Source organism: Trinickia terrae (genome assembly GCF_005144415.1).
In the GTDB taxonomy this organism is placed as follows: domain Bacteria; phylum Pseudomonadota; class Gammaproteobacteria; order Burkholderiales; family Burkholderiaceae; genus Trinickia_A; species Trinickia_A terrae.
The window spans coordinates 223971-336488 of sequence record NZ_SWJE01000015.1; the positions used below are offsets into that span (position 1 = coordinate 223971).

103 protein-coding genes, 1 tRNA gene and 2 pseudogenes (1 of these 106 cut by a window edge) are annotated in these 112518 nt (G+C 65.6%); 51 read left to right on the top strand and 55 right to left on the bottom strand.

Annotated elements, in window-relative coordinates:
- Positions 1 to 78: 78 nt before the first annotated feature.
- From FAZ69_RS25570 to FAZ69_RS25585, 4 genes are all read right to left on the bottom strand, one after another.
- A complete protein-coding gene (locus FAZ69_RS25570; RefSeq protein ID WP_136897879.1) occupies positions 79 to 858 on the bottom strand; it encodes an ABC transporter ATP-binding protein in 780 nt (259 codons plus the stop codon).
- 54 nt (positions 859 to 912) lie between these two features.
- Positions 913 to 1626, bottom strand: a complete 714-nt coding sequence (locus FAZ69_RS25575; protein ID WP_136897880.1) for an ABC transporter permease — start codon at positions 1624 to 1626, stop codon at positions 913 to 915.
- A 20-nt stretch (positions 1627 to 1646) separates the two neighbouring features.
- A complete protein-coding gene (locus tag FAZ69_RS25580; RefSeq protein ID WP_136897881.1) occupies positions 1647 to 2336 on the bottom strand; it encodes an ABC transporter permease in 690 nt (229 codons plus the stop codon).
- 357 nt (positions 2337 to 2693) lie between these two features.
- The gene (locus FAZ69_RS25585) at positions 2694 to 3242 is read right to left on the bottom strand and encodes a periplasmic heavy metal sensor (protein ID WP_136897882.1); all 549 of its coding nucleotides are present in this window, start codon (positions 3240 to 3242) and stop codon (positions 2694 to 2696) included.
- A 226-nt stretch (positions 3243 to 3468) separates the two neighbouring features.
- Between FAZ69_RS25585 and FAZ69_RS25590 the strand changes: the two genes are divergently transcribed.
- Both FAZ69_RS25590 and FAZ69_RS25595 read left to right on the top strand, forming a co-directional pair.
- A complete protein-coding gene (locus tag FAZ69_RS25590) occupies positions 3469 to 4191 on the top strand; it encodes a response regulator (protein WP_136897883.1) in 723 nt (240 codons plus the stop codon).
- Positions 4175 to 5491, top strand: a complete 1317-nt coding sequence (locus FAZ69_RS25595; protein ID WP_136897884.1) for an ATP-binding protein — start codon at positions 4175 to 4177, stop codon at positions 5489 to 5491. Before FAZ69_RS25590 ends, FAZ69_RS25595 begins: the two co-directional genes overlap by 17 nt.
- Positions 5492 to 5613: 122 nt before the next feature.
- Here the strand turns inward: FAZ69_RS25595 and FAZ69_RS25600 are convergent, their stop codons facing one another.
- Positions 5614 to 5880 (bottom strand): double-stranded DNA-specific endonuclease, encoded by a 267-nt coding sequence (locus FAZ69_RS25600; RefSeq protein ID WP_136897885.1) that lies wholly within the window; start codon positions 5878 to 5880, stop codon positions 5614 to 5616.
- A 63-nt stretch (positions 5881 to 5943) separates the two neighbouring features.
- The gene (locus tag FAZ69_RS25605; RefSeq protein ID WP_136897886.1) at positions 5944 to 7623 is read right to left on the bottom strand and encodes a sensor domain-containing diguanylate cyclase; all 1680 of its coding nucleotides are present in this window, start codon (positions 7621 to 7623) and stop codon (positions 5944 to 5946) included.
- Positions 7624 to 8209: 586 nt separating this feature from the next.
- Between FAZ69_RS25605 and FAZ69_RS25610 the strand changes: the two genes are divergently transcribed.
- Together FAZ69_RS25610 and FAZ69_RS25615 are read left to right on the top strand one after the other, a co-directional pair.
- The gene (locus FAZ69_RS25610; protein WP_136897887.1) at positions 8210 to 9964 is read left to right on the top strand and encodes an ABC transporter permease; all 1755 of its coding nucleotides are present in this window, start codon (positions 8210 to 8212) and stop codon (positions 9962 to 9964) included.
- A gap of 59 nt (positions 9965 to 10023) precedes the next feature.
- On the top strand, positions 10024 to 11367 hold the full coding sequence (locus tag FAZ69_RS25615; protein WP_136897888.1) for an ABC transporter ATP-binding protein: 1344 nt from the start codon (positions 10024 to 10026) through the stop codon (positions 11365 to 11367).
- Between the two features lie 106 nt (positions 11368 to 11473).
- Here the strand turns inward: FAZ69_RS25615 and FAZ69_RS25620 are convergent, their stop codons facing one another.
- From FAZ69_RS25620 to FAZ69_RS25630, 3 genes are all read right to left on the bottom strand, one after another.
- Positions 11474 to 11977, bottom strand: coding sequence for a hypothetical protein (locus tag FAZ69_RS25620; RefSeq protein WP_136897889.1), 504 nt, complete (start codon positions 11975 to 11977; stop codon positions 11474 to 11476).
- Complete coding sequence (locus FAZ69_RS25625; RefSeq protein WP_369407765.1) at positions 11974 to 12525, bottom strand: hypothetical protein; 552 nt, start codon at positions 12523 to 12525, stop codon at positions 11974 to 11976. Before FAZ69_RS25625 ends, FAZ69_RS25620 begins: the two co-directional genes overlap by 4 nt.
- A gap of 262 nt (positions 12526 to 12787) precedes the next feature.
- Positions 12788 to 13849, bottom strand: coding sequence for a sigma-54 interaction domain-containing protein (locus tag FAZ69_RS25630; protein ID WP_136897890.1), 1062 nt, complete (start codon positions 13847 to 13849; stop codon positions 12788 to 12790).
- A gap of 343 nt (positions 13850 to 14192) precedes the next feature.
- On the opposite strand from FAZ69_RS25630, the gene FAZ69_RS25635 reads away from it, so the two are divergent.
- The 4 genes from FAZ69_RS25635 to otsA all read left to right on the top strand — a co-directional run bounded on the left by FAZ69_RS25635 (position 14193) and on the right by otsA (position 18069).
- The gene (locus FAZ69_RS25635; RefSeq protein WP_136897891.1) at positions 14193 to 14465 is read left to right on the top strand and encodes a hypothetical protein; all 273 of its coding nucleotides are present in this window, start codon (positions 14193 to 14195) and stop codon (positions 14463 to 14465) included.
- Between the two features lie 165 nt (positions 14466 to 14630).
- Positions 14631 to 16064 carry a sigma-54-dependent transcriptional regulator gene (locus FAZ69_RS25640; protein WP_136897892.1) on the top strand — a complete coding sequence of 478 codons (1434 nt, stop codon included), beginning with the start codon at positions 14631 to 14633 and terminating at the stop codon, positions 16062 to 16064.
- Between the two features lie 167 nt (positions 16065 to 16231).
- Entirely contained in the window at positions 16232 to 16450 is a 219-nt protein-coding gene (locus FAZ69_RS25645) for a hypothetical protein (protein WP_136897893.1), read from the top strand.
- A 197-nt stretch (positions 16451 to 16647) separates the two neighbouring features.
- On the top strand, positions 16648 to 18069 hold the full coding sequence (otsA, locus tag FAZ69_RS25650; RefSeq protein WP_136897894.1) for an alpha,alpha-trehalose-phosphate synthase (UDP-forming): 1422 nt from the start codon (positions 16648 to 16650) through the stop codon (positions 18067 to 18069).
- Between the two features lie 93 nt (positions 18070 to 18162).
- On the opposite strand, the gene FAZ69_RS25655 is transcribed toward otsA, so the two are convergent.
- From FAZ69_RS25655 to FAZ69_RS25690, 8 genes are all read right to left on the bottom strand, one after another.
- Positions 18163 to 19644 carry an RNA polymerase factor sigma-54 gene (locus tag FAZ69_RS25655; RefSeq protein WP_136897895.1) on the bottom strand — a complete coding sequence of 494 codons (1482 nt, stop codon included), beginning with the start codon at positions 19642 to 19644 and terminating at the stop codon, positions 18163 to 18165.
- 162 nt (positions 19645 to 19806) lie between these two features.
- Entirely contained in the window at positions 19807 to 20253 is a 447-nt protein-coding gene (locus FAZ69_RS25660; protein ID WP_136897896.1) for a PA2169 family four-helix-bundle protein, read from the bottom strand.
- A 111-nt stretch (positions 20254 to 20364) separates the two neighbouring features.
- On the bottom strand, positions 20365 to 20949 hold the full coding sequence (locus tag FAZ69_RS25665; RefSeq protein WP_136897897.1) for a hypothetical protein: 585 nt from the start codon (positions 20947 to 20949) through the stop codon (positions 20365 to 20367).
- A 148-nt stretch (positions 20950 to 21097) separates the two neighbouring features.
- Complete coding sequence (locus FAZ69_RS25670) at positions 21098 to 22477, bottom strand: MFS transporter (protein WP_136897898.1); 1380 nt, start codon at positions 22475 to 22477, stop codon at positions 21098 to 21100.
- Positions 22478 to 22487: 10 nt separating this feature from the next.
- A complete protein-coding gene (locus FAZ69_RS25675; protein WP_136897899.1) occupies positions 22488 to 22997 on the bottom strand; it encodes a YbhB/YbcL family Raf kinase inhibitor-like protein in 510 nt (169 codons plus the stop codon).
- Between the two features lie 239 nt (positions 22998 to 23236).
- Positions 23237 to 23929: a glutathione S-transferase N-terminal domain-containing protein gene (locus FAZ69_RS25680; protein ID WP_136897900.1), complete on the bottom strand. Its 693-nt coding sequence runs from the start codon at positions 23927 to 23929 to the stop codon at positions 23237 to 23239.
- 28 nt (positions 23930 to 23957) lie between these two features.
- Positions 23958 to 24989: a phosphotransferase gene (locus FAZ69_RS25685; protein WP_169708761.1), complete on the bottom strand. Its 1032-nt coding sequence runs from the start codon at positions 24987 to 24989 to the stop codon at positions 23958 to 23960.
- Between the two features lie 34 nt (positions 24990 to 25023).
- Positions 25024 to 26406, bottom strand: a complete 1383-nt coding sequence (locus FAZ69_RS25690; RefSeq protein ID WP_136897902.1) for a RuBisCO large subunit C-terminal-like domain-containing protein — start codon at positions 26404 to 26406, stop codon at positions 25024 to 25026.
- A 585-nt stretch (positions 26407 to 26991) separates the two neighbouring features.
- Here FAZ69_RS25690 and FAZ69_RS25695 point away from each other — a divergent pair.
- From FAZ69_RS25695 to FAZ69_RS33415, 4 genes are all read left to right on the top strand, one after another.
- Positions 26992 to 29943, top strand: coding sequence for a molybdopterin oxidoreductase family protein (locus tag FAZ69_RS25695; RefSeq protein WP_136897903.1), 2952 nt, complete (start codon positions 26992 to 26994; stop codon positions 29941 to 29943).
- Entirely contained in the window at positions 29940 to 30686 is a 747-nt protein-coding gene (locus FAZ69_RS25700; protein ID WP_136897904.1) for a 4Fe-4S dicluster domain-containing protein, read from the top strand. Before FAZ69_RS25695 ends, FAZ69_RS25700 begins: the two co-directional genes overlap by 4 nt.
- Positions 30687 to 30726: 40 nt before the next feature.
- Positions 30727 to 31680 carry a dimethyl sulfoxide reductase anchor subunit family protein gene (locus FAZ69_RS25705; protein WP_136897905.1) on the top strand — a complete coding sequence of 318 codons (954 nt, stop codon included), beginning with the start codon at positions 30727 to 30729 and terminating at the stop codon, positions 31678 to 31680.
- A gap of 90 nt (positions 31681 to 31770) precedes the next feature.
- The gene (locus FAZ69_RS33415; RefSeq protein ID WP_169708762.1) at positions 31771 to 31917 is read left to right on the top strand and encodes a hypothetical protein; all 147 of its coding nucleotides are present in this window, start codon (positions 31771 to 31773) and stop codon (positions 31915 to 31917) included.
- Between the two features lie 48 nt (positions 31918 to 31965).
- Here FAZ69_RS33415 and FAZ69_RS25710 read toward each other — a convergent pair whose 3' ends face one another.
- From FAZ69_RS25710 to FAZ69_RS25735, 6 genes are all read right to left on the bottom strand, one after another.
- The gene (locus FAZ69_RS25710) at positions 31966 to 32346 is read right to left on the bottom strand and encodes a DUF5594 family protein (protein ID WP_136897906.1); all 381 of its coding nucleotides are present in this window, start codon (positions 32344 to 32346) and stop codon (positions 31966 to 31968) included.
- Between the two features lie 78 nt (positions 32347 to 32424).
- Complete coding sequence (locus FAZ69_RS25715; RefSeq protein ID WP_136897907.1) at positions 32425 to 32742, bottom strand: hypothetical protein; 318 nt, start codon at positions 32740 to 32742, stop codon at positions 32425 to 32427.
- Positions 32743 to 32847: 105 nt separating this feature from the next.
- A complete protein-coding gene (locus FAZ69_RS25720) occupies positions 32848 to 33093 on the bottom strand; it encodes a DUF1272 domain-containing protein (RefSeq protein WP_136898017.1) in 246 nt (81 codons plus the stop codon).
- Positions 33094 to 33219: 126 nt separating this feature from the next.
- A complete protein-coding gene (locus FAZ69_RS25725) occupies positions 33220 to 34761 on the bottom strand; it encodes a methyl-accepting chemotaxis protein (protein ID WP_136897908.1) in 1542 nt (513 codons plus the stop codon).
- Between the two features lie 384 nt (positions 34762 to 35145).
- Positions 35146 to 35646 (bottom strand): DUF2244 domain-containing protein, encoded by a 501-nt coding sequence (locus tag FAZ69_RS25730; protein ID WP_136897909.1) that lies wholly within the window; start codon positions 35644 to 35646, stop codon positions 35146 to 35148.
- Positions 35647 to 35730: 84 nt separating this feature from the next.
- A complete protein-coding gene (locus FAZ69_RS25735) occupies positions 35731 to 36252 on the bottom strand; it encodes a hypothetical protein (RefSeq protein ID WP_206171236.1) in 522 nt (173 codons plus the stop codon).
- A gap of 212 nt (positions 36253 to 36464) precedes the next feature.
- On the opposite strand from FAZ69_RS25735, the gene FAZ69_RS25740 reads away from it, so the two are divergent.
- From FAZ69_RS25740 to FAZ69_RS25755, 3 genes and pseudogenes are all read left to right on the top strand, one after another.
- Positions 36465 to 36806, top strand: a complete 342-nt coding sequence (locus tag FAZ69_RS25740; RefSeq protein ID WP_136897911.1) for a DUF3175 domain-containing protein — start codon at positions 36465 to 36467, stop codon at positions 36804 to 36806.
- Between the two features lie 114 nt (positions 36807 to 36920).
- A pseudogene (locus FAZ69_RS34065) lies at positions 36921 to 37125 on the top strand (DNA topoisomerase IB); the annotation flags it as partial.
- A 166-nt stretch (positions 37126 to 37291) separates the two neighbouring features.
- Positions 37292 to 37849, top strand: coding sequence for a hypothetical protein (locus tag FAZ69_RS25755; RefSeq protein ID WP_136897912.1), 558 nt, complete (start codon positions 37292 to 37294; stop codon positions 37847 to 37849).
- A gap of 128 nt (positions 37850 to 37977) precedes the next feature.
- Here the strand turns inward: FAZ69_RS25755 and FAZ69_RS25760 are convergent, their stop codons facing one another.
- The 5 genes from FAZ69_RS25760 to FAZ69_RS25780 are packed head-to-tail and all read right to left on the bottom strand — an operon-like array spanning position 37978 to position 42559.
- The gene (locus FAZ69_RS25760) at positions 37978 to 38319 is read right to left on the bottom strand and encodes a cytochrome C oxidase subunit IV family protein (RefSeq protein ID WP_136897913.1); all 342 of its coding nucleotides are present in this window, start codon (positions 38317 to 38319) and stop codon (positions 37978 to 37980) included.
- A gap of 8 nt (positions 38320 to 38327) precedes the next feature.
- Positions 38328 to 39035: a heme-copper oxidase subunit III family protein gene (locus FAZ69_RS25765; RefSeq protein ID WP_136897914.1), complete on the bottom strand. Its 708-nt coding sequence runs from the start codon at positions 39033 to 39035 to the stop codon at positions 38328 to 38330.
- Entirely contained in the window at positions 39032 to 39643 is a 612-nt protein-coding gene (locus FAZ69_RS25770; RefSeq protein WP_136897915.1) for a cytochrome c oxidase subunit 3, read from the bottom strand. The genes FAZ69_RS25765 and FAZ69_RS25770 overlap by 4 nt, the downstream gene beginning before the upstream one ends.
- Positions 39640 to 41397, bottom strand: a complete 1758-nt coding sequence (gene ctaD, locus FAZ69_RS25775) for a cytochrome c oxidase subunit I (protein ID WP_136897916.1) — start codon at positions 41395 to 41397, stop codon at positions 39640 to 39642. The genes FAZ69_RS25770 and ctaD overlap by 4 nt, the downstream gene beginning before the upstream one ends.
- A 13-nt stretch (positions 41398 to 41410) precedes the next feature.
- Positions 41411 to 42559, bottom strand: coding sequence for a c-type cytochrome (locus FAZ69_RS25780; RefSeq protein WP_136897917.1), 1149 nt, complete (start codon positions 42557 to 42559; stop codon positions 41411 to 41413).
- A 376-nt stretch (positions 42560 to 42935) separates the two neighbouring features.
- Between FAZ69_RS25780 and FAZ69_RS25785 the strand changes: the two genes are divergently transcribed.
- Positions 42936 to 43445: a DUF1269 domain-containing protein gene (locus FAZ69_RS25785; protein ID WP_136897918.1), complete on the top strand. Its 510-nt coding sequence runs from the start codon at positions 42936 to 42938 to the stop codon at positions 43443 to 43445.
- 278 nt (positions 43446 to 43723) lie between these two features.
- Here FAZ69_RS25785 and FAZ69_RS25790 read toward each other — a convergent pair.
- Positions 43724 to 43798: transfer RNA gene (locus FAZ69_RS25790), tRNA-Arg, on the bottom strand.
- Between the two features lie 99 nt (positions 43799 to 43897).
- On the bottom strand, positions 43898 to 44080 hold the full coding sequence (locus tag FAZ69_RS25795; protein ID WP_136897919.1) for a rubredoxin: 183 nt from the start codon (positions 44078 to 44080) through the stop codon (positions 43898 to 43900).
- Positions 44081 to 44377: 297 nt separating this feature from the next.
- Here FAZ69_RS25795 and FAZ69_RS25800 point away from each other — a divergent pair, with 297 nt between their 5' ends.
- The 8 genes from FAZ69_RS25800 (at position 44378) to FAZ69_RS25835 (ending at position 56971) form a co-directional block, all read left to right on the top strand.
- A complete protein-coding gene (locus FAZ69_RS25800; RefSeq protein WP_136897920.1) occupies positions 44378 to 44788 on the top strand; it encodes a DUF4399 domain-containing protein in 411 nt (136 codons plus the stop codon).
- A gap of 169 nt (positions 44789 to 44957) precedes the next feature.
- Entirely contained in the window at positions 44958 to 46898 is a 1941-nt protein-coding gene (locus FAZ69_RS25805; protein ID WP_169708763.1) for an ATP-binding cassette domain-containing protein, read from the top strand.
- Positions 46899 to 47766: 868 nt separating this feature from the next.
- A complete protein-coding gene (pgaA, locus tag FAZ69_RS25810; protein WP_136897922.1) occupies positions 47767 to 49806 on the top strand; it encodes a poly-beta-1,6 N-acetyl-D-glucosamine export porin PgaA in 2040 nt (679 codons plus the stop codon).
- 5 nt (positions 49807 to 49811) lie between these two features.
- Entirely contained in the window at positions 49812 to 51893 is a 2082-nt protein-coding gene (gene pgaB / locus FAZ69_RS25815) for a poly-beta-1,6-N-acetyl-D-glucosamine N-deacetylase PgaB (protein WP_136897923.1), read from the top strand.
- A 34-nt stretch (positions 51894 to 51927) separates the two neighbouring features.
- On the top strand, positions 51928 to 53322 hold the full coding sequence (pgaC, locus tag FAZ69_RS25820) for a poly-beta-1,6-N-acetyl-D-glucosamine synthase (RefSeq protein WP_136897924.1): 1395 nt from the start codon (positions 51928 to 51930) through the stop codon (positions 53320 to 53322).
- Positions 53323 to 53334: 12 nt separating this feature from the next.
- Positions 53335 to 53910, top strand: a complete 576-nt coding sequence (locus tag FAZ69_RS25825; RefSeq protein ID WP_206171237.1) for a hypothetical protein — start codon at positions 53335 to 53337, stop codon at positions 53908 to 53910.
- A complete protein-coding gene (gene glmS, locus FAZ69_RS25830) occupies positions 53895 to 55724 on the top strand; it encodes a glutamine--fructose-6-phosphate transaminase (isomerizing) (RefSeq protein ID WP_136897925.1) in 1830 nt (609 codons plus the stop codon). Before FAZ69_RS25825 ends, glmS begins: the two co-directional genes overlap by 16 nt.
- A gap of 8 nt (positions 55725 to 55732) precedes the next feature.
- Complete coding sequence (locus FAZ69_RS25835) at positions 55733 to 56971, top strand: hypothetical protein (protein ID WP_240702464.1); 1239 nt, start codon at positions 55733 to 55735, stop codon at positions 56969 to 56971.
- Between the two features lie 35 nt (positions 56972 to 57006).
- On the opposite strand, the gene FAZ69_RS25840 is transcribed toward FAZ69_RS25835, so the two are convergent.
- Positions 57007 to 57390: a DUF7079 family protein gene (locus tag FAZ69_RS25840; RefSeq protein WP_136897926.1), complete on the bottom strand. Its 384-nt coding sequence runs from the start codon at positions 57388 to 57390 to the stop codon at positions 57007 to 57009.
- Positions 57387 to 58127 (bottom strand): hypothetical protein, encoded by a 741-nt coding sequence (locus FAZ69_RS25845; protein ID WP_136897927.1) that lies wholly within the window; start codon positions 58125 to 58127, stop codon positions 57387 to 57389. Before FAZ69_RS25845 ends, FAZ69_RS25840 begins: the two co-directional genes overlap by 4 nt.
- Positions 58128 to 58224: 97 nt before the next feature.
- Here FAZ69_RS25845 and FAZ69_RS25850 point away from each other — a divergent pair, with 97 nt between their 5' ends.
- The 8 genes from FAZ69_RS25850 (at position 58225) to FAZ69_RS25885 (ending at position 68586) form a co-directional block, all read left to right on the top strand.
- The gene (locus tag FAZ69_RS25850) at positions 58225 to 58608 is read left to right on the top strand and encodes a hypothetical protein (RefSeq protein ID WP_136897928.1); all 384 of its coding nucleotides are present in this window, start codon (positions 58225 to 58227) and stop codon (positions 58606 to 58608) included.
- Positions 58609 to 58664: 56 nt separating this feature from the next.
- Positions 58665 to 61451, top strand: coding sequence for a UPF0182 family membrane protein (locus tag FAZ69_RS25855; RefSeq protein ID WP_136897929.1), 2787 nt, complete (start codon positions 58665 to 58667; stop codon positions 61449 to 61451).
- Between the two features lie 69 nt (positions 61452 to 61520).
- The gene (locus FAZ69_RS34485; RefSeq protein WP_136897930.1) at positions 61521 to 62168 is read left to right on the top strand and encodes a hypothetical protein; all 648 of its coding nucleotides are present in this window, start codon (positions 61521 to 61523) and stop codon (positions 62166 to 62168) included.
- Positions 62165 to 62584, top strand: coding sequence for a hypothetical protein (locus tag FAZ69_RS25865; protein ID WP_136897931.1), 420 nt, complete (start codon positions 62165 to 62167; stop codon positions 62582 to 62584). Before FAZ69_RS34485 ends, FAZ69_RS25865 begins: the two co-directional genes overlap by 4 nt.
- A gap of 88 nt (positions 62585 to 62672) precedes the next feature.
- Positions 62673 to 63143, top strand: a complete 471-nt coding sequence (locus FAZ69_RS25870) for a hypothetical protein (protein ID WP_136897932.1) — start codon at positions 62673 to 62675, stop codon at positions 63141 to 63143.
- Positions 63144 to 63632: 489 nt separating this feature from the next.
- A complete protein-coding gene (locus tag FAZ69_RS25875) occupies positions 63633 to 65618 on the top strand; it encodes a DNA topoisomerase IV subunit B (protein ID WP_136897933.1) in 1986 nt (661 codons plus the stop codon).
- A 56-nt stretch (positions 65619 to 65674) separates the two neighbouring features.
- Complete coding sequence (gene parC / locus FAZ69_RS25880) at positions 65675 to 67993, top strand: DNA topoisomerase IV subunit A (protein ID WP_136897934.1); 2319 nt, start codon at positions 65675 to 65677, stop codon at positions 67991 to 67993.
- A 134-nt stretch (positions 67994 to 68127) separates the two neighbouring features.
- The gene (locus FAZ69_RS25885) at positions 68128 to 68586 is read left to right on the top strand and encodes a CopD family protein (RefSeq protein ID WP_136897935.1); all 459 of its coding nucleotides are present in this window, start codon (positions 68128 to 68130) and stop codon (positions 68584 to 68586) included.
- 48 nt (positions 68587 to 68634) lie between these two features.
- On the opposite strand, the gene FAZ69_RS25890 is transcribed toward FAZ69_RS25885, so the two are convergent.
- Positions 68635 to 69618 carry a LysR family transcriptional regulator gene (locus tag FAZ69_RS25890; RefSeq protein WP_136898019.1) on the bottom strand — a complete coding sequence of 328 codons (984 nt, stop codon included), beginning with the start codon at positions 69616 to 69618 and terminating at the stop codon, positions 68635 to 68637.
- A gap of 153 nt (positions 69619 to 69771) precedes the next feature.
- Between FAZ69_RS25890 and FAZ69_RS25895 the strand changes: the two genes are divergently transcribed.
- On the top strand, positions 69772 to 71085 hold the full coding sequence (locus FAZ69_RS25895) for an MFS transporter (protein ID WP_136897936.1): 1314 nt from the start codon (positions 69772 to 69774) through the stop codon (positions 71083 to 71085).
- A gap of 57 nt (positions 71086 to 71142) precedes the next feature.
- Positions 71143 to 72171, top strand: coding sequence for a histone deacetylase family protein (locus tag FAZ69_RS25900; RefSeq protein WP_136897937.1), 1029 nt, complete (start codon positions 71143 to 71145; stop codon positions 72169 to 72171).
- Positions 72172 to 72204: 33 nt separating this feature from the next.
- Here FAZ69_RS25900 and FAZ69_RS25905 read toward each other — a convergent pair whose 3' ends face one another.
- The 7 genes from FAZ69_RS25905 to FAZ69_RS25935 all read right to left on the bottom strand — a co-directional run bounded on the left by FAZ69_RS25905 (position 72205) and on the right by FAZ69_RS25935 (position 80977).
- Positions 72205 to 73515 carry a chromate transporter gene (locus FAZ69_RS25905; protein ID WP_136897938.1) on the bottom strand — a complete coding sequence of 437 codons (1311 nt, stop codon included), beginning with the start codon at positions 73513 to 73515 and terminating at the stop codon, positions 72205 to 72207.
- 8 nt (positions 73516 to 73523) lie between these two features.
- Positions 73524 to 75899, bottom strand: coding sequence for a bifunctional diguanylate cyclase/phosphodiesterase (locus FAZ69_RS25910; protein WP_136897939.1), 2376 nt, complete (start codon positions 75897 to 75899; stop codon positions 73524 to 73526).
- A 468-nt stretch (positions 75900 to 76367) separates the two neighbouring features.
- The gene (locus FAZ69_RS25915) at positions 76368 to 77252 is read right to left on the bottom strand and encodes a PhzF family phenazine biosynthesis protein (protein WP_136897940.1); all 885 of its coding nucleotides are present in this window, start codon (positions 77250 to 77252) and stop codon (positions 76368 to 76370) included.
- Between the two features lie 31 nt (positions 77253 to 77283).
- Positions 77284 to 77748: a RidA family protein gene (locus tag FAZ69_RS25920; protein WP_136897941.1), complete on the bottom strand. Its 465-nt coding sequence runs from the start codon at positions 77746 to 77748 to the stop codon at positions 77284 to 77286.
- A gap of 113 nt (positions 77749 to 77861) precedes the next feature.
- A complete protein-coding gene (locus tag FAZ69_RS25925; protein ID WP_136897942.1) occupies positions 77862 to 79058 on the bottom strand; it encodes an aminotransferase-like domain-containing protein in 1197 nt (398 codons plus the stop codon).
- A 92-nt stretch (positions 79059 to 79150) separates the two neighbouring features.
- On the bottom strand, positions 79151 to 80071 hold the full coding sequence (locus FAZ69_RS25930; protein WP_136897943.1) for a DMT family transporter: 921 nt from the start codon (positions 80069 to 80071) through the stop codon (positions 79151 to 79153).
- Positions 80072 to 80266: 195 nt separating this feature from the next.
- Positions 80267 to 80977 carry a VOC family protein gene (locus FAZ69_RS25935; protein WP_136897944.1) on the bottom strand — a complete coding sequence of 237 codons (711 nt, stop codon included), beginning with the start codon at positions 80975 to 80977 and terminating at the stop codon, positions 80267 to 80269.
- Between the two features lie 266 nt (positions 80978 to 81243).
- Here FAZ69_RS25935 and FAZ69_RS25940 point away from each other — a divergent pair, with 266 nt between their 5' ends.
- Positions 81244 to 82695, top strand: a complete 1452-nt coding sequence (locus FAZ69_RS25940) for an aminotransferase-like domain-containing protein (RefSeq protein WP_136897945.1) — start codon at positions 81244 to 81246, stop codon at positions 82693 to 82695.
- Between the two features lie 16 nt (positions 82696 to 82711).
- Here the strand turns inward: FAZ69_RS25940 and FAZ69_RS25945 are convergent, their stop codons facing one another.
- The 3 genes from FAZ69_RS25945 to FAZ69_RS25955 all read right to left on the bottom strand — a co-directional run bounded on the left by FAZ69_RS25945 (position 82712) and on the right by FAZ69_RS25955 (position 84071).
- Complete coding sequence (locus FAZ69_RS25945; protein WP_136897946.1) at positions 82712 to 83263, bottom strand: L,D-transpeptidase family protein; 552 nt, start codon at positions 83261 to 83263, stop codon at positions 82712 to 82714.
- A gap of 83 nt (positions 83264 to 83346) precedes the next feature.
- Entirely contained in the window at positions 83347 to 83613 is a 267-nt protein-coding gene (locus FAZ69_RS25950) for a hypothetical protein (protein WP_136897947.1), read from the bottom strand.
- The gene (locus FAZ69_RS25955) at positions 83610 to 84071 is read right to left on the bottom strand and encodes a DUF2778 domain-containing protein (protein ID WP_136897948.1); all 462 of its coding nucleotides are present in this window, start codon (positions 84069 to 84071) and stop codon (positions 83610 to 83612) included. The genes FAZ69_RS25950 and FAZ69_RS25955 overlap by 4 nt, the downstream gene beginning before the upstream one ends.
- A 328-nt stretch (positions 84072 to 84399) precedes the next feature.
- Here FAZ69_RS25955 and htpG point away from each other — a divergent pair, with 328 nt between their 5' ends.
- The 5 genes from htpG (at position 84400) to infA (ending at position 88773) form a co-directional block, all read left to right on the top strand.
- Positions 84400 to 86292, top strand: a complete 1893-nt coding sequence (gene htpG / locus FAZ69_RS25960; protein WP_136897949.1) for a molecular chaperone HtpG — start codon at positions 84400 to 84402, stop codon at positions 86290 to 86292.
- Entirely contained in the window at positions 86292 to 86993 is a 702-nt protein-coding gene (locus FAZ69_RS25965; RefSeq protein WP_136897950.1) for a chorismate--pyruvate lyase family protein, read from the top strand. Before htpG ends, FAZ69_RS25965 begins: the two co-directional genes overlap by 1 nt.
- On the top strand, positions 86990 to 87490 hold the full coding sequence (locus FAZ69_RS25970; protein WP_136897951.1) for a DNA-deoxyinosine glycosylase: 501 nt from the start codon (positions 86990 to 86992) through the stop codon (positions 87488 to 87490). The genes FAZ69_RS25965 and FAZ69_RS25970 overlap by 4 nt, the downstream gene beginning before the upstream one ends.
- Positions 87491 to 87848: 358 nt before the next feature.
- Entirely contained in the window at positions 87849 to 88052 is a 204-nt protein-coding gene (locus tag FAZ69_RS25975) for a cold-shock protein (protein WP_090549560.1), read from the top strand.
- Positions 88053 to 88506: 454 nt separating this feature from the next.
- Positions 88507 to 88773, top strand: coding sequence for a translation initiation factor IF-1 (gene infA, locus FAZ69_RS25980; RefSeq protein WP_136897952.1), 267 nt, complete (start codon positions 88507 to 88509; stop codon positions 88771 to 88773).
- 133 nt (positions 88774 to 88906) lie between these two features.
- Here infA and FAZ69_RS25985 read toward each other — a convergent pair whose 3' ends face one another.
- Positions 88907 to 89374 carry a YaiI/YqxD family protein gene (locus FAZ69_RS25985; protein WP_136897953.1) on the bottom strand — a complete coding sequence of 156 codons (468 nt, stop codon included), beginning with the start codon at positions 89372 to 89374 and terminating at the stop codon, positions 88907 to 88909.
- A 249-nt stretch (positions 89375 to 89623) separates the two neighbouring features.
- Between FAZ69_RS25985 and FAZ69_RS25990 the strand changes: the two genes are divergently transcribed.
- The 4 genes and pseudogenes from FAZ69_RS25990 to FAZ69_RS26005 all read left to right on the top strand — a co-directional run bounded on the left by FAZ69_RS25990 (position 89624) and on the right by FAZ69_RS26005 (position 93878).
- Positions 89624 to 90541, top strand: coding sequence for a class I SAM-dependent methyltransferase (locus FAZ69_RS25990; protein WP_136897954.1), 918 nt, complete (start codon positions 89624 to 89626; stop codon positions 90539 to 90541).
- A 243-nt stretch (positions 90542 to 90784) separates the two neighbouring features.
- Positions 90785 to 91024, top strand: a complete 240-nt coding sequence (locus FAZ69_RS25995) for a DUF3311 domain-containing protein (RefSeq protein WP_136897955.1) — start codon at positions 90785 to 90787, stop codon at positions 91022 to 91024.
- Complete coding sequence (gene mctP / locus FAZ69_RS26000; protein WP_136897956.1) at positions 91021 to 92571, top strand: monocarboxylate uptake permease MctP; 1551 nt, start codon at positions 91021 to 91023, stop codon at positions 92569 to 92571. Before FAZ69_RS25995 ends, mctP begins: the two co-directional genes overlap by 4 nt.
- Positions 92572 to 92754: 183 nt before the next feature.
- Positions 92755 to 93878, top strand: a pseudogene (locus tag FAZ69_RS26005) (FUSC family protein).
- Between the two features lie 130 nt (positions 93879 to 94008).
- Here the strand turns inward: FAZ69_RS26005 and yjdN are convergent.
- The 5 genes from yjdN to FAZ69_RS26030 all read right to left on the bottom strand — a co-directional run bounded on the left by yjdN (position 94009) and on the right by FAZ69_RS26030 (position 98920).
- Positions 94009 to 94428 carry a VOC family metalloprotein YjdN gene (yjdN, locus tag FAZ69_RS26010; RefSeq protein ID WP_136897957.1) on the bottom strand — a complete coding sequence of 140 codons (420 nt, stop codon included), beginning with the start codon at positions 94426 to 94428 and terminating at the stop codon, positions 94009 to 94011.
- Between the two features lie 73 nt (positions 94429 to 94501).
- On the bottom strand, positions 94502 to 95455 hold the full coding sequence (gene tal, locus FAZ69_RS26015) for a transaldolase (RefSeq protein WP_136897958.1): 954 nt from the start codon (positions 95453 to 95455) through the stop codon (positions 94502 to 94504).
- A 119-nt stretch (positions 95456 to 95574) separates the two neighbouring features.
- On the bottom strand, positions 95575 to 96783 hold the full coding sequence (locus tag FAZ69_RS26020) for a benzoate/H(+) symporter BenE family transporter (protein ID WP_136897959.1): 1209 nt from the start codon (positions 96781 to 96783) through the stop codon (positions 95575 to 95577).
- Between the two features lie 71 nt (positions 96784 to 96854).
- Complete coding sequence (locus FAZ69_RS26025) at positions 96855 to 98030, bottom strand: vWA domain-containing protein (RefSeq protein WP_136897960.1); 1176 nt, start codon at positions 98028 to 98030, stop codon at positions 96855 to 96857.
- A gap of 47 nt (positions 98031 to 98077) precedes the next feature.
- Entirely contained in the window at positions 98078 to 98920 is an 843-nt protein-coding gene (locus tag FAZ69_RS26030; RefSeq protein WP_136897961.1) for an AAA family ATPase, read from the bottom strand.
- Between the two features lie 242 nt (positions 98921 to 99162).
- On the opposite strand from FAZ69_RS26030, the gene FAZ69_RS26035 reads away from it, so the two are divergent.
- Complete coding sequence (locus FAZ69_RS26035; protein ID WP_136897962.1) at positions 99163 to 99531, top strand: c-type cytochrome; 369 nt, start codon at positions 99163 to 99165, stop codon at positions 99529 to 99531.
- Positions 99532 to 99631: 100 nt separating this feature from the next.
- Positions 99632 to 100024, top strand: coding sequence for a c-type cytochrome (locus tag FAZ69_RS26040; protein ID WP_136897963.1), 393 nt, complete (start codon positions 99632 to 99634; stop codon positions 100022 to 100024).
- Positions 100025 to 100097: 73 nt separating this feature from the next.
- On the opposite strand, the gene FAZ69_RS26045 is transcribed toward FAZ69_RS26040, so the two are convergent.
- Positions 100098 to 100535 (bottom strand): DUF1841 family protein, encoded by a 438-nt coding sequence (locus tag FAZ69_RS26045; RefSeq protein WP_136897964.1) that lies wholly within the window; start codon positions 100533 to 100535, stop codon positions 100098 to 100100.
- Positions 100536 to 100700: 165 nt separating this feature from the next.
- Here FAZ69_RS26045 and FAZ69_RS26050 point away from each other — a divergent pair, with 165 nt between their 5' ends.
- On the top strand, positions 100701 to 101633 hold the full coding sequence (locus FAZ69_RS26050) for a DMT family transporter (protein WP_136897965.1): 933 nt from the start codon (positions 100701 to 100703) through the stop codon (positions 101631 to 101633).
- A gap of 61 nt (positions 101634 to 101694) precedes the next feature.
- Here FAZ69_RS26050 and nth read toward each other — a convergent pair whose 3' ends face one another.
- Both nth and rsxB read right to left on the bottom strand, forming a co-directional pair.
- Positions 101695 to 102339: an endonuclease III gene (nth, locus tag FAZ69_RS26055; RefSeq protein WP_136897966.1), complete on the bottom strand. Its 645-nt coding sequence runs from the start codon at positions 102337 to 102339 to the stop codon at positions 101695 to 101697.
- 10 nt (positions 102340 to 102349) lie between these two features.
- The gene (gene rsxB, locus FAZ69_RS26060; protein ID WP_136897967.1) at positions 102350 to 103210 is read right to left on the bottom strand and encodes an electron transport complex subunit RsxB; all 861 of its coding nucleotides are present in this window, start codon (positions 103208 to 103210) and stop codon (positions 102350 to 102352) included.
- Positions 103211 to 103549: 339 nt separating this feature from the next.
- Between rsxB and FAZ69_RS26065 the strand changes: the two genes are divergently transcribed.
- Positions 103550 to 104182 carry a TetR/AcrR family transcriptional regulator gene (locus FAZ69_RS26065; RefSeq protein WP_136897968.1) on the top strand — a complete coding sequence of 211 codons (633 nt, stop codon included), beginning with the start codon at positions 103550 to 103552 and terminating at the stop codon, positions 104180 to 104182.
- A 181-nt stretch (positions 104183 to 104363) separates the two neighbouring features.
- Here the strand turns inward: FAZ69_RS26065 and FAZ69_RS26070 are convergent, their stop codons facing one another.
- Entirely contained in the window at positions 104364 to 105641 is a 1278-nt protein-coding gene (locus FAZ69_RS26070) for a polyhydroxyalkanoate depolymerase (protein WP_136897969.1), read from the bottom strand.
- 304 nt (positions 105642 to 105945) lie between these two features.
- Complete coding sequence (locus tag FAZ69_RS26075; RefSeq protein WP_136897970.1) at positions 105946 to 107793, bottom strand: glycoside hydrolase family 15 protein; 1848 nt, start codon at positions 107791 to 107793, stop codon at positions 105946 to 105948.
- A 260-nt stretch (positions 107794 to 108053) separates the two neighbouring features.
- Between FAZ69_RS26075 and FAZ69_RS26080 the strand changes: the two genes are divergently transcribed.
- The 3 genes from FAZ69_RS26080 to FAZ69_RS26090 all read left to right on the top strand — a co-directional run bounded on the left by FAZ69_RS26080 (position 108054) and on the right by FAZ69_RS26090 (position 109284).
- On the top strand, positions 108054 to 108302 hold the full coding sequence (locus FAZ69_RS26080) for a hypothetical protein (protein ID WP_136897971.1): 249 nt from the start codon (positions 108054 to 108056) through the stop codon (positions 108300 to 108302).
- An 85-nt stretch (positions 108303 to 108387) separates the two neighbouring features.
- Positions 108388 to 108627 (top strand): hypothetical protein, encoded by a 240-nt coding sequence (locus tag FAZ69_RS34070; RefSeq protein WP_240702465.1) that lies wholly within the window; start codon positions 108388 to 108390, stop codon positions 108625 to 108627.
- A gap of 300 nt (positions 108628 to 108927) precedes the next feature.
- On the top strand, positions 108928 to 109284 hold the full coding sequence (locus FAZ69_RS26090; RefSeq protein ID WP_136897972.1) for a BON domain-containing protein: 357 nt from the start codon (positions 108928 to 108930) through the stop codon (positions 109282 to 109284).
- Positions 109285 to 109404: 120 nt separating this feature from the next.
- On the opposite strand, the gene FAZ69_RS26095 is transcribed toward FAZ69_RS26090, so the two are convergent.
- Positions 109405 to 112518: the 3' portion of an FtsK/SpoIIIE family DNA translocase gene (locus FAZ69_RS26095; protein WP_136897973.1), read on the bottom strand. 171 nt of this gene lie beyond the right edge of the window; 3114 of the gene's 3285 nt are visible here — the last part of the coding sequence; the start codon falls outside the window, past its right edge — the gene reads right to left on this strand; its stop codon occupies positions 109405 to 109407.

Here is a 112518-nt window from a genome sequence, read left to right on the forward strand (position 1 = left end):
TTTTTAGTAAGCGAAGAAAAACAAAAGGCGCTGAAAGCGCCTTGTAAAAATCGTGTCGAACCCGGCTCAATGCCGCATTTATTTGAGGCTGCCCGACAAGAATTGCTTGAGTCGCTCGCTTTCCGTGTTCTGGAAGACTTCGTCCGGGCGGCCTTCTTCCTCGATGCGTCCCTGGTGCAGGAACACGACGTGGTTCGACACGTTGCGCGCGAACCCCATCTCGTGCGTCACGACGATCATCGTGCGGCCTTCCTCGGCGAGCTTCTGCATCACTTTCAGCACTTCACCGACCAGTTCCGGATCGAGCGCCGAGGTCGGCTCGTCGAACAGCATCACGTCGGGGTTCATCGCGAGCGCGCGGGCGATCGCCACGCGCTGCTGCTGCCCGCCCGACAGATGCGACGGATACTGCTTCTCGACGCGCGGCGCGAGCCCCACCTTCTCCAGATACTGCCGGGCGCGCTCCTCGGCCTCGCGGCGCGGCACGCCGAGCACGTGGATCGGCGCCTCGATCACGTTCTCGAGCACGTTCATGTGCGCCCACAGGTTGAAGTGCTGGAACACCATCGAGAGCTTGGTGCGCATGCGCTGCAGTTGCTTCTGATCGGATACGTGCAGCGCACCGGCCCTGTCCTTCTGCGTGCGGACTTCCTCGCCGTCGACGAAGATCCGCCCCGCGGTTGGCTGCTCGAGGAAGTTGATGCAGCGGAGCATCGTGCTCTTGCCCGAGCCTGATGAGCCGATGATGCTGATGACGTCGCCGGCGTTGGCCTTGAGCGACACGCCTTTGAGCACCTCGTGGTTGCCGTAGTGTTTGTGCAGATCGTCGACGAAAAGCTTGTGCATCGGGGAATTCATGTCAGGTACGTCGGGCCGCGCACCTGGCGAGCGCGGCGGGTATGTCGTTTCAGGTTACTTGCCTTGCGGGCGCAGATACGCGAGCCAGCGCTTCTCGGCGCGGCGGAACAGCGCGACGAGCGCAAACGAGATCGAGAGGTAGAGCAGGGCGGCGAGGCCGAACGCCTGGAACGACATATAGGTCGCGGAATTCACGTCGCGCGCGATCTTGAGGATGTCGGGGACGGTCGCCGTGAAGGCGACCGTCGTCGCGTGCAGCATCAGGATCACCTCGTTGCTGTAGAGCGGCAGCGAGCGCCGCAGCGCCGACGGCAGGATCACGCGCCGGTACAGCGTGAACGACGACATCCCGTAGGCGCGCGCGGCTTCAATCTCGCCATAGGCGGTCGACTTGATCGCGCCCGCGAAGATCTCGGTGGTGTAGGCGCAGGTGTTCAGCGTGAAGGCGAGCAGCGTGCAGTGCATGCCGTCGCGGAAGAACGCATTGAGCAGCTCGTTGCCGCGCACGACTTCGAGGCTGTAGAGGCCCGTGTAGCAGAGCAGCAGCTGCACATAGAGCGGCGTGCCGCGGAAGATGTATGTATACAGCCACACCGCGCTCGAGAGCCACTTCCTCTTCGACACGCGGGCAACGGCCAGCGGGATCGAAAGACAGAAGCCCAGGCCGATCGACACCACGAGCAGCCACAGTGTGATCACGACGCCGGTCAGGCGGTAGCCGTCGCTATATAGATAGTTGCGCCAGTATTCTTGAATCAGCTCGATCATGGATTCGCCTGCCGTCTCGCTTAGAGGTCCGCTTTGCGCACGCCGATCGAATAGCGCTTCTCGAGCCAGAGCAGCACCAGGTTCGAGACCGACGTGATGGCGAGATAGATCGCGCCTGCCAGCAGCGTGAAGAAGAAAAAGCGCAGCGTGCCCTTGCCGGCGTCCTGCGAGGCTTTGACCACGTCGGCGAGGCCGATGATCGACACGAGCGCGGTCGCCTTGACCATCACCTGCCAGTTGTTGCCGATGCCGGGCAGCGCGAAGCGCATCATCTGCGGGAACATGATCCGCGAGAACGTCTGCCAGCCCGTCATGCCGTAGGCGGCGCCCGCTTCGAGCTGGCCGCGCGGCACGGAGAGAAACGCGCCGCGGAAGGTCTCGGTGAAATACGCGCCGTAGATGAAGCCGAGGACGATTACGCCGGCCACGAACGGGTCGATGTCGATCTGGTCCCAGCCGAGCATGTCGGTCAGGTTGTTGAGCCAGATCTGGATGCTGTAGAAGAGCAGCAGCATCAGCACGAGGTCGGGGACGCCGCGAATGAGCGTCGTATAGAGCGCGCCGGCGCCGTAGCTGATGCGGTTCTTCGACAGCTTTGCCGCCGCGCCGATCAAGCCCAGCACGAATGCGAAGGCGAGCGAGAGGACCGCCAGCTTGACGGTCTGCCAGGTGCCCGCGAGGATCAGCGGGCCGTAGCCTTGAAGAAACATAGGAAGTCGCCGCTATTCTAGGACCTGTTGTCAGCGAGAACAGGCCCTGGGTGGCCAAAATTGTGCGCCGGGCACCGGCTTCGTCGGGGGTCCGTAAGGACTCGAGGACGAAAAGCGCGGTATTTTACCCGATGGCACACGCCGCCATAAAAAAACGCCACGTGACGCAACATATGCGCACATGGCGTTGTCTCGGCGGCGGCGCTGGCCGCTCCAGGTTGCGGACCCCGTTTCAGGCTTTCATGCTCCCAGGCCCTGCGCCGCCGTTGCCGGCGGCGCCGAAGCGGCCGGCGTCAATGCGCGCCGGGCCGCCCCAAGCGCACTGACCACCCCTCGGGGGCAGGTGGGGCCGTTCTCTTATTGCGCCGGCATCGCGTCCGATGCCGCACCCTTGTCTTGGTGGTGGTGCTCCCAGTGCTGTTCCATCTTCTCGCGGAACTGCTCCATCTTCGCGAAGTGCTGCTTGAGCGCCGTGCTGACGATGGTCTTCTGCTGGTCGTTCAAGCCGTTATAGAAGGCGAGCCACGCTTGCGCGGTCTGTTCGCGCAGCTGCTCATCCTGCTGCTGCGCCTTCACGTGAGCGTCGTGCAGCGCGTTCAGGTCGAGGATCGGCTGCTGCTGCATCGCCTTGAACTGGTCGTGCATCTGCTCGTGACTCTTGCGCGCCGCATCGCGGTTCTGCTTCATCGTGTTGAGCGCGTCCTGCCACTGCTTTTCCTGATCCGGCGAGAGCTTGAGCTGGGCATGCAGCTGGTTCAGCTGCTTTTCGAAGCCGCCGTGGTGCCAGCCGCCGGGTCCGCCGGGTCCGCCCATGGGCATGTCGCCCTGGGCGGCGTAGGCGGCGCCGAACGTCACGGCGAGCGAGGCGGCCGTAATGGCGAGAAGGCGCGAGATTTTGTTTTTCATCGAAGACTCCCAAGAAAGATAAAGCCGACGATGCGACCGCTGCGCTCGATGTTGGCGCGGCGTGCCATCGGTTGGACATAGGCTAGACAGCCGGCGCCGGCGGCGTGTTACGAGCAGAAGAGGGGGTATTACGCTGCATTACGGGGCGCTTTCGCAGTAACGCCCCGTAACCCTTTAGCGGGTTTGCTCACCGAATGGCCGGGCGGCGCGCGTTAAACTTCGTTTCATGGCTACTCAAATTCTTGTCGTCGACGACGACTCCGAACTGCGCGATCTGCTGCGCGACTACCTCGTCAAACAGGGCATCGAGGTTTCGGTGCTGCACGACGCCGGCTCGCTCGAGCGGCGGCTCGAGCGCGAGCGCCCCGACCTGATCGTATTGGACCTGATGATGCCGGGCGTGGACGGCCTCACCGCGCTGCGCAAGCTGCGCGCGGCGGGCGACGACATCCCGGTGATCATGCTGACCGCCCGCGCGGACGACGTCGACCGCATCGTCGGCCTCGAGCTCGGCGCGGACGACTACCTCGGCAAGCCGTTCAATCCGCGCGAGCTTCTCGCGCGCGTGCAGGCGGTGTTGCGGCGCCGGCGCACGGTGCCGTCGGCGGCGCCCGAGCAGCGCGAGCCGTTCTTGTTCGGGCGCTTCCAGCTCGACTTCCAGTCGCGCACGCTGAACATGGAGGGCAAGCCGCTGACGCTCTCCGGCAGCGAGTTCGCGCTCTTGAAGATCTTCGTGAATCATCCGATGCGCACGCTCACGCGCGAACGCCTGCTCGAACTGCTGCACGGGCCGGAGTACGACGGCACCGACCGCGGCATCGATGTGCAGGTCTGGCGCCTGCGCCGCATCCTCGAGGTTGACCCGTCGACGCCGCGCTTCATCCAGACTGTGCGCGGGCGCGGCTATGTCTTCGTGCCCGACGGCGAGCAAAATGCGCCGGCCAATTGATTCGCTGTTTGGACGGCTGGCGCTGCTCGTCATTGCCGTCCTGCTGCTTTCGCATTTTGCGTGGTTCCTGCTGATCCGCTTCGAGCGCAACCAGTTCCAGACGCGCTACGCGGTCGAAGAAGCGACCTTCCTCGTCGACGCCGTGCGCCAGCACGTCGCACATGAGCCCGACCAGCCCTTGCCGTCGCGCGTGCGGCTCGTCGATCCGGGGAGCCCCGACATTCCCTCGGTGAATCCCGATTTATCCGCGCCGCTCAAGCGCTTCGTCGACGACGTGCGAGACCGCATGCCGCCGGGCTCCGACGTGCGCATCGGCGTGCCGGGCCGGCCGCCCACGCTATGGGTTCACGAGGCGGGCGACCGCAAGTGGATCGTGGTGCCGGCTCAGCCGCTGCGCTCGCCGCGGCCGTTCGACCAGATGGTGATCTGGCTCGCGTCGATTTTCTCGCTGGCGGTGATGTGCGCGCTGCTCGTCGCGTGGCGGCTGCAGAAGCCGTTGACCTCGCTCGCGCACGCGGTGACGCGGTTCGGCCGCGGGCAGCCGGTGCCGCCGCTCAAGGAGCGGGGGCCTCGCGAGCTGCGCCAGCTCACGCACGGCTTCAATCAGATGGTTCAGGAAGTCTCGCGCACCGAGAAGGACCGCGCCGTGATGCTGGCCGGCGTCGCGCACGACCTGAAGACTCCGCTCGCGCGCATGCGGCTGCGCGCCGAGATGATGGACGAGGCCAAGATGCGCGATGGCGTCGTGCGCGACGTCGATTCGATGGCGCACATCGTCGACCAGTTCCTGGTCTTTGCGAACGGCGGCATCGATCGCAGCGAGCCGGTCGAGGTCGACGAGCAGTGCGAGCGCGTGGCGCGCAGCTATCGCGCGGTGCCGCCGGGCGCGCCGAGCGTACAGACCGAGTTGACCGCCGGACCGGCTTTCCGCCTCCCCGCCGCGACACTCGACCGGATTCTCTCGAACCTGCTCGAAAACGCGCATGCATACGGCGTGCCGCCCGTCCACGTCGAGACCGCGCGCACGCCGTCAGGCTGGACGCTGTCGGTCAGCGATCACGGCCAGGGCATCGCGCCGCAGGATCTGATGAATGCGAGCCGCCCATTCGTGCGGCTCGATCCGGCGCGCGGCGGCAACGGGCACAGCGGCTTGGGGCTCGCGATCGTCGAGCGGCTCGTGCGCCGCGCAGGCGGCGAATGCGTGATCGGCAACCAGGAAGGCCGCGGCTTGCGGGTGCTGATGACGTTCCCGTTCGAGGCACTGCCGCGTACGGCTGCGGAATCCGAAGCGGTCTGGTGAGAGCGGGCGCCTTGCCGGCGCCCGTGGAGACTAGCTTTGCATGGGATCGGAGTAAGTGCTGAGGCACTAACTCCGATCGACAGGGCCTGCCTTCGGCATGAGCCGGCAGGCTTGAGTTGCGCCTACTCCGCGAACAGCGTATTGAGCGCGGCGGCGGCTTCGCTGTCGACCGTGTTGTAGGTGACGCTGTCGGCCTCGAAGATGTAGTGGGTCGTGTACTTGCCGAGCTTCGCCAGGATCTCCTCCTGGATCGCTTCCGGCGCCACGTCGAGCTTCAGGTACCACGCCGTCGACGACAGGCGGGTCTGGAACGAGCCGTAGTCGGTCAGCAGAAGGTCGAACGCCGCGGCGTCCTGATCCCGGCAGACGATGACCAGATTCCCTTTCATGCACACCTCCAAGGTTGGGTCGTGAACTTTCGCACGAAAGCCGATGATACCTTGCGCTCGTCCTCAGGACGTCGCGTAGGCCGCTTGCCCGGCGGGCGCGGGGTCGTCGGGCGGGAGCGCCTTCGTGCGGTCGCGGCCGGCCGATTTCGCGGCGTATAGCGCGAGGTCGGCGCGACTCATGATCCGCTCCGGCAAATCGGTGCGCCCGAGTTCGGTGATGCCGATGCTCACGCTCAGCGTGACGCTGGCCGGCAGCCGTGGCGACGGCTGCGCCTTGAGCCGGTCGTGCAAGCGTTGCGCGACGGCCTGGCCGTCCGCGAGCGTGGTCGCGGGCAGCACGATGCCGAACTCCTCGCCGCCGAGCCTGCCGATCGCGTCGCCCGTGCGCAGCTCGGCCCGGCAGATCGCGACGAAATGCTCGAGCGCGCGGTCGCCGATGGCGTGGCCGAAGCGGTCGTTGATCTGCTTGAAATGGTCGAGATCGGCGATCGCGAGGCACAGCGGCTTGCCGCCGGCGCGCGCCGCGGCGATTTCCTTTTGCAGCAGATCCAGAAAATAGCGGCGCGAGAGCGCGCCCGTCAGGGCGTCGTCGCGCGCCTCTGCCGACAGGAGCGCATTGGCTTCCTGCAGCTGGTCGGCGAGGTGGCGCGTGGCGCGGTGGTGCCGCTTCTCGCGCAGGTACGACGCGCCGATCAGGTAGGCGAGCGTGATCGAGCCGGCCAGCAGCACGAACGCGAGCAGATGCATGTTGCGATGGTTGCGCAGCAGCTCGGGCCAGGAGATGAGCGGGTCGACGAGATGCGCGGACAGCCCCGAGTTCAGCCCGCCGCGCATCTCGTAGAGCGACGGCGTATGGGTGCCGGGCAGCTCGGAGATCTGCGAGGCGAGCGCGCGCGGTACCCACGGAGCATCGTGCTCGACCTGCGCGAGAAGCGGCTGCACGCCGAATTCGGGGAAGTCGGTGCGCATATAGATGTTTTTCCGCTCGTCGGCGTCCATCTTCTGGATGCGCGCATGCGGCAGCGCGTGGCCGGCGACCGCGCTGTCGTGGGCCATGATGATGACGCCGTTCTCGTCGGCGATGAAGGTGCCGGCACGCGCGACCCAGTGGCGCAGCCGCGCGATGCCGATCTTGGCGACGATTGCGCCGACGAGCATGCCGTCCTCGTAGACGGGCGACGCGATGAAGATGCCGGGCTCGCCGCTGTTGCGACCGACGCCGTACGCCTGCGTGAAGCCGCCGAGCAGCGCTTCCTCCAGGTAGGCGCGCGACTGCATGTTGCGGCCGACGAACGACGACGGGCTCGCCGCATTGCTCGACGCGACGCAGAGGCCTTCCGTGTTGACGAGCCAGATGTTCTCGAGGCCGGAGAACCCCTGCGCGTTATGCAGGAAGTCGCTGATGCCGGCGAGCTGCGGGTCGTTCGCGAGCGCCGCGCGCAGCTCGGGTTCCATGCCGGGACGCTTCGCGGCATAATTCCGCGCCTGGGCCAGGGCGCGCTGGATCATGCGGATTTCGGCGATGGTCTCGGGAATGGCGCGCGCCATCGCGAGATCGCTTGCAATCATCTGCGCCATGTTGTCGGCGGCGGCGGTCGAGATTTGCCGCTGCGTTCCGATCGCGTCGTCGAGCTCGCGCTCCGCCGTGCGGTCGGCCACCAGGCCCGCGACGATCCAGCAGACGAGCGTGACCATCACGAGGCTCGACAGCGCAATCGCCCGGCGCAGGGTGGGGTTCTTCATCGACTCTCGGATCCGTCAGACAGTTGCATGCGGCAAGCGGTATGGGTTCGGTCGCGCGAGGCGCGGGGCAGGCGCCGAGGCGCCTGCGCGGCGGGTTCGGGCCTGCCGCTGCCGGGGATCCATGAGAAGTGCGGAGCGCTCCTTGATCGCGGCATCTTGAAATTCTAACTGGCGGGCGGCGCCGTGCCCATATATTGACCAGCCCGAATAGCGGCCAACCGGGCTGCAAGGCAGATGAAATAAGCGGGACGGCGCGCGGTCTTTTTGCATCAACCGGCGCCGAAAGGTTGTGCCTGAAACACAGGTTGTAGTAGTGTCGTGCCGTCAAAAAGCAGGAAAGCCAGGTCAGCCTTCGAGCGCATTCGAAATGCGCCGCCGCCGGGGGTAGCGCTTGCTGACTGAAGCGCTTTCGTAGTCAACGAAATTCCGCACTCATGCGTCTTGCCATGTCTCCATACCGCTTCCCGAATCGACCTGCCGACTGGCGTGACGCTCACGCCGCATGCCATGCGCGGCCGACCTGCCGCGCGAGCGCCGGCTCGCCGGCAGCGGATTATTCAACCTATCGTATCGCGGAGGGCGCCTGATGGATCTCGGCTTCAACCTGAACCGGACCGCCAACGCCTCGGCGTGGCGGCTCATGCCCAATCGCTGGGACTTCGTCGCGTTTCCGCTGATCATCTGCCTGATCGCGATGGCGGCCATCGGCTTCCATCAGACGATGGCGCCGATCTCGACGCTCAAGACCCAGGTCATCTCTCTCGACCCGTCGAACCTGCCTGAATATGCGCTGCGCACGACGCTGCGCATGCTCGCGGCGATGTTCGCCTCGCTCGTCTTCACGCTGACTTACGGCACGCTCGCGGCCAAGAGCCGGCGCGCCGAGAAGGTGCTGATCCCGATCCTTGACATCCTGCAATCGGTGCCGGTGCTCGGCTACATCTCGTTTACGGTCACCTTCTTCATCGCGCTGTTCCCGACGCGCGTCGCGGGAGCCGAATGCGCGGCGATCTTCGCGATCTTCACGGCCCAGGCGTGGAACATGACGTTCAGCTTCTACCAGTCGCTGCGCACGGTGCCGCGCGATCTGGACGAAGTCTCGCGAGGCTTCCACCTGACCGGCTGGCAGCGCTTCTGGAAGCTCGAAGTGCCGTTCTCGATGCCGGGCCTCATCTGGAACATGATGATGTCGATGTCGGGCGGCTGGTTCTTCGTCGTGGCGTCCGAGGCGATCACGGTCGGCAACAACACGATCACGCTGCCGGGCATCGGCGCGTATCTCGCGCAGGCGATCTCCGACAAGAACCTCGCCGCGGTCGGCTGGGTCATCCTCGCGATGACGATCGTGATCCTCGCCTACGACCAGCTGCTGTTCCGCCCGCTCGTCGCCTGGGCCGACAAGTTCCGCATGGAGACCACGAGCTCCGGCAATGCGCCCGAGTCGTGGCTGCTCGACGTCGTGCGCCGCACGCGGCTCATTCATCAACTGCTCGTGCCGGCCGGCTGGATGCTCGCGCGCACGGCGCGCCTGCCGTTCCGCCTGCCCTCGGTGAGCAGCGTGCGCTTCCCGGTGCCGAAGTTCGAGAAGACGCCGTCGCGTCTCGGCGACATCATCTGGGGGATTCTCGTTCTCCTCCTGACGCTGTACGTGGTCTATCGCGTCGTCGCCTACGTGCGCACCGGCGTCACGCTCGCCGAGGTGGAGCACGTGTTCGTGCTCGGCTTCTTCACGCTGTTCCGGGTGGCGATCCTGATCGCGATCTCGTCGGTGATCTGGGTGCCGCTCGGCGTGCTGATCGGCCTGCGTCCGGCGCTCGCCGAGAAGATCCAGCCGCTCGCGCAGTTCCTTGCCGCGTTCCCGGCGAACCTGCTGTTCCCGGTGTTCGTGATCGTGATCGTCAAGTTCAACCTGAACCCGGATATCTGGCTGTCGCCGCTCATCGTGCTCGGCACGCAGTGGTATATCCTCTTCAACGTGATCGCCGGCGCGACGGCCTACCCGAACGATTACAAGGAGGCCGCCACCAATTTCCGCATCCGCGGCTGGCAATGGTGGCGCCAGGCCATGCTGCCCGGCATCTTCCCGTACTACGTGACGGGCGCGATCACGGCCTCGGGCGGCGCGTGGAACGCGAGCATCGTCTCGGAGTTCGTGCAGTGGGGCGACACCAAGGTCGCGGCGCACGGCCTGGGAGCCTACATCGCGCAGACCACGGCCGCCGGCGACTTCCCGAAGATCATCCTGGGTATTGCGGTGATGTCCTTGTTCGTGACGCTGTTCAACCGTCTGCTTTGGCGTCCGATGTACACCTATGCCGAGGCCAAGCTCAGGCTCGACTGATCCGGCTCATCCGGCACCTCGTTCGACAAGATAGTTAGCGAAACCAAGAGTAACGCGCGATGCAAAATTCCAAAGATGCTGTAGCTACGCCGGTGCAGGCGCCGGCTGTTTCCCGGGGCGCGGGCCAAGAGATCCTGAACGTCAAGGACGTCTGCCGGGGCTTCGACAAGACGCAAGGCGAGCTGCTCGTGCTCGACGACGTGAACCTGACGCTGCGCGAAGGCGAGATCGTCGGCATGCTCGGCCGCTCGGGCTCGGGCAAGTCGACCCTTCTGCGCATCATCGCCGGGCTGATCCAGCCGACCGACGGCCATGTCGATTACCTCGGCAAGCCGCTGTCCGGCCCGGCCGAGGGCGTGGCGATGGTGTTCCAGACCTTCGCGCTGTTCCCGTGGCTTACCGTGCTGCAAAACGTGGAGGCGGGGCTGGAGGCGCAAGGTGTCGGCGCGCGCGAGCGCCGCGAGCGCGCGCTGGCCGCGATCGACCTGATCGGTCTCGACGGCTTCGAAAACGCCTATCCGCGCGAGCTGTCGGGCGGCATGCGGCAGCGCGTGGGCTTTGCGCGCGCGCTCGTTGTCGATCCGACGCTGCTCTTGATGGACGAGCCGTTCTCCGCGCTCGACGTGCTGACCGCCGAAACGCTGCGTACCGACCTGCTCGACCTGTGGACGCAAGGGCGCCTGCCGATCAAGTCGGTGCTGATCGTCACGCACAACATCGAGGAAGCGGTATTCATGTGCGATCGGATCCTGGTGCTGTCGTCGAACCCGGGCAAGGTGGTCGCCGAGATCCAGGTGCCGTTCAAGCACCCGCGCAACCGGCTCGACCCGGCGTTCCGCCGTCTCGTCGACGACATCTACGCGAAGATGACCGCGCGCCGCACCGACGAAACGGCGAAGAAGGGGCTCGAGCTCGGCAGCTGGCTGCCGGAGGTGTCGACCAACCTGATGGCCGGTCTCATCGAAACGCTCGCCGCGGCGCCGTACCACGGCCGCGCCGATATGCCGGAAATCGCGCGCTCGCTGCATCTGGAAGTGGACGACCTGTTCCCGATCGCCGAAGTGCTCCAGCACCTGGGCTTCGCGGAAATGCGCGAGGGCGACATCTTCCTCACGCCGCCGGCTCGCGTGTTCTCCGAGTTCGGCACGCAGGAGCGCAAGATGATGTTCGCCGAGCATCTGCTGCGCAACGTGCCGCTCGCCGCGCGGATCAAGAAGGTGCTCAACGAGCGCCCGGGGCATCGCGCGCCGCGCGTGCGTTTCGAGCAGGAGCTGGAAGACTTCCTGTCCGACGAGGCCGCCGAGGAGACGCTCGACGCGGTCATCAACTGGGGCCGCTACGGCGAGATCTTTTCGTATAACGACCAGAGCGAGATTTTCAGTCTCGAGGACGTCGAATCCTGATCGCGTCTTCCCGATAGGCAGGGGGCGTGCGCTCCCCCGGTTTCGCAGGGCATTCCGCCCCGCTCGAGCAGCCGTCGACGACGGCGCGCCTGGGCGGGGCGGAGTTTTATTGCAGGTTTCCCCATCGCGGCACGGCCGGCTCGGCCGACGCCCATTTCCATCCGTTCGGCGCTTCGCAGGCGGTTGCCATGTACCAGTCCTCTGGCGCATCGGGCTTGTCGCCGCCGGCGACCGAGAACACGAACTCCTTGCAGAGCGCGAGCGCCGACGAGAACGCCCGCGTTACGCGAATCCGGCCGTGGCCGTTCTCGACCGGCAGCCAATGCCGGACACCCCAGGTCTGTGTGCCGTCGACGGGCGTAATGCCGACGAGCGACGCGATGGCGTCCTGCTGATCCTTGTGCAGGCGCTTCATGGTGCGGGCGACGGCTTCGTCGGTGGCCGACTGCACGGCGATGCCGACGCCGATGCCGACCGCCGGGTTGGCGGTCACGGCGCCGGTGGCGACGCCCGCGACCGCGCCGCTCGCTGCACCGATTGACTGGCAGCCCGGCATGAAAATCACGCTCGCCGCGAGCGCGGCGCCGCTGACGATCAGGCGCGCGCTCATTGCAGCGCGCCCCAGCGGCCCGTGGCCGGCTCGGCCGACGCCCATTTCCACGCGTTGCCGTCGCGGCAGATCGACGCGACATAGAAGTTGCTTTGCGCGGCCTGGTCCTTGGTCGCGGGCGTATCGACGGAGAAGACGATTTCCTTGCAGTCGAGCGGGCCGCTGCTGATGGTGCGGCTGACGGTGACGCGTCCGCGCTCGTCGTCCTCGATCGGCACCGTGTGCGAGACCGACCACGAGGCGATTCCACCGACGTCGAGCGGTCCGGCCGCCTGCGCGATCTGGTCTTGCGCGAAGGCGTGCGCGACGCGCTGCGTATATTGGACGCCGGCTTTCGCGCCCGCGACGGCGCCAAGGCCGATGCCCGTCGCCACCGCGGCATTGTTCGTGACCTTCGAGGCCACCGCCGCGCCGGCGATACCGGCACCCGCCGTGGCGCCTTGGCTATAGAGCGAGTTGCAGCCGCTCAGGATCGATGCCCCCGTCAACACGAGCACGGCGGTCAACGGCGCTTTGTTGCGCCGGAGGAATCGAGGCGAGGCTTGCATTCTTGTTTCCTTGGGATTGCTGTTTTTTGCCTGCGCTGCGGCGGTTCGCGCGCTCACAAACGATTACCCGCACGCGCCGTGCTGGCGCACGCGCATTGTGAACGATCGAATTTGTAATTGGCAAAACGGAAATGCAAAGGATTGCAAATTTTGCGGCGCTCGCACGCGATTTATGCTTGGTGTGGCTGCGAGTGAGTCGCGCGTGCTGCGCGCATAAGCCGCACGCGGCGTTGCGGCTTACTGTGAGGACGCCGTCGGCGCTTCACTCTTCGCCGGCGGCCGCATCCTCTTCTTCCTCGTACGCACCAAGCCGGTTGTACAAGGTCTTGAGACTCACGCCGAGCGCCTTGGCCGCGCGGCGCTTGTCGCCGCCGCAGAACTTCAGCGTGCCGAGGATGATTTGCCGCTGCGCATCGGCGAGCGGCGTGCCGACCCAGACGCTCATCGCGCCGCCCTGCGTCACCGCTTTCTTCGCGCGCGCTGCGAGCCTCGGATGCTCGATCTCGATGGTCTTCTCCGCGAGGATGAACGCGCGATAGATCGCGTTCTTCATCTCGCGCACGTTGCCCGGCCACGAGTAGGTGCGCAGCGTGTCGAGCGCGCGCTTGCCGAAGACTTTGTCCGTGCCCTCCTGCGCGTTCATCTCGTCGAGAAAGTGCTGGGCGAGCAGTTCTCGATCGCCTTCGCGCTCGCGCAGGGGCGGCGCGCGCAGCGGAAAGACCGCGAGCCGGTACATCAGGTCTTCGCGCAAGCCGTTTTCCTTGACCGCGACGAGCGGGTCGCGGTTGGTCGCGGCGATCACGCGCACGTCGCTTTGCTGGAGCTCCGTGCCGCCGACGCGATAGAACGTGCCCGTCTCCAGCGCGCGCAGCAGCTTGACCTGCCGGATCGGCGCCATCTCGGTCACCTCGTCGAGAAACAGCGTGCCGCCGTGCGCGTTCTCGAAATAGCCCGCGCGGCCCTGCACGGCGCCCGTGAAGCTGCCGCGCTCGTGGCCGAACAGCTCCGCTTCGATGAGGTTGTCGGGGATCGCGCCGCAGTTCACGGCGATAAACGGCGCGTCCTTGCGCGCGCTGCGCTCGTGGATCGTGCGCGCGATCAACTCCTTGCCCGAGCCGGATTCGCCGACGATGAGCGCGGTGGCGTCGGTGGCCGCCACCCGCTCGATCTGCTCATAGAGCTCGCGCATCGCCGGTGACGAGCCGTACAGCTCGCCGTACGACTCGAGGCCCGCAGTCTTGCGTGCGGCGCGCTTTGCCGAGGCCGGCGCATCGCCGCCGCCGGACGGGGCCGCCGTCGCGTCGAGGTCGCTTTCTGCCGCCATGAGGGGGTTCCCGCGATGGGTGTCGAGCCCTGGAAGATGCCACGCGCGAAGACGCGCATGCTGTCCCGACCCCAGTTTCGCTATCTCTAAAAGGGTATTTAACCATGCGCGGCGAGGCTCGCCATGCCATTTTGCAGGCACGCGCCGTGCTGAAACACAAGGTTACAACTCACCGGAACTCATCGCGTCCGAGGCAATCCGATTTCGAGACAGGGGCGTGCGGCGGCCGGAATATCGGCTGGATCGGCTCGAACGGGTTCGCCGCCGATGCCGGGCCGCTATGCTTGGGAAGCGGTATCGCACGCCCTTTCCAGTGCCACTAGAAGAGATCAGGGGGATTCCGATGGCCCGTCCTAGAATCGGCATTTTCGGAGCGCTCGTCGCGGTTGGCGGCATGCTGGCCTGGCGCTGGGCGCAAAAGCACCGCGCCTCGCAGACGCGCCTCGCTCAGGACCTGAGCCGCTGGGAAAACGAGGGCGGCGCAGTGGCGGCCTCGACGCAGACGGCGCCGATGCCGGTTCCGCCGAAGCCGGCCGCGGGAGGCGAGAGCGGCGCCAAGGCGCTTCGCAGTGGAGCTGGCAGCGAGCCAGGCGTCTGGCACTTCCCGCATGGCTGACGGGCAGCGGCGGCATTCGATGCCGGCCCGGCCGCTTGGCGCGCCGCACGGCCGGCTGCATCGCTTCAGTGCATTAGGTGTGAATGTGCAACAATGAGGCTCGAAAACAGAAATCTCTGAGTTCATTGTTGTGAAGATAAACGTACTGATAGCATTGAACCCACCATGCCACATGTACTGATAGTCGACGACGATCCGAACACCCGCGACGCGCTGGCTCAGGTCATCGGCACCGACGGTCTGACGACGGCGACGGCGGGCGATTTGCGCGAGGCGCGCATCCAGCTCGTGCGGCAGACGCCGGACGTCGTGTTCACCGACCTCAAGCTGCCCGACGGCAGCGGCGTCGATCTGTTCGCGGATCTCGATCCGCGCTCGGGCGTCGAGTTCATCGTCATCACCGGTCACGCGACCGTGGAATCCGCGGTGAGCGCGCTGAAGATGGGCGCGGCGGACTACCTCGTCAAGCCGGTCAACCTGCAGCGCGTGAAGGCGATTCTCGACCGCCTGCCGCGCCCGGGCGACTTGAAGGCGCAGATCGGCTCGCTGCGCGGCGAGCTGCGCCGGATGGGCCGCTTTGGCTTGATGTCCGGCAGCTCGCCGGCGATGCAGGAGGTCTACGACCAGATCGGGCGCGTCGCGCCGACGGCCGCATCGGTGCTGCTCGTCGGCGAATCGGGCACGGGCAAGGAGGTCGCCGCCCAGACGCTGCACGAGCTGAGCCTGCGCCGCCGCCACGCGTTTCTCGCCGTCAATTGCGGGGCGATCTCGCCGAACCTGATCGAATCGGAAATGTTCGGCCACGAGCGCGGCTCGTTCACGGGCGCGGACCGCCAGCACAAGGGCTATTTCGAGCGTGCCGACGGCGGCACGCTCTTTCTCGACGAAATCACCGAGATGCCGGCCGAGCTGCAGGTGAAGCTCCTGCGCGTGCTGGAGACAGGCGTGTTCATGCGCGTGGGCATGGCCAAGGAGATCGAGACCGACGTGCGCGTGATCGCCGCGACCAATCGCGATCCCGAAGAGGCGGTGCTCGAAGGCAAGCTGCGTCTCGACCTCTATCACCGGCTCAACGTGTTCCCGATCAGCCTGCCGCCGCTGCGCGAGCGCGGCAGCGACGTCGGCCTGCTCGCGCAGGCGTTTCTCGACGAGCTCAACGAGGCTCACGGCACGAAGAGACAGTTCCCGCCGACCGTGAAGGAGATGATGTCGTCGTATCCGTGGCCGGGGAACGTGCGCGAGCTGAAGAACTACGTGCAGCGCGCCTACATCATGGCGAGCCCGGGTTCGAACACGACGGCGACGGTGCCGCTGCAGATCTCGCTGTCCAAGCCGTCGACAGGCACTGCGGTGACGATTCCGTTCGGCACCTCGCTCGCCGAAGCCGACCGCCAGCTCATTCTCGCCACGCTCGAGCAGTGCGGCGGCGTCAAGACGCGTGCGGCCGAGATCCTCGGCATCAGCTTGAAGACGCTCTACAACCGGCTCGTCGAATACGGCGACGACAGCAAGAAGACGGCGTCGGGCGAAGCCTCGTCAGACGCGGGCGAGGCTTCGGCGGAGGCGGGCGGGGCGGGCACGCGGGGTGCGGCGGCTTGAGGCGAGGCAGCGAAAGTCCGCCGCACGGACTCGGCCCCATCGGCCGCCGATGTACAGGTTACAAATCTTGCGCAATTGTTACCGCACGAAGACGCGTGCCAGCGTCTAGACTAATTCTTTGACATCCCCGCTTGGGGCGCTCGCCTTCCTTTTGCCGGAGGCATCACATGAGACACCCAGCCTTGCGGCGCTCTGCGCGCCATGCCCAGAAGCGCGAAATGCGCAGCAGTTCGGGCGGCGGCGCTCCGCCGCCGTCCTCACACGATCCCGCCTCGCAAAACCGTCCCGCGCCCAACGCGCCGCCCGACGGCGATCACAACCAGGGCGGGGTGCGCCAGGAAGGCATCGAGTATCAGCGCGACCTGGGTTCCGAGCAGGACGCCTGAGCTTTTCGCGGCACGGCTTTTCGAAAACGCTGTTCGCATGACGTCGAGCGCGCCGTGCGGCGCGTCCGCGCGCGTTGCATTTGCATACCTATGTTTCGCTCGATAGGGCGATGTGCGGCACGCAGCTTGCATGCTGGCTACGTGGAATGAAGCGAATGCTTCGTTCATGCCATGACAACCGAAGAGGTAAAGCCGTAATGAGCAGACTAATCGTGGTATCGAACCGCGTGGCGCCGACGCAGGAAGGCCTGCCCGCCGCCGGCGGCCTGGCCGTCGGCGTTCTCGATGCGCTGCAGGAAACCGGCGGGGTCTGGTTCGGATGGAGCGGCGAGATCGTCGGCGAAGCGGGCGAGCCCGTCATCGAGAAGCAAGGCAACGTGACATACGCGACGGTCGGACTCTCGCGCCGCGACTACGACCAGTACTACCGAGGATTTTCGAACGCGACGCTGTGGCCGGCGTTTCACTACCGCACCGACCTCGCGCGCTACGACAGGCAGGAATACGCGGGCTATCAGCGCGTGAACGCGAGGCTCGCGAAGCAATTGAAGGCGCTGCTGCGGCCCGACGACATCGTCTGGGTCCACGACTATCACCTGCTGCCGTTCGCCGCGTGCCTGCGCGAGCTGGGCGTGCGCAATCCGATCGGCTTTTTCCTGCACATTCCGTTTCCGGTTCCCGAGATGCTGCGCACCGTGCCGCCGCACGAAGCGCTCGTAAAGCAGATGTGCAGCTACGACGTGATCGGCTTCCAGACCGAGACGGACCGCCAGTCGTTCGTCGACTATCTCGAGCGCGGCGGGTTCGGCACGGCGAGCGACGACGGCATGGTCCACGCGCACGGGCATATGTTCAAGGCCGCCGCCTATCCGATCGGCGTCTATCCCGACGCGATCGCCAAAGCCGCCGTGCAGTTCTCCGACCGCAAGCCCGTCAGGGCGCTGCGCGATGCGATGCGCGGCCGCCGGCTCATCATGAGCGTCGACAGGCTCGACTACTCGAAGGGGCTCGTCGAGCGCTTCCAGGCATTCGAGCGTTTCCTGCTCAATGCGCCGGGCTGGCATGGGCGCGTCTCGCTCGTGCAGGTCGCACCGCCGACCCGCTCGGACGTGCAGACCTACCAGCGCATCCGCCAGACCCTCGAAGGCGAGGCGGGGCGCATCAACGGCCGCTTCGCGCAGCTCGACTGGACGCCGATCCAGTACCTCAACCGCAAGTACGAGCGCAACCTGCTGATGGCGTTCTTCAGGATGTCGCAGGTCGGCTACGTGACGCCGCTGCGCGACGGCATGAACCTCGTCGCGAAGGAGTACGTGGCCTCGCAGGATCCGGCGGACCCCGGCGTGCTCGTGCTGTCGCAGTTCGCGGGCGCGGCGGAGCAGTTGCCGGGCGCGCTCGTCGTGAATCCGTTCGATCTCTCGCAGATGGCCGAGGCGCTCGAGCGGGCGCTGTCGATGCCGCTCGCGGAGCGCCAGGCACGTCACGCGGACATGATGGCGCCGTTGCGCGAGATGGACCTGTCGAAGTGGCGCGATACGTTCCTGGCCGATCTCGGGCATGTCGCGACGGCGGCCACGGTTACGCGCAACGCGGTGAAGTTCGCGAATCTCGCGGCGTGATGTGGTGACGCGGTGACGCCGTGAAACGAAGCACGGGCTCGACGATTCGAGCCCGTGCTTTTTTGCGGAAGGACGCGCGCGGTTCGTCGGCGCTCAGCGCTGCCGCAGTTGTGCGGGCGGCACCTTCATCTGGTTGCGGTACTTGGCGACCGTGCGTCGCGCGACGATCATTCCTTCCTGCGTCAGCAGCTTCGCGAGGCTCACGTCGGAAAGCGGATCGTGTACATCCTCCTGCGCGATCAGCTCCTTGATCACCGCGCGCACCGCCGCCGCGGAGCAGCGGCCGCCGGTCTCGGTCGCGAGCTTGCGCGGGAAGAAATGCCTGAACTCGAAGATGCCGCGCGGCGTCGCCATGTACTTGTTGCTCGAGGCGCGCGAGACGGTCGATTCGTGCAGGCCGAGCTCGTCGGCGACTTCGCGCAGCACGAGCGGCTTCAACGCGATTTCGCCGTAGTCGAAGAACGCCTTCTGGTGCGCGACGATGCACTCGGCGACGCGCTGGATCGTCGTGAAGCGCTGCTCGGCGTTGCGCAGCAGCCAGCGCGCTTCCTGCAGCTGCTGGGCGAGCGGCGAGCCGCTCGTGCCCGGCGCCTGCGCGAACATCTCTGCGTACAGGCGATGGATGCGCGTGCGCGGCAGCACGGCCGGATTGACCGTGACGGCCCATTGGTTCCTCACCTGACGCACGATCACGTCGGGCACCACGTAGTTGTCGGCATCGGGCACGTACGCTTCGCCGGGCTTCGGGTCGAGCCTTCTCACGAGCAGGCTCGCGACGCGCAGCGCGTCGGCCGAGCAGCCGAGCTGCTTTTGCAGCTCGGCGTGCTCGCGGCGCGCGAGGCGCTCGAGATGATGTTCGGCGATCTCGAGCGCGAGCGCGCGGCCCGGCGTGTCTTCCTGCAACGCCTGCAATTGCAGGCTCAGGCATTCGGCGAGCGAGCGCGCGCCGACGCCCGGCTTGTCGAGCGTCTGCACGAGCCGCAGCGCGACGCGCAACTCCTCTTCGGCGAGCGGCGGCTCGGCCTTGCAGACCTGGGCGAGCTCGGCGAGCGGCTCGCGCAGATAGCCATCGTCGTCGAGCGCTTCGATGACCATCTGGGCGACAGCGTGGTCGCGGTCGTTGAGCGGATACACGTTCAGGAGGACGTGGAGCTGCTCGTGCATGGTCGGCTGTGAATGCGCCCAGGCGCCGGGGTCGGCGTCTTCCGAATCGCCGTGGGGCCGCGCGAGCGTGCCGCCCGGCCAGTCGTTGGCGTACTCGTTGACGTATTCATTTGTGTATTCGCCCGCCGGCTCGTCCGGTGCGGCGAGGGCGGCGGTGTCGGCGCTCGGCGAATCGGGCACGGGCGCAGCGCCGGCATCGTAAGCGGCGTGGAGCTCGCCGGCGGCATCGGCGGCCGGCTCGGCGTCTTCCTGCGCGGGCTCGTCGAGTTCGAGGAACGGGTTGCTGTCGAGCGCCTGGCGCAGCTCATGCTGGAATTCGAGCGACGAAAGCTGGAGCAGGCGCACCGATTGTTGCAGGCGCGGCGTCAGCGCTACATGCTGCTTTTGATGGAGTTCGAGAATAGGCGGCATTTTGAGCGTCCTGTCGTTAGCAAGGATCGCTCCTGTCCTGCAATGGCCGTACCAGTTTTCGCAAGTGCCTGATTCTTGGAGATTTTGATTTTCTGCAGGCGCTTGCGAAGGGCATTTTTTACAACGCGCCCGGCAAAAGCGCGGCACGTTTTGTGCAGCTTCTCAGTGCGGCATGTGCTGGCTGTGCAACGCGCGGATGCGCTCTTGGTTCTCGCGCACACTCCGATACTGCCGTTCGACGACTTGCCGCACGTCGGCCGGCAAGTCCGCGCCGAGCGCCATCCGGTAGTGCTGCTCGGCGCTGTCTTCGCCGCGCTCGCATTCGGCGAGGATCGCTTCGTCGCTGCGCCCCGAAACGAGTGTCTTCATGCCGAGCCAGCCGCGATGCAGCGCGCCGCTCATCGAGCCGTGGTTTTCCGGCTTGCCGCCGAGTCCGCGCACGAGGTCCTGCAATTCGCGCGCGGCCCGCGTGCAATCGTTCGCCCGGCTCGAGAACAGGAGCTTCAATTGCCGGTCGAGCGTGGCTTCTGCGGCCTTGTGATATTCGCGCTCGCCGTCTTTCGACGCTTCGGTCAGATCGTTCAGCACCGCAATGACATCAGTCGCCATGGGAACCTCCTCAGTCTAGATGGCGCGCAACGGCGCGGCTCGCGCGCCGCGCGCGGTCCATCGCTCATGCATGGGCCATGCCTGCGCCCGTCGTACCCGTTGCGTTTGCCGCTACGCTTCGCGCTGGTTCATCTCGCCGATCGGCGTCGGCGTTGCGGTCGGATCGAAGTCGGACCAGCGGCCTTGCTGCCAGCGTCCCGTCGCGCGCTCGATCGCGGTGCCGCCCGCCTCGCGCAGCACGGCGGCGGCTTCCATCTGGTTGTCCGGCGAGACATGCACGGCGACGAGCACGCAGAAATCGCGCGGTTCGTGGTGCACGGCATGCGCGACGGTCTCGCGAAGCGGCGGCGCGGTGCTCGCTCGGTCGTGGAGCGTCGTGCCGATCATCGCGCCGATATAGGCGCCGACGCCCGCCGCGATCACCGCGACCAGAAGCGACGCCGAGATCGCCATGACGATCGCCACGCCGGCGATTGCGCCGGCCACCGCGCCGATCGTGGCGCCCCGGCTGGGGCCCTTGATGCCGTGCAGCACGGCGGCGCTCGGATATTCGGACGACCCGCGCGCGTGCTGCCCGCGCGGATTCATGAAGAACAGATTGACGTCTTCCTCGACGAAGCCTCGATTGAGCAATTGCTGTGCGGCGGCTTCGGCGGCGGGGAAAGTGGTGAAGCGTCCAGCGACGATGAGTGACATGGCGGCTCCTTGGCATTGATCAACCATGCGAAGAGGCCCGGCGCCCCGCCGCAACAATACGTGACGCGGGCACAACCTTAGACTGCCGCCTCGTATGCGAGTGCGGCAGGTGCGGGTTTTTGCGGAGATTGTCCGGATTGCCGGATGGTCAGGCCGTGCGCGGCTGCGTCACGCGCAGCGTGCTGACGACCGCGGCGACGGCGGCGAACCCCGCCGCCACGTATAGCGCCACAGTCGGCCCGCTGACCGGCGCGATGCCGAAGATCAGCGCCACGAGTGCGGCGCCGAGCGTCTGTCCCGTAAGGCGCGCGGTGCCGAGCATGCCGCTTGCGCCGCCGCTGCGCTCGCGCGGCGCCGACGCCAGCAAGGTCCGGTTGTTCGGCGACTGGAAGATGCCGAAGCCGGCGCCGCACAGCGCCATGCGCCAGACGATCGCGGCCGGCGGCGGATGCGCGCCGAGCGTGGCGAGCAGCACGAGCCCCGCCGCCAGCGCGGCGAGCCCCACGCCGCCGAGGAGCCCGGCCGAATAGCGGTCCGACAGCATGCCCGAGAGCGGCGCCGCGAACACGATCGCAAAGGGCCAGGGGGTGATCAGGAGCCCCGTCTGCACTTGCGAGAGCCCGAGCGTGTTCTGGAACAGGAACGGCAGTGACACGAACGCGAGCATCTGCGCGCAGAACGAGCAGACCGAAGTGCCGATCGAGAGCGCGAACACGGGGATCTTCAGCAGGTCGACGGGCAGGAGCGGCGCGGCTTGCGTCAGCTGCCGGCGCACGAAGAAGTAGCCGACCACCACGGCCCCGAGCAGTTGCGCCGCCGCATAGCCGGCTCGCTCGCCGTGGCCGAGACCGTCGATCGCGAAGATCATCAGGCCGAACACGAAGGCGTTCATCACCGCGCTCACGTAGTCGTACGGCGATTCGTGGCCGGGGTTGACCGGCAGCGCCCGGAGCGCGCCCGTCGTCGCCGCGACGCCGATGGGCACGTTGATCGCGAACAGCCACGGCCAGTTCGCGACCGACAGCACCGCGGAGGCGACGGTCGGCCCGACTGCCGACGATACTGCGACCACCATCGCGTTGATCGCGATGCCGCGCCCGAGATGCGCGCGCGGATAGATCATGCGCACGAGCGCGGTGTTGACGCTCATGATGCCCGCCGCGCCGAAGCCCTGAATCACGCGCGCGAGCGCGAGCATCGGCAGCGTCGAGGAGAGGGCGCAGCCGAGCGAGGCGACGGTGAAGAGCGCGAGCCCCGCTGTATAGACGCGCTGGTAGCCGATGCGGTCGCCGAGCGAGGCGAGCGGCAGCAGTGAGATTGTGATCGAGAGCTGATAGGCGTTGATGACCCAGATCGACGCCGCCGCGCTGGCGTGGAGGTCGCGTGCGATGGTCGGGAGGGCGACGTTGGCGATGGCGCTGTCGAGCACCGCGAGCGTGATGCCGAGCGCCACGACGACGATGGCCCAATAGCGTTGCGGCAGGGGCAGGCCTTGTTCTTGTTCGTTTTGCTGCGCGGCCTGCCGCATCGTGTCTCGCTTACTTGAGCTCGTAAAGACCGGTGTAGGTGGTCGAGTCGATTTCGTTCAGATGCGTCATGAAGCGCGCGACGGCATTGGTCGTCTCGGCGCTGATCGGCAATTGCGCGACCTTGAGCGCATGCAGGCGGTAGATGTAGCGATGGGTCCGGTCGCCGCGCGGGGGCGCAGCGCCGCCGAAGCCCGGCGTGCCGTAGTCGTTCCTCACCTGCAGCGCGCCGGCCGGCAGCAGGCTGCCGTCGGCCGTGCCGGCGTTGCGCGGCAGCGAGCGCACGTCGACCGGGATGTTGACCACGACCCAGTGCCAGAAGCCGCTGCCCGTCGGCGCGTCGGGATCGTGGATCGTGAGCGCGAAGCTTTGCGTGCCTTCCGGCGGCGCTTCCCATTGCAGTGCCGGCGAGGTGTTGCCGCCTTCGCCATCCACGCCGAACGCCTTGTCGTTCATTTCCTGCGCTTTCGTCATGAAGCCGTTGGCTGGGAAGTCGTCGGACCAGAGTTTGAAATCTGCCATGGGATGCCTCCTTTAAACAGGGGTTCGAGATAGGGCGGATGGGCGCTGTCGCGAGAGACGGAGTGTGACACCGCGTGTGGCACATCGTGGCCCGTTCGGCGAGCGCGACGGTGAGCCAACCGAGTGTATCACCGCATGCCGCGCGGCGATGACTGGTATATCCGGAACCATCGAGCGGTCGCGGCGGGCCAGGCGCAAGACGAACGGGAGGTCGCCGTGATGGCGTAAGCGAGGGGCGCTTACGCGTTGACTGCATCGCTTGGCAGGCCCTCGAGACGACCCAGCGATGTCGGATTGCTCCACAAACCTCCCAGGTAGTCGAACCGCGTTTGTTCTTTGACATGTTGCAGATAGCGGTGCAGCCAAAGCGGCAATTGCACCTCGGGCACGAGATAGAGCGCCCACAGGTGGGCGGCGACCACGATGTCGACGATCGTCAGTTTGCTGCTCTCGTGCGAGCGTCCCGCCAGGATGGGCCGGAGTTCGGCAAAGAACCGCGGCAAGGCGGCGCGGTACGGGTCGCGGTTCGCGAGGATCTCGGCGAGCGAGCCTCGCTTCTTGCGCTGCTTGTCGAGAAAATAGCGCCGGGCCGAGTCGCTGAATTCCGGAAGCATCACCCAATAGGGAATGACAAGCGGGTGTATCGCATCGCCGAGCCGCTGCGCAAGCAGCACGGCGCCGGGCAGTTCGGGGCTGTCGCTGCAAAGCGAATTCGCGGGATCGACGGCCTGGATGATCGACAGGCTCTCGTTCAGCGAGCGTCCGTCGGGCAGGGTCAAGATCGGCAGCATTTTGACGCCGGTAAGCGCCTCGGGCGTCGCACGATCGTCGTAGCCTACGATGATCGACGTGTGCTCGATGTGGAGGTAGCCGAGCGCCATCCTCACGCGGATGCAGTAAGGGCAGTGCTGAAAGTGGTAGAGCGTGTGCATGGCGAGTCTTCGATTCAATGCCGGGTGTTCAAAGACAGCATGGCTGATACCTCAAAATCCGCAGCGCTGCCTTCAGGTAGTTGCTCATGGCGGCGCAAAGTTTTTCCTGCGCTGCTTCGCTCCCGAAGTTGTGCAGCTTGCCGGTGACATGACAGGCCGCGTAGAGGAAGAACCAGAGTCCGGCATTCCGGTCGCGGAACGCCGTCGCGTGTTGCGCGAGCGACGTGCGTACCAAATCGCGCAGACTTGACCAGAGTAGCCCGGCCTCGCTAGCGGTAGGCGCACTGCCCGGGTTCTTTTCCATTTCATAGCAATGCGCCACACAATCGATCCAGTGGTACAGGCGGCTCAGGTCGTAGACATAGTCGCCCGGGCTGCGGCCCGAGCCGCCGAGCGGATCGATCGCCACGATTTCCAGCGCGTCTTGCGCGGACGAATCGACGATGAAGTTGCCTGCTTGCGCATCACCGTGGATATGGCGCGCGGCAATACGCTCGGGCTCTATGGCGGCGCCAAGCGCGTCGAGCAGCGCGTCGATCGCGGCGCGATGGCGCAGCGTGACCGGTGTGGCGGCGAGCCGGTAGCGCCGGCGAATCTTGTCGAGCCAAAGCGCCGGGTCGCGCTCGATGGACTCGGTCGGCGTGGGTTCGCCCGTGAAGAACAGCGCCAGCAAGCCGAGCGTGCGGCGCACGGCTTCGATCTTGTCACCGGTTTCATATCGGCTGCTCACCAGAAAATCGTGCAGCGATACGCCCGGAATTTTTTCGATGACCGCGAGCCCAAGGTCCTGTTCGAAGTCAGTGCACGTGACGCCGTAGATGTGGGCAAACTTGCGCTGCAAATGCGGCGGCAGCGCTTCAAGGTAATGCTGCTGCGCGCACAGCTCCCGATACCCGCCGATCTTCACGACCACTTCGCAGGTCAGCGCCTGGCTGAACGTCGTGCAGCGCAGGCCGCCTGTGAGCGCGGTCTGACTGGCTATCTTGAATGCCGAAAACGGTATCGACATCCCCTGAGTGGGTGGTCCGTTACGAGGGATGGTGTCGTGCTGGACTGTCATGCTCGCTTGCCGCTCGTTGCCGAAACCGTTTCGACTACAGGTTTTGCCGCTCGCCGTCGTTTGGACTCTGCTTGTCGAACTTGCCGAAGAACGACACAGCGGTGCGCAGGTAGTCGCGCTCCGACTCGCTGGCACGCGCCGCGAGGCTGCGGTGCTCGAGCACCGCTTGGACGGACTCGCGCATCGCCGCCGCGCCGGCCCGCGTGCCATGCGGATGGCCGTGAACACCACCGCCCGCGAAGATGACCACCTGTGTGCCGAGTGCATCGGTGAGCGGCGCGGTGGTGAGCGGGTCCAGCCCCGCACCGCAGATCGGCGCGACTGCCTTCGCGCCGAAGAACGGCTGCGGCAGGCTGCCCTCGGCCGGGTTCGACGGCGCATACTCCGGCTCGCGCATCGCGCGGCATACGTCGAGCACCGCGTTTCTGTTCGCGCTCATCACGCCGAGCGCCGGCGTGCCCGTGTGCACCTGATCGCCGCCGATCAAACGGAAGAGCTTCGCCCAGACCATATAGTCGATGCCGAAATCGGCAGGGCGGTGCAGCGCGGCGAACAAGGTCCGATGTCCGTGGATGATGAGGCCGAGGTCGGCGAAGCGCAGCGCATGCAGCAGGCTGCAGCCCGCGATCACATAGTCGACCATCACCGCTTCGCCTCCGTTCGCGCGCACGAACTCCGCGCGCCGCAGCGCTTCGAAAAAATTCGAGTGCGTGACATTCGGCACATAGATCTTGCGGCGGCCGGTCAGCGATTCGGCGCGCTGTTTCATCGCCAGAGTCTTTTCGACGCGTCGGTAGAAATCGGAATCCACCGCGCTTTGGCTGGTGCAGGCTTCGTCGTCCTTGACCATGTCGACGCCGTCGCAGCTGGCCGGCGCTTCGCCGATCCACGCGTCGTAGGCGACGCGCGCATGTTCGTCGGCGGAGAGCCCGCATTTGGGCTTGATGATCGCGCCGATGACCGGCTGATTTGCACCAATGCCGAGTGCCTTCCAGATGCCGCCGGCGCCGAACGCAGGACCGGGGAACGCGCGCGCCAGCGATTCGGGAAGCTGAAGGTCGACGAGCTTGAGGCGCCGAAGATCGGCCAGCCCGAACGCGTTGCCGGCGACCACCGTCAGCAGTTGGCTGATGTTGCCGGCTTCGAACAAGCCGCATGGGTAGGCGATCTTGGCGATTTCGTTTTGCGCGTCGTGGAAGAACACGCGTCCGGAAATATCCGCCGAGCGGGCATTGCGGGTCGACACGTCGATCCACGTGCCGGTGGACGATTCCGCCGCGACCGCACCGAGGAACGCCTCACCTTCGAGATGCGACGCCGGCGCGCGGCACGCGCGATAGCTCGCGATCACATGAGTCGACGGATCGGGCTCGAATCCGATGTCCACGTACTTCAGATAGGCAACGGAGGATTTCATGAGAAGGCCTCGCGAGAGTGCATCACGCACAAGCGTGCCTGGATGCCTGCGCTTGAATTGCTGGCTATCGAGAATTCATTGTGATGGCCACGTGGCGAAACGCCATGTGCGCGTGGGTTTTGACAGAGGAAATATAGGCTGACGGGCGATGGTTTGCCGAGGATTTTTGAAGAAAAATTGATTAGCTAGACTGACTATTCTTTTCCATTGATCTGCGTTGTCGAGACGGCTTGACGATAGCTGAAGTCAAGTAAGTCGACAGGGATGACTGGTTCCGGAAACAGGCAATTCATCGGTCCGGTTTGAGTAGCCGCCAAATCAGGCTCGACGTGTCGAGCCGGTTTCCTGCATCTCCGGAAGAGGAGGCTGGATCGCTCACAAGCGGCTTCTTCGAAGAGGACAGCGAAGACGCCGATTATGTCGGCGCGCGGTCTGCCCCGGCGCATCTCACCATCAGCTCGGCCGATAAATCGAATTCGAAATGGCGATTTTTCTTTTGTGAATCGCCCTTATAAGATTCCGTCATATTCTTATGTGCCTACGCTGGGCAAGGTGCCGCAAAGCGTAGCGAAGCGAGGAGGCCAGATGGAACACCGAGCCCGCACCCAGAACGAAACGCTCGAGGTCAAGACGACCACGTGCTACATGTGCGCGTGCCGCTGCGGCATCCGCGTGCATCTTCGCGACGGCGAAGTGCGCTACATCGACGGCAACCCCGAGCATCCGCTGAACCAGGGCGTGATCTGCGCGAAGGGCTCGTCGGGCATCATGAAGCAGTACTCGCCGGCGCGGCTCACGCAGCCGCTGATGCGCAAGCCTGGCGCCGAGCGCGGCGCGGCGCAGTTCGAGCCGGTCACCTGGGATGTCGCGTTCGCGACGCTCGAAAAACGTTTGGCGCACTTGCGCGCCACCGACCCCAAAAAGTTCGCGCTCTTCACGGGCCGTGACCAGATGCAGGCGCTCACCGGGCTGTTCGCGAAGCAGTTCGGCACGCCGAACTACGCGGCGCATGGCGGCTTCTGCTCGGTCAACATGGCGGCCGGGATGATCTACACGATGGGCGGCTCGTTCTGGGAGTTCGGCGGCCCCGATCTCGAGCGCGCCAAGCTCTTCTTCATGATCGGCACCGCCGAAGACCATCACTCGAATCCGCTCAAGATCGCGATCTCGAAGTTCAAGCGCGAAGGCGGGCGCTTCATCGCGATCAACCCGGTGCGCACGGGCTACGCGGCGATCGCCGACGAATGGATACCGATCCGCCCCGGCACCGACGGCGCGCTCTTCATGGCGCTGATCCGCGAGCTGATCGAAACCGATGCCTACGACCGCGATTTCGTCACGCGCTACACGAATGCCGCCGAACTGCTCGACATGGACGAGGCGCGCAACACGTTCGGCCTCTTCGTGCGGGACCCGGGGACGCCCGTGGGCAATCCGCTCTTCCCGCAGAACCGCATGTGGTGGGACCCGGCCACGCAGCGCGCGGTGGTCCACCATACGCCGGGCGTGACGCCCGCGCTCGAGGGCCGCTACACGCTCGCGGACGGCACGCCTGTCGCGCCGTCGTTTGCGCTGCTGCGCGAGCAGGTGGCCGAGTGCACGCCCGAGTGGGCGGCGGAGATCACCGGCATCGCCGCCGATACGATCCGCCGCCTCGCGCGCGAGATGGCCGACAGCGCCCGCGACCACAAGATCACGCTGCCGATCCCATGGACCGACGCCTGGGGCGAGACGCACGACACCGTCACCGGCAACCCGATCGCCTTCCATGCGATGCGCGGGCTCGCCGCGCATTCGAACGGCTTCCAGTCGATCCGTGCGCTGTCGATCCTGATGTCGATCATGGGCACCATCGACCGTCCCGGCGGCTTCAGGCACAAGTCGCCGTATCCGCGTGCGGTGCCGCCGTCGGCGAAACCACCGAACCATCCGGACGCGGTGAAGCCGAACACGCCGCTCGCAAGCGGCCCGCTCGGCTGGCCCGCCGCGCCGGAGGATCTGTTCGTCGACGATGACGGCAAGCCCTGCCGCATCGACAAGGCGTTTTCGTGGGAATATCCGCTCGCGGTCCACGGGCTCATGCACAGCGTCATCACCAACGCTTGGCGCGGCGACCCGTATCCGATCGATACGCTGCTGATCTTCATGGCGAACATGGCGTGGAATTCGTCGATGAACACGGTCGAGGTCCGCAAGATGCTCACCGACAAGCACGAGAGCGGCGAGTACAAGATCCCGTTCATCGTGGTCGCCGATGCGTTCCAGTCCGAGATGACCGCGTTCGCCGACCTGATCCTGCCGGACACGACCTACCTCGAGCGTCATGACGCGATGTCGATGCTCGACCGGCCGATCTCCGAATACGACGGCCCCGTGGATTCGGTGCGCGTGCCGGTCGTGCCGCAGACGGGCGAATGCAAGCCGTTCCAGGAGGTGCTGATCGAGCTCGGCAGCCGCCTGAAGCTGCCCGCGTTCACGAACGAAGACGGCACGCGCAAGTACCGCGACTATCCCGAGTTCATCGTCAACTTCCAGACCGCGCCCGGCTCGGGCGTCGGCTTCCTGGCCGGCTGGCGCGGCAAGGACGGCGACAAGGCGCTCGTCGGCGAGCCGAATCCGCGCCAATGGGAGCAGTACGCGAAGCACAACTGCGTGTTCCACTACACGCTGCCCGAGACGCTGCAATACATGCGCAATTGCAACGGGCCGTACTTGAAGTGGGCGGTCGAGCGCGGTTTTCGCAAGTTCGGCGAGCCGATCGTGATCCAGCTCTACTCGGACGTGCTGCAGAAATTCCGCCTCGCCGCGCGCGGCAAGACGATGGGCCGCCAGCCGCCCGATCATTTGCGCGCGCGCATCGAGCGCTATTTCGATCCGCTGCCGTTCTGGTACCCGCCGCTCGAAAACGCCGCGACCGACACCGCGCGCTATCCGCTCGCCGCGATCACGCAGCGGCCGATGGCGATGTACCACTCGTGGGATTCGCAGAACGCGTGGCTGCGGCAGATCCACGGCGAGAACTACCTGTACATGAATCCTCGCATGGCGCAGGAGAACGGCATCGAAGACGGCGGCTGGATCTACGTCGAATCGCAATGGGGCAAGGTGCGCTGCATGGCGCGCTATAGCGAGGCCGTCGAGCCGGGCACCGTGTGGACCTGGAACGCGATCGGCAAGGCCGCGGGGGCCTGGAACCTGGGGCCGGATGCGAACGAGGCGAAGCGCGGCTTTCTCTTGAACCACCTGATTACCGACGAGCTGCCGGACGATACGCCAAGCGCCGCACCCGGCGCGCGAATGTCGAACTCCGACCCGGTGACGGGACAGGCGGCGTGGTACGACGTGCGCGTGCGCGTCTATCCGGCCGAGGCCGACGCCGGCCACACGCTGCCGCAATTCGCGCCGATGACGGCGCTGCCGGGCTCGACCGGGGCGGGCATGGTGGAGCGCGTCGTGCAGGCGTATTTCGCGGGGCGCGGCGAATTTGCGAAACGGTTGAAGCAGGCGGTGAAGCCTGCGAAGCGAGAAGCATCATGACTCAAATGGCGCTCGTGATCGACTTGAACGTCTGCGTCGGATGCCAGGCGTGCGTGACGAGCTGCAAGGAATGGAACACGTCGGGCGAGGCCGGCAGTCTCGCGGACTTCCGGCCGTATGACGACGATCCGTCCGGCACGTTCTTCAACCGCGTCCAGACCTATGAGGCCGGCGAGTTCCCGCTCACCGACACGATCCATTTCCCGAAGTCGTGCCTGCATTGCGAAGACCCGCCGTGCGTGCCCGTGTGCCCGACCGGCGCGAGCTACAAGCGCAAGGAGGACGGGCTCGTGCTCGTCGACTACGACCGCTGCATCGGCTGCAAGTATTGCGCGTGGGCCTGCCCGTACGGCGCCCGCGAGATCGACGAGAAACGCCACGAGATGACGAAGTGCACGCTCTGCTCGGATCGCATCTACAACGAGGCGCTGCCCGAGCGCGACCGCAAGCCCGCATGCGTGCTCGCGTGCCCGACCTCGGCGCGGCTGTTCGGCGATATCCACGATCCGGAGTCGGTGGTGTCGAAGGCGATCCGCGAGCGCGGCGGCTATCAACTGATGCCTGAGTGGGGCACGCGGCCGTCCAATCACTATCTGCCTCGGCGCAAGACTGAGCCGGCCGCGTCGGCATGCGGCGGCGGCTCGTGCTCGTGCAAGTCCACGGCTGAAAACATCGACGCATCGCTCGATGCGCAGCTCGAGCGCGGGGAGTTGCATCTGGCGTCGGCGGCGACGCGGGTTTGACGGCTGGGCTGCCAATCGGATAGGCAAGGGAGAAACACGCATGAGACCGGCATTTTCGGTGGTGTTCCTGACGACGCTATGCGGCGCCGCACAGGGACTGTTGATCGCGCTCGTCGGCGTGGAGCTGGCTGGGCGTCTCGGCTGGGCGGCGGCAAACGCAGCAGGGACGCAAGACTTTTATGCCGTTGGGGCCGCGTTGTCGGTCGTGCTCGGCGCGCTGGGGCTCGTCGCCTCGTTCTTTCACCTCGGGCATCCCGAGCGCGCGTGGCGTGCGATCGCGATGTGGCGCACCTCGTGGCTGTCGCGCGAATGCCTCGCGCTGCCGGCGTTTCTCGCGTGCGCGTTCGCTTATGGGGCCGCGCACTGGTTCGGTTCGCCGTACGCGCTCGCGATCGGCATCCTCGGCGTGCTCGCGGGCGCGGTGCTGTTCGTCTGCACGTCGATGATCTACGCGTGCCTGCGTTTTCTGCAGGAGTGGGCGACGCCGCTCACGATGGTCAACTTCGTGCTGCTCGGCTGCGCGTCGGGCTGCACGCTGGCGGCGGCGTGCTCGGCGTGGCTCGCGCCCGCGCTCGCCGGCGCGCTCGCGACATGCGCCTGCGCGCTGACGCTCGCGGGCTGCGCGAGCCGGGTCGCGTCGCTCGTGCGCAATGCGCGGCTGCGGCCGAAATCGACGCTGCAAAGCGCGACCGGCATCAAAGGGCCGAATGTCGTGCAGAAGTCTCGCGGGTTCACCGCGCAGTCGTTCAATACGCGCGAGTTCTTCCACGGACAGACGCCGCGCACGGTGCAGGCTGTCAAGTGGGCGTTTCTCGGCGGCGCATTCGCAGCGCCGTTCGCGCTGACGGCGCTGGGGGCGGCGTCGGCGATGACGTCGCCGATCGGCTTGCTCGGCGCGGCGTTCGTGATCCAGTACGCGGGGCTCGTGGCCGAGCGCTGGTTCTTCTTCGCCGAGGCGCGTCATCCGCAGAATTTGTATTACGAAAGGGCGTAGCAAAAGCGATACGGATAACGAAAGAGATCGCCCGGCGCGACGCAACGCTCGTAGAATCGTTGATGCCAACGTCCGATCAGGGAGACTGCAATGCCTGATTCATCCATCGATTTCATGCTGGCGCTCATTGTCTTCGTGTGCGCCGCGTTTCTCGTTGCGACGCGGTATCAGACCGAGCATCCGCTCACCGACTTGCGGCGCTGGCTCACGGCGCATCATCTGCATCGGCGTCATTGAGAAAAAGAGGCTGCCGATCGCGCGATTGCGCCGCGCCGTTGGGCGGCGTCAAGCGTTGAAGTCGAGGCCGCCGATCAAGATCGATGGGTCCGCTTGCGTGCGCGACGTAAAATCGACCGGGCGCGCGTCCTGCCAATTACGCAGCTTGCGAGGAATCGCCTCGAGATAGCGCCTGAAGTGCGCGTCGCTCTCGTGCATCGTCAGCAGGTTTTCGATTTCGTCTTCATCCCACGTCAGATCGATGTGGAGTGGATGCGGGTGGTGCCGCAGATGCTCGTTCATTGTCCCCGTGAGACGGACGCGTAGCGGATGGCTGCCGTCGGCGGCGATGATCGCCGCTTGCACGTGCCCATCGAAGATGCCCGCAATCGTGTCGACGATGCGGGGCGCGAACTCGGTCTCGAAGCGGTGGGCGATTGCGGCGTCCATGTGGGTCCTCCGTGCGTCTGGAGATGCTAGCACGGGGAACGCCGCTGCGATTTGGGTTCGTCGAGTGATGGCGAAAGGCTAGCGGCTGGACCCGCCGCCGTGACCGCCTCCTCCGTGGCCGCCATGGCCTCCCCAGCCGCCGCTCTCCCAGACGCCGTCATGATCGCCGCCATGCCCGTGCCCGTGAAAGCCGCCGTCATGGTCGTGATCATGGTCGTGGTGGTGGAAGTGATCGCAGCAACCGCCCACGATGCCGATTCCGCCGTATGCAAACCCCGGTTCGTACTCCGGACCGTAGCCGTAGTAGCCGTCGGGGTAATAGCCGTAACCGGGAGCCTCCGCGACACAGCCTGCGAGTGCGAAGGCCAGCCCGAACAACGCGATGAGCTTCAACATGATTCGCTCCCATCTATCTCCTAAGAAAGGAAAACGGCATGCGGAGTTCGAAGCTTTTTGTGTCTGGAGGTTACTGGCGCGAAGATGGCAGGGAGATGGCGGTGCTCAATGCTGCCGGGCGCAATCCGGATTGAAGACGCGTTTGGCCGACGCCGGGTTGCCCGCCAGCGCGCTCGCCGGGCGGCGCGGTCTGGCGACCAGTTCTCCGCCGCAATTCGGGCAGGTTCCGTGGAGCACATTGGTCGCGCAGTCCGCGCAGAACGTGCATTCGAAAGAGCAGATCCGCACGTCGGCCGATTCGGGCGGCAGGTCTTTGTCGCAGCATTCGCAGCTTGGTCTGAGTTCCAGCATGGGCTGTTCCTGAGTGTAGGTATCGAAGAGACTTGCGGATTCGAAACCGTACACGAATGCGAGGTGCGGCGACTGCCAAATTGGCGTCATTTCCATCGGCCATGCCGGAGGGGCCGCCGCAGCGCTTCAAGCTGCCCCTGTCCTGAACACCGCCACGGCCTCCCGCAGCTTCCCCGTCTGCTCTTCCAGCGACTGCGCGGCCGCCGCCGCCTGCTCGACGAGCGCCGCGTTCTGCTGCGTGACTTCGTCCATCTGCGTGACGGCCAGGCTCACCTGCTCGATCCCGCGGCTCTGCTCCTCGGAGGCCGCCGAGATCTCGCCGACGATGTCCGACACCTGCTTGATCGCGCGTTTGACGTCGGCCATCGTCTCGCTGACCTCGGACGCCTCCTTTGCGCCGCCCTGGATCATCGAGACGGACGACGCGATCAGCTCCTTGATCTCTTTTGCGGCGCCGGCCGAGCGTTGCGCGAGGCTGCGCACCTCGCCCGCGACGACCGCGAAGCCGCGGCCCTGCTCGCCGGCGCGCGCGGCTTCCACCGCGGCGTTAAGCGCCAGGATGTTGGTCTGGAACGCGATGCCTTCGATCACGCCCGTGATCTCCGAAATCTTGCTCGAGCTGCCGCTGATCTCGCCGATCGTGGCGACCATCGATTGCACGGCGTCGTTGCCGGCGTCGGCGATGCCGGTTGCGCGGGTCGCGAGCCCGTTTGCCTGGCGCGCGTTGTCGGCGTTCTGCTTCACCGTCGAGGTGAGCTGCTCCATGCTCGCCGCCGTTTCCTGCAGCGACGCCGCCTGTTGCTCGGTGCGTTGCGACAGGTCGAGGTTGCCCTGCGCGATTTCGCTCGAACCGAGCGCGATCGATTGGCTCGCGGACTGGATCTCGGCGATCATCGCGGCGAGCCGCGTCTTCATCTCGCCGAGGGCGGCGAGCAGGCTGCCCGGTACGACGCTTGCCGCGTCGAGGTTGGCGCTCATGTTGCCGCTCGCGATGTCCGAGGCGATGCCTGCCGCGTAGGCCGGTTCGCCGCCGAGCGTGCGCTTCACGCTGCGCAGGACGGCCCAGGCGATCGCGGCGACGGCAGCCGCGATCGCGATCGAGATGAGGCCGAGCGTGATCGCGAGCTTCGTGAAGGTGGCGTCGATGTCGTCGTAGAAGAAGCCGGTGCCGATCCACCAGTCCCAGTCCGGAATCGCGACGACGCCTTGCAGCTTCGGCTCGGGCTCGGCATCGGGGCTGCGCTTGATCAGCACGTCGACGAGTGCGAAATGCGACTGCGCGAGGCCTTGACGGTAGGCCTCGTTGTCGGTGAGGCCGCTCGTCGTACGGTTGCCCTTGGCCTTGGTGCCGACGAATTTCGGGTTCAGATGGACGAGGTTGAGGCTATCGGAGGTCGTCACCCAGTAGTAGCTCTTCGTGTTCGCGTTCAGCTGCGAGAGTGCTTCCTTTGCTTGCTGCTGCGCCTGCTCGCGCGTGAGCGCGCCGCGCGCCTGTAAGTCGCGGTAGGCGTTGACGAGATGCTCGGCTTTCGTCAGGAGAATGACGATCTCCTCGCGCCGGCTATCGACGAGGGTGGTGCGCAGCGTGTGCAGCGCCGTGGCGGCGAGCAGCGCCACGCCGAGCAGCGCGGCGATGACGAGAGCCAGTAGCTTTGTCGACAGCTTCATGCGGGTGCTCCGGATTTGTTAACTATCTGGTACGGACATCGGCACGCGGGGCGAATACTTTAGCGGTCAGGGATCCACATATCCCTGTATTGACGGATGGGCGGAATCGGTGGTTTTGCAACTGGCGTCCGGCTTTGAGCGGCCGGCGAGCCGAGGTGGTCGTAAGACTTGGGAAGTGCTGGGAGCCAGATTGGTCCCCCGACAGAATTCATACCTAACGGTTGATGGAGGATTAGGTCGGGGTGCTTCGGAAAAGTACCACCAGAAATGCCACCAGAAGTGATCCGCTGCCCCGGTTATCCATTGGCTGAGCGAGTCAGACTTCGATCTCTTCCGGCCGATGCGTTTTGAGCGAGTCATGCCGGGCGATCATCGGCCGGCATGTCAACAGTCGGCCACGATAAAGCGGCGCAATTGACGCACGAATTCCGCGCGGGCGGCGGCAGGCAGTTGCCGTCCGACGGGAATACGCTGCCAGCCGTCGCAAAGGTAGACGGCGCCATCGCTGTCGCCGAGAGACACGGCCAAGCGGGCCGCATTCATCCGATGCATCGTGCGGCGTCCGCGCTCGTGTACTTCGACGATCACGAACGGGGGCGCGAACGTCAGCACCTCGCCGTCCGTCGCGTGCCTGGAGTAGGCGATAAAGGCGATGCCGACGGCCACGGTGCAAAGCATCGAGAAGGGCAGCGCGAGCCACACGCCGAATGCGAATGCCGCTGCCACGCCGATCGCGAGGACGAGCGCCATGAGGAACACGGTCGCGGCGAGCGACTGCCGCGGCGTGAGGGAGCAGTTGCGCTTGATGCGCCACTCGCGGCTCGGCACACCTCCCTCGCCGTCGAAAGGGCCAGGCCCGTACGACCGCCTGAAGTATGCGTACATGATCGAAAGTCCCGCGTCGTGGAGCCGTTCGTGACGCGCAATGCACGTCTGCTCTGGAGACCGGTCGATCAGCACGGCACCGGACTATGACGGGCCGCCCGCGTCCGCCTTGACCCCGCGGGATGTGTTGCGCTCCAGTCTCATGTACAGGTTCGCCGCCACGATACCGAAGACGATGTGAACGAACACGCTGGCCCAGTTGCGCGCTTCTGCGAACCACGGAAAAAGCCGTGTCATGCCGTAGAAATTAATCAGGTAAACGGCTACAGCGAAAGCGCCACCCGCCAGTGAAGCCATCCCCATGCTCGAGTCAAGGTTGAATGACGTCATGATCAGACCGAGGATAAGCGTCAATACGATGGCAAGGGCAAAATGCACCACAAAGGCCGCGAGCACGATGCCAATTGAGAATGCTTGCGGCGATTGCAATGCGCCTCGTCCCAGTATGATCGCGGCGACCATGCGTGGGGGCTCCAGCACACTTCCGCCCGTCGTCAGTGCCATCAGGACAACCCCTAGCACCAAGAACACAGCGCCCGCGATGACGCCTGCCAGCACGGCTGCCCGCCAGTCGAGCTGGCCGTGTGTGAAATGATGGGAATCCATGTGAAGTTGCACAATTGGTCTCCCGATTGATTCGGATAATTCATTCTAGTCTGTCATCGGCAACTTGAATGTCGTCGAAACCCGACGGTGTGAAACTCACTGCATGGAACTGACTTTTCTTCGTTCGTCTTCTTCGGGTCCGGTTTATCTATAACCTGGTCTTTCTTCGCTCCTTTCCCTTATTTCCCTTGTGGTTGCCGCATTCTGACCAGATGGATTCCCAAGGTCAGCCGTGGCGCAGAACCAGCGCGCCAAGCGCGGCCCATCGCGCGAAGGCCGCCAAAAGCGGCGCCGCGAAGAGCGGACGGAAAGGGTCGCATCACGTGATGGAAACCAGTGACGCGATGGATATCGGGCACAACATTTTCAAAACCGGTAGCGCGCAGTCGATCGCGGAGTCGCTCAGACCAGTGAGCAGAAATCTGCCGAAGGCGCGCCGCGATACGTTGCAACCGGCCAAGCGCAAATTACGCGAAGCGTTCGGACGCGCCAGCCTCCAGCGGATGCTCATGCACACGCTTCCGCGTCGGCAGTGTCGAATACGCGCGCGGTAAGATGGCCAGATAGAACATCGCGGCGCTACAGGGCAGCCGCCGCAAGGTCGTCGCCGCGATGCCCATAAAAACCAGCACCGCCCCGACGATGAGAAACCAGAGTGTTTCTTCGACGGTCATCGGCAGGCAACCGGCCATGACGCGCGCGGCCGCAAGCAATACCGCTATCACCGGCGCTGGCCCGAGACACGCGAGGCCAACAAATACGAGCGCATGGCCGCGTTTGGCCGCGCATTGCCGAAGATCCGCGCAGGCGCGTCGCACCGGCATGAAGTTACCGGGCATGTCGTGCGACAAGCGCAATCGGGCAGTTGCTCGACACGAGGCTACGCGCTCGGGCTTTCGACAACGGCCGCAATCGTATCCGTTCGGTTTGCGCGGAAGCGATCGACCAGAACGGCGGCAAAGGCGTAGTGTTACATAGCGGACTGCTCAGAGTGGGCGGCATAGTCTGCAACCGCTAGTCACCGATGGAAGGAGGCCACATGTCACTCATCGTCGCAGCACGCTTTACGACATTCCCCGCCGCTGAAGAAGCGGCGCAACGGCTCTTCAATGCCGGTTTTGTCGAGGAGGACGTCACGCTGTTTTTCGTCAATCCGACCGGCCAGCACGCACGTTTTCGGCCCGGCGGCGATATCAGCGCAGACGCAAACGCGAGGGAGGCGCCGAAGGGTGCCGAGATAGGCATCACGATTGGCGCAGTGGCTGGCGCCATGGTCGGAGTCGGGATCTTCGCAGCGTTTTCGGCGCCGCTTATCGTGTCGCTGATCGCGGCCGGGGTGAGTGCATATGTCGGTTCATTGGTCGGCGCGTTGGTGCGCACGCGTGAAGCCGGCAACGAAGAAATCCGTGATTCCGGCGTGCTGGTGGCCGTACACGTGTCGCCGGATAGCCAGTTGGACGCCGCACGGGTGCTGCGCGATGCGGGAGGCGCGGCGATCGAACGCGCGACCGGCCGCTGGCAACAAGGGCGGTGGGCCGACTTCGATCCGCTCAGGCAGCCTGTGCCGCTCAACGAATTCAGTGAGAAGCACGCCTGATTTGAAGGTGTTTTTCGCCGAGATTTTCAGCGAGCCAGGAAACAAAAACGGCCCGGCATTTGTCGGGTCGTTTTGTATTCAGAGCGGTGCGTTCCAGGCACTCGCCTGAGGAACGGTCGGCACAGGGGTCAGTGGAAGAAGAGTTCCCGCATGCCGAAGGTGTGATGCGCTTCGGCAGCCATCAGCACCATCAGCACCAGCAGGCCCAAGGGCGGCATCAGGATGGCGTACACCAGCGCCAGCCGCTCCCACATCATGTGCATGAAAATCGACACGATCAGCCCGGCCTTGGCGATCATGAGCACGACGATCAGCGCCCAGCGCAGCAGGCCCTGCACGTGAAAGTAATCCACCAGGTACGACATCGTGCTCAGTACGAACAGCAGGCCCCAGATTTTCAGGTAGATGCCGATCGGATGCTGCTGGCCGTGCGCGGCGTCGCGTCGATGGGCGGGATCGGTGTGGTCCATGGTCTGCCTCACCACAAATAGAACAGCGCAAAGATGAACACCCACACCAGGTCGACGAAGTGCCAGTACAAGCCGGCAATCTCCACGATCTGGAAGTTGCCGTGCCCGGTGAACCCCGGCTGCAGGATCTTGCGTGCGATCAGCAGCAGGTAGATCACACCGCAGCTCACGTGAAAGCCGTGGAACCCGGTGATCATGAAGAAGCACGCGCCAAACTGCGCGGCGCCCATCGGGTTGCCCCAGGGGCGGATACCTTCATGGACGATCAGCTTGGTCCATTCGAAGGCCTGCATCGACACGAAGGTCGCGCCCAGCAGCGCGGTCGCGAGCAACAGTGCGGCGGCGCGCTTTGCGTTGCGCCGGTAGCCAAAGTTGACGGCCATCGCCATGGTGCCGCTGCTGCTGATCAGGATGAACGTCATGATGGCGATCAGCAGCAAAGGCACATCCACGCCGCCCACGGTGAGCGCGAACACTTTGGAAGTGTCGGGCCACGGCACCGTGGTCGACATCCGCACCGTCATGTAGCCGATCAGGAAGCTGCTGAAGATGAAGGTGTCCGATAGCAGGAAGATCCACATCATCGCCTTGCCCCACGGCACCTTGAAGGCTTCTCGGTCGGCCGACCAGTCCGTGACGATGCCGCGCCAGCCGTCAGGCCGGGCGTCGGTGGGCGTGGCGGCGGCGGATTCGGTGGGGAGCGTGGGGGTGGTCACGGCGCGGCTCCATACAGCGGCCCGCAGATGGCGGCGACGAACTCGGGGGTGATCCACCACATCGCCGCCAGCAGCACGAGCCAGACAGCCAGCAGGAAATGCCAGTAGATGGCGCAAAGCGCGATGGCGCGGTGGGCTCGGAAGGGGTCCGCTCGCTGGAGAAGCGCGATCGTCACGGCCCAGGCCGCCAGCCCGCCCAGCACATGCAACCCGTGCAGGCCGGTGAGCAGGTAGAGGAAGCTATTGGAAGGATTTACGGTGACGGTCTGCCCGGCCGCCGACAGCATGCGCCAGGCGGCCAGTTGTCCGATCACGAACACGGCCGCCAGCACACCGCTTGACACCAGCCACGCCGCGCGGTGCAAGGTAATCCGCCGGGCACGCTGCATGGCAATGCTTGCCAGCACCAGCGCGCCGGTGTTCCACCACAGCAGCGCTGGATGCGGGATCGGCTGCCAGTCGGGCTCGCGCATACGCATTGCATAGGCGAACAGCAGCAGTGAAAACAATGTCGTTGCCACCGCCATGAAGACGATCAGGCCGATGCGGCTCGCATTCGGCGAGACACGTGGCGCGTCAGGAACGAAGGAGCGGGGCAGTGTGGTCATTCGCGTGCCTCTCCGGGTTGAAGCGTCGGGTGGGCGGCCGGTTCAGGCGCCGTCGCGGGCGGCTGGTTTTGCGGGACGAAGTCTTCCTCCTGCCCCGGCGGGCTGTATTCGTACGCCCAGCGGTAAACGACGGGCGGCGCGGCGCCCCAGTTGCCATGCACTGGCGGCGTTTGCGGCGTCTGCCATTCCAGCGTGGTGGCCCGCCAAGGGTTGCTGCCGGCACGCTTGCCGCGCGCGAGGCTCCACGTCAGGTTGTACAGGAACAGCAACTGCGCCACTGCAACGATCAGCGCAATGACGGTGATGAACGTGTTGAGCGTCTGCGCCGAAGATGGAATGAAGCTGAAGCCCTCATACGCGTAATACCGCCGCGGCATGCCCAGGATGCCGAGATAGTGCATCGGGAAGTAGATCGCATAGGTGCCGAGGAAGGTGACCCAGAAGTGCAGGCGCCCGAGCGTGTCGTTGAGCATGCGGCCCGTCACCTTCGGATACCAGTGGTAGATGCCGCCAAACACCACCAGGATCGGCGACACGGCCATCACCATATGGAAGTGCGCCACCACGAAGTACGTGTTCGACAGCGGAATGTCCACGCTCACGTTGCCGAGATAGAGCCCGGTCAGCCCACCCAGGACGAAGGTGCTGATGAAGCCGATGGCAAACAGCATCGGCACGGTCAGGTGGATATCGCCGCGCCACAGCGTCAGCACCCAGTTGTAGACCTTGAGCGCGGTCGGGACGGCGATGATGAGCGTGGTGGTGGCAAAGAAGAAGCCGAAGTACGGATTCATGCCGGCGATGAACATGTGGTGCGCCCAGACCACGAAGCTCAGCGCACCGATGGCGACGATGGCCCACACCATCATCTTGTAGCCGAAGATGCTCTTGCGCGCGTGCGTGCTGATGAGGTCCGACGCAATGCCAAAGGCCGGCAGCGCGACGATGTAGACCTCCGGATGCCCGAAGAACCAGAACAGGTGCTGGAACAGCAGCGGGCTGCCGCCGGCATGCTTGAGCGTCTGTCCCATCGACACCACGGCCGGTATGAAGAAACTGGTGCCGAGCGTCCTGTCGAGGAGCATCATCACCGCCGACACGAACAGCGCCGGAAACGCCAGCAGTGCCAGGATGGTCGCGATGAAGATGCCCCACACCGTGAGCGGCATGCGCATGAGCGTCATGCCGCGCGTGCGCGCCTGCAGCGTGGTGGTGACGTAGTTCAAGCCGCCCATCGTTGCCGCGACGATGAAGATCGCCAGCGACACCAGCATCAACACGATGCCCCATTCCACGCCCGGCGTGCCCGGCAGGATGGCCTGGGGTGGATACAGCGTCCAGCCAGCGCCGGTCGGCCCGCCTGGCACGAAGAAGCTCGCCACCAGCACCAGCACGGCCAGCAGGTAGACCCAGTAGCTCAACATGTTGAGAAACGGGAACACCATGTCGCGCGCGCCCAGCATCAGCGGGATCAGGTAGTTGCCGAAGCCGCCCAGAAACAGCGCCGTCAGCAGGTAGATCACCATGATCATCCCGTGCATGGTGACGAACTGGTAGTAGTGGTTGGCGTCGATGAAACTGAACTTGCCCGGAAAGCCGAGCTGCAACCGCATCAGGTCCGACAACACAAGGCCGACCAGGCCGATGGCGATGGCCGTCAGCGAATACTGCACGGCGATGACCTTGTGGTCCTGGCTCCAGACATAGCGGGTCCAGAAGCTTTGCTGGGCGTGGTCGGTGTGCGCGTAGGGCATTGCGTCTGCTCCGCTAGGGTTTGGCTGCGCTGATGGCGGCCGGGCCGCCTTGCGATTCGATGTAGGTCACCAGCGCGGTCAGCTCCTGCTCGCTCAGGTCGAAGGTCGGCATGATGGGTGCGAAGCCCTTCACGACGCGGGCCTTCGGGTTGCGGATAAAGGCGCGCAGATAGGCTTCGTCCACCTTCGCGGTACTGCCGTCGGCCATCGTTTCGGTCTTGCCGTACAGGCCCTTCCAGGTGGGGCCCACGCGCGGACTGCCGTCCACGGTATGGCAGGCGAAGCAGCCCTTGGCCTCTGCGAGCGTCTTGCCCTGGTCAGCAAGCACCTGGGCGCTGCCGCCTGCAGCGGCGGTTGCGGCCTGCACCCTGGCCTGCTGCCGCTGCGCGAACGTGCTCTGCTTCGCCAGCCAGCGCGAGAACGATGCTTCGTCTTCCACCACCACCACGCCGCGCATGTTGGAGTGCCCGATACCGCAAAGCTGCGCGCACAGGATGTCGTAACGCCCTGCCTTGGTCGGCGTGAACCAGAAGGTGGTCACCATGCCGGGCACCATGTTCATGCGCGCACGGAACGGCGGTACGTAGAAGTCGTGCAGCACGTCGCGCGACCGTGTCAGAACCTGGATCGGCCGGTTGAGCGGCAGGTGCACCTCGGGTGTCTCGATCAGGTAGTTGTCACGGCCGTTGGGGTCGGCGGGGTTCAGACCGAAGGGGTTGTCGTCGCTGATGTAGCGCACGTCCGTCGTACCCAGCTTGCCACCGGGGCCGGCAAAGCGGAAGCGCCATTGCCATTGCTGGCCGAGCACTTCCATCTGCAGCACGTTGGGCGGCGGCCGTATGTAGTCCGCGTAGACGAAGAGCCCCGGTGCCAGCAACGCTGCCACGCCGACGGAGGTCAGGCCGATCAGCCACCATTCCAGCCGCTTGTTGTGCGGCTCGTAAGCAGCGCGATGACCCCTGCGGTGGCGGAAGCGCGCCAGTGCGATCACGATGAACAGGTTGATCGCGATGAAGAGTGCGCCGGTAATGACGATCGTGATCGTCAGCATGTCGTCCATGCGCACCCAGTTCGAGGCGATCGGTGTGATCCACCAGGGACTGGCAAAGTGAAACCCTACCGCCAATACGATGATCAGGAACAGGGCAATCGCAAGCGACATAGGTCACCTCGCTGCGCGTCACTCGCTGGAGCCGCAAACAAAAAAGCTCCTGGCGTCGTTGTGCCGCGTTGCCGTACTTCGTACTGTTTGCGCCGGCGCTTCTGCCAGGATCAGCTTCGCTGAGCGTTGTAAGCGGCTCTAAAGCAAAGGTAGTCCTCTCCTCTGCATCGTGCAAGGAAGCGCAAGGGGGAAGCGCGCCCCATATACGGATCGCGCGAATGGAGGAGTCACTTGCTGCGATGCAATGCCAAACCTCGAGTTTCAGCTGGTCCGAAAATTCCGGGGCAGGTCACCTACGCCCTCTGATTGCCTGCGGCAGGCGTACGATAAACAGCATCGACCCGTTCGGGGAATGCTTGATTGCTGGAGAGCCGACATGAGACGTCTTTATTTCCTCGTACCTGACACGACGACGGCGAAGGCGATCGTAGACGACTTGCTGCGGGCGCGGATCACATGGCGACATATCCATGTGCTTGCGAATCACAGCGTCGCACTCGAACAGTTACCCGAGGCATCCTTGCTGCAAAGCAGCGACGTCGTGCACTCGCTCGAACGCGGCGTGGCGCTCGGCGGTGCGACCGGCGCGCTTCTCGGCCTCGTGGCACTCGTGTTTCCTCCCGCGGAGCTCGCAATTGCGGGCGGAGCCGTCGTCGCATTGACGTTGGCAGGTGCCGGCTTCGGGGCCTGGACGGCCACGATGATCGGCGTCGACGAACCGAATGCACGACTCGAGCGCTTTCGTGGCGCCATACGCGACGGCCAGCTCTTGATCATGGCCGACGTGCCTGGATTGCGCGAACAGGAAATCGAGCGGATGGTCGCGCAGCATTTTCCGGAGGCCGATCTCGAAGGCGCGGAGCCCACGACACCGATCTTCCCCTGAGAAGCAGTCTAGACGAGGCCATCGGCGCTCCCTTTGGGTCGACCGCAGCCGATTGCAGAAAGGCAGAGGCCGGCCAATTTCTGCCGAACACATGAGGCAGTGATCGGCCGATCCCGGTCTTTCGTGTTCGGTTCTCCGACATGGATCGACCGGATCCCACCAAAAAATGCCACCGGCTTCCAGAGGACAAACCCGAAACATATCGGCATGAAAAAACCCGCGAAGCCTTGAGCTTTCGCGGGTTTCTGGAAATCTACGGAACTGGCCGGACCGTTGTCTGGTCCCCCCGACAGGAATCGAACCTGTATCTAGCGCTTAGGAGGCACTTGTTCTATCCATTGAACTACGGGGAGAGGACCGTTTGGGCAATTGGCCGTTGTTTGGGCAACCGGCCGTTGCAGTGAGCGCAGAGTATAGCAAATCCCTCCGACGCCAAGCGGCGCGTGATGTGCTTAGAACTCGACGGCGGCAAACTCCGCCTTGCTCACGTCGCACAGCGGGCAGCGCCAGTCGCCGGGAATGTCGGCAAAGCGCGTGCCGGGCTCGATGCCTTCGTCGGGAAGGCCTTCTTCTTCGTTATAGATCCAGCCGCAGATCAGGCAGACCCAGCTCTTGTATTCGATGACTTCGCTCACGGAGTTCTCTTTCAGGTTCGATTGAATGCATTGGAGCGCTTTGGCCCCAGGCCGGGGAGGAGCGTCGCGCGAAACCTGCGATTTTAGCGGATTCCCCGCGACGCCCCGCGCGCGCAATTGACGCGGCCGGCGACCCGGCGGCAGGCGCCCTTGCGATCGACGACCCTGCTGCTCGCGCTTCCTGCTCGTGGCCCGCGAGACCTCTGGCTCCGCCAACTCGACCCATCCGGGTTGACAGGCCGTTTTCGAACTCGCGGTGTATGCTGAGCACCGGCTCGATTCCTTCAGGAGAAAGCGATGTTCAAGAACAGGTGGATAACAAGCGCGGTATTCGCGGGCTTGCTGGTGGCATCGGCGTCGGCGGTCGCGCAATCCGACCCGCGCGTATTCTTCGTCGCGCCGAAGGACGGCGCCACCGTGAGCAATCCCGTCCATGCGGTGTTCGGGCTCGACGGCATGACCGTCGAGCCTGCCGGCACCATGACGGCCGGCACGGGCCACCATCACCTGATCGTCGACGGCGGGCCGCTGCCCCAGGGAACGGTCATTCCCGCCACCGAAACGTCGCTCCATTTCGGCAAGGGCCAGACCGAGACCGATCTGACGCTGCCGCCCGGCGATCACACGCTGACGCTGCAATTCGGCGACGGCGCGCATCGCTCGTACGGCCCCGAAATGAGCCAGACCATCACGATTCATGTGAAGTAGGGGCGTAGGCGAGGCTGGCGGCGGCGTGGACCCTGCGCAGCCGCATCCGCATTTGCCTCGTACGTTCCGCCATCCGGCCGCGCCTTATGCGGCGGCGGGCGACCGATTGCGGACGACCGGTACAATGAGCGCTTTGGTTTTCCCTCGAAGCCGCTCTTTCTTTTTCCCCATGTCGCTCTATTCCATCACCGGCGCGCAGCTCGCGTTCGGTCACGTCGCGCTGCTCGACCACGCGGATTTCTCGCTCGAGGCCGGCGAGCGCGTCGGCCTGATCGGCCGCAACGGCGCCGGCAAGTCGTCGCTCCTGAAGATCGTCGCGGGCCTCATGAAGCCCGACGACGGCCTCGTCACCCGGCAGCAGGAGCTGTCGACCGTCTATGTGCCGCAGGAGCCCGAGTTCGAGGCCGACGCGTCGGTCTTCGACACGGTCGCGGCCGGCCTCGTCGAGGCGCGCGCGCATCTCGACGAATACGATGCCGTCGCGCACAAGCTCGCGGAAACGCCCGAAGGCGCCGAGCACGATGCGCTGCTCGCGCGCATGAACGCGCTGCAGTCGTCGCTCGACGCCACCGACGCCTGGAACTGGCGCACGCGCGTCTCGACCACGCTCGCGCAGATCGGGCTCGACGGCGGCGCGCGCGTCGGCGCGCTCTCGGGCGGGATGCAAAAGCGCGTCGCGCTGGCGCGCGCGCTCGTCGTGCAGCCCGACGTGCTGCTGCTCGACGAGCCGACCAACCACCTCGATTTCGACGGCATCCGCTGGCTCGAGGAGCTGCTTGCCTCGCAGCGCGCCGGGCTCTTCTTCATCACGCACGATCGCGCGTTCCTCGACCGCGTGGCGACGCGCATCGTCGAACTGGACCGCGGCCGGCTCCTGTCGTATCCCGGCAATTTCTCCGCGTACCAGACGAGAAAGGCGCAGCAGCTCGAAGTCGAGCGCGTCGAGAACGAGAAGTTCGACAAGCTGCTCGCGCAGGAAGAAGTGTGGATCCGCAAGGGCGTCGAGGCGCGCCGGACGCGCAGCGTCGGCCGCATCGCGCGGCTCGTGCAGATGCGCCGCGAGCGCGAAGAGCGGCGCAACGTGCAGGGCAACGTGAAGCTCGACGTCGGGCAGGGCGAGAAGTCCGGCAAGATCGTCGCCGAGCTCATCGACGTGACGAAGCGCTACGGCGCGCGTACGGTCGTGAACCGCTTTTCCTCGGTCGTGATGCGTGGCGACAAGATCGGCTTGATCGGCCCGAACGGCGCCGGCAAGACGACACTGCTCAAGCTGATCCTCGGCGAGCTGGCGGCGGACGAAGGGACGATGCGCGCCGGCACGAACCTGCAGGTCGCGTATTTCGACCAGATGCGCGCGCAGCTCGACCAGGAGAAGAGCCTCGCCGACACCATCAGCCCCGGCAGCGACTGGGTCGAGATCAATGGCGCGAAGAAGCACGTGATGAGCTACCTCGGCGACTTCCTGTTCGCGCCGGAACGCGCGCGCTCGCCCGTCAAGTCGCTCTCGGGCGGCGAGCGCAACCGCCTGCTGCTCGCGCGCCTCTTCGCGCGGCCCGCGAACGTGCTCGTGCTCGACGAGCCGACCAACGACCTCGACATTCCCACACTCGAGCTGCTCGAAGAGCTGCTGACGGATTACGACGGCACGGTGCTGCTCGTGAGCCACGACCGCGCGTTTCTCGACAACGTCGTCACGTCGGTGATCGCGTCGGAGGGGGCGGGGAACTGGCGCGAGTATGTCGGCGGCTTCACCGACTGGCAGGTGCAAAGCGAGCGTTCGCAGCAGATCGCGGAGCAGGCGGCAGCAAGGGATGCGGCGAAGGAAGCCGCGCCGAAGGAAGCCGCGCCGAAGGAAAGCGCGGCGGGCCGCAACGCGCAGCGCACGGTCAAGCTGTCGTTCAAGGAGCAGCGCGAACTGGAGGCGCTGCCCGAGAAGATCGCCGCGCTCGAGGCGGAACAGAAGACGATCGGCGCGCAGCTCGAAGACGGGTCGATCTTCGCCAAGGATCCGCAGGAAGGCGCGCGCCTCACCGAGCGCTATGCGGCGATCGACGACGAACTGCTTCTCGCGCTCGAACGCTGGGAAGAGCTGGAAGGCAAGCGCAAATAACGCGCACGAAGCGCGATTAAAGCCGCGGTCCGGTGTTTCCTATGTACGTTGCCGCACACCGGGATCGCGTGTGCGGCGGCAACGCCCAGGCAATCGTTCGCTTAGCGAAACGACTTTCTCCGCAGCGCTTTCGCCGCTGCAACCAAATCGGAGGTCGCGCCGTGCCGCCTGCGCGGCTCCCGACATGCGTCTGACACATCGCCGAGGGCGGCCGCTCCGGTTGGACTTCCGCGCTTCTCGAGCCGACATCCTCTCGTTCTCGCGCTGCATTGCACGGCGCATTCGGTCTGCGGGCCAGCCAACAAAGCCGTTGCGATACCGCGCGGTTTTTCTTCGCTCGAGCATGAGATTGCGCAACACATTGCCGGCCCATCGAGGCATGCGGCGCCTGTTTTGCTCATCGCTGTGACAAAAATAGTAAGACCTTTCGGCTGGCGTTTTTTCCGCTCGCCTTCGACGGGTGAACATACGATAACGCTGCGCAGCAATCGTTTCTCGTGAGTGAGTTTTTGCTTCGAGCGAGCCAATCCAATCATATTTTCCCCCCAGAAAAACCGGTGCGTTGCCGTATCCCGCCCGCTGCCATTTCAGCGATGAAACGTTTTGCCCCGTTTCTGCTGCGCCGCGCAACGTCGATATCCGCCAGACCATTGCGCCAAAGGGTCTGACGGGGAGCTGGTATGGACCTCGCTTAGTGCGTCGCTGCAGTAAAACGGCGACGCGCTTGAAGCAGCGTTTGCCAAATAAACGGCCAAGCGCCGGACAAATGGATTTCCCGTAGTCATTCTTGGTGGGACGCCACGATTGCGATCGTTCGGCGCCGGGGACTCGCTTTGTCTGGACAGTTGCGCCCAACACGCGAGGACCCATGAAAGCCAAACGCACGAGAGGCACGAGACGCAACGCGCACACCGCATTCAAGGCGACCGCCTTGTTGCTCGTGCTCCTGGCGCGCGACTACTGCGCGGCCGACCCTGCGATCGCGCCCGGCGCGCCGCGCAAGGTGGCCGAAGGCGCGGTGCTCACGGAGCGCGATCAGATCCGCCATCGGGTGTTCGAGCTGGCGGGCGCGGGCTCGCCGCAGCTCGCGCTGGAGGAGGCGAGGAAGCGCCCTGATTCGTTCGCCGTCAAGGACCTGATGCAGATCGAGGCGCTCCTCGTGTCCGGCGAAGTGCGCTGGGGCCGCCAGCAGGCGCTCGCGTCGGACGATGCCGACCGCCTAGCGCAATCGGCAGCGGCGCTCGAGCACATCGACGCATTCCTCACGCGCATTCCCGATGGCGACGACTATGCCGACGTGCGCCGCTCGGCTCAGGCCGATCGCGTCGAGGCGTTGCAGTGCCTCGGCCGCATGAAGGATGCCGTCATGCAATACGAAGCGCTCCTGTACGCGAACGGGCCGTTGCCGGCGCGCGTCCATGCCGCGGCGGGCGAGGCCTACACCTACCTCGACAGCCCGCGGCAAGCCGCGCCCGCGTACGAGCGCGCGCTGAAGACGCCGCTCGAGCCGATCAAACCGTCGGCCGAGCCGCATGCGTTGAAGCGCATCGACGTCGAAGAGGGGCTGTTCTTCGCCTACCTCGACGCGGGACGCTCCGACGACGCGCAAGCCTTCCTGCAATCGACCAAGAAGAGCACGCCGGTCTACGCCGATCTGTCCGGCCATGCGGAGGAGGTCAACGAAGACTACGGCCGCGTGCGGAAGCTCGAAGCGCAGTACCTGCTCTACACGGACCGTACGCGCGAAGGCATCGCGGCGCTCGATGCGCTGCGCCAGGACGCGCCGTTCGACGCGTCGCTGATCAGCGCGCGCTCGGACGCGGCGCTGGTGCAGGAACGTCCGCGCCAGGCGCAAAAGCTCTATCAGGACACGCTCGTCGACCATCCCGGCGACATCGAAACGCTCGCCGGCCTCGGCAAGACCGAGATCGAGCTTTATCAATACGATCGCGCGGAAGCGATCAACGCCGAGTTCGCCGACCGCTTTCCCGACAGCAACACGGTCAAGAATTTCCAGCGCGGCTTCGAGGCGTACAAGAGTGCGCAATTGATCGTCGAAGGCAACGGACAGAAAGGCAACTCCGCGCTCGCCGACAACGACTGGGGCATCGACACGCAGCGCTACTCGCAGCCGATCGCCAACTACTGGCGCGTCTTCGCGCACAACTTCAGCGGCCGCGCCGACACCGGCGACGGCTCGAGCACGAGCCGCGTGCGCAACGGCATCGGCGGCGATTTCCGCTACTACGGCTTCGACGCCGCGGCCGAGGTCGACCACTCGACGGGACCCCATGCCTACACGGGCGTGGCGGGCACCGTGGCGCTCCAGCCGAACGACCACTGGAAGTTCTCGGCCGGCATCGACACCAACGACAACTCGCTGCCCTGGAAGGCCTACCAGGCCGGCGTGACGGGCCGCACCGCGAGCGCCGCCGCGCGCTGGCAGTTCGACGACTACCGCTACTTCGACCTGAGCTACGGCGTGTCGCGCTACAGCGACACGAACCTGCATCAGCAATGGAACGGCACCTGGTACGAGCGGCTCTTCAACACCCCGAAGTACGAGATCTCGATGTGGGTCGATCTCGACACCAACGGCAACACGCTCGCCAACACCGCGTATTTCAACCCGCACCGCGACATGGCCGCGCAAGTCACGACGATGTTCCAGTGGACGCCCTGGCGCAACGTCGACAAGTCGTTCAGCCAGCGCGTCTACGCGACCGCCGGCGGCTATCGCCAGACCAGCCTCGGCAACAGCCTGCTCTGGGAGGTGCGGCTCGAGCAGGCCTGGCAGCTCGGCACGCGCGCCTCGCTCGCCTATGGCGTCGGCGTGGCGAGCCAGCGCTTCGACACCTCCCGCGAGACCAGCAAGCTCATCTACCTCAACCTCGACATGCCGCTCTGACCACCATGGACAAGCTCACTCGCCGCCGCTTTCTCGCCTTCGCCGCCGCGATGTCCGCGGCGCCCGTCACGCGCATGGCCCATGCGGGCATCGCGCTCGACCTCCTGCCGCCGCCCGATGCGGACGACGGCCTCACGTTCCGCGTGCTCGCGATCCACGACATCCGCGACGACCTCACTGCCGATATCGGCTCGGTGGCCGACACCTGCGCGATCAGCACGGCCACGCTGAACACGATCTTCGCGTGGCTGAAGGCGAAGGATTTTCATCCGGTCAGCGTCGACCAGATCGTCGCGTCGCGCGAAGGGGGCGCGCCGCTGCCGCCGCGCGCGGTGCTGCTCAGCTTCGACGACGCCTACACGAGCCAGTACACGAAGGCGTTCCCGCTGCTCAAGGCGTACAACTATCCGGCGCTCATCGGCGTGGTCACGCGCTGGACCGGGACGCCGGCCGGCCAGCCGGTCCGCATCAGCAAGAAGTCGGTGATGCCGCCGGGCTACTTCATGAGCTGGGACAACCTGCGCGAGATGGCGGACTCCGGTCTCGTCGAGATTGCCTCGCACACGCACGACATGCACCACGGCGCGCTCGCGAATCCGCAGGGCAACGAACTGCCGGCGGCGAGCGCGCATCTCTACGATCCCGGCCTCGAGCGCTACGAGACCGACGAGGAGTATCGCGCGCGCATTCATGGCGATCTCGGCCACAGCGTCGATCTGATCAAGCAGCACACGGGCGTGACGGTGCGCTCGGCGGTCTGGCCGTACGGGATGTACAACGCCGCGCTGATCCGGGCCTCGCAGGCGCTCGGCATGCAGGTCCACTTCACGCTCGACGACGGCCCCAACACGCCCGACGTGCCGCTCACCAAGATCCGCCGCCTCTTGGTCTCGTACGATTGGGACGTCGGCACGATGATCGGCCAGTTTCGCACCGCGCGCGCCTATCGCGGCGAGCACGGCCCGGTCGAGCGCGTCGTGAACGTCGCGCTCGACGACGTCTACGACCCCGAGCCCGCCAAGCGCGAAGACAAGCTCGGACGGCTGCTCGACCGCATCAAGGACCTCGAGCCGAAGTCGGTCTACCTGCAGGCATATTCGGACCCGAGCGGCACAGGCTTCGCGCAGGCGCTTTATTTCCCGAACCGCCATCTGCCGATGCGCGCCGATCTTTTCAACCGCGTCGCCTGGCAATTGATCACGCGCGCCGGCGTCCAGGTGTACGCGCGGCTGCCGGTGCTCGCGTTCGCGTTGCCGGAAGGGCATCCGGCGGCGACGCACGTGGTTCAGGCCTGGCGCGATGCGAACGGCGCGGCGGGCGATGCCGCCGCGAGTTTCCAGGCGGCGCATCTGCCGCGCCTCTCCCCCTTCGACGCCGACGCGCGCGACGCGATCGGCGACATCTACGACGACCTCACGCGCTACGCGAGCTTCAACGGCCTCGTGTTCGGCGCGGACGCGACGCTCGGCGAGTTCGAGGATGCGAGCGAGGCGGCGCTTTCGGCCTACGCGATGTGGGGCTTTCCCGCCGATCTCGCGCAGATCCGCGCGTCCGAGGCGCTGAGCGAGCGCTGGTCGAAAGCCAGGACGGCGCATCTCGTCGCCTTCACGCGGGAGCTTGCGGAGCGCGTGCGCGCCTATCAGGGCGGCGGCAACGTGCTGACGGCAAGGAGCCTGCCCGCTGTCGCCGCACTCGATGCGCGTGCCGACCGCCAGTTCGCGCAGAACCTCGACACCTTCATCGCGAACTACGACTTCGTCGCGTTGGAAGCGCATCCGGGCGCACCGGGCGAAGCCGCCACCGACGGCTGGCTCGACGCGCTCTCACAACGCGTGCTGAGCCATGCCGGCGCAACCAGGAAGACCGTCTTCGAGCTGCGGACCGTCGAGCGGCGCGCCGACGGTTCCACCCAACAGGTCGCGACAGCGACGCTGCGCGAACGCATGAAGCGGCTGAACGCGGCCGGCGTCGTCCACCTCGGCTACGCCACCGACGACTTTCTCGACAACCGCCCCGACACCGTGGCGCTGCGCGACGTGATGTCGATCCAGAGCACGGTACGGCCCAAGCAAGGCATGTCGACCTGAGCGCCCGGCAAACGACAACAACGACGAGGCAAACATGAAAAGCACACTGAGCGTGATATCGAACTTCGTCTTCTATTACCCGCTTCTGATGGCGTACCTCTGGATGTTCGGCGGCCTGCTGCACTACCTGTTGATCGAGCGCGCCGAAGCCGGGAAGAGGGCGGGCGAGGGGCTCAAGGAGCATCCGAAGGTGGCCGTCGTGGTGCCCTGCTACAACGAGGCCGACAACGTGCGCGAGGTCATCGCCTGCCTCGACGCGCTCGACTACCCGAACTACTCGATCATCGCGGTCAACGACGGCAGCCGCGACGCGACCGGCGAGATCCTCAACGGGCTGGTCGACGTCTATCCGAAGCTCGTCGTGATCCATCAGAACCGGAACGAGGGCAAGGCGATCGGGCTCACCACGGCCGCGATGCTCACCGACGCCGAGTTCCTGATGTGCATCGACGGCGACTCGCTGCTCGATGCGCAAGCGCTCAACTGGATGCTGCCGCACTTCCTCGCCGACCCGCAGGTGGGCGCGGTGACAGGCAACCCGCGCATCCGCACACGCACCTCGCTGCTCGGACGCATGCAGGTGGGCGAGTTCTCGTCGATTGTCGGGCTCATCAAGCGCACGCAGCAGATGTACGGACGCATCCTGACCGTGTCGGGCGTGGTGTCGATGTTCCGCAGGAAGGCGCTGCGCGAAGTCGGCTACTGGAGCTCCGACATGCTGACCGAGGACATCGACATCAGCTGGAAGCTGCAGGTCAACGATTGGCGGATCCATTTCGAGCCGCGCGCGTTGAGCTGGATTCTCATGCCGGAGACCTTCCGCGGCCTCTACAGGCAGCGCCTGCGCTGGGCCAAGGGCGGCATTCAGGTGCTCTTCAAGTATGCGAGCGCCCTCGTGCGGCGCCGCCAGCTCCTGATGTGGCCGATTTTCATCGAGTACGCGGTCAGCATCGTCTGGGCCTACTGCATGCTCGGCACGCTCGCGCTGATGGCGGCCACGGCGCTCTTCACGCTGCCCGAGGCGTGGCGCTTCGCGATCGTGCCGCGCGGAGCCGGCGTGTTCCTGTTCGCGACCTGCTGCCTGCAGATCCTGACCGGCTGCGTGCTGGATCGCCGCTACGACACGCGGCTCCTGCGCTACTTCGTCGACACCGTCTGGTACCCGGTCGCCTTCTGGGCCATCAGCATGATCGCGGCCGTGGTCGCGCTGCCGAGCGTGATCCGCCAGCGGCGCGGCAAGCGGGCGCGCTGGGTCAGCCCGGACCGCGGCATCCGCGCGGGCGGCGCCGGCCCGCTTGCCCCCGCGGGCGCGCCCGGCGCGGCGCACATGAGCGCGGACGACGCCATCGCGGACGACGCCATCGGCACCGATCAAACGCAGCACGGCAGTCCCCTCGATGCGGGTGGGCATCGGCAACTTTCGTCATAGGAGAAGGTGGACATGGATTTCCCGATCATCGACGCATCGACGCAATCGGTGCTTCAGTTCGAGACCGCATACAGCCGGGCGCAGGCGGTGCGCTATGTTGCCTGGTATCGCGTGGTGCGGCCCGCGCTCGTGCTTGGGGTGTGGCTCGTCTCGGCCTGGTACGTGAACTGGTGCCTCGCGCACGCGAGCCCGGAGGAGCTCTCGCTCGACGCGTTCATGCCGAGCCTCTTCGGCATTGCCGCGATCGCCTGGACGCTGACGCTGTGGACCCTGTTCCGCCGGCTCGAGCGCCGTCTCAACCCGGTGCGCCAGGAGCGCGTGCCCGACGTGGCGCCGTCCGCCGCCGTCTTCGATCCGCAACTGGCGGCGGACGCGGGGCGCCGCATGGTCGCCTATCACGACGACGAGGGGTTCATCTCGCACGTCATGTCGATGTCGGCCGCGCCGAGCGGCGCGAAGCATGCCGGCGTCGCGGCAGGGAGCGGCGAGCACAGCGCGCGGGGGGGGCCGTTCAGTCGCGCAACACCTGGGGCAGGCAGCGTGATCATTCCGTTACGGGGGAGGAAGGCATCATGTGCGGAATCGTAGGAGCCGTCGCGCAAGGCGACGTCGTGTCGGTACTGACCGAGGGCCTGCGGCGCCTCGAATATCGCGGTTACGACTCGTGCGGTGTGGCCGTGCTGCAGCGCGGCGAGCCGCGCCGCGTGCGCAGCGTCCAGCGCGTCGCGAACCTCGCCGAGCAGATCGGCCAGGAGGGCCTCGCGGGCACCATCGGCATCGCCCACACGCGTTGGGCGACGCACGGCGCGCCTGTCACGGGCAATGCGCATCCGATCTTCTCGTGCGGCGAGATCGCGCTCGTGCACAACGGCATCATCGAGAACCACGAAACGCTGCGCGACGAGCTGAAGACGCTTGGCTACGCGTTCGAATCGGAGACCGACACCGAGGTCATCGCGCACCTGATCCACTACTCACGCGCGCAAAGCGCGTCGGGCGATCTCGCGGAGGCGGTGCGGTGCGCGCTGCGCCGGCTGCGCGGCGCCTACGCGATCGCGGTTTTCGCGAAGGACGAGCCGGACCGTGTGATCGGCGCGCGCGCGGGCTCGCCGCTCGTGGTCGGCTTCGGCGACGCCGGCAACTATCTCGCCTCCGACACGATGGCGCTTGCCGGCACGGCCGGGCATTTCATCTATCTCGAGGAGGGCGACCTCGCAGTGCTCTCGGCCGGCGACGCGCACATCTTCGATCGCCATGGCCACAGCGTCGAGCGCGAGATCCGCGCGCTCGAGGCGAGCAGCCGGACGACCGAGCTCGGCCCCTATCGTCACTACATGCAAAAGGAGATCTTCGAGCAGCCGAGCGTGATCGCCGACGCGACCGAACACATCCGCAAGATCGCGCCGGACCTGTTCGGTCCTGACGCCGAGCGCGTGTTCTACTCGATCGATTCGATCCATATCCTCGCGTGCGGCACGAGCCACTACGCGGGGATGACGGCCAAGTACTGGCTCGAATCGATCGCGGGCCTGCCGACGCAGGTCGAGGTCGCGAGCGAGTACCGCTACCGCGACGGCGTGCTCAACCGCAAGGCGCTCTTCCTCGGCATCTCGCAATCGGGCGAGACCGCCGATACGCTCGCGGCGCTCGCGCACGCGCATCACCTCGGGCACAAGTATTCGCTCGCGGTCTGCAACGTCGCGCACAGCTCGATCATGCGGCAGACCATGCTGCAATTCCTGACGAGCGCGGGTCCGGAGATCGGCGTCGCCTCGACCAAGGCCTTCACGAGCCAGCTCGTCGCGTTGTTCGTGCTCGCCCTGACGCTCGGCAAGGTGCGCGGGCGCTTGTCGCATACGCAGGAGGCCGAGTATCTCGATCAACTGCACCATCTGCCGGCGGCGCTCAACAGCGTACTCGCGCTCGAGCCGCAGATCATCGCCTGGGCCGAGGCGTTCGCGCGCAAGGACAACGCACTCTTCCTCGGCCGCGGCCTGCACTATCCGATCGCGCTCGAAGGGGCGCTGAAGCTGAAGGAGATCTCGTACGTGCATGCCGAAGGGTATCCGGCCGGCGAGCTCAAGCACGGGCCGCTTGCGCTCGTGACGGGGGACATGCCCGTCGTCACGATCGCGCCGAACGACACGCTGCTCGAAAAGCTCAAGTCGAACATGCAGGAGGTGCGCGCGCGCGGCGGTGAGCTCTACGTCTTTGCCGATGCCGATTCGCAGATCACGAGCAGCGACCATGTCCATGTGATCCGCATGCCGGAGCATTACGGGAAGCTCTCGCCGATCCTGCACGTCGTGCCGCTCCAACTGCTCGCGTATCACACGGCCTGCGCGCGCGGCACCGATGTCGACAAGCCGCGCAACCTGGCGAAATCGGTGACGGTCGAGTGAGGCGGGAGATGCGTGGGTTGCTCGCCGCTTCGGTTGTTGCGGCGGCTTGCGCGGCGGCGGTTCCGGTAGGGGCCGCCGTCACGTCCAAGGCCACGGGGACCGCCGCGCGCGAGCGCGTGCCGCGGGGCGACTTGCGCGCCTATATGCACGGCATCGGCATGGCGGCCGACGGGAGCGGCGGCAGCTATGTGTTCTTCAGCAGCTCCGGCCTGCCGCCGCGCGGAGCGGGGCGCGACGGCAACTGGACGCACGATGTCTACGTCGCGCACTGGTCGCCCGCGCAGGCCAGGCTCTCGAAGCCGCGCGTGTTCATCCGCCGGCCGGAGGCGCAGGAGCCGGTGTCGATCGCGCAGGCGAGCACCGGCAACATCATGGTGACCTTCGAAGACGGCTGGAACACGCCGGACGAAGTGAGCCAGCGCTACGGCATCTATTCACGCGCGCTCGGCCCGGTGCGTCCGTATCCGGTGGACGTCAAGACGGGCGGCCATTCGGGGCACGCGGCGGCGGTCGGCTCGCGCTTCGTCGTCTTCTATTCCGACGACTGGGTCGATGGCGGCGGCGTCGACAATCTCGGCACGGGGCGCGGCGTCTATGTGAAGACGTACGACGCGAACGGCGCGCAGATGAACTTCGTGCCCGTGGCGCCGCGGGTGCGCGAGTGGTGGCCGATGATTGCCGCGTCGCCCACGCGCGCGCTGCTCGTCTGGCAGCAGTACGTGAACGGGCAGACGTACGCGCGGCTCAAGGCGGCAGCCTTCGATCCGGTTGCGGGCACGCTGAGCGATCCGGTCGTGATCGCGCCGCACTTGCAGTACTACACGTATTCGGCGGCTTACGTGCCGGCCATCGACCGCTTCGTGGTCACCGCGAGCGACGCGGCCGGGCACGGCTTCGCGCAGCTCATCGACGAAGACGGCGCGCCGGTGGCGGCGCTCGCCTGCATGCCGTCGACGGTGCGCGAAGCCGGTATCGCCGTGATCGGCGACAAGGCGTTCACGCCGGCGCAGGATGGGCGGCTGCTGGAGCTGCGGATGAGCGCGTCGTCGATCGTGCTCGCCGGGACGCAGCCGTCGCCGGTCACGTGGTGGTACATGGGGAGTCTGGGGCTCGTGCGGTCGGCTTCGCGGCTGCATTGGGTGTCGCTGAGTCCTGGCGGGTTGCAGGAGGTGGAGTTCGATCTCGACGGTATGCGGCCGGCGACGGCGGCGGATCGGTGTCAGCGGCAGCAGACGGCGGCGCGGTGAGGCGGTAGTGGTGTGGCGTTGCCGTTGCCGAGATATTAGAGAAGAAGCGATCGGACCTTGATCCAACGCTCATTGGCGAGCGGTGGCAGCGTTTTTGCGGGAATCCAGCGCTTTACGATGCGCGACAGGCCGCGCGGCTTGCGCTCCAGATGCGCGAGCACTTCAGTAGCGACCGTTTCCTGAGCCCATCCCTCCATCTCGGGCACCGCCAGCGGCGAAAGATTGCTTCGAAACACGGGTGCGACTTCTTGATGCAGCACTTGCTCGAGTTCGTCGAGCGAGTAGCCCGATTCACGCAGCGCCTTGGCAATCGCCGCGTAGTCGTAGTCCTGTAACTCTTTGCCGACGAACAGCTCGGAGAGTGCTTCCCATACCGGCGCGCGGCTTGCGATTTCTAAGGGTTCGTTCATGAATGTCATCGGCTTGGACGCGGGTATAACGCACCGAAGCCAGCATCGGCGCCGAAGGCTGCGAGCAAGCCGCCGGCAAATGCGGCGACGCTCACGCATATGGGGGCGGTAGCCGCGCACATCCCTGCTGCCACCGCGGCGGTGCCGGCAGCCCAGCCCCCGATCACGCCAGCGCTTGCCAGCGTACCTTGTCTGGCGATTTCGCGGGGCTTGTCGTCTGACTCAGCAACCTCATACACAGCTATTGCTAACGAAACCAATAACACGCGTCGGCCGACACGGCCAATTTTCCCGGCTAACTGCATTACCCCCGGGTCGGGTCGGCCTGCGGCGCGAATAATTTCAGCATATACGCTGGCTTGCTTTCCTTCAGAAAGCTCTGAGAAAGTAGTGCCGAATTTTCGCTGAGCATAGGTCTCTTGCAGTTGTGAGAAACTGCGCCCCACTTTTTTCAGCCGCGTGGCATAGGCGCGCACGGCTGGGCTACTGCGCAGCCTTGACATCTCCATGATCTGGTTGCGCATCGCGCTCGCTTGTTCGGCTGCTTCGCGCGCTGAAATCTGCCCCAGGCTGGCCGCAAGGCGAAACTCATTCGACATGGCGGCGATGTCCCACGAGTACGTAACTCTCACCTTTGCGTCGTTGATTGCGGAGGCGCCGAACTGAGAGGCGGTTGCCTGTAGTGCGGCGAGCGCCTCTTCAAGCATCTGATGGTCATTGGATGCGGTCGAGTCTTGGGTATTCATGGTGGGCGTCCAAAGAAATTTGGGCGTTGAGCATACGATGAATATGTGTGTGCCATGCGCGGCATTTTGCCGTCCAATGCGTTAGGATTGCTCAGCCATGTTCAATCGTCTCAATCAAGCCTTGCTGCGCTATATCGATCGTAAGCGCAGGGTGCCGCGCATCGAGGCCGTCGAATCGACGCGTGATGGCTTCACTGTCACTTGGCAAGCTCATACTGATCAGCCCTCTGAAACGGCACATCATGTTTGGGGGGATATTCGTCGCGTGGCGGCGATCTTGGTGCCTGGGCTGCTAGGCGGTGACGAGTGTCTGCTGGTTGATGTGGATGGCTCCGTGCTGCAACTCACAGTGGAAGTGGCAGGGTTCGAAGCTTTCATTGAAGAGGGGGCCAAACGGCTCAACGGCTGGCGTCCTGTTACCGAGTGGCGTTTGACCCTTGCAGCAGCTTCGCCCGGTCATGTCGTCGATGTGTATGGCTAGCGTAGCGGCCGGAGACGTGCGGCGCGAAATCCTGGCATGCCAAAGGAGCACGGAAGATGCGAACGCAGGCGAAGTCGGGCGCACGCAGAAGACGCAACGCCATCCGCGTGGCGGCGGTCATCGTCGGGCTGATCGTGCTCGGACGCATCACCGGCACCCTCGTCGACTGGCTCTGGTTCGATTCGATCGGCTATGACGGCGTGTTCTGGACAGTCTTCTGGGCGCGGCTGGCCATCTTCACCGCCGTGTTCGCGCTGTCAGCCGGGGCGGTCGCGCTATCCGGTCTCGCCGCGCATCGCTTCGCGACGTCCATCGACGTCTTGAGCGTGGTCGTGGAGCCGCCCGACGACGACGCGCGCCGCTATCGAGGCCCGCCCGACCTCGCCGAAGTCGCGAGCCAGATCGCGCCGCGCATTCCTTGGCGATTGACCATCGCCGGCGTGGCCGTCCTGATCGGACTGTTCTTCGCCGCGAGCAAAGTTTCGAACTGGGACATCGCGCTGCGTTTCCTGCATCAGGCGCCCTACGGCGCGCGCGATCCGATCTTCGGCAAGGACATCGGCTTCTATCTGTTCTCGCTGCCGGTCTTCGTCGCGCTCAAGAACTGGCTGATGCAGCTGCTGTTCGGCTGCGCAGTGGTCGCGGGCGCGGTCTACGCGGCGCGCGGCGACCTCGCGCCCGGGCCGCCGCCGCAACGGCTCTCGCCGGCCGCCGCCGCGCACGGCCTCGCGCTTCTCGGCGCGTTCTTCGCGCTCAAGGCGTGGTCCTACTGGCTCGACCGCTTTCTGCTGCTCTATCGCGACAACGGCGTCGTCACCGGCGCGAGCTATACCGACATTCACGTCGAGCTGCCGGTCCTGTGGCTGCTCATCGGCCTCGCGCTCGCCGCGGCCGCGGCGTCGTGGGCGAACATGCGCCGGCGCAGCTGGCGCGTTCCCGCTGCCTCGGCGCTGCTCGTGTTCGGCGGCTCGTTCGTGCTCGCGATCGTCTACCCGGCGCTGTTCGAGCGCTTCTACGTGAAGCCGAGCGAGCTGCAACTGGAGACGCCTTATCTCGCGCACAACATCGCGCTGACGCGGCAGGCCTACGGACTCGACCGGATCGAGGTCAAGCCGTTCCCGGCCGAGGAGGGCTTGAGCCTCGCCTCGCTCGACGCCAACCGCCCGACCATCGACAACATCCGCCTCTGGGACGTCCAGCCGCTCCTCGACACCTACGCGCAGCTGCAGGAGATCCGCACCTACTACAAGTTCTTCTCGGTGGACATCGACCGCTACCGGCTCGGCTCGGGCTACCGGCAGGTGATGCTGTCGGCGCGCGAGCTGGACTCGTCGCTCTTGCCGCCCAACGCGCAGACCTGGGTCAACCTGCACTTGCTGTTCACGCACGGCAACGGCGTGGTGATGTCGCCGGTGACCGAGAAATCGACGGAAGGGCTGCCGCAGCTGTTCCTGCAAGACATTCCGCCGGTGGCCCAAAGCGGGCCGCAGATCAGCGAGCCGCGCCTCTACTTCGGCCAGGGCGAGCAGGGCTACGTGATCGTGAAGGGCAGCACGCCCGAGTTCGACTACCCGAAGGGCAAGGACAACGTCTACACGCGCTACGACGGCCGCGACGGCATCGCGATCGGCGGCTTCTGGCGGCGCGCGCTGTTCGCCTGGCAGCTCGGCGAAACGAACATCCTCCTGACCGGCTACATCACGAACCAGAGCCGCATTCTGCTCCATCGCAACATCCGGGACCGAGTGCATACGATCGCGCCGTTCCTGACGCTCGACCGCGATCCCTACATCGTCGCGAGCGGCGGACGCCTCTACTGGATGCAGGACGCCTACACGACGAGCCGCTGGTTCCCCTACGCGAAGCCCGGCTTGGCCGACGGCTCCAACACCATCCGCAACTCGGTCAAGGTGGTGATCGATGCGTACGGCGGCACGATCGATTTCTACGTCAGCGACCCCGCCGATCCGATCCTGCGCACCTACCAGCGGATCTTCCCCGGCCTCTTCAAGCCGCTCGAAGCGATGCCGCCGGACCTGCAGCAGCACATCCGCTACCCCGAGGACCTGTTCCTGATCCAGGCGCAGCTCTATCGGGCGTACCACATGGACGCGCCCGAGGTCTTCTACAACCGCGAGGACCTCTGGCAGTTCCCGCGCGAGCTGGCCGGCATCGACGACGGCAACGCGTCCGGGAGCACGATGTCGCCGTACTACACGCTGATGCGCCTGCCGGGCGAGTCGCGCGCCGAGTTCGTGCTGATGCTGCCGATGGTGCCGAGCCAGCGCGAGAACATGATCGCGTGGCTCGCCGCGCGCTGCGATCCGCCCGAGTACGGCAAGCTCGTCGTCTACAGCTTCCCGAAGGAGAAGCTCGTGTTCGGGCCGTTCCAGATCGAGGCGCGCATCCAGCAGAACACCGAGATCTCGCAGCAGATCTCGCTGTGGAACCAGATGGGCTCGCGCGTGATTCGCGGGCATCTGCTCGTCGTGCCGATCGAGAACTCGATCCTGTATGTGTCGCCGCTGTATTTGCGGGCGGCGTCGGGGCAGTTGCCGGAACTCAAGCGCGTGATCGCCGCCTATGGCGATCGCGTCGTGATGGAGGAGACCTTGGGCGAGGCGCTGGCGGCGTTGTTCAAAGCGACGCCGCCAGCGGTGGCGCCCGCTGCCGCGCCGGGGCCTTCCGCGGCGCCCGATGCGCGCGCTCGCGAAGCGCTCGCTCACTACAACCGCGCGCTCGAGCGCCTGAAGGCCGGCGACTGGAGCGGGTTCGGCGCGGAGCTCGATGCGCTCGGGCGCTCGCTCGATGCGATGAGCAGGGGCGGAGCAGCGCAACGCTGAACGGCGTGCTTTGCCGAGGTCCGAATTCGAGCCAAGTAGTCAAGAACTGGTTTGGCATTTTGGCAATAGATGAATACACGGTACGAACGTTTTTTCTGGGAAAGCATTCATAGCTCGATCTATCTGAACATACGCGAGCCGCGGCAGGTCTATCTGGCGAGCTACTACCGCTCCGCAGATGGCAGACCCGACACGGACATAACCCGCGAGGAACTCGATACGCTAAAAACAGCGATGGAAGTAGCCCGCGCCGCTTTTGTGCGGTGTCGGACGTCTGAATCATTGCTGTCGGAACAGGACCATGACCTGCGGGCGGCACTCGGGCGCAGCAGCCGTTACGCCGGCTGGCTGTATCAGATGAACACTCGCCAGGTGGCCCATGCGCTGCATGAGGAAGTGAAAGACGGCGGTTTAGTTTTCCTACCCGAGCGAAGGGATCTGCGCGAGTGCGTGAGGGCGATTCTGGGCGACCGGCGGAAGCAGCCGCAGCCAGTTGGCGAAGCATACAAGCCCGCTCCTGTTTCGCCTGCGAAGGTGCTTTACGGCAACACTCCGCGCGTTGCGCCAGTTCGTGTCAGTGAGTTTATGGCGAAGGAAGCTGGCGACGAGGTCAATGCGCTTGTTGCCAAGTCTCCGAGTCTGCAGGCGGATTTGGAAAAGCTGGATGAAGCGCGCTGGAAAATCCGGTATGGCGAACTGGGGGCGGATCTCATGTGAATCGTAGCTTTGAAAAGATCATTACACTTGATGGCAATTTAAAAGGTCGTCCTGCACTGTATGCGCAGACCCTGTCGCACGAAGTCGGGCATGCAGCCTATCCGTATCAAGAAGATTTCTCATCGAAAGCGGCGTACCTCAGGAGCACTATGGCCGACGAGGGCGCAGCAACGATGACCAATATCAGGGCGCAGCGCGAAATTCTCGCCAACGGCGGGCCGGATATCGGCGTCGCCGGCAAGAATTCTGCGAGCTATAACGCGGCTTACGACCAGTTTCTGAAGGATGGCAATGCCGTAGGGTGCCGGGATGCAATCGGGTCTGCATTCGGGAACGAAATCACATCGAGCACGGGGCAAACCTACAATGACTACTATGGGGGCTGGTATGACAAGACTTTCCCATCGAAGAAATAGCCTACGCAGGACGTTTGTGATGCTTGGCTTGCTAATCGGGTTTGCCGGATGCAGTGAGGCTAGTGGACAACAGAAAGAGGATTCACAAATGATGCAGCTGGAAATGACGCTTTGGCAGACCATTGATGCGCTGATACAGCAGATTCCTTTTACGAGGGCTAAGGTTGAAAACGTGCTCAAGATTAGGTTCGTCGATAGTGATCCCAGCAACTACGCAATTCAACCGTCTTCTTTTCAGCCCCTCGATGGTGGTCCCATCAAGCTGTCCGACGGCGTAGTGATTGGAAACGTGGATTTGCGTATCAGCAACAAGGAGGGGGATCCCGGCTTTCTCGTGCTTAATCTCGCTGGCGCTTGCATCGGCCTCGATGCCGTGCGTGCGCACTACGGCGACCTCAGGATTACAGATTTCCCTCGCGGCCGTTCGCTTGACGAGGTTACTGCCCATTCAGCTTTTTTGAACTGGGGCGGATTGAATTTTGGTTTTAGGGAACGTAATCCGGATTGTCTTGCGGGTGTATCTTTTGATCCCAGGAAGCCAATCCAGGGAACGCCATAAAATGGCGCCCGCCAGCGCCCGCCGCCGCACGTCAAAGCATGTAATCCAGGCCGTCACTCGTCTCCGATAGCCTCGTGCTACCGGTGGTGGGAAAGGTGCCGACGGCTGACGGCCCGTTACCGAACGGCGCTTGCACCGTGCGGCGGCCTCGCCTGGTCATGCCGTCGATGTGTATGGCTGGTATGCAAGCCAGCGAGCTGGACGAAGGCCCGGCCCCAGCCGATGCCCTGACCCAACCGGCCAAATTGCCCCCTATCCCGAAACCAGTAAAATACGCCGCGACTCGGGCGAAGCGGACCTCGCGCGGGCGGCGGGGCGTCAAATCGACGCCGGCGGTGGAGCGAGCAACGACGCATCCGCGCTCATTTCCGGCGCACGCCACCCACAGCCTTGTTCCGATTCGCCTTTTTTGAACTTTCAACGGATTGTCCACGCAGATGTCCACATAGCCTGTGGACAACCGCGTGTCAGCAGAACCCAAGAGAAGTCATGTCCACGAAAAAGCCAAGTGCTGCCTACAGCGAAGCGTCGATCAAGGTGCTCAAGGGCCTCGAGCCGGTCAAGCAGCGGCCCGGCATGTACACGCGCACCGAGAATCCGCTGCACATCATCCAGGAAGTCATCGACAACGCCTCCGACGAGGCCCTCGGCGGCCACGGCAAGCAGATCACGGTGACGCTGCACGCCGACCATTCGGTGTCGGTCGAAGACGACGGCCGCGGCATCCCGTTCGGCCTGCATCCGGACGAAGGCGTGCCGGTCGTCGAGATCGTCTTCACGCGCCTGCACGCGGGCGGCAAGTTCGACAAGGCCGCGGGCGGCGCCTATACGTTCTCGGGCGGGCTGCACGGCGTCGGCGTGTCGGTGACGAATGCGCTTTCCACGCGGCTCGACGTCACGGTCTGGCGCGATGGCAAGGTCGCCGAGATCGGCTTTGCCGACGGCGACGTCGTCAAGCCGCTCGAAGTGCGCGCCGCAGCCCGCGCCGACAAGAAGTCCGGCACGCGCGTGACCGCCTGGGCCAATCCCAAATATTTCGACTCGCCGAACCTGCCGCTCGGCGAGCTGCAGCGTCTGTTGCGCTCGAAGGCGGTGCTGCTGCCGGGCGTCGAGGTCGTGCTCGTCAACGAGAAGACGGGCGAGCGCCAGAGCTGGAAATACGAAGACGGCCTGCGCGGCTATCTGCTTGAAGGGATGAATGGCAGCGAACTGCTGATTCCGCTCTTCGAAGGCGAGCGCTACGCCGACAACTCGCGCTCGAACGAAGACACCTTCGCCGAAGGCGAGGGCGCTGCGTGGGTCGTGGCCTGGAGCGAGGAAGGGCCGCTCACGCGCGAGTCGTACGTGAACCTGATTCCCACGCCCGCGGGCGGCACCCACGAATCGGGCTTGCGCGACGGTCTCTTTCAAGCGGTGAAGAGCTTTGTCGAACTGCACAACCTGCAGCCCAAGGGCGTCAAGCTGCTCGCCGAAGACGTGTTCGCGCGCGTGTCGTTCGTGCTGTCGGCGAAGGTGCTCGATCCGCAGTTCCAAGGGCAGATCAAAGAACGCCTCAATAGCCGCGACGCGGTGAAGCTCGTCTCGTCGTTCGCGCGTCCGGCGCTCGAGCTGTGGCTCAACCAGCACGTCGAGCACGGCAAGAAGCTCGCCGATCTCGTCATCAAGCAGGCGCAGGCGCGCACGCGCGCGGGCCAGAAGGTCGAGAAGCGCAAGAGCTCGGGCGTGGCCGTGCTGCCGGGCAAGCTCACCGACTGCGAATCGACCGACATCGCGCGCAATGAGCTCTTCCTCGTCGAGGGCGACTCGGCGGGCGGCTCCGCGAAGATGGGCCGCGACAAGGAATACCAGGCCATCCTGCCGCTGCGCGGCAAGGTGCTCAACACCTGGGAGACCGAGCGCGACCGGCTCTTCGCGAACAACGAAGTGCACGACATTTCTGTTGCGATCGGCGTCGATCCGCACAATCCCGACGACAACGTCGATCTTTCCAATCTGCGCTACGGCAAGATCTGCATCCTCTCGGACGCGGACGTCGACGGCTCGCACATCCAGGTGCTCCTGCTCACGCTGTTCTTCAAGCACTTTCCGCAGCTGATCGAGCGCCGGCACGTGTGCGTCGCGCGTCCGCCGCTCTTTCGCGTCGATGCGCCGGCGCGCGGCAAGAAGCCCGCGCAGAAGCTCTATGCGCTCGATGAAGGCGAGCTCGAAGCGATCCTCGACAAGCTGCGCAAGGACGGCGTGCGCGAGACGCAATGGACCATCAGCCGCTTCAAGGGCCTCGGCGAAATGAGCGCCGAGCAGCTCTGGGACACGACGATGAACCCCGACACGCGCCGCCTGATGCCGGTCGCGCTCGGCGAGCTCGACTACGACGCGACGGTCTCGCGGATGACGATGCTGATGGGCAAGGGCGAAGCGTCGTCGCGCCGCAGCTGGCTCGAAGAGAAGGGCAACGAGGTGGAGGCGGACATCTGAGCGAGGCGCCAGCGCTTTCGCCCCGAGCCCCCACCTGAACACGGATACCAATTTCGATGGATCAACAAGACGATCTCTTCGCCGAGCCGGCCGTGCCGGACAGCGATTTCCTGACGCTCGGCAACTACGCCGAGCGCGCCTATCTCGACTACGCGGTGAGCGTGGTCAAGGGCCGCGCGCTGCCCGACGTCTGCGACGGCCAGAAGCCGGTGCAGCGGCGCATCCTCTTCGCGATGAACGAGATGGGCCTTGCCGCCGACGCCAAGCCCGTGAAGTCGGCGCGCGTGGTCGGCGATGTGCTCGGCAAATACCACCCGCACGGCGACCAGTCCGCCTACGACGCGCTCGTGCGCCTCGCGCAGGACTTCTCGATGCGCTATCCGCTGATCGACGGCCAGGGCAACTTCGGCTCGCGCGACGGCGACGGCGCGGCGGCGATGCGCTACACCGAAGCGCGCCTGACGCCGATCGCCAAGCTCCTGCTCGACGAGATCGACCAGGGCACGGTCGATTTCATGCCGAACTACGACGGCTCGTTCGAAGAGCCGAAGCTGCTGCCCGCGCGGCTGCCGTTCCTGCTCCTGAACGGCGCGTCAGGGATCGCGGTCGGCCTCGCCACCGAGATTCCCTCGCACAACCTGCGCGAAGTCGCGGCGGCGGCCGTGGCGATGATCAAGCATCCGCATATCACGCACGCCGAGCTGATGCAGCACGTGCCGGGGCCGGACTTCCCGGGCGGCGGCCAGATCATCTCCAGCGAAGCGGAAATCGCTGCCGCCTACGAGACCGGCCGCGGCAGCCTCAAGGTGCGCGCGCGCTGGAAGATCGAAGACATGGCGCGCGGCCAGTGGCAGCTCGTCATCACCGAATTGCCGCCGAATACCTCGTGCCAGAAGGTGCTCGAAGAGATCGAGGAGCTGACCAACCCGAAGGTCAAGCTCGGCAAGAAGACGCTTACGCCCGAGCAGCTGCAGATGAAGCAGACGCTGCTCGCGCTCGTCGACGCCGTGCGCGACGAGTCGGGCAAGGACGCACCCGTACGCATCGTGTTCGAGCCGAAGTCGCGCACCATCGACCAGACCGAGTTCGTCAACTCGCTGCTCGCGCACACGAGCCTCGAAGCGAACGCGTCGCTGAACCTCGTGATGATCGGCGCCGACGGCCGGCCGCGCCAGAAGGGCATCGCCGAGATCCTCAACGAGTGGGTCGGCTTCCGCTTCGCGACGGTCACGCGCCGCACTCAGCATCGCCTGGGCAAGGTCGACGATCGCATCCACATCCTCGAAGGGCGGATGATCGTCTTCCTCAATATCGATGAAGTGATCCGCATCATCCGCGAGTCGGACGAGCCGAAGGCCGCGCTGATGAGCGCGTTCGGCCTTTCCGAGCGGCAGGCCGACGACATCCTTGAAATCCGCCTGCGCCAGTTGGCGCGGCTCGAGAAGATCAAGATCGAGAAGGAGCTGGAAGAACTGCGCAACGAGAAGGCCAGGCTCGAAGAGCTGCTCGGCAGCGAATCGGCGATGAAGCGGCAGATCATCAAGGAGATCGAAGCCGATGCGAAGCAGTACGGCGACGAGCGCCGCACGCTGATCCAGCAGGAAAAGCGCGCGACGTTCGAGGCGAAGGTCGTCGACGAGCCGGTGACGGTCGTCGTCTCGCAGAAGGGCTGGGTGCGTGCGCTGAAGGGCCATGGGCTCGATCCGGCGGGCTTCTCGTTCAAGGCCGGCGACGGCCTCTACGCGGCGTTCCAGTGCCGCACGCCCGATACGCTGATCGCGTGGGGCAGCAAGGGGCGCGTCTATTCGGTGGCGGTCGCGCAGCTGCCGGGCGGGCGCGGCGACGGCGTGCCGGTCACCTCGCTGATCGAGCTCGAATCGGGCACGCACCTGATGCATTACTACGCGGCCCCGGCGGACCAGGCGCTGCTGCTCGCGTCGAGCAACGGCTTCGGCTTCGTCGCCAAGGTCGGCGACATGGTGAGCCGCGTGAAGGCGGGCAAGTCGTTCATGACCATCGACGAAGGCGCGGCGCCGCTCGCGCCGATGCCGATGCTGCCGAACGCGCACCAGGTGGCGTGCCTCTCGAGCGGCGGACGCCTGCTCGTGTTCGGCCTCGACGAGATGAAGACGCTTTCGGGCGGCGGACGCGGCGTCACGCTGATGGCGCTCGACGACCGCGAAACGCTCGTGCAGGCGCTCGCGATCAACGGCGCGGGCGTCGTGCTGCTCGGCACGGGGCGCGGCGGCAAGGCGGGCGAGGAGGTGCTTTCGGGCGCCGCGCTCGCACCGCATGTCGGCAAGCGTGCCCGTAAGGGGCGCGCGCCGGATACGAAGCTCAAGGTGGTGAGCGAGCTGCGTCCGGTGCTGGCTTGACGGTGTGCTGGCCGGGCCAGCGTGGCCCGGTCGCGCTGTCATCCGCGCGGTTCACAATGAACTGCGCGGCGCGCGAACGGTCGAACGCGCTTGATCATTACCCAACCAGACCCAGACCCCGAGGAAGCCCCGCCATGTCCAAAGCCATCGATGTCGCCCTGTTCCTGCACCTGATCGGCGTGGCCGTCTGGGTGGGCGGCATGGTGTTCGCGCAATTCTGCCTGCGTCCGGCGCTCTCCGACTTGTCGCCGCAGCTGCGCCTGCCGCTGCTCGAAGCCGTGTTCGCGCGCTTCTTCAACTGGGTCGCGGGCTCGGTGCTCGTGATCCTGCTCTCGGGCGGCTTCCTGCTGCAGCAGTTCGGCGGCGCCCATGCGGTCTGGCCGCTGCACGCGATGGCGGCGATCGGCATCGTGATGATGCTGGTCTTCGGACACCTGCGCTTTGCCGTGTTTCCGCGCATCCGCCGCGCCGTGCAGGCGCAGAAATGGCCCGACGGGGCGCGCGCGGTGGGCACCGTGCGGCGGCTCGTGGTCGTCAATCTGGTGCTCGGGGTGGTGACGATCGGTATGGCGGTGATGTCGCGCGGGTTCTGACACAACCCGTCTAGCCACGTTCGAACGCCGCTCGCGAAGCGGCGTTTTTCATGCGCGAGCGCTTCCCGTACCGCGCCCGTCTCCCAGCCGCTCGCTGAGCGAATGCTGCTGCATCCACCGCAGCATGCTGTCGAGAAACGTCTGCTCGGCCACGTTCATCCTGCGCTCGCGATGCCAGAGCAGATAAACGTCGACATCGACGAGCCCTTCCTCCGGGGGCAGGCGCCACAGCCGCTCGTGCGCGAGGTCGTCGCGCACGATGTGCTCGGGCAGGCAGCCGATGCCGTAGCCCGCGAAGATCAGCCGCCGCACTTCGTCGAGACTCGGCGACGACGCAACGATCCGCCCCGTGAAGCCGCGCTGATCGCGAAACACGGTGAGCGGCGAGAGGCTGTCGCCGATCTGGTCGCTCGTGAACGAGACGAAGTTCTCGGCGAGCAGGTCGTCCATCGTCAATTGCGTCTGGCCGAAGAGGCGGTGATGCCGGCCGCAGAAGATCGCGTAGCGCTGGCGCAGGAAGCAATGCCGCTCGAGCTTGTCGACCGGGCTGCGGCACAGGCTCAGGCCAGCCGTCGCGGTTTTTTGCAGCAGCGACGAGATGATGTCCGAGGCCCGCATCACCTCGATTTGCAGCTCGATGCGCGGATAGGCGCGATGGAAGCCAGCGAGGAATTCGTCGTAGGCCGCCGAGTCGATGCGGCTCACGGAGAGCAGGCGCAGCGAGCCGGTGATGTCTTCGGTCTTCTCGTCGAGCTCGGTTTCGAGCCGCGAGATGTTGCCGTAGATGTCGCTTGCGATCCGGTAGACGTCGATGCCCGCCTGCGTCGGTTCGAAGTGCGGGCCGCGGCGCTGGATCAGCGTGTGCCCGAGTGCTTCCTCGAGCCGCTTGAGCGCCTGGCTCACTGCCGGCTGCGTCACGTAGAGGCGCGCTGCGGCGCGGCTCAGGCTGCGCTCCTGCATGATGACGAGGTAGGTGCGCAGCAGGTTCCAGTCGAGACGGTCGTTCAGGAAGCGGGCGGCATCGGGGCGCAGGCGGGGTTGGTCGGTCATCGTGCGCGAAGGATTCCCTGGGGCGGTTCTGGCTCGGGTATTAGTTGAATTTATGTCAAGAATAATAACTCGAAATTTGACTAATAGCTTCTGGGCGGCGATAAACACGCAGCGCTCACATAGAGAGGAATCCCCATGAGTCAGCCTGCCTCACCGTCCCGCCAGCCGGTTCGCGCCGCCACCGCCGCTTTCATCGGCACAATGATCGAGTGGTACGACTTCTACATTTATGCGACCGCCGCGGCGCTCGTCTTCGGCGAGCTGTATTTTCCGTCTCACGACCCGTTCTTGAGCACCATGGCGTCGTTCGGGACCTTCGCGGTCGGCTTCTTCGCGCGGCCGTTCGGCGGGCTCGTGTTCGGCCACCTTGGCGATCGGATCGGCCGCAAGAAGGCGCTCATGACGACGCTGATGATGATGGGCGCGGCCACCGTCTGCATCGGCCTGCTGCCGGACTACGCGTCGGCCGGCATTCTCGCGCCGGTGCTGCTCGTGCTGCTGCGCGTGGTGCAGGGGATCGCGGTCGGCGGCGAGTGGGGCGGCGCGGTGCTGATGGCGGGCGAGCACGCGCCGCAGGGGCGCCGTACGTTCTTTGCGTCGTTTGCGCAATTGGGCAGTCCGGCCGGGCTGATTCTGTCGCTCGTCGCGTTCCGCGCGGTGACGTCGATGGACCATGCCGCGTTTCTCTCGTGGGGCTGGCGGCTGCCGTTCCTGGCGAGCGCGGTGCTCCTGATCGTCGGCATCGTGATCCGGCTCGGCGTAAATGAATCGCCCGAGTTCGCGCAAGTGCAGCGGGCGCAGCGGACCGCCAAGCTGCCGATCGCCGAAGTGTTGCGCAGCGCCTTCGGCCTCGTGCTGCTCGGCATCGGCGCGAACACGATCGGGATCGCGGGCGTTTACTTCACCAACACGTTCATGATCGCGTACACGACGCAGTACGTCGGCGTCACCAGGTCCATGATCCTCGACTGCCTCTTTGCCGTCGCGATCATCCAGTTCCTCGTGCAGCCGATGGCAGCCTGGCTTGCCGAGCGGATGGGCGGCGCGCGCTTCTTGAAGTGCGCGGCGCTCGCCGCGATGATTTCGCCGTATCCGATGTTCGTGCTCGTGCAGCGCGGCGAGCCCGCCGCGATGGTGATCGGCATTGCGCTGGCCGTGGTGTGCATGGCGAGCTTCTATTCCGTGATCGCGGGCTTCGTCTCCGGCGTGTTTCCCGCGCGCATCCGCTATTCGGCGATCTCGCTGGCGTATCAGGTGTGCGGCGCGCTCGCCGGCGGGCTGACGCCGCTCGCGGGCGCCTGGCTAGCCCATCGCTTTGCGGGGCAGTGGTGGCCGCTCGCGGTGTTCTATACGTGCCTCGCGGGCGTGTCGCTCGTCTCGATCGCCGCGCTCGATGCGCGCCGCCAGAAGCACGCGGAGATGGCCGAGACCGCAGGCGCGGCGAATTGAATCGCGAACGGACGGCAGCGCTCGCGCTGCCGTCATCGATGAACCAGGAATCGACCGATGCTCACTTACTTTCATCCTGAACAACTGCTTCACCATCCGCGTACCTACCTGTCGCGCGGACAGATGCGCACGCCGCAAGAGGTGCCCGAGCGTGCAGCGCGGCTCGCCGCCGCGGTGAAATCGCTCGGCTTCGACGTGCGCGAACCGGCCGATCATGGCATCGCGGGCATCGCTGCGGTCCACGAAGCCCGCTACCTGCGCTTTCTCGAAGAAGCGCATCGCGAATGGAAGAAGATGCCCGACGACTGGGGCGACGAGGTGATGTCCAACATCTACGTGCGCGATCCCAACCCGCTGCGCGGCGTGCTGGCCCAGGCGGCGCGCTATCTCGCGGACGGCAGCTGTCCCGTGGGCGCGAACACGTGGCGCTCCGCGTATTGGTCGGCGCAAAGCGCGCTGGCCGCGGCGGCGACCGTCGCCGACGGCGCGCGCGAAGCCTATGCGCTCTGCCGTCCGCCGGGGCATCACGCGCGCGCCGACGCGGCGGGCGGTTTCTGCTACCTGAACAACGCCGCCATTGCCGCGCAGTCGCTGCGGAGCCGCTATCCGCGCGTCGCGATCCTCGATACCGACATGCACCACGGCCAGGGCATTCAGGAGATCTTCTATGCGCGCGCTGACGTGCTCTACGTGTCGATTCACGGCGACCCGACCAATTTCTACCCGGTCGTCGCGGGCTTCGACGACGAGCGGGGCAGCGCGGCGGGCGAGGGCTATAACGTCAATCTGCCGATGCCGCATGGCTCCGATGAAGCGGCGTTCTTCGAGCGTCTGGCGCAAGCTCTCGATATCGTGAGGCGGTATGGGGCCGATGCGCTCGTGATCGCGCTGGGCTTCGACATCTACAAGGACGACCCGCAATCGCAGGTCGCCGTGACGACGCCCGGCTTCGGACGGCTGGGCGAAGCGCTGGGCGGCATGGGATTGCCGACGGTCATCGTGCAGGAGGGCGGCTATCACCTCGAGAGCCTGGAGGCGAATGCGCGCGCGTTCTTCAGCGGGTTCGGCAAGCCGCGCGAGCGGTGACACGAGTCAGGGTTGATTTGACGGAACGCGTCGTCAAGCGTGCGCGAAGAACACGATCCAGAGCCCGCATCCCACTGCCACGGTCCCATACACCGCATACACCGGCACCTTGAGCCTGCCGAAGCAGAGGCAGGCGAATGCGGCCGTCAGCAGATAGGCCGGCTCGAGCGGCACGCGCACGGCGACGCGCACCACGGCCGCGACGAGAAACGCCGTCGTCGCCGCGCGCAGGGCGCGCATCCCGTGCTCGAAGCGCGGGTAGGTCTCGAGTTGCTTCAGGTGCCGCTGCGCGAGCACGATCAGGCAGCCGGACGGCACGAAGAGAGCGAGCGTCGCCGCGACGGCGCCGAGCCAGCCGTCGGTCAGGTAGCCGAGAAACGGCACCACGTTCAAGAGCGGTCCGGGCGACACCGGCGAGAGCGCGAAGGCCAGCGTGAATTCGCTGTCCGATACGCCGACCGCGGGCGTCACGAACAGCGTCTTCAAGACTGGCAGCGCGGAGAAGCCGCCGCCGAAGAGCGTCATCCCGGCGCCGGCGAGCCGCGGCCAGAGGAAGGCGGTCTCGTAGCGATGCGGCAGCGGTATGGCGAACAGCGCGATCAGGACCGCGAGCGCGCCGAGCAGGCGCCAATCGCTTGCGTGCAGCGAGAGCGAAAGCCGCCCTTCGCGCGACGGGCTCGCGAACCAGCCGGCCGCGAACGCGCTGCTGAGCAGCGCCACATAGGTCCATGCGCCGTGCGAGAAGATCAGCGCGACGCAGGCGAGCGCGGCCACCGTCCAGCCGAGCTGGCCGCGCACGATCGTGCGCATCTGCTTGCACCACGTGACGGCGATCAGCGACGCAAGCACCACGCTGAAGTGGTTGAGGAGCATCTGCGAGGCCATCGCGCGCACGAGCGACGTCTGATAGAAGCTCGCGAACACCGTCATCAGCGCGAAGAACGGCAGCACGCTTGCCGCGCCCGCCACCCAGGCGCCCGCCCGCCCACGCAGCGCATGGCCGACCTGCACGGCGACGTTGCAGCCCACGGGCCCGGGCACCATCCAGGCGAGCGCGAACCAGTCGGCAAACTCGAGCCGGGTGAAGCGCCGGTCGCGCTCGACGTAGTGGTTCTCGAGCTGCGCCATCAGCGCGAGGCCGCCCCAAGATAGCGACGACAGGCCGAACACCACGCAAAAGAGCGTCCAGAGCGATTCGGGCTTGCGCGGCTTGGGCACGTCGTGGGAGGCGGAGCGCTCGGGCTCGGCGGGCTGGGCCGCGCCGCTATTGGCGTTGCTGCGGCCTAAAAAGCTCGACGCGATAGCCGAGCCGGCATGGCGGAACAACGCGCGCCAATCCGTCATCCCGAGCCCTAGGCGGATAGGCCGCTGGTGCTCGTCTGGCCCCGGTCCTGGGTCTTGCCTGGGCCGCGAGCCTGCGCGCTCTGCGCTTCACGCGCGCTGCATACACCGAAGCGCTCGAGCAGCGCGGGGATGCCGTCGGCCGGCACGGGCCGCGAGAACAGGAAGCCTTGCGCCTCGATGCGGCCGAGCTGGGAGAGCCACGCGATCTGCTCCTCGGTCTCGGTGCCTTCGACGACCACCTTGAGCCCGAGCGAGCGCGCGAGGTTGACGATCGCCGACACCATCACGCAGACGCTGCGGTCGCCCGGAATCGCCTGCACGAACGAGCGGTCGACTTTCAGCGTATCGACCGAGAAGCGGTTCAGGTACGAGAGCGACGAATAGCCGGTGCCGAAGTCGTCGAGCGCGACGCGCACGCCGAGGCGCTTCAACGCAATGATCTTTTCCGACACGAGCTCGGGGTACTCCATCATCGCGGTCTCGGTGATCTCGAGCTCGAGGCGGTGCGCGGCGACGCCGGTCTCCTCGATCGCGCGCGACACAGTCTCGTAGAGATCGCCGCGCCAGAACTGCACCGCCGAGATGTTCACCGACAGCGACAGCGAGTCGTAGCCGTCGTTCTGCCAGACGGCGAGCTGCCGGCACGCGGTGCGGATGACGAAGTCGCCGATCGGCACGATGAGGCCCGTGGATTCGGCGATCGGGATGAACTCGTTGGCGGCGATGATGCCGTGCTGCGGATGGTTCCAGCGCGCGAGCGCCTCGAAGCCGGTGATGCAGCGGCGCGAGAGATCGATCATCGGCTGATAGAGCAGGAACAGCTGCTCCTCGGCGAGCGCGACGCGCAACTGCTGCTCCCAGCGCATCAGGTGGTCGGCGCGATGCGAGAGGTGCGGCGAGTAGAACTGGTAGCAGTTCTTGCCGGCGTCCTTGGCGCTGTACATCGCGAGATCGGCCTTCTTCAGCAGATCGATCTCGCTCTCGTTGGCGACCGAGTAGAGCGCGATGCCGATGCTCGCATGCAGCACGAACGAGCTGCCGCGCACGTCGAACGGCCGCTCGAACGAGTTGCGCACGCTCTCGGCGAGCTCCACTGCGTGGCGCTCGACATCGGCCCCCTTGAGCACGACCACGAACTCGTCGCCGCCGATGCGCGAGAGCGTCCCCGCGTCGCCGACGGCGTCTGCGAGACGTGAGGCCGTCATCTGCAGGACGATGTCGCCGGCGTTGTGGCCGAGCGTGTCGTTGACGGTCTTGAAGTTGTCGAGGTCGATGAAGAGGAGCGCGAGGCGGCCCACGTTGGCCGGCTGGCCGACATCGTGGCGCAGCGCCTGCAGCGTCGCATAGCGGTTGCGCAGGCCGGTCAGCAGGTCGTACTCGACGAGATGCGTCATCTCGCGCTCGCGCCCGAGCAGCTTGCCGATCAGGCCCGTGGCCACCACGAAGAAGCCGAGCATCGCGAGCGAGATGAAGCCCGCCATCAGCAGATAGACGTTGCGTGTGTGGTGGTAGTCCGCGAACTCCTCGGACTCCGACAGGCCGACGAGCACGCCCATCGGATAGCCGTCGATATGCCGGTAGGAGACGATGCGCGTGACGCCGTCGATCGGATCGGCGTAGGTGCCCGAGACGTGCTCGGAGACCGGATAGGCGCCCGTCGCCGAGAACGCGCCCGGCGCATCCTTGGTGCTGCCGGTGTGGCGCGCGAGCACCGAGCCGCTGTCCGAGATCACGGCGATCACGCCGAACTTGCCAATCGCGGCGTTGTTGTAGAAGTCGCTCGTGAAGTAGTTCGGGTCTTCCGACACCACCACCACGCCCGCGAACGAGCCGTCGGGATGGTTCAGGCGCCGCGTCATCTGCAGCGTCCACTGGCGCGAGACGCGGCCGAGCACCGGCTTGCTGATATAGAGGCTGTCGTCGTTCTCGTGCTCGTGGACCTTGAAGTGTTCGCGGTCGGACAGATCGATGTGCTGGGGATTCTGCTCGGCGGTGTTGGCGATCAGCGTGCCGTGCTCGTCGATGAGCGAGACCTGCACGAGCGTGTCGCTCTGCACGACGCCCTTCTGGACCGTGGTCGCGAGATCGAAGCGGTTCGGGTTCTTCTCGAACTCGTACTTGACGAAGCGGGTGATCTGGTCGACCTGGTGAATGGCCTTGATCGTATGCTGCTCGAGCGCCGCCGAGAGGATCGCCGCGGACGCCATCGCCTCGCGGGAGGTCGACTCCCTCTCGACGGATAGCCGCGCGTAGATCACGGCCCACAACAGGATGAGCACCAGGATGCCGAGCGCGGGAATGGCGAGCAGCGCGCGCGGATGCGAGCTGCTGGTGTCGCGCCTGAAACGTCCGTCGCGCGCGGAATGGTGCCGGGCGAGATTCATCGAGCCGACCGAGTCCAAGGGAGTCGGGGCGTCGGGCCGGCATGCTTCGACTGCGCCTGGTTCGTGTTGGACCGCATGATTAGCATCGTTGCCGAGACTGCCGCGCAGGGTAATGAAAAGTCATACGTTCTTCCCGGACGCTATTTGTCCGAGCAACGTCATTATTCCGATCTTACTGAATGACCAAAAATTAAGATAGCGTCCGTTTATCGGGTAAACGTTTGTTTTTCTTGGCATGAAATCCCGTTGGGCCATCATGCTGGCGCGGCTGCCGGACGCAAGTCCTTGCGAGGATTGAAATAATGGAACGGCAATGCATTCTCGATGCGGCCATTTGAATTGTGGGTCTAGCGCCTGTTCACGCCGGTGACAGGCGTCACGCTGATGAAAGGCCGTAGGCTGCTTGAGCCTTGCGCGGAATGCAATCCGTAGATACGCGCGGCGGCGCGAGCGCCGCGTCAGGCGGAGTCAACCGGGCCGGAACGTGCCGTCTACGATCGTCACCGAATGGCCGCCGATCCATATGCGGTTTGCATCGTCGTCGTAGTCGACGTGCACGCGGCCATCGCGCCCGAGCGCCGTGCCCTGGCGGGCCACGTAGCGGGAGCCCGGGCGCAGCCCCTGGCTCTTCAAGAGACCGGCGACGGCCGCGTTCGCGCTGCCGGTGACTGGGTCTTCGCCGAAGCCCAGGCTGCCGCCGAGCATCAGGCAGCGGATTTCGAAGTCGACCGCGCCGCCCTCGGGATGCGGCCCGTACACGGCCAGCCCGTCCATGCCGGTTTCGCGGACGATGGCGGTGAGCGCCGCAACGTCGGGCGCGAGCGCCACGCAAGCCTCGGCCGACTTCAGGCGGACGACGAGCCAGGGCACGCCGTTGTCGGTCGTGCAGGGCGCTGCGCTGAAATCGATTGCATCGGTCCGGAGCGCAACCGAAAGGGCGGTGCGGGTGGATGCCGGCAGGGAGGCGACGCGCGCAGGCGGCGCGGCGAACGCCCAGACACCGTCACCGCGCCCGGTCAGCTCGACGAGCCCGGCGCCGCATTGCTGCACGAGCCGCCCCGCTTGCCGCGGACGATAGCCGCTGTCGAGGAGCGCGTGCGCGGTGCCGAGCGTCGGATGCCCGGCGAACGGCAACTCGCCGCCCGGCGTGAAAATGCGCACGCGATAGTCCGCGGCCGGATCGGCCGGTTTCAGCAGGAACGAGGTCTCCGACAGGTTCGTCCAGCGCGCGATCGCCTGCATGTCTTCGGTGGCGAGGTCATCGGCATCGAAGACGACGGCGAGCGGGTTGCCCTTGAACGGCACCGCGGTGAACACGTCGACCTGCTTGAAACGGACTGTGCGTGCGCTCATCGAGAATCGCCTTCTTTTATTGGGGAAGCGGTCAGGCGACTTCGGCGATCAGTTCGATCTCGACGCAGGCGCCAAGCGGAATCTGTGCGACGCCGAACGCCGAGCGCGCATGCTTGCCGGCGTCGCCGAACACCTCGGCGATCAGCTCCGACGCGCCGTTGGTCACGAGATGCTGCTCGGTGAACTCGAGCGTCGAGTTCACGAGGCTCATCACCTTGACGATGCGCGTGACGCGGTTCAGGTCGCCGGTGTGAGCGTGCAGCGTGGCGAGGAGGTCGATCGCGATCGCGCGCGCGGCCGCCTTGCCTTCCTCGGTGCCCATCGTCGCGCCGAGCTTGCCTGCCCAGACCTTGCCGTCCTTCTTGGCGATGTGGCCGGACAGGTAGACGGTGTTGCCGCTTTGCGCGCTCATCACATAGGCGGCAGCGGGGGCGCCCGCCACGGGCAGCTCGATGCCGAGTTCCTTCAGCTTGTCGTAGACGTTTGCTTGAGACATGACATTCCTTTGGTCGGTGAATGAAAAGAGAGCCCTCAACCTGTCGCTTCGCGCCAGGCCCCCCGAGGGGGACAAGGAAACTTGGGGCGGCCCGGCGTTTCCTTGAGAGAAGATCAGATGCGTTCGCGGATCAGCGCGGCGAGGCGGGCCACGCCTTCGTCGATCTTGGCGGGCGGCACGGTCACGAACGACAGGCGCAGCGTATTGCCCTGGCCCTCGTTGGCGAAGAACGGCGCGCCCGGCACGAACGCGACGTTCTGCGCGACCGCGGCTTCGAGCAGCTTCATGCTGTCGATGCCGGCAGGCAGCGCGACCCAGATGAACATTCCGCCCTCGGGCCGGTTCCACGTCACGCCTTCGGGCATGCAGCGCGCGAGCGCCGCGAGCATCGCCTCGCACTGGTCGCGATAGAGCGCGCGGATGGTCGGCACGTGGGTGTCGAGAAAGCCGTCCTTGACGACTTCGTGCACGATGCGCTGGGTGAAGCTCGGCGTGTGCAGATCGGTGGCCTGCTTGGCCTGCACGAGCTTGAAGTGCAGTTCCTCGGGCGCCACGATGTAGCCGACGCGCAGCCCCGGCGCGAGCACCTTCGAGAACGAGCCGAGGTGGACGACGTGGTCCGGGGCCATCGAGAGGATCGTCGGCAGCGGGTCGCCGGCGTAGTCGAGCGCGCCGTACGGGTCGTCCTCGATGACGGGGAAGGCGCTCTTCTTCGCGAACTCGGCGAGCGCGCGGCGGCGCTCGATGGGCAGGCGCCGGCCCGTCGGGTTCTGGAAGTTCGGCTGCGCGTACAAGAGGCGCGCGCCGGCCGTCAGAGCAGGGGTGAGGCCGGCGGGGATCAAGCCCTGCTCGTCGGTCGGCACCTGCACGTAGCGCGGCTCGTACATCGAAAACGATTGCAGCGCGCCGAGGTAGGTCGGCGTCTCGACGAGCACCGGGCTCGCCGGATCGATCAGCACCTTGCCGAGCAGGTCGAGCGCCTGCTGCGAGCCGGTCGTGATCAGCACTTGCGACGGACGGATCGTGGCGCCGTTCACAGAGTGGCGCTTGGCCACCCACTCGCGCAGCGGCAGATAGCCTTCGGTCGCGCTGTATTGCAGGGCGGCGGCGGGGTTGTCGCGCAGGATGCGGTCCGACGCTTCGCGCATCCGCTCGGCGGGAAACGTGACGGGGGCGGGTAGGCCGCCCGCGAAGGAAATGACTTCGGGCCGTTCAGTGACCTTCAGAATCTCGCGGATCGCCGAGCTCGTGAGCTTGCGCGCGCGTTCGGAAAGTTGCCAGTGGTTCTGCGGCAGGTCGCTTTGGTCCATGAAGTCTCCCGGATTGTGGGTTGTGGCGGCTGAAAAGGGTGAATTATCGCCTGAGTTGCGGGCTGTCCATGCAGGAATCTCGCAGGCGTGGCTCAGGTCACGCGAGTTGGCTGTGCGGCGGGCCGGGGCGCCGTGCGCACGGCGGCCTTGCGGCCGATCACGACGGTGGCGATCACGGCGGCGGCGAAGAGCCAGGCCGACGGCGCGACCGTTTCGCCGAAGAACAGCGCCGAGAACGCCATCGTGAAAAAGATCTGCAGCAGCTGGACCTGGCCGACGCGCGCCGTGCCGCCCATCGCGAGGCCCGCGTACCAGGCGAAGAAGCCGATGAACTGAGAGAAGATCGTGACGTAGCCGAAGGCGAGCCAGGTCGAAAGCGAGGCGGGGCCAGGGTGCTGCACGTGCTGCTCCAAGGCGAGCCAGCCCACGGGCAGCACGAGGAACGGCGCGGACACGACGAGCGCCCAGCAGATCACCTGCCAGCCGCCGATCTGCTTGGCGAGCCGCGCGCCTTCGGCATAGCCGAGCGCGCCGATGCCGACCGCGACGAGCATCAGCGCGTCGCCGGCCTGCAGCGAGCCGCCGCCCTGCTGCAGCGCGTAGGCGACGACGATCGTGCTGCCGGTGACGGCGCTGGCCCAGAACGCCTTCGACGGCCGCTCGTGCGACAGCCACGCCGCATAGAGCGCGACGAAGAGCGGCTGCAGGCCGTTCACGACGGCGCCATGCGAGGCCGGTACGCTTTTCATGGCCCAGGCGGAGAACACGGGAAACGCGATGATGACGCCGAGCGAGACGACGGCGAGGCTCTTGAGCTGCCGCCAGGTCGGCCAGGGTTCGCGCCGGTACGCGAGCAGGAGGCCGGCGGGCACCGCCGCGGCGAGCGCGCGGCCGAGGCCGTTCAGGAGCGGGTGCCATTCGTGCACGACGATGCGCGTCATCGGCAGCGTCAAGCTGAAGATCATCACGCCGATCAGGCCGAGCAGCATGCCTTGGGATTCGCGCGGGTTCATGATGGCTCCCGCCGGGCCGTCCCAAGGGAGCCATCAGCCCCCTTGGGGGGCAGCGAACGATAGTGAGCGTGGGGGTTGTCCATGCGGTTCGTCTCTCCATGTCTGTCGCGGCGGGCCTCTTGCCGCGCCGCTTGATTGCGATGGCCTGCTATAACGGCGAACCCGGTGCAAAACGCGATCAGACGCTGATGCCGCCTATTTGAGCGTGCGGGTCTCGCCGGACAAGCCGATTTCGATCTCGGCGACGAGCGCGGGCTCGCCCTCCGTGGCTTCCAGGCGGATCAGGTGCGACGCGCCGAGCCAGTCGAGCTGGACCCGCACCTCGTCCGCGCGCGGGTGGAAGCCCGTGAGCGACTTGAGCGCAAGCCCGGTGTGCGGCAGCCGGGCCGACGGATGCTGCGGGGTATCCCACTGGATCAGCGTCGGCACGATGCCGTCGCCCGCGCCGCAGCGCCCAGGGAACGCGCCGTCTTCCGGCACCGACAGGCTCCAGGACAAGTCGCCGCGCGTCATCGGCACGATGGGCGCGATCCGCTCCGGATACTGCGCCTGCCAGCGCACGAGGCTTTGCGGCCGCTCGACGCGCGCGACCCAGTGTGCGAGGTACGGCCCGCGGGCGAGGCGCGCGTGCGTCGCGGGATCGTCGAGCGCGAAGAGGCGCTTGCGCGGCGGCTTGCCTTCGGCGCCGCCCGCGGCCGTCGAGGCTTCCGCCTCCGGATCGATCGCGATCACTTCAAGATACGTGCCGCCCCACAAATTGAGGAGCCGGTTGTGCGTGCGCATCAGCGGATGCGCGCCGCCGGCGGCAAGCTCGACGCTGAGGGTATCGGCGACGAATTGCGCGCCTTCGTCGAGCGTGCGGGCGGCGACTACGAGGTGATCGAGCTGGAGCGGACGGGCGGTCATGGCTGACGTGATGGCGAGCGGTTGAAACGGGAGTCGGGCGAATTGCCGGTACGCTTCGCGTCACTGCGCTTACGCACCGGGCCGATAGCATAACCGCTCGCGCAACGTTCCTTCCACGCGGCCGTGCCCGGCACATCCTTTATCCGTGCGTTTCACGCGTTCTTTGCTGCTTTTCGAACGATGTCGCTGGAAGCCACTGTAATCGCTCGGACCAGCACAGTAACGGTACAATCGGGGCGATACCTTTCGGTACAGTTGGAGCCGATATGACCGTGCCCTTGAATCTGATTCCCGCCCCGCACGACGCTTCGCCGTTGACGCTCGTCGACCAGCTCGTCCAATGGGCGCGCCGCCGCATCGAAGAGCGCGTGTTCCGTCCCGGCATGCGCATGCCGTCGATCCGCAAGCTCGCGCTCGACAAGGGCGTCTCGCGCTTCACCGTCGTCGAGGCCTACGAACGGCTCGTCGCGCAGGGCTTGCTCGATTCCCGGCGCGGTTCCGGCTTCTATGTGCGCGAGCGCTCGGGCGGCGTCGGGCCAGCCGAGCGGCGCGCGGCGGCCGAGAGGCAGCCCGCGCACAACACCGTCGACGTCGTCTGGCTGCTGCGCAACATGCTGCAGACGTCGAGCCCGGAGAAAGGGCCGGGGCTCGGCTTCCTGCCGAGCCGCTGGCTCGACGGCGAGCTGATCACCGGCGCCTTGCGCGCGCTTGGCCGGCAAAGCGGCGCGCAGATGATCGGTTCCGGCACCGCACAAGGCTTCCTGCCGCTGCGCCAGCAATTGCAGACGCGCCTCGAGGAGTTCGAGATCGGCGCGTCGACCGAGCAGATCGTGCTCGTCTCGGGCATCACGCAGGCGATCGACCTGATCGCGCGCATCTACGTGCAGCCAGGCGATGCGGTGATCGTCGGCGACCCGGCGTGGTTCCAGATGTTCGGCCGCTTCGTGTCGCAGGGCGCGCAGTTGGTCGGCATGCCGTACACGCCCGACGGGCCGGATCTCGACGCGCTCGAAACGCTGGTCGAGACCTGGCGCCCGAAGATGCTCGTCATCAACTCGCTGCTGCAGAACCCGACCGGCACGTCGCTCTCGGCCGCGCAGGCGTTTCGTATCCTGCGCCTCGCCGAAGCCTACGACTTCATCGTCGTCGAAGACGACGTCTACGGCGACCTCTGTCCGCCGGGCTATCCGGCGACGCGTCTTGCGAGCCTGGATCAGTTGAAACGCGTGATCTACCTCGGCAGCTTTTCGAAGACGCTGGCGCCGAACCTGCGCGCGGGCTTCGTCGCGTGCGGGCTCGAGATCGCCAAGGCGATCACCGACCAGAAGATGCTGGTCGGCATGACGACGCCCGAGCTCAACGAGCGCGTGCTGTACAAGGTGCTGACCGAGGGGCACTACCGGCGCCACGTCGAGCGCTTGCGCGTGCGGCTCGACGGCGTGCGCGACAAGACGGCGCGGATGCTGGAGAAGACGGGGCTGCGCCTCTACACGACGCCGGCTGCGGGCATGTTCCTGTGGGCCGATCTCGGCGTCGATTCGGATGCGTTCGCCGCGGCGGGGCACGAGAAGGGGTTCCTGCTGACGCCGGGGAGCCTGTTTTCGCCGCAGCAGTCGCCGACGACGTGGATGCGCTTCAACGTCGCCAATTGCGGCGATCCGGCGCTGCCGGGGGTGATCGGCGACTATCTGGAGTCGGTGGCGCGGCGGGCGGGCTGAGGCGTCGCCGCTGTGCTCAGCCTTTGATTTCGATCGGTGTGCCGTTGGGGACGAGGGACCAGATCTCGCGCATTTCCTCGTCGGTGACGGCGACGCAGCCGTTGGTCCAGTTCCAGCGCCGATGGAGCACGCCGAGGAAGCCCCAGCCGTTGGGCAGGCCGTGGATCATCACGTTGCCGCCGGGTGGGGCGCCAGCATCGGACGCGTGCTGGATGTCGTCGGCATTGGGATAGGAGATGTGCAGGCTCAGGTGATAGGCGGAGTGCTCGTTGCGCCAGTCGATGAGGTAGCGGCCTTCGGGTGTTTTCCTGTCGCCTTCCTGCTGCTTGTGGCCGTGGGGATTGCTGCCCAGCGAGATGCGGTATTCCTTCAGCACGGCGCCGTCGCGCAGCAACTGTATGCGCTTTTCTGATTTGATGACGAGGATGGCGTCGGCCTGATCTGCGGCGCTCGCCATGGCTGGCGCGGCGGATGAGCCAAAACGCGCCGCGAGCCGGGTGTAGCCGTAGGCGGCGATCGCGAGCAGGCCTGCTGTCAGGCTGATGGCGACGAGGAGCTTCAGCGTCATGATGCGCATGGTCGGTCAATACTCATGGAGGGTTGCGCGACAAAGTGGCGGCGGGCTGCGCTGCCCGCCGTGAATACGTTCGTCTAGCGCGTGCGAAGACGCTTGAAAATACGCCACGCGACGAAAGTGCAGAGGCTTGCGAAGAGGAAGGAGGCGATGAGCATGTAGTACAGGTCTACGTCGGCGCTTGTTTCCGCATCGTGTGCATCGAACAAATCGTTGAGCCAAAGAGAAAATGAGAGAGGAGGCGGAGGAATTGCGTCAGGGTGGCGGCCCCACACGTAGGCGAGCGCAAGCGTCGCGAGGAGTAGCCACGCAATGACGCAGCCAATTTCTATCGTGCGCTTCATTCCACTGTCACCACGCCGTAAGCACTCAGTGTGCTGCCGGGAATCGGGAATTTACCTCGGCCGACTAGCGAGACTCTGACCCGGTGAAAATCAGCGGAACTCTCAATGACGATGCATCCCTCGCTGATGCCACGAGGTCCCTTCGGGTGCAGGCGAAAATTCCCGCGTAGAACCTCATTGCAAAACGTTGCGTCGTCGACTTTTCCATCTGCAGCGTAAAGCGCAAACCAATCGCTTCGATGGAGAAAAGCCTCCTTGAGCCATCCCAGTTTCCCGCCTGACTCTCTATCGACGATGTAATACCTGCCCGGCGGGATCGGCCCCACATTGAGTAGACAGGCAGATGCGCGCTTATTGATATGCGGTTCGAGCCCCGAGAATGCCGGGACGGAAATTCCGCCATGGATTATGAACATGCTCATCGGCTCATCATTGAGTTCAAAGCTGCACTGCAACATAGGCGTCTCCTGATCGACGGCAAAACTGCCACTACGCCACGCCGCAATTCGAGAGGAAATCGGACGATTCCGAATCGGATGCTCTGGTTTCTACCTAGGACCCCGCCGCCCGCCGCCCCGCATACGAGCTACCATTGCACCTTTCGCTAGCCGGAAGCCTCATAGGCCGGTGGCCGGCCTTCCGGCCCGATTTAGGCTCCGCCTTGAATTTGCGACAGCCATCCCCACTTGAGCGCTCGATTCGCGCCGCGGCCGGCACGCCGGTCCAGGTGAGCAATCGGCGCCGAACCCCCAAGACACACCATCCACGAACGAGGAACCCCCGACCATGGCACAAGAAACCATGAGCTTCCAGGCAGAAGTGAAACAGCTTCTGCAACTGATGATCCATTCGCTCTACAGCAACAAGGAAATCTTCCTGCGCGAACTGATCTCGAACGCGTCGGACGCCGCCGACAAGCTCCGCTTCGAGGCGATCGCCGACAGCGCCCTCTTCGAAACCGATCCCAACCTGCGCATCCGCGTCGCCTTCGACAAGGCCGCGCGCACTGTCACCATCGACGACAACGGCATCGGCATGAGCCGCGAGGAAACGATCTCGCACCTCGGCACGATCGCGCGCTCGGGCACCAAGGAGTTCTTCTCGAAGCTCTCCGGCGACCAGCAGAAGGATGCGGCGCTGATCGGCCAGTTCGGCGTCGGCTTCTACTCGGGTTTCATCGTCGCCGACAAGATCACCGTCGAGACGCGCCGCGCCGGCCTGCCGGCGTCCGAAGGCGTGCGCTGGGTCAGCGCGGGCGAGGGCGACTTCGTGGTCGAGACGATCGAGCGCGCACAACGCGGCACCACGATCACGCTGCACCTGCGCGAAGACGAAGACGAGCTGCTGTCGGCGTATCGCCTGAAGTCGATCATCCAGAAGTATTCCGACCACGTCGCGCTGCCCATCCTCATGCAGAAGGAGGAGTGGGACCAGGAGAAGGGCGAGATGGTCGCGAAGGACGAGGACGAGACCGTCAACCAGGCGAGCGCGCTCTGGACGCGTCCGAAGAACGACATCACCGAGGAGCAGTACAAGCAGTTCTATCAGCACCTTTCGCACGACCACCAGGACCCGCTCACCTGGACCCACAACCGCGTCGAGGGCCGCAGCGAGTACACGCAGCTCCTCTACGTGCCGGCGCACGCGCCGTTCGACCTGTGGAACCGCGATCATCGCGCGGGCCTGAAGCTCTACGTGAAGCGCGTCTTCATCATGGACGACGCCGAGCAGCTGCTGCCGATGTACCTGCGCTTCATCAAGGGCGTGGTCGATTCGAGCGACCTGCCGCTCAACGTGTCGCGCGAAATCCTCCAGGAAAGCCGCGACGTCAAGGCGATCCGCGAAGGCGTGACCAAGCGCGCGCTGTCGATGCTCGAAGAGCTCGCCAATGCCGAGTCCGACGAGGACAAGGCCAAGTACGCGGGCTTCTGGAAGGAGTTCGGCCAGGTGCTCAAGGAAGGGCTCGGCGAGGACTTCGCCAATCGCGAGCGCATCGCGAAGCTCGTGCGCTTTGCGTCGACGCACAACGACTCGCCGGAGCAGACCGTGTCGCTCGCCGATTACGTCGCGCGCATGAAGCCCGAGCAGTCGAAGATCTACTACGTGACCGCCGACACCTGGCAGGCCGCGAAGAACAGCCCGCATCTCGAAGTGTTCCGCAAGAAGGGCGTCGAAGTGCTGCTGTTGACGGACCGCGTCGACGAATGGGCGCTGTCGTACTTCACCGAGTTCGACGGCAAGCCGCTCGCGAGCGTCGCGCGCGGCGACCTCGACCTGGGCGCGCTCAACGACGAGGAAAAGAAGGCGCAGGAGGAAATCGGCGAGACCATGAAGCCGCTCGTCGAGAAGATGAAGGAGGCGCTCAAGGACAAGGCAAAGGACGTGCGTCTCACGTTCCGCCTGACCGATTCGCCGTCGTGCCTCGTCGCCGACGACGGCGAGATGAGCGGCTACCTGCAGCGCATGCTGAAGGCTGCGGGCCAGAACGCGCCGGAGATCCATCCGATCCTCGAAGTGAATCCCGAGCATGCGCTCGTGAAGGCGCTCTCCGTCGATAGCGCGAACTTCGACGACTGGTGCCACCTGCTGTTCGACCAGGCGCTGCTTGCCGAAGGCGGCTCGCTCGACGATCCCGCGAGTTTCGTCAAGCGCACCAACGCGCTGCTGCTGGCGCGTTGATGGGTGCGCAGCGCGTGCGTTTCGACGCGGCCGGCGGACGCTGGCGCGTCGCGCCGCGGCCAGGCTTCACGGCGGACCAGAAGGACTGGCTCACGCGCGGCGGGTCGCTGACCGCGCATCTGCGCACGCTTGGCAAGGTCGGCGTGCGCGTGACGCGCGAGGCGATCGCGCGGCCTTGGCGTGATGAGGCGGATGCGCTCGGCGTCGCGGCGCGTGCGCCGGTCTGGGTGCGCGAGGTCGTGCTCGAAGTGGATGGCGTGCCGTTCGTCGCGGCGCACAGCATCGCGCCGCTCGCCGCGAGCCGCGGCGTGTGGCAAGCGATGCGGCGGCTGCGTACGCGGCCGCTTGCCGAGCTTTTGTACAGCGACAGCAGCGTCGCGCGTTCGGCGCTGGTCAGCGCGCGGCTCACGGCTCGCGATCCGCTCGCGGCGCATGCCGCGCGTGAGATCGAAGGGCCGCCGCGGCATGCGCTTTTCGCGCGACGCTCGGTGTTCGAGCGGCATGGCGCGCCGTTGATGGTCACCGAGTGCATGCTACCGGCGCTATGGGCGCATCTGGCGACGCGGGCGCAGACTCGGCGAGAGGAGGGGGCGTCGGCGACGTCCCCGCATCACGCTCACGAGCGGTACGCACGCACATCGGCGGGGCCGCTCGAGCATCTGGCCTCGCGCGCGCATGGCGCGCATCCGAAGGCTTCATGACGCTCAAGCGCTGCTTTCCGCCGGTGGTGGATGGAAACACGCGCGTGCTGGTGCTCGGCAGTTTGCCCGGCGAGGTTTCGCTTGCTCACAACCAGTACTACGCGCACAAGCAGAACAAATTCTGGTTCCTTGTCGGTGACGTGATCGAACGGGATCTGGTCGGGATGGACTATCAGGATCGTCTCGATACCTTGCTTGGACATTGCATCGGGTTATGGGATGTCGTGGCAAAAGCCCAGCGCGTAGGTAGCCTGGACAGTCGCATCCGCAACCATGCGAGTAACGACCTGGTCGCCCTTGTCGAAACCTTGCCGAATTTGATCGCCATAGCGTTCAACGGCGGAACGGCGGCGAAGATCGGAATGCGGGCGCTGGGCGAGAAGGCGGATCGCTATCAGTTCATCCGATTGCCGTCGAGCAGTCCTGCGTACGCAGTGGTTTCATATCAAGAGAAATTAGCCGACTGGTGTCGATTGCGAGAATATTTGGCAGGTTGATTCGACGCTCTGCCGTGGCGATATCGCGCACTCGAAAGGGAATGGCAATCTCCCGGTGTCATCGGCCGTAGGCGAGACTTGGACATCGCGAAGCGAGGCGTCTCTCCGGCGTTGATGCTCACCATGCTGAAAGGGTGCGAGCAGGCTGCCGAAAAAGAACGAAGGCAACCCGGTTGGTCAAGAAATCGCTTGACGTCGCGCTGCATACCGCGTAGTGTCAGCGGCCAAAGTTTCCAAGTTGCTCGATTGCTCATCATTTGCCGCTATCTGCGGCTCTCGTTGGTCTCTCCTTCTTGATTCTTCATTCGCCCTTTTTCCGAGGGCGAGTATCTTTATTCGTCTGCTTAAGGAATATCTAATGGAAACCGGTACTGTCAAATGGTTCAACGATAGCAAGGGCTTCGGCTTCATTACCCCGGACAAGGGGGGGGATGACCTGTTCGCACACTTCTCCGAGGTGCGCGGCACGGGCTTCAAGACGCTTGCTGAGGGCCAGAAGGTCAGCTACGAAACGAAACGCGGCCCGAAGGGACTCCAGGCCTCGAACATTACGCCGCAGTAACGCTATCGGATCGCGTCCGCCCGTTGGGGCGGCGCGATTCTCTCGCCTCGAACCGTGGCGGTCGTATGCCACGCGTGCCCGCTCTCTTTTCTTGCATTCATGCTTACCGCACCCGCAGGCTGAAGGTGTGGTGTCAATGGCTCACCCGGCGTTTGCTGGTCGACATCAGGTTCCTGCCGACAGGCCGCGAACCAGGCGCGCTCATCGAGAGCGTTGATTGAGCGCATTTCTCGGGAAATCTGAAGCCTTATCGGATCGCCAGGTTTCGGCGCTCTGAGTGCGTCGTTGCTTCCTGGCCCCGGTTGTTCGCGCAGATCCGCTTTCGTCGTATGTGCGAAATGCGCCGGGCAAAACACAATTTGCAACATCACCCCGCGTGGAAGCGATGCAGCGGTTGGCGGCATTTGCTGACGCCTTGCATTGACGCGGCATTACGCTCACTGGAGGAATTGATTTGGCCAAGGAAGAACTGCTGGAACTCGACGGTGTCGTCGACGAAGTGCTGCCGGACAGCAAATACCGCGTCACGCTCGAGAACGGCGTGGTGGTGAGCGCATATGCATCGGGCCGCATGCGCAAGAATCACATTCGCATTCTTGCCGGTGACCGGGTCACGCTGGAGTTGTCGGTCTACGATCTGTCGAAAGGACGAATTAACTTCCGGCACAAAGATGAGCGCGCATCTGGCGGGCAGCCGCGAAGCGGTATGCGTCGCCGATAGGCGTGCGCCGATCTTGATTGATCGCCAAACCTGTTCTGGCAGGCGCGCGGCTCCGCTATGCAGCGCAGGGGGCGCTGGGTATCGTTGACCGCGCGACCCGTCCTCGTGGCTTCGGTGCTGACGCTTGCGAATATCAACCGGTCCCGCGAGGCGGCGTGCCGTGACGGGCGAGGAATCGATCGAGCTGGCCTGCAAATGCTTTGCTGTCGCGTGTGCTGAAGGGGGCGGGGCCACCCGTATCGATGCCAGCATTGCGCAGTTGATCCATCACGTCGCGTACCGTCAGGCGTTCCTGGATATTTTCACTTGTAAACCAACTTCCGCGCGGATCGAGCGCATGTGCGCCCTTGTCGAGTACCGCGGCGGCGAGCGGTATGTCCGCGGTAATCACCAGGTCGCCTGACGCGACCAGTTCAACGATGCGGGCATCTGCCGCGTCGAAACCCGCCGGCACCTGAATCGACCTGATGAAGGGGGACGGCGGCGTGCGCAAATATTGGTTCGCAACCAGCGTTACCCGTACCTCAGTACGCCGCGCGGCCCGAAACAACATGTCTTTGATGACGGCAGGACAAGCATCAGCGTCGACTAGCACTTGCATGAAGGCAATTCCACTTCATTAAAAGGCGATCATATATCAAGGTCGGCGGTGATCTTGCGCTGGCTCGGGATGGCTCCATGGATAGCCACAAAGCTGCTCGTGTGGCGGGAGATCCGAGGCTGGCTGCAAGCCGCCCCAAACTGACATTTACTCGAATATGCCGCGGTCTCGAACGCAGGCGACAGCCCCCGCGAATGCTATCCTCTCGTTCGCCCAAAAATCCGAGCCTTTCTGGCAACACATCCTCACATGACTGATTTGATCAAACGCGCTTCGGCCGAAGCGCGCGCCTTCCAGAAATCGCGCCGCAACGGCGAGTCCGCGTCGAAGCAGAAAATCTCGCGCAAGAGCAAACGCCTCGCCAACGGCGCCGACCTCGACGACGCTCCCCTCATCGAAGCGCCGCGCAAGCCGCGTTTCGCGCCTGTGACGTTCTCCGAAGAAGGCGGCGTGCGCTATCTGCACTTCGGCACGGAGTGGGTGCAAGGCGCGATGCGCATCAAGAAGCCCGACCACATCGAGCTCGAATACGCACAGCAGATGATGGCGTGGCTGCTGTTCCTCGAAACGCCGAAGCGCATCGTGCAGCTCGGCCTCGGCGCCGCGGCGCTGACCAAGTTCGCGCACCGCTTCCTGAAGCGCGCGCAAGTCGAGGCGGTCGAGCTCAACCCGGCCGTCGTGGTCGCCGCGCGCACGATGTTCGAGCTGCCGCACGACGACGCACGTCTCACGGTCCACGAGACCGACGCCTGGGACTTCGTCAACGATCGCGCGAACCACGGCACGATCGGCGCGCTCCAGATCGATCTCTACGACGCCACGGCGCGCGGCCCGGTGCACGACAGCCTCGCGTTCTACCGCGCGGTGCGTGCGTGTCTCGCTGATGCGGGCGTCGTCACGATCAACCTGTTCGGGGACCATCCGAGCTTCGTGCGCAACATGAAGCACCTGAACACCGCCTTCGACAACCGCGTGATCGCGCTGCCCGAAGTGCACGAGGGCAACCGCGTCGCGCTCGCGTTCTCGGGTCCTGCGCTCGACGTGCCGTTCCTGACGCTGCAGCAGCGCGCGAAGCTGATCGAAGCGAAGCTCGGCTTGCCGGCGCGTCAATGGCTCAAGGGGCTCGAGGCATCGCTTGGCGGCAAGCAGGCGCGCTTCGCGATCTGACGCCGGCAGCGCTGGGCCGCCGGGTCGGCAATAGGCGCGGCATCACGCCGCGCCTGCTGCAAAAAAATCCGGCCAAATCCGCTTGACAGGCGCATGCTGCCTCGGGTTGGCCCCGCTTGACCGCTTGCATGCGGCTCTTATACTCTTGCCAAGCTTTCGGGGGGCCCGTTGGCTGCCCGTATTGCGGGCGCTCGCCATTCGCGACCACGGGCCACAAGTTCAATAAAGTCCAAAGGAGACGTCATGGCTCAAGACGCCGACGCCAACCGCGCCGCCAAACGATGGCTCTGGCTACTGGTACTGCCCTGGATCGCGATGATCTGGGTGCCGTCCTACAACCAGACCGACCCGCAGCTCTGGGGATTCCCGTTCTTCTATTGGTATCAGCTGCTGTGGGTGCTGATCAGCGCCGTCATCACGGCGCTCGTCTACTTCAAGACCAAGACCCGCTCGACGAAGGGCTCGCAAGGAGGTGCGCAATGAACGCCACCGCAACCTTCGTCTTCGTCCTCCTGTTCATCGGCGTCACGATTCTCGGCTTCGTCGCCGCGCACTGGCGTCGCGGCGATCTCGCGCATCTGGAGGAGTGGGGCCTCGGCGGCCGCCGCTTCGGCACGGTCGTCACGTGGTTCCTGCTGGGCGGCGACCTGTACACCGCCTATACGTTCGTCGCCGTGCCTGCCCTCGTGTTCGGCGCGGGTGCGATGGGCTTCTTCGCGCTGCCCTATACGATCCTCATCTATCCGTTCGCGTTCGTCGTGTTCCCGAAGCTGTGGAGCGTCGCCAAGCGCCAGGGCTACGTGACTTCGGCCGACTTCGTCGGCGCCCGCTACGGCAGCCGCATGCTCGCGCTTGCCGTCGCGGTGACGGGCATCCTCGCGACCATGCCGTACATCGCGCTGCAGCTCGTCGGGATCGAAGTGGTGATCGGCGGCCTCGGGTTCGATACGTCGGGCTTCGTCGGCGATCTGCCGCTCATCATCGCGTTCGCGATTCTCGCCGCCTACACCTACACGTCGGGCCTGCGTGCGCCGGCGATGATCGCGGTCGTCAAGGACGTGCTGATCTACATCACGATTGCAGTCGCGATCATCGTGATCCCCGCGCAGATGGGCGGCTTCGGCCATATCTTCAGCGTGGTGCCGCCGGCCAAGCTGCTGCTGAAGGCGCCCGACGCGGCGAGCATGAACGGCTATAGCGCCTACGCGACGCTTGCGGTCGGCTCGGCGCTTGCGCTGTTCCTCTATCCGCACTCGGTCACGGCGATCCTTTCGTCGGCTTCGAGCAACACGATCCGCCGCAACATGGCGCTGCTGCCGGCGTACTCGCTGGTGCTGGGCCTGCTCGCGCTGCTCGGCTACATGGCGCTTGCCTCGGGCGTGAAGGACATGCCGGAGTTTGCGCCGTACTTCAAGGCGTTCGGCCCGAACTTCGCGGTGCCCGCGCTGTTCCTGCACTTCTTCCCGTCGTGGTTCGTCGGCGTCTCGTTTGCGGCGATCGGCATCGGCGCGCTGGTGCCGGCGGCGATCATGTCGATCGCGGCCGCGAACCTCTACACGCGCAACATCCACAAGGAGTTCGTCAACCGCAACATGACGCACGAGCAGGAGACCAACGTCGCGAAGCTCGTCTCGCTGATTGTGAAGGTCGGTGCGGTGGCATTCATTCTCGGTCTGCCGCTCACCTACGCGATCCAGTTGCAGCTGCTCGGCGGGATCTGGATCATCCAGACGCTGCCCGCGATCGTGCTCGGCCTCTACACGCGCAAGCTCGACTACCGCGGCCTGCTGCTCGGCTGGGCGGCCGGCATCGGCATGGGCACGTGGATGGCTGGGTCGACGGGCCTGAAGAGCTCGATCTACGCGATCCACCTCGGCGGCTACGCGATCCCCGGCTATGCGGCGTTGTGGTCGCTGGCGATCAATCTGGTTATCGCGATCGCGGTCAGCTTGGCCGTGCGCGCGGCCGGAATGAGCGCGGCAGAGGACCGCACGCGTCCGGAGGACTATCTCGACGCCGTCGAAAACTAAAACGCAAATCGGGCGGGTGTTGTGCCGGGTCAATCCCGGCGCAACGCGTCCGGCCCGGTTTGCCGACGAGCGCAAGCCCGCAACGGTCGTTGCGGGCTTTTTTCTTGCGCGCGCGATATCCTTTGCTTTGTTATCTCAATTCAGGACGCATCTCGCTTCAAGGCGATCGAACGCGAGCTCTTCATGGCTTCCATCGAACCGGACCGTCTCGTCTTCGCCCGCAAACGCTTCGCGCGCTTGTGGCGCGCGGTTACGTCGCCTTACTACCGGTTCAAGCACGCGCAGGTTTTTCACAGCATCCGCGTCGGCCTGGCGATGCTCGTCTCGATCCTCCTGACAACCGGCGTCGACTTCCCGCATGGAATCTGGGCATCGGTGACGGTGCTGATCGTCATCGGCGGCTTGCAGCACCACGGCAACATCCGCAAGAAGGCGGCCGAGCGCGCGCTCGGCACGATGCTCGGTGCGGCGATCGGCCTCTTCGTGCTCGTGCAGTTGCGCTTCATCGGCTCGCTGCCGCTCACCTATGTGCTGATGTCGGTGATTGCCGCGATCTGCGGTTTTTTCGCGATCGGCCGGCCTACATCGCGCTCCTGACGGCGATCACGATGTGCATCGTCGCAGGCCATGGCGACAACACGATCGACGTCGGCCTGTGGCGCACGCTGAACGTGCTGATCGGCATTGCGGTCGCGCTTGCGTTTTCGTTCGCGCTGCCGCTGCATGCGACCTACTCGTGGCGCTATCTGCTCGCGCGCAACCTGCGCGAGTGCGCGCATACCTACGCGCGCATCGCGCGGGGCGAACCGCTCGATGCCGACGAGCAGGTCGCCATCTTCGCGAAGCTCGGCGAGCGGCTCGTGAAGCTGCGTGCGTTGATGCCGTCGGTGGCTAAGGAGATCGGCGTGTCGACCGGCCGGCTCGACACGATTCAGCGCTTGCATCGCTCGCTCCTGAGCGCGCTGGAGATCATGGCGACGGGCTCGAGCGTGTACGCTGACGCACCCAAGCGCGCCGAATTCGCGCGCCACTTCGGCGCCGAGGCGAAGGCGGTGCGCTCGGGGTTGCTCGCGATGTCGCGCGCGTTGCGCTTCGGCAGCTATGTACGGCTGCTCGCGCCGGTGTGCGCCCATCAAGCGGGGGATGCCGCGTGCGAGCCGCCCGCCGATTTGCGCGCCGACCTGCACGGGCCGTACTGGCTCAGCCAGCGATTCGCGGAGCAAGTGGAGCAGATGCGGGGGCTGCTGCTGGAGCTCGAGCCGCACTGGAACATCGAGCGGCGCTCGCAGGCGCCGAGGGAGCGATAGGGGCCGCTGCTCGAATTCCTGGGCGGCGGGGCTCGCCGGGACTTCGGGGAAGGGCGCCGCGCGGGGCGGGTCGCCTGAGCGTCCTGCCCCGCGCGGCGGGATTGCTGCTTACCGTTGCTGGTCGCTGCAGTTATTCCCGCGGCCTCTCCACGTTCACCATCCAGGGAACGCCGAACTTGTCGGTGACCATGCCGAAACCCAAGGCCCAGAACGTCGGCTGCCACGGCATGCCGACCTTGCCGCCGTCGGCGAGGCCGTTGAAGGCTTTTTCTCCCGCGGCGACGTCGTCGGACGTGATCGAGATGCTGAAGCCCGAGTAGGACGCGGGCTTCGACATGTCGCCGTCGCTGCCCATCAGGATGCTCGAGCCGATCTGGAATGACGCGTGCATGATCTTCTTTGCGTGCTCGGGGGCGCATGGCGGCATGTCTTTCGGCGCTTCGTCGAAGCGCATCTGGAACAGCACTTGCGCGCCGAGCTTCTCCTGATAGAACGCGAGCGCCTCTTCGCAGCGGCCGTAGAACGTCAAATAAGGCTGGACTTGTTGCATCACTACCTCCTTTGTCTGCTTCTCTCGGAACGGCCGCCGCGCCCGTGGGCTTCGAGCGCGGCGGCCTGAAGCGTCAGCGCAGCGCGTCGATCAGCTTTTCGAGCTTCACGGCGTCGGCTGCGAAGGCGCGGATACCTTCGGCGAGCTTCTCGGTGGCCATCGCGTCGTCGTTGACGAGGAAGCGGAACGACGCTTCGTCGACGGCGACGCGTTCGATCGCCTCGTTCTTCACAGCCTCCGGCGACAGCTTGCGTTCGACCGTGTCCGTGCTGTCGTGCAGTTTCTGCAGCAAATCGGGGCTGATCGTCAGCAGGTCGCAGCCGGCGAGCTCGACGATCTGGCTCGTCGTGCGGAAGCTCGCGCCCATCACTTCGGTCTTGTAGCCGAACTTCTTGTAGTACGCGTAGATGCGGTGCACCGACTGCACGCCGGGATCGTTCGCTCCGCCGTTCTTGACTTCGTCCCAGTTGGCGCCGGCGCTCTTCTTGTACCAGTCGTAGATGCGGCCGACGAACGGCGAGATCAGCTGCGCGCCCGCTTCGGCGCACGCGACGGCCTGCGCGAGCGAGAACAGCAGCGTCATGTTGCACTTGATGCCTTCCTTCTGCAGCACTTCGGCCGCGCGGATGCCTTCCCAGGTCGACGCCAGCTTGATCAGCACACGCTCGCGGCCGATGCCGGCCTTTTCATACAGCTTGATGAGCTCGTGCGCCTTGTCGACCGAGGCGCGGGCGTCGAACGAAAGGCGCGCGTCGACTTCGGTCGACACGCGGCCCGGGATGATCTTGAGGATTTCGGTGCCGAACGCGATCAGCAGGTGATCGATGATTTGGCCGACCGGTTTGCTCGCGTGATCGCGCACGGTTTTTTCGAGCAGCGGCTTGTAGTCGTCCTTCTGGACTGCCTTCAGGACCAGCGACGGGTTGGTCGTCGCGTCTTGCGGCTTGTATTGGGCGATTTGCTGGAAATCGCCGGTATCGGCGACAACGGTCGTGTACTGCTTCAGTTGATCGAGAGCGGTTGTCATGGCAAGTCTTCCAGGCGCGTTGGCGCGGTTGTCCAGAATGAAGGCGATCCGGCTATTTTATTGCGGATCGAATGACAGGGGTCTGACATATTTGTGAGCGACGCGCAGCCGGCGACGAGCTACCGGCGCCCCGCGTTCAGCACGATTTGCGTGACCACGCCCGCGACGAGCCCCCAGAACGCCGAGCCGACCGACAGCAGCGTCAGGCCCGAAGCCGTCACCATGAAGGTGACGAGCGCGGCCTCGCGCTGCTTCACGTCCTGCATCGCGTTCGTCAGGCCGCCCATGATCGAGCCGAACAGCGCGAGCGCCGCCACCGACACCACGAGCGCCTTCGGCAGCGCCGCGAAGAGCGCCGCGATGGTCGCGCCGAAAATGCCCGCGATCAGGTAGAAGACGCCGCACCAGAGCGCGGCCGTGTAGCGTTTCGAGCGGTCCTCGTGCGCCTCGGGGCCCGTGCAGATTGCCGCCGTAATTGCCGCAAGATTGATGCCGTGCGAGCCGAACGGCGCGAGCACGAGCGAGGCGAGGCCGGTCGTGGCGATCAGCGGCGCGGACGGCGTCGTGTAGCCGTCCGCGCGCAGCACGGCGATGCCCGGCACGTTCTGCGAGGCCATCGCGACGACGAAGAGCGGAATGCCGATGCTGATCGCCGCGGCGAGCGAGAAGCTCGGCATCGTGAAGACGGGCTTGGCGAGCGCGACGTGGAAATGGCTGAAGTCGAGCAGGCCGAGCGCGCCTGCGGCGGCCGTGCCGGCGACGAGCGTCGTCACGATCGCATAGCGCGGCGCCGCGCGCTTCACCACGAGGTAGACGGCGAACATGATCAGCACGAGCGTCGTCTGATACTGCGCGGCGCGAAAGATCTCGATGCCGATCTCGAACAGGATGCCTGCGAGCAGCGCGGCGGCGATGCCGGCGGGAATCTTCTTCATCAGCGTGTCGAACCAGCCCGTCAGGCCGACGACGGTAAGCAGCACCGCGCAGACGATGAACGCGCCGATCGCCTCCGGATAGGCGGCATGCGGCAGCGACGAGATGAGCAGCGCCGCGCCGGGCGTCGACCAGGCGATGACGATGGGTGCGCGATAGCGCAGCGAGAGGCCGATCGTCGTGAGCGCCATGCCGATCGACAGCGCCCAGATCCACGATGAAATCTGCGCGTCGGTGAGATGGGCGGCGCGGCCGGCCTGGAACATCAGCACGAGCGAGCTGGTGTAGCCCGTCATCATCGCGACGAAGCCGGCGACGATCGCATGCAGCGAGGTGTCGGCAAAAGGACGGAGGGCGGGGGAGGTAGGGAAATCGGGTGTCGAAGGCGGATTCATGCGGTCAGTGCAAAAGCGGGGCAGGGTTGCGCCCAAGGGAAATCGTCGTTGCGGTGGTTGAAAGTGAAAGGCTACTTGCTCAGCATGCGCATCGCGGTTTCGAGCCCGGCGAGCGTGATCGGATACATCCGTCCGCCGAGCAGCTGCCGGATCGCCGACACCGATTGCCGGTACTCCCAGAGCCCTTCCGGCTCCGGATTGAGCCATGCATGATGCGGGAACTGGTCGGCGAGGCGCCGCAGCCACACGGCGCCGGCCTCGGCATTGTTGTACTCGACCGAGCCGCCTGGCTGCAGCACTTCATAGGGGCTCATGGTCGCGTCGCCGACGAAGATCAGCTTGTAGTCGGGCGTGAACTTGTGCAGCACGTCCCAGGTCGGCGTGCGCTCGGCGTGGCGGCGGCGGTTGTTTTTCCAGAGGAAGTCGTAGACGCAGTTGTGGAAGTAGTAGAACTCGAGATGCTTGAACTCGGCCTTGGCCGCCGAGAACAGCTCCTCGGTGCGCTTGATGTGGTCGTCCATCGAGCCGCCCACGTCGAGCAGCATCAGCACCTTCACGTTGTTGTGCCGCTCGGGGACCATCTTGATGTCGAGCCAGCCCGCATTCGCGGCGGTGCTGCGGATCGTGCCGTCGAGATCGAGCTCTTCGGCCGCGCCCTCGCGCGCGAAGCGGCGAAGGCGCCGCAGCGCGACCTTGATGTTGCGCGTGCCGATCTCGACGTCGTCGTCGTAATCCTTGTAGGCGCGCGCTTCCCAGACTTTCACGGCGGTGCGGTGGCCGGCCGAGTCGCCGCCGATGCGGATGCCTTCAGGGTTGTAGCCGCCGTTGCCGAAGGGCGACGTGCCGCCCGTGCCGATCCACTTGCTGCCGCCTTCGTGGCGATCCTTCTGTTCGTCGAAGAGCTGCTTGAGGCGCTCCATCAGCTTGTCGAGACCGCCCATTGCTTCGATCTGCGCTTTCTCTTCGGGTGTGAACTCGCGTTCGAGCTTCTTCGCGAGCCAGTCGAGCGGCACGTCGAACGCGATCTGCGCGGCGTGCTCGACGCCACGGAAATACGCGCCGAACGCCTGGTCGAACTTGTCGAAGTACTGCTCGTCCTTCACGAGCGTCATGCGCGAGAGATAGTAGAACTCGTCGAGCGACGGCGCGATCACCTGCGCCTTGAGCGCTTCAATCAGCGTCAGGTACTCCTTGACCGAGACCGGCAGTTTCGCGGCGCGCAGCGAATAGAAGAAGTCGATCAGCATGCGGTTTCCTTCGCGGTGGCGCTTGGATGCGGTGCGTTATCCGCCGCCTAGCGGTTGTGGCGGTTCATGAAGATGAGCCGCTCGAACAGGGCCACGTCCTGCTCGTTCTTCAGGAGCGCGCCGGCGAGCGGCGGCACGATCTGCTTCTGGTCGGTCGAGCGCAGCGCCTCGGGCGGGATGTCCTCGGCGAGCAGCAGCTTGAGCCAGTCGAGCAGCTCCGAGGTCGACGGCTTCTTCTTCAGCCCCGACACGTTGCGCAATTCGAAGAAGCTCGTGAGCGCCGACGTGAGCAGCGCTTTCTTGATGCCGGGGTAGTGGACCTCGACGATTTGCTCCATCGTCGCCGGATCGGGGAACGTGATGTAGTGGAAGAAGCATCGGCGCAGGAAGGCGTCGGGCAGCTCCTTCTCGTTGTTCGACGTGATGATGACGAGCGGCCGGTGCTTCGCGCGCACGAGCTCGTGTGTCTCGTAGACGTAGAACTCCATGCGGTCGAGCTCGCGCAGCAGGTCGTTCGGGAACTCGATGTCGGCCTTGTCGATTTCGTCGATCAACAGCACCGTTTGCTGCTCGGATTCGAACGCCTGCCAGAGCACGCCCTTGACGATGTAGTTGGCGATGTCCTTCACGCGCTCGTCGCCGAGCTGCGAATCGCGCAGGCGCGACACCGCGTCGTATTCGTAGAGGCCTTGCTGCGCCTTCGTCGTCGACTTGATGTGCCATTGCAGGAGCGGCATGCCGAGCGCCGCCGCGACCTCCTCGGCGAGCATGGTTTTGCCCGTGCCGGGCTCGCCTTTGATGAGGAGCGGCCGCTTGAGCGTCATCGCGGCGTTGACCGCGAGCTTGAGGTCGTCGGTGGCGACGTATTGCGAGGAACCTTCGAAGCGCATGTCGGACGCTCTTTCAAAAAATTCCAGTATAAGTCAGAAGCCCTGTTGTCTCTTTTATGGGCGGCGTATCGTGTCGGACCCGGTGGCAGGCCCGCCGCGAGGCGCTGGTGCGGCTCTGCGGCTTGTGGACGCACCGCGCGGCGTCGCGGTACAATTGGGCCGATTTTTTTGGCCTGCGTGGCAACCCTATAAGTAGAACGGCGCGGCGCGCCTGATTCCCCTTAAGCTAGGTTACAAGAGCTATGAACAAACTCGTCGGCAAACACGTCGTGATCGCAGCGCTGGTGGCGCTCGCGGGCTTCGCGGTGAGCGCGCAGGCGGCCGATGTCGTTGGCAACGCGAAGGCGGGCCGAGGCAAGGTCGCGATGTGCATCGGCTGCCACGGCATCCCCGGCTATCGCACGGCGTTCCCGGAGGTCTACCGGGTGCCGGTCCTCGGCGGCCAGAACCAGCAATACCTCGAAAACGCGCTGCACGCCTACAAGAAGGGCGATCGCCACTTCGAAACGATGCACGCGATCACGGTCTCGCTCTCGGATCAGGACATCGCCGATATCGCGGCTTACTACGCGGCGCAGACGCCCACCTCGAAAGACAATCCCGACAAGTGATGCGATGACGGCGGCCCGGTTGCCCAGGCAGCCGTCCATGCCATCGAAGCCGCATTCGACCCATCACTGAGCCATCACATTTCGCGGGATAGGAGAATTCATGAACAAGCCTAACCAGGCCCATCGCACGGTACGCACGATGTTCAAGGCTGCGAGCGCAGCGGCGGCGCTCGGCGCGCTCGCCGCGTTCAACCCGGCCTTCGCCGCCGACGCCGACAACGGCAAGGTGCTCGCCGAAGCGCACAACTGCGCGGCGTGCCACGGCGTGAACTTGAACAAGCCGGTGAGCCCGGAGTATCCGAAGCTCGCGGGCCAGCACTCGGACTATATCTTCTTTGCGCTGCGCCAGTACCAGATGGGCACGGCCAATCCGCGCTTCGGCCGCAACAACGCGATCATGGCGGCGCAGGTGCAAAGCCTGTCGCAGAGCGACATGAAGGACATCGCCGCCTATATCGAATCGCTCAGGGGCGATCTGGTCGAGAAGAAGTAAGGCGCCGCCGTCGAACAATGAAACACCCCGCCTCGAGCGGGGTGTTTCATTTTGTGCGGGATGCCGGAAGGGATCAGTCGCGTGACGCACGCCGCTCGATGCGGGCCAGATAGGCGTCCGAGTCGGGCGGCGTGTTGCTGCGCTGGGCTTCCCAGATCGTCTCGCCGAGACACTCCATGATCGCGTGCTGCGCGTCGTGCGTCGAGCCGAGTCGCACCGCCAGCCGTTCATGCGCGGCGCGGATGCCGGGCGGCTGGTCGATCGACAGCTGCTCGCTGATCGCGAGGTGCATCGACAGGTGCAGGAACGGATTGGTCTGGCCGCGCTCGGGCGAATAGTCGGCAGCGGCCGCCGAGCCTTCCGTATCCGCCAGGGCGTCGTGGTATTCGGGGTGCTCGACGATCCAGTCGGCGGCGATCGCCTCCAGCGGCGTGAGAATGTCGCCGGCGCGCTGCTTGCGCCAGGTGTCGATGAAAAAGCGTCGGACTTCGTCGCGGCTCGGGTTGAACATCGTGTGGGGCTGTCTTTGTTGGGTGCGGACTTCTGCCGCATGGGCAGTCCGCCATTTTACGCTGCGCGGCGTTCGGACGCTGGAGGCGGGTTGGCGCGCGAGCTGGCTTGTTGAGCGCCGCAGCACCCGGCTAGAATCGCGCCGTTGCGAAACCTGCGTTCAATCATGACTTCCCGCCCGCATTCCCGCGCCGATATCGTGCGCGGCGCCGCTTTCGTCGCGCTGTCGGCGATTGCCTTCGGAGCAATGGCGATTTTCGGCCGCTACGCCTACGCCGGCGGGGCAGACGTGCTCGGCCTGCTTACCCTGCGCTTCGCGATTGCCGGGGCCGTGCTGACGCTCATCGCGGCGAGGCGCGGCGTCGTCTGGCCGCGCGTCAGGGCGGTCTGGCCGATCGTCGGCATGGGCGGGATCGGCTATGTCGGGCAGTCGCTGTGCTACTTCACGGCGCTTCAGCATGCCGAAGCCAGCCTCGTTGCGCTCTTGCTGTATCTCTATCCGGCGTTCGTCACGCTGCTTGCGGCATGGTGGCTCGGGGAACGCTTGACCAAGGTGAAGGTGGCCGCGCTCGTGCTGTGCGTGAGCGGGTCGGCGGTGATGGTCGGCGGTGGCCACGGCGATTCGCTCGGGATCGCGCTCGCGCTGGCCGCTGCGGTGATCTATTCGCTCTATATCGTGATCGGCGCGCGCTTTACACGCAGCGTCGATCCGCTCGCGACGTCGGCCATCGTCTGCGTGTCGTCCGCGCTCGTGCTGGCGGTGATGTGCGCGGCGCGCGCGTCGAGCGGCGCCGCGCCGCATGTGCCGGCGACCTCGGCCGGCTGGGCCGCTGCGCTCGCGATCGCGCTGGTTTCGACCGTCGCCGCGCTGCTGTGCTTCTTCGCCGGCCTCGAGCGGCTGGGCGCGGCGCGCACCTCGATGCTCTCGACGCTCGAGCCGGTGGTGACCGTCGCGCTCGCCGCGATCACGCTCGGCGAAGCCTTGACGCCGCTGCAGTGGGCGGGCGGCGCCGCGATCCTCGCGGCGGTGCTGTGGCTCGTGCGAGCCGGCGGCGGCGCGCACGACGAGGAGGCGGTGGCGCTCGAGGCGAATCAATAGCGGCCGCACATCCTCAATCGCTCGTTCGAGCGAATCCGCGCCGCGGATGGCGCAGCGCGGCTCACATCTCCGGCGGCGGCGTCTTCGGCTTGAACTCGCAGAGCGGCTCGATCACGCAATGCCAGCACTCGGGCCGCCGCGCCTTGCACACGTAGCGCCCATGCAAAATCAGCCAGTGGTGCGCGTCGTGGCGGAATTCGGCGGGCGTGAATTTCTCCAGCGCTGCTTCGACCGCGCGCACGTCCTTGCCGGGCGCGAGGCCTGTGCGGTTCGCGACGCGGAAGATGTGCGTGTCGACGGCGATCGTTGGCTGGCCGAATGCCGTGTTGAGCACGACGTTCGCCGTCTTGCGGCCGACCCCCGGCAGGCTCTCCAGCGCCTCGCGATCGGCTGGCACTTCGCCGCCGTGCTGGTCGAGCAGGATGCGGCAGGTTGCGACCACGTTCTTCGCCTTGGTCCGGTAGAGCCCGATTGTCTTGATGTAATCAGCGACGCCGGCTTCGCCGAGTTCCCAGACTTTCTGCGGCGTGTTGGCGACCGGGAACATCCGGCGCATCGCCTTGTTCACGGAGACGTCGGTGGCCTGCGCCGACAGCATCACCGCGATCAGCAATTCGAATGGCGTCGCGTATTCGAGCTCGGTGGTCGGATGCGGGTTGAGGCTTTGCAGCGTCTCGTAGATCGCGCGGCGTTTGTTCGCGTTCATGCGGTCGGGGTCAGGGCTTCTTGGTGGCGTCGTGGGAAGGGGCGGCTGCGGGCGGATTGGCGCCGCCTTCACCCGCCGGCGCGATGCCGAGCCGGCGGCGGCGCGCTTCGGCCGCGTCGATCTGGGCCTGCACGTCGGCGCTGACCGTATCGACATTCTTCGGCCCCTGGCCCTGTGCCGCTAATTCTTCCTTTTTCTTGCGCGCGCGTTCGAGGGCGGCTTGGATGATGGCCTGCTTCTTGGCTTGCGCGTCGTCAGGGGCTGGCGCGGTCGATGCAGTGGGGGCAGCGGCGCTGGGGCCTTCGGGCGCGGCGGGGTGGCTCGCTGCCCGGCGCGCCGCCGCGCGCGCTTCGGCGGCTTCGCGCTCGCGCGCGAGGCGCGCCATGCGGCGGTCGTGCCGCTCGCGCGCGGTGTCGGCCTGCGCTTGCGTCCAGGCGTCCCAGCCGGTCGCCGCGCCCGTCATCGGCACCATCGCGATGCAGTCGACGGGGCAGGGCGCGACGCACAGGTCGCAGCCCGTGCACAGCTCCGCGACGATCGTATGCATTTGCTTCGGGGCCCCGACGATCGCATCGACCGGACATGCCTGCATACAGAGTGTACAGCCGATGCAAAGTTGCTCGTCGATGACGGCAAGCGGTCTCGGCCGTTCGGCGCCGTTGGCGGGGTTGAGGGCCACCGCGGGCTTGCCGAGCAGCGCGGCCAGCCGCGCCAAGCCTTCCGCTCCGCCGGGCGGGCACTGGTTGTAGCCGGCCTCGCCGGCGGCGATGGCCTCGGCGTAGGGGCGGCAGCCCGCATAGCCGCACTTCGTGCATTGCGTCTGGGGGAGCAGATCTTCGATGCGGTCTGCGAGGGTTCGGGGATCGGTCACGGTGAGGACATCGGGGCGGCCGGCGGTGCGGGCCGCTCTCTCTTGTAGTCTTGCTCGCGGCTCGCGCGGCAAACGCGCTTGCAACTTGGAGGCGGCGCCCGGCTCGCGCCTTGGTCTGCCGGGCTCGGCGCGTGCCGCGCAGAATTAGCCAAAGGCTGCATTATCGCCGATTTCCCCGATTGCCATTGACAATCCATGTGCCATAATCGAAGCGCTTTTTCGCATGACCGCAGGAGGGAGTCCCCCAATCACGGCGCGAGCGTCAGAGACAGCCGGTGCATGGCATGGAGGACCGGCGGCGCGCTTCCGGTAACGCGGTTCAAGAAGCAATATGCCACCATGAATCAGCCGAAAATCAAAAGAGATCCTGAAGGCACACGGCGCCGAATCCTGCTTGCGGCGGCCGAGGAGTTTGCAAATGGTGGGTTGTTCGGCGCGCGCGTCGACCAGATCGCCCGCCGTGCGGAGACGAACGAACGCATGCTCTATTACTACTTCGGTAGCAAGGAGCAGCTTTTCACGGCAGTGCTCGAATACGTGTTCGGCGCGCTCACGGAAGCCGAACGGGCGCTCGACTTGAACGGCATCGCGCCGGTCGAAGCGATCACTCGGCTTGCTCACTTCGTTTGGGACTACTATCGCGACCATCCCGATCTGCTGCGGCTCGTGAACAACGAAAACCTGCACGAGGCGCGCTACATTCACAAGTCGACGCGCATCCGCGAGATGATCTCGCCAATCGTGGCAACGCTCTCGTCCATCCTCGAACGCGGCCAGCGCGCCGGGCTCTTTCGCGCGAATGTCGACCCGCTGCGCTTCTACGTGGTGCTCTCGGGGCTCGGCTACTACATCGTGTCGAACCGTTTCACGCTCGAGGCGACGCTGGGACGCGACTTCAGCGCGCCCGCCGAGCGCAGCGAGGTCGTGCAGATGAACACCGAGCTGCTGCTGGCCTACCTGATGCGGCGCTGAGGCGCGCCGCTTTGCCGAGTCGAATTTCGCTTTTGGGCTTGACCTGATTCACGCATGCACGGGTTGCCGGTGGCGCGCGCATGCGTGCAGGCACCGCAAATGCAAAGGGCGCATCGCGAACGACGCGCCCCCTTCATGGCCTTCCTTGCAGAAGCCAGCAGGCCGGAGCCCGCCATCGACCTTACGCTTCGACGGCCGCGCGCTCGGTCTTCGACTCCTTGTTGTGCGCGAGGATGAAGTCGCGCAACTGCGGATAGATGATGGTGCGCCAGCGGCGCCCGGAGAAGATCCCGTAGTGGCCGCACTTCTCGGCCGTGAAGTGGCGCTTGTTCTTGGCGGGAATGCCCGTGCACAGATCGTGGGCGGCGCGCGTCTGGCCGCTGCCGGAGATGTCGTCGAGCTCGCCTTCGATCGTGAAGAGCGCCGTCTTCTTGATGTCCTGCGGGCGCACCGGTTCGCCTTCGATCACCCACGTGCCTTCCGCGAGCCGGAACTCCTGGAACACGATGCGGATGGTGTCGAGGTAGTACTCGGCGGCCATGTCGAGCACGGCGTTGTATTCGTCGTAGAAGCGGCGGTGTGCTTCGGCATCCTCTTCATCGCCGCGCAGCAGGCTTTGATAGAAGTCCCAGTGCGACGCGGCGTGCCGTTCCGGATTCATCGCGACGAAGCCCGTGTGCTGCAGGAAGCCCGGGTAGACGTGGCGGCCGACGCCCGGATAATTCGCCGGCACGATATGGATCACGTTGTTTTCGAACCACTCGTACGAGTGCTGGACGGCGAGCGAGTTGACCGACGTCGGGCTGCGGCGTGCGTCGATCGGGCCGCCCATCATCGTCATCGTGCGCGGGGTATCTTCGCCGCGGCTCGCCAGGAGCGAGATTGCCGCGAGCACCGGCACCGTCGGCTGGCACACCGAGATCACATGCAGGTTCTTCGCGCCGATATGGCGGATGAATTCCTGGATGTAGGCGACGTAGTCGTTGAGATGGAAGTCGCCGTTCTCGAGCGGCACCATGCGCGCATCGATCCAGTCGGTGATGTAGACCTTGTGGTCCTGCAGCAGCGTGGTGACGGTATCGCGCAGCAGCGTGGAGTGGTGGCCCGACAGCGGGGCGCAGACGAGCACGACGGGCTCGTCCTTGAGCTGCGAAACGGCGCCGCTGTCGTCGGCGAAGCGCTTGAAGCGCAGCAGGCGGCAAAACGGCTTTTCGATGATCGTCTGCTCGACGATCGGGATGTTGTGCCCGTCCTTGACGATCTGATGAATGTTGAATTCGGGCTTTTCGTAATCCTTGCCGAGCCGGTACAGCAGTTCGTAGGCGGCCGACAGGCGCGTGGCGCCGGGCACGTAGGCAAGCGGACTCGCCGGATTGGCAAACGACTTCGACGCAGCCTGAGCCCAGGCGGTCATCGGGCTCAGCAACGCGCGTTGGAATTCGTGAAACTGGTAAAGCATGGTGGGAAGCTCCCGCGTGTGGGAACGGTTCACGTGGGGCGGCGCGTGGCGTCGCGGCGTACCGTGTTAGCTGATTGTTTCAGGCCGGTCAAACGAGTCGATGATATAGGGAAAAACCTGGTTGTGCAATGCAGCAATTTCGAGATTTCCGGAAGGATTTTCCCGTACTTAAGAACCCTCTGTTCTTGCCGAGAGGCACGTTTACAGTTTCCTTGCGGCGCGGCAGAAACCGGCGGAAATACCACTCCGGCCCCCTTGTTCTGCATCAATCGAGCCAGTCTTGCCGGCCGGCCGAGCGGGGCGCCTAGCCGCGGCCTTCCGCCGCGGACGCATCCCGCGCGCCGTCCTGCGCCGGGTGGCCGGTCGCGCGCGTCATCTCCTGCTCGTGGCGCATCAGGTTCAAGCCCGTGTGCACGAGCGCCACGTGCGAGAACGCTTGCGGGAAGTTGCCGACGAGCCGCTGCGTGGCCGGGTCGTATTCCTCGGATAAAAGCCCGACGTCGTTGGCGAGCGACAACAAGCGTTCGAAGAGCGCGTGGGCATCGGCAAGACGTCCTTGCAGCGCGAGGTTGTCGACCAGCCAGAAGCTGCAGGCGAGGAAGGTGCCTTCGCCGGGCGGCAGGCCGTCGTCGACGTCGCCCGTGTGGTAGCGCAGGACGAGGCCTTCGCGCATCAGGTTCTGCTCGATTGCGGCGACCGTGCCGCCGATGCGCGGATCGGCTGGCGGCAGGAAACCGAGCAGCGGCATCAGCAAGGTGGACGCATCGAGATTGTCGCTGCCGTACGCCTGGGCGAATGCGTTCAGCTTCGGGTTCCAGGCCCTGGCGCAGACGTCGGCGTGAATCCGCTCGCGCAGCGCGCGCCAGCGCTCGAGGGGCGCCGGCAAGCCGAACTTCTCCGCCGAGCGGATCGCGCGGTCGAACGCCACCCACGCCATGACCTTCGAGAACGTGAAGTGCTGGCGCCCGCCGCGCACCTCCCAGATGCCCTCGTCGGGCTGCTCCCAGATGGTCTCGAGATGGTCGAGCATCGCGCACTGCACCGACCACACGGTCTCGTCGGTCTGCAAGCCGCCGACACGCGCAAGATGCAGCGCATTCATCACTTCGCCATACACGTCGAGCTGGAGCTGGCCGACGGCGTTGTTGCCGATGCGCACCGGCTTCGCGCCTTGGTAGCCGGGAAGCCAGTCGATCTCCGATTCGGGCAGGCGCCGCTCGCCGGCCAACCCATACATGATCTGCACCTGCGACGGCGAGCCCGCCATCACGCGGCCGAGCCACGCGCGCCAGGCGCGCGCCTCGTCGTAGTAGCCGCCGCGCATCAGCGCGAGCAGCGTGATCGTCGCGTCGCGCAGCCAGCAGTAGCGGTAGTCCCAATTGCGCGTGCCGCCCAAGTGCTCGGGCAGCGAGGTGGTCGGCGCCGCGACGATGCCGCCCGTGGGCTCATAGGCAAGCGCCTTCAGCGTAATCAGCGAGCGGCGGATCGGCTCGGCGTAGCGGCCCGTCACCACGCAGCGCGAGGACCAGTCGCGCCAATGGTTCTCGGTGCGGGCGAGCGACGTGTGCGGATCGCGTGCGGGCGGCAGGCGCAAATGCGAGGGTGCGTAGGCGAGCGTGAAGGGCACGCGCTCGCCCTCGGACACGGTGAACTCGGCGACCGTGCACATGTTCTCGCCGCGCAATTCCACGGGCGTGCGCAGCACGACGGTGTCGGGTCCGACGATCGCCTTGATGCCGTTGTCTTTCGACAGCTGGCTCACCCACGGCACCGAGAAGCCATAGTCGAAGCGCAGCACCAGCTCCATCCGCATACGCACGGCGCCGCGCTTGCCGATCACGATGCGCCCGAGCTCCGACCAGCCGTTGCCGGGCGGCATGAAGTCGACGACGGTGACGGCGCCGTCGGCCGTTTCGTAGTCGGTTTCGAGGATTAGCGTCTCGCCGCGGTAGCGGCGCGTGATCTTCGGTGCGGTGTGCGTCTGCGGCGCGAGCAGCCAGCGGCCGTGCTGGGGTGTGCCGAGCAGCGCGGCGAAGCACGCGCCGGAGTCGAAGCGCGGCCAGCAGAGCCAGTCGACCGAGCCGTCACGGGAGATCAGCGCGGCGGTGTGGCCGTCGCCGACGAGCGCGTAATCCTCAATGAGTGCGGGCATAGGCAAGGAGCGGGTAAAAAGTGCGGAGAAGTGCCGAAGCGTACAGGCGTGCGGCAAGAAATGGTCAAACTAAATGGTCAAAGGAAGTGGAATCGCGGCAACTAACGTAAATAGCCGCACAAAGACCACGTCTTTCGTTGCCACGGCCGAGCGGGCGTCGCTACAATCGAATCTCGAAATCAATCAGGCCCGCGCGGCATGTGTCGCAGCCCCGGCCGTTCACACGCTCGTGTATTGCACCCTTTGCGAGGATAGCCCCCATGCTGAGTCCGTCGAAAGTCGATTGCATCACGATTCTCTCCGCCGCCAGCGAGCTTGGCGACGACACGTTCCTGCCGCTCGTGCACGACCGGCTAGGCCTCTCGCGCAACGGCCTCGAAACCGCTGCGGCGTTCCTCGTGGAGCGCGCATGCTTCAAGCGCCACCGCCTCGAAGACGACGGACATTATGCGGTGGGCGGTCTTTCGCTGCAGGGCAGGCTGCGCCTCGACCAATTGGTCAACGGCTGACGTTCGTCACAGGTGGTCCGGCGTCGCAGCCGCTCGCTGCGGCGCGACCCAGGGCGCTTGAGATCTCTGCCTGACCGGATGCCGCTTGCATATCGACGGCGATGGCGGCGAAAGCCGCGCGACGCTCAACGCCGACTCGTGGGGCGCCCGCGCCGGCAGGCACTGGACCGACGAAAACGGCAACGAGGACATCCTGTTCGCCTTCGTGTTTCGCGATTCGCACGATCATCCCGAGCCGATCGGCGGCTATGCGCGCCAGTGGTATATGCCGCCCGTGCCGCTTGCCCTGCCAGCAGGGCAAGCGCGGCTTGGGCGGCGGGGATGAATCACCTAGAATCAAAATCGCCTGGCCTAGACCGTCTCCCGGTACGCATTGCCGTGTGCGGAAAGGCAGAGGGGTATATGGCGTGAACACAGGGAAAGTACGGAGTGCGCATTTTCCGCGGGGGAGTGTTGTGGCACTTTACAACACGAGTTTGGCGAAAGCGGTATAGACTCCGACACCGCAACCTTTGAAGAATTGTTGCAACCAGTAAGAGCAGGCAAGTTCGTCCAGCGGTCCCTTGTGGTTTCTGGGCGGCCTCCCTCGGGAAGCGTCGCCGATTACGAAAAAAGGAGAATATGAATGAAGGCTATCAAGGCAATCAAGCTTGCAGGTGGTGCGTTGATCGTAGCGTTTTCCGTGAGCGCGTTTGCTCAGGCGAGCGACACGGGTATGGCTTCGGCGCCGGCCATGTCGGCTGCACAGCCGTCGGGTAAGCAGGCTGACCGCGCATTGAGCAAGACGGTGCGCAAGGCGCTGGCCAAGGCTAAGGGCGTGTCGGCTGCTGGCATCGTGGTGCGTGCGAAGAGCGGCGCGGTCACGCTGGAAGGCACCGTTCCCGACCAGTCGCAGATCGACAAGGCGACCCAGGTCGCTCAGGGCGTTGCGGGCGTGAGCTCGGTCAAGAACGCGCTGACCGTGAAGGAAGAGGGTCAGTAAGCCTACCTGCGGTATCGACCGGAGTTAGCGCTTTGGCGCTTACTCCGGTCCCATGCCCCGCGATCATGCTGGGGCCTCGCGTTTGCCATACCCCCGCACTGCCGTTCCTCCCCGTTCCGCTTATTCCGCCGGCCCCGGCGCCAGCACTTCCCGGCTGCCGTTGATGCCCATCGACGACACCAGTCCCGCCGCCTCCATCTGTTCGACGAGCCGCGCCGCGCGGTTGTAGCCGATGCGCAACTGACGCTGCACCGCCGAGATCGACGCGCGCCGCGTGCGCACGACGAACGCCACGGCTTCGTCGTAGAGCGGGTCGGCCTCCGGATCGGGCGCATCGCCGAACAGGTCCTGGGCGGCGCCTTCGCTCGCCGGGCCGTCGAGGATGCCTTCCTCATATTGCGGCTCGCCGAACTGCTTCAGGTACTCGACGATCCGATGCACTTCCTCGTCCGCGACGAACGCGCCATGCACGCGCTGCGGGTAGCCGGTGCCGGGCGGCAGGAACAGCATGTCGCCCTGGCCGAGCAGCGACTCGGCGCCCATCTGGTCGAGGATCGTGCGCGAGTCGATCTTCGACGACACTTGGAAGGCCACCCGCGTCGGAATGTTGGCCTTGATGAGGCCCGTGATCACGTCGACGGAGGGACGCTGTGTCGCCAGGATCAGATGGATGCCAGCCGCGCGCGCCTTCTGCGCGAGCCGCGCGATCAACTCCTCGATCTTCTTGCCGGCGACCATCATCAGGTCGGCGAGCTCGTCGATCACGACGACGATGAGCGGCAGCGTCGACAGCGGCTCAGGCGCCTCGGGCGTGAGCGAGAACGGATTCGTCAGCTTTTTCTCCGCGCGCTCGGCGTCGCGCACCTTCTGGTTGAAGCTCGCGAGATTGCGCACGCCGACGGCCGACATCAGCTTGTAGCGCTTCTCCATCTCGCCGACGCACCAGTTGAGCGCGTTCGCGGCGAGCTTCATGTCGGTGACGACCGGCGCGAGCAGGTGCGGGATGCCTTCGTAGACCGAGAGCTCGAGCATCTTCGGGTCGATCATGATGAGGCGCACGTCCTCGGGCGTCGCCTTGTAGAGCAGCGACACGATCATCGCGTTGATCGCGACCGACTTGCCCGAGCCGGTCGTGCCGGCGACCAGCATGTGCGGCGCCTTCGCGAGATCGGTGACGATCGGATGGCCGATGATGTCCTTGCCCATCACGAGCGTGAGCTGCGAGGCGGAGTTCTGATAGGCGCTCGATTCGAGGATCTCCGAGAGCCGGATCATCTGCCGCTTGGCATTCGGTAATTCGAGACCCATGCAGGTCTTGCCGGGGATCGTTTCGACGACGCGAATCGACGTGAGGCCGAGCCCGCGCGAGAGGTCCTTCATGAGGCCGACGATCTGGCTGCCGCGCACGCCGAGCGCCGGCTCGACTTCGAAGCGCGTGATGACGGGGCCTGCCGACGCGCCGACTACCGTCACCGGCACCTTGAATTCCTGCAGGCGCTGCTCGATCAGTTGGCCGGTTTCGGCGAGGCGTTCGTCGGGGATCGGCTCGATGTCGGGGGAGGCGCGTTCGAGCAGGTCCAGCGTCGGCAATTCGACCGAGGAGGCGCGCGGCGCGTGGAATTCGAATTCGGTCGGCGCGTGCCCGCGCAGGGCAGCGCGTGAGGTTGGCGGCTGCTGCGGCTCGGCTGGTTCCCCAGGGGCGGGTTCGGCGACCGGAGGCGAGGCCGGCGCGGGTTGCGAGGCCGCGTCCGCGGCCGGAGCGGCGGCGCTTTCGTTTGGCGGCGACGGGTCTTGTTGCGTCGGCATCGCGGGCGCGGAGGCGGGCGATACCGGTGCTGCCGCCGACGCCGACGCGGACGCGAGGCCTGGGCGCAGCAGCGAATCAAAAGTGATCGACGTTGCCCATCGCGGCTCCGGCGGCTGTTGGGCGGGCTGGTGGCCGGGCGCCGCTTCAGCGGTTGCCGCGTCGTGCGCCGCTGCGAGAGCGCTGTTCGATGCCGACGCCAGGGCCGGTCCAGCCGGTTCCGCCAGTTCAACGGAGGCTTCGTCCGGTTGTGCAAACGCCGCCTCGCTCTCGACAGCATCGGCGGCCTGCGCAACCGCTTCAACGCGCGGCGCAACTTCAGGCGCTTCGGCTGGAAGGTCCGCTTCGGACGCGAGTTGCGCTTGCGGTTGCGGTTGCAATTCGGCTTCGTGGGAGGATTCTGCCTGAGCATCGGCCTGGATTGCCGATTGCGCTGGTGTCTCTGCGATCGTCGAGGGTTGGATGTCCGCAGCCGGCTCTTTCACTGCGGCCTCGGCTTCGGGCGTGGTGGCGGGCTCTGTGTGCTGCGTAAGCGCCGGGTCCGCCGTCTCGGCCATCGCACCGCCGCGACGAGCGAGGCTTGCACCCGCTATCGTCGTCCAGCGCGCGGCGTTTTCCTCGATCGTGCGCAGCGTCTCTTGCACGCTGGCAGGCGGCGCGGACGGCGCCGCCTTCGGGTCGCCCAGTTGGTTTTGCGTGCCGGCGGGATAGGGGCGGGGCGGCGTGCGCGGCGTCGCGGGCGCCGGGCGAGCCGCGCCTGTCGAACGCGGCGGGGCGTAGCGCCGGGGCGCGCCGGCGGTTTTCGATGCCGCGGGCGTGCCCGGGGCAGTTCGCGTGACGGGCGCATTGCCGGGCGCGCGCGGCGCACTCGTTGCCGCCGCGCGGCTGCCGATCAGTGCATCGGCGCCGCCGCGAGCGGTTGCCGCTGCGCCCGGCGCCGGCGCGGCGGCATCGCGCAGCCAGTCGGCAGGCGCGACGGGTTCGACCGGTATCCAGGACGACGGCTTGCCGGTTGGCTCGTTTCCAACCGCTTCCGCTTGCGCCGCGCTTGCCGCAGCCCCACCACCCACGCCGCGCGAGACGGCGGGGGGGCGCCAGACCGTCGGGCGCGCGTAGCGGCCCGTCTGCTTCGGGGCCATCGGATTCACGCTCGCGACAGACGCGCCCGGCGTCTCGGCGGCGCGCCGGCCGCGCGGCTCGGCATCGCGCTTTTCGCGCTTCGATTCTCCGCCGAGCGGCAGACCGAGCCCGAAGGCGGCGTTGGCCCAGCGCGCGACGCCGCTCCAGCGAAAGCCGATGAGCCACGGCATGCTCACGAACAGCAGCGCGAGCATCAGGAGCGGCGTGCCGATACGGCCGAACAGACGGCCAAAGCCCGCGGCGAGCGCGTGGCCGAGCCCGTCGGTCACGCTCGGCGCGAGCGTCGCCTC

Bases quoted from the DNA above. Each gene is read 5' to 3' on its own strand.
- FAZ69_RS25570 (WP_136897879.1), bottom strand. From the start codon at position 858: ATGAATTCCCCGATGCACAAGCTTTTCGTCGACGATCTGCACAAACAC.
- FAZ69_RS25575 (WP_136897880.1), bottom strand. From the start codon at position 1,626: ATGATCGAGCTGATTCAAGAATACTGGCGCAACTATCTATATAGCGAC.
- FAZ69_RS25580 (WP_136897881.1), bottom strand. From the start codon at position 2,336: ATGTTTCTTCAAGGCTACGGCCCGCTGATCCTCGCGGGCACCTGGCAG.
- FAZ69_RS25585 (WP_136897882.1), bottom strand. From the start codon at position 3,242: ATGAAAAACAAAATCTCGCGCCTTCTCGCCATTACGGCCGCCTCGCTC.
- FAZ69_RS25590 (WP_136897883.1), top strand. From the start codon at position 3,469: ATGGCTACTCAAATTCTTGTCGTCGACGACGACTCCGAACTGCGCGAT.
- FAZ69_RS25595 (WP_136897884.1), top strand. From the start codon at position 4,175: ATGCGCCGGCCAATTGATTCGCTGTTTGGACGGCTGGCGCTGCTCGTC.
- FAZ69_RS25600 (WP_136897885.1), bottom strand. From the start codon at position 5,880: ATGAAAGGGAATCTGGTCATCGTCTGCCGGGATCAGGACGCCGCGGCG.
- FAZ69_RS25605 (WP_136897886.1), bottom strand. From the start codon at position 7,623: ATGAAGAACCCCACCCTGCGCCGGGCGATTGCGCTGTCGAGCCTCGTG.
- FAZ69_RS25610 (WP_136897887.1), top strand. From the start codon at position 8,210: ATGGATCTCGGCTTCAACCTGAACCGGACCGCCAACGCCTCGGCGTGG.
- FAZ69_RS25615 (WP_136897888.1), top strand. From the start codon at position 10,024: ATGCAAAATTCCAAAGATGCTGTAGCTACGCCGGTGCAGGCGCCGGCT.
- FAZ69_RS25620 (WP_136897889.1), bottom strand. From the start codon at position 11,977: ATGAGCGCGCGCCTGATCGTCAGCGGCGCCGCGCTCGCGGCGAGCGTG.
- FAZ69_RS25625 (WP_369407765.1), bottom strand. From the start codon at position 12,525: ATGCAAGCCTCGCCTCGATTCCTCCGGCGCAACAAAGCGCCGTTGACC.
- FAZ69_RS25630 (WP_136897890.1), bottom strand. From the start codon at position 13,849: ATGGCGGCAGAAAGCGACCTCGACGCGACGGCGGCCCCGTCCGGCGGC.
- FAZ69_RS25635 (WP_136897891.1), top strand. From the start codon at position 14,193: ATGGCCCGTCCTAGAATCGGCATTTTCGGAGCGCTCGTCGCGGTTGGC.
- FAZ69_RS25640 (WP_136897892.1), top strand. From the start codon at position 14,631: ATGCCACATGTACTGATAGTCGACGACGATCCGAACACCCGCGACGCG.
- FAZ69_RS25645 (WP_136897893.1), top strand. From the start codon at position 16,232: ATGAGACACCCAGCCTTGCGGCGCTCTGCGCGCCATGCCCAGAAGCGC.
- otsA (WP_136897894.1), top strand. From the start codon at position 16,648: ATGAGCAGACTAATCGTGGTATCGAACCGCGTGGCGCCGACGCAGGAA.
- FAZ69_RS25655 (WP_136897895.1), bottom strand. From the start codon at position 19,644: ATGCCGCCTATTCTCGAACTCCATCAAAAGCAGCATGTAGCGCTGACG.
- FAZ69_RS25660 (WP_136897896.1), bottom strand. From the start codon at position 20,253: ATGGCGACTGATGTCATTGCGGTGCTGAACGATCTGACCGAAGCGTCG.
- FAZ69_RS25665 (WP_136897897.1), bottom strand. From the start codon at position 20,949: ATGTCACTCATCGTCGCTGGACGCTTCACCACTTTCCCCGCCGCCGAA.
- FAZ69_RS25670 (WP_136897898.1), bottom strand. From the start codon at position 22,477: ATGCGGCAGGCCGCGCAGCAAAACGAACAAGAACAAGGCCTGCCCCTG.
- FAZ69_RS25675 (WP_136897899.1), bottom strand. From the start codon at position 22,997: ATGGCAGATTTCAAACTCTGGTCCGACGACTTCCCAGCCAACGGCTTC.
- FAZ69_RS25680 (WP_136897900.1), bottom strand. From the start codon at position 23,929: ATGCACACGCTCTACCACTTTCAGCACTGCCCTTACTGCATCCGCGTG.
- FAZ69_RS25685 (WP_169708761.1), bottom strand. From the start codon at position 24,989: ATGACAGTCCAGCACGACACCATCCCTCGTAACGGACCACCCACTCAG.
- FAZ69_RS25690 (WP_136897902.1), bottom strand. From the start codon at position 26,406: ATGAAATCCTCCGTTGCCTATCTGAAGTACGTGGACATCGGATTCGAG.
- FAZ69_RS25695 (WP_136897903.1), top strand. From the start codon at position 26,992: ATGGAACACCGAGCCCGCACCCAGAACGAAACGCTCGAGGTCAAGACG.
- FAZ69_RS25700 (WP_136897904.1), top strand. From the start codon at position 29,940: ATGACTCAAATGGCGCTCGTGATCGACTTGAACGTCTGCGTCGGATGC.
- FAZ69_RS25705 (WP_136897905.1), top strand. From the start codon at position 30,727: ATGAGACCGGCATTTTCGGTGGTGTTCCTGACGACGCTATGCGGCGCC.
- FAZ69_RS33415 (WP_169708762.1), top strand. From the start codon at position 31,771: ATGCCTGATTCATCCATCGATTTCATGCTGGCGCTCATTGTCTTCGTG.
- FAZ69_RS25710 (WP_136897906.1), bottom strand. From the start codon at position 32,346: ATGGACGCCGCAATCGCCCACCGCTTCGAGACCGAGTTCGCGCCCCGC.
- FAZ69_RS25715 (WP_136897907.1), bottom strand. From the start codon at position 32,742: ATGTTGAAGCTCATCGCGTTGTTCGGGCTGGCCTTCGCACTCGCAGGC.
- FAZ69_RS25720 (WP_136898017.1), bottom strand. From the start codon at position 33,093: ATGCTGGAACTCAGACCAAGCTGCGAATGCTGCGACAAAGACCTGCCG.
- FAZ69_RS25725 (WP_136897908.1), bottom strand. From the start codon at position 34,761: ATGAAGCTGTCGACAAAGCTACTGGCTCTCGTCATCGCCGCGCTGCTC.
- FAZ69_RS25730 (WP_136897909.1), bottom strand. From the start codon at position 35,646: ATGTACGCATACTTCAGGCGGTCGTACGGGCCTGGCCCTTTCGACGGC.
- FAZ69_RS25735 (WP_206171236.1), bottom strand. From the start codon at position 36,252: ATGGATTCCCATCATTTCACACACGGCCAGCTCGACTGGCGGGCAGCC.
- FAZ69_RS25740 (WP_136897911.1), top strand. From the start codon at position 36,465: ATGGATTCCCAAGGTCAGCCGTGGCGCAGAACCAGCGCGCCAAGCGCG.
- FAZ69_RS25755 (WP_136897912.1), top strand. From the start codon at position 37,292: ATGTCACTCATCGTCGCAGCACGCTTTACGACATTCCCCGCCGCTGAA.
- FAZ69_RS25760 (WP_136897913.1), bottom strand. From the start codon at position 38,319: ATGGACCACACCGATCCCGCCCATCGACGCGACGCCGCGCACGGCCAG.
- FAZ69_RS25770 (WP_136897915.1), bottom strand. From the start codon at position 39,643: ATGACCACACTGCCCCGCTCCTTCGTTCCTGACGCGCCACGTGTCTCG.
- ctaD (WP_136897916.1), bottom strand. From the start codon at position 41,397: ATGCCCTACGCGCACACCGACCACGCCCAGCAAAGCTTCTGGACCCGC.
- FAZ69_RS25780 (WP_136897917.1), bottom strand. From the start codon at position 42,559: ATGTCGCTTGCGATTGCCCTGTTCCTGATCATCGTATTGGCGGTAGGG.
- FAZ69_RS25785 (WP_136897918.1), top strand. From the start codon at position 42,936: ATGAGACGTCTTTATTTCCTCGTACCTGACACGACGACGGCGAAGGCG.
- FAZ69_RS25800 (WP_136897920.1), top strand. From the start codon at position 44,378: ATGTTCAAGAACAGGTGGATAACAAGCGCGGTATTCGCGGGCTTGCTG.
- FAZ69_RS25805 (WP_169708763.1), top strand. From the start codon at position 44,958: ATGTCGCTCTATTCCATCACCGGCGCGCAGCTCGCGTTCGGTCACGTC.
- pgaA (WP_136897922.1), top strand. From the start codon at position 47,767: ATGAAAGCCAAACGCACGAGAGGCACGAGACGCAACGCGCACACCGCA.
- pgaB (WP_136897923.1), top strand. From the start codon at position 49,812: ATGGACAAGCTCACTCGCCGCCGCTTTCTCGCCTTCGCCGCCGCGATG.
- pgaC (WP_136897924.1), top strand. From the start codon at position 51,928: ATGAAAAGCACACTGAGCGTGATATCGAACTTCGTCTTCTATTACCCG.
- FAZ69_RS25825 (WP_206171237.1), top strand. From the start codon at position 53,335: ATGGATTTCCCGATCATCGACGCATCGACGCAATCGGTGCTTCAGTTC.
- glmS (WP_136897925.1), top strand. From the start codon at position 53,895: ATGTGCGGAATCGTAGGAGCCGTCGCGCAAGGCGACGTCGTGTCGGTA.
- FAZ69_RS25835 (WP_240702464.1), top strand. From the start codon at position 55,733: ATGCGTGGGTTGCTCGCCGCTTCGGTTGTTGCGGCGGCTTGCGCGGCG.
- FAZ69_RS25840 (WP_136897926.1), bottom strand. From the start codon at position 57,390: ATGACATTCATGAACGAACCCTTAGAAATCGCAAGCCGCGCGCCGGTA.
- FAZ69_RS25845 (WP_136897927.1), bottom strand. From the start codon at position 58,127: ATGAATACCCAAGACTCGACCGCATCCAATGACCATCAGATGCTTGAA.
- FAZ69_RS25850 (WP_136897928.1), top strand. From the start codon at position 58,225: ATGTTCAATCGTCTCAATCAAGCCTTGCTGCGCTATATCGATCGTAAG.
- FAZ69_RS25855 (WP_136897929.1), top strand. From the start codon at position 58,665: ATGCGAACGCAGGCGAAGTCGGGCGCACGCAGAAGACGCAACGCCATC.
- FAZ69_RS34485 (WP_136897930.1), top strand. From the start codon at position 61,521: ATGAATACACGGTACGAACGTTTTTTCTGGGAAAGCATTCATAGCTCG.
- FAZ69_RS25870 (WP_136897932.1), top strand. From the start codon at position 62,673: ATGATGCAGCTGGAAATGACGCTTTGGCAGACCATTGATGCGCTGATA.
- FAZ69_RS25875 (WP_136897933.1), top strand. From the start codon at position 63,633: ATGTCCACGAAAAAGCCAAGTGCTGCCTACAGCGAAGCGTCGATCAAG.
- parC (WP_136897934.1), top strand. From the start codon at position 65,675: ATGGATCAACAAGACGATCTCTTCGCCGAGCCGGCCGTGCCGGACAGC.
- FAZ69_RS25885 (WP_136897935.1), top strand. From the start codon at position 68,128: ATGTCCAAAGCCATCGATGTCGCCCTGTTCCTGCACCTGATCGGCGTG.
- FAZ69_RS25895 (WP_136897936.1), top strand. From the start codon at position 69,772: ATGAGTCAGCCTGCCTCACCGTCCCGCCAGCCGGTTCGCGCCGCCACC.
- FAZ69_RS25900 (WP_136897937.1), top strand. From the start codon at position 71,143: ATGCTCACTTACTTTCATCCTGAACAACTGCTTCACCATCCGCGTACC.
- FAZ69_RS25905 (WP_136897938.1), bottom strand. From the start codon at position 73,515: ATGACGGATTGGCGCGCGTTGTTCCGCCATGCCGGCTCGGCTATCGCG.
- FAZ69_RS25910 (WP_136897939.1), bottom strand. From the start codon at position 75,899: ATGAATCTCGCCCGGCACCATTCCGCGCGCGACGGACGTTTCAGGCGC.
- FAZ69_RS25915 (WP_136897940.1), bottom strand. From the start codon at position 77,252: ATGAGCGCACGCACAGTCCGTTTCAAGCAGGTCGACGTGTTCACCGCG.
- FAZ69_RS25920 (WP_136897941.1), bottom strand. From the start codon at position 77,748: ATGTCTCAAGCAAACGTCTACGACAAGCTGAAGGAACTCGGCATCGAG.
- FAZ69_RS25925 (WP_136897942.1), bottom strand. From the start codon at position 79,058: ATGGACCAAAGCGACCTGCCGCAGAACCACTGGCAACTTTCCGAACGC.
- FAZ69_RS25930 (WP_136897943.1), bottom strand. From the start codon at position 80,071: ATGAACCCGCGCGAATCCCAAGGCATGCTGCTCGGCCTGATCGGCGTG.
- FAZ69_RS25935 (WP_136897944.1), bottom strand. From the start codon at position 80,977: ATGACCGCCCGTCCGCTCCAGCTCGATCACCTCGTAGTCGCCGCCCGC.
- FAZ69_RS25940 (WP_136897945.1), top strand. From the start codon at position 81,244: ATGACCGTGCCCTTGAATCTGATTCCCGCCCCGCACGACGCTTCGCCG.
- FAZ69_RS25945 (WP_136897946.1), bottom strand. From the start codon at position 83,263: ATGACGCTGAAGCTCCTCGTCGCCATCAGCCTGACAGCAGGCCTGCTC.
- FAZ69_RS25950 (WP_136897947.1), bottom strand. From the start codon at position 83,613: ATGAAGCGCACGATAGAAATTGGCTGCGTCATTGCGTGGCTACTCCTC.
- FAZ69_RS25955 (WP_136897948.1), bottom strand. From the start codon at position 84,071: ATGTTGCAGTGCAGCTTTGAACTCAATGATGAGCCGATGAGCATGTTC.
- htpG (WP_136897949.1), top strand. From the start codon at position 84,400: ATGGCACAAGAAACCATGAGCTTCCAGGCAGAAGTGAAACAGCTTCTG.
- FAZ69_RS25965 (WP_136897950.1), top strand. From the start codon at position 86,292: ATGGGTGCGCAGCGCGTGCGTTTCGACGCGGCCGGCGGACGCTGGCGC.
- FAZ69_RS25970 (WP_136897951.1), top strand. From the start codon at position 86,990: ATGACGCTCAAGCGCTGCTTTCCGCCGGTGGTGGATGGAAACACGCGC.
- FAZ69_RS25975 (WP_090549560.1), top strand. From the start codon at position 87,849: ATGGAAACCGGTACTGTCAAATGGTTCAACGATAGCAAGGGCTTCGGC.
- FAZ69_RS25985 (WP_136897953.1), bottom strand. From the start codon at position 89,374: ATGCAAGTGCTAGTCGACGCTGATGCTTGTCCTGCCGTCATCAAAGAC.
- FAZ69_RS25990 (WP_136897954.1), top strand. From the start codon at position 89,624: ATGACTGATTTGATCAAACGCGCTTCGGCCGAAGCGCGCGCCTTCCAG.
- FAZ69_RS25995 (WP_136897955.1), top strand. From the start codon at position 90,785: ATGGCTCAAGACGCCGACGCCAACCGCGCCGCCAAACGATGGCTCTGG.
- mctP (WP_136897956.1), top strand. From the start codon at position 91,021: ATGAACGCCACCGCAACCTTCGTCTTCGTCCTCCTGTTCATCGGCGTC.
- yjdN (WP_136897957.1), bottom strand. From the start codon at position 94,428: ATGCAACAAGTCCAGCCTTATTTGACGTTCTACGGCCGCTGCGAAGAG.
- tal (WP_136897958.1), bottom strand. From the start codon at position 95,455: ATGACAACCGCTCTCGATCAACTGAAGCAGTACACGACCGTTGTCGCC.
- FAZ69_RS26020 (WP_136897959.1), bottom strand. From the start codon at position 96,783: ATGAATCCGCCTTCGACACCCGATTTCCCTACCTCCCCCGCCCTCCGT.
- FAZ69_RS26025 (WP_136897960.1), bottom strand. From the start codon at position 98,030: ATGCTGATCGACTTCTTCTATTCGCTGCGCGCCGCGAAACTGCCGGTC.
- FAZ69_RS26030 (WP_136897961.1), bottom strand. From the start codon at position 98,920: ATGCGCTTCGAAGGTTCCTCGCAATACGTCGCCACCGACGACCTCAAG.
- FAZ69_RS26035 (WP_136897962.1), top strand. From the start codon at position 99,163: ATGAACAAACTCGTCGGCAAACACGTCGTGATCGCAGCGCTGGTGGCG.
- FAZ69_RS26040 (WP_136897963.1), top strand. From the start codon at position 99,632: ATGAACAAGCCTAACCAGGCCCATCGCACGGTACGCACGATGTTCAAG.
- FAZ69_RS26045 (WP_136897964.1), bottom strand. From the start codon at position 100,535: ATGTTCAACCCGAGCCGCGACGAAGTCCGACGCTTTTTCATCGACACC.
- FAZ69_RS26050 (WP_136897965.1), top strand. From the start codon at position 100,701: ATGACTTCCCGCCCGCATTCCCGCGCCGATATCGTGCGCGGCGCCGCT.
- nth (WP_136897966.1), bottom strand. From the start codon at position 102,339: ATGAACGCGAACAAACGCCGCGCGATCTACGAGACGCTGCAAAGCCTC.
- FAZ69_RS26065 (WP_136897968.1), top strand. From the start codon at position 103,550: ATGAATCAGCCGAAAATCAAAAGAGATCCTGAAGGCACACGGCGCCGA.
- FAZ69_RS26070 (WP_136897969.1), bottom strand. From the start codon at position 105,641: ATGCTTTACCAGTTTCACGAATTCCAACGCGCGTTGCTGAGCCCGATG.
- FAZ69_RS26075 (WP_136897970.1), bottom strand. From the start codon at position 107,793: ATGCCCGCACTCATTGAGGATTACGCGCTCGTCGGCGACGGCCACACC.
- FAZ69_RS26080 (WP_136897971.1), top strand. From the start codon at position 108,054: ATGCTGAGTCCGTCGAAAGTCGATTGCATCACGATTCTCTCCGCCGCC.
- FAZ69_RS26090 (WP_136897972.1), top strand. From the start codon at position 108,928: ATGAAGGCTATCAAGGCAATCAAGCTTGCAGGTGGTGCGTTGATCGTA.